This window comes from Frankia sp. RB5, assembly GCF_059816245.1.
The window spans coordinates 1-114,511 of the sequence record NZ_JCBATA010000011.1; the positions used below are offsets into that span (position 1 = coordinate 1).

100 protein-coding genes, 1 rRNA gene and 1 riboswitch (1 of these 102 cut by a window edge) are annotated in these 114,511 nt (G+C 72.8%); of the genes, 65 read left to right on the plus strand and 36 right to left on the minus strand.

Translation table 11 applies throughout. The annotated features are described in order from the left end of the window. The first annotated feature begins 5 nt into the window (after positions 1-5). The 5 genes from rrf to AC6EXY_RS07620 all read left to right on the plus strand — a co-directional run bounded on the left by rrf (position 6) and on the right by AC6EXY_RS07620 (position 3,351). A 5S ribosomal RNA gene (gene rrf, locus AC6EXY_RS07600) occupies positions 6-122 on the plus strand. A gap of 306 nt (positions 123-428) precedes the next feature. After that, complete coding sequence (locus tag AC6EXY_RS07605) at positions 429-647, plus strand: Dyp-type peroxidase domain-containing protein (protein WP_207770392.1); 219 nt, start codon at positions 429-431, stop codon at positions 645-647. A gap of 132 nt (positions 648-779) precedes the next feature. Further along, positions 780-935 carry a hypothetical protein gene (locus tag AC6EXY_RS07610; protein WP_207770393.1) on the plus strand — a complete coding sequence of 52 codons (156 nt, stop codon included), beginning with the start codon at positions 780-782 and terminating at the stop codon, positions 933-935. Positions 936-1,252: 317 nt separating this feature from the next. After that, complete coding sequence (locus AC6EXY_RS07615; RefSeq protein WP_101832927.1) at positions 1,253-2,428, plus strand: hypothetical protein; 1,176 nt, start codon at positions 1,253-1,255, stop codon at positions 2,426-2,428. Positions 2,429-2,553: 125 nt separating this feature from the next. Next, the gene (locus AC6EXY_RS07620) at positions 2,554-3,351 is read left to right on the plus strand and encodes an SAM-dependent methyltransferase (RefSeq protein WP_499817121.1); all 798 of its coding nucleotides are present in this window, start codon (positions 2,554-2,556) and stop codon (positions 3,349-3,351) included. Between the two features lie 35 nt (positions 3,352-3,386). On the opposite strand, the gene AC6EXY_RS07625 is transcribed toward AC6EXY_RS07620, so the two are convergent. After that, entirely contained in the window at positions 3,387-4,256 is an 870-nt protein-coding gene (locus AC6EXY_RS07625; RefSeq protein WP_101832929.1) for a Sco1979 family transcriptional regulator, read from the minus strand. Between the two features lie 109 nt (positions 4,257-4,365). Here AC6EXY_RS07625 and AC6EXY_RS07630 point away from each other — a divergent pair, with 109 nt between their 5' ends. Then, positions 4,366-5,112 (plus strand): ABC transporter ATP-binding protein, encoded by a 747-nt coding sequence (locus AC6EXY_RS07630; protein ID WP_499817120.1) that lies wholly within the window; start codon positions 4,366-4,368, stop codon positions 5,110-5,112. A 36-nt stretch (positions 5,113-5,148) separates the two neighbouring features. Here the strand turns inward: AC6EXY_RS07630 and AC6EXY_RS07635 are convergent, their stop codons facing one another. Beyond that, a complete protein-coding gene (locus AC6EXY_RS07635; RefSeq protein WP_499817119.1) occupies positions 5,149-6,336 on the minus strand; it encodes an RNA-guided endonuclease InsQ/TnpB family protein in 1,188 nt (395 codons plus the stop codon). A gap of 95 nt (positions 6,337-6,431) precedes the next feature. Here AC6EXY_RS07635 and AC6EXY_RS07640 point away from each other — a divergent pair, with 95 nt between their 5' ends. Beyond that, on the plus strand, positions 6,432-7,307 hold the full coding sequence (locus AC6EXY_RS07640; protein ID WP_243408038.1) for an ABC transporter permease: 876 nt from the start codon (positions 6,432-6,434) through the stop codon (positions 7,305-7,307). 80 nt (positions 7,308-7,387) lie between these two features. Beyond that, positions 7,388-8,146: a hypothetical protein gene (locus tag AC6EXY_RS07645; protein WP_499817118.1), complete on the plus strand. Its 759-nt coding sequence runs from the start codon at positions 7,388-7,390 to the stop codon at positions 8,144-8,146. Between the two features lie 121 nt (positions 8,147-8,267). On the opposite strand, the gene AC6EXY_RS07650 is transcribed toward AC6EXY_RS07645, so the two are convergent. From AC6EXY_RS07650 to AC6EXY_RS07660, 3 genes are all read right to left on the minus strand, one after another. Then, positions 8,268-9,008, minus strand: coding sequence for a YcnI family copper-binding membrane protein (locus tag AC6EXY_RS07650; RefSeq protein WP_499817117.1), 741 nt, complete (start codon positions 9,006-9,008; stop codon positions 8,268-8,270). Between the two features lie 92 nt (positions 9,009-9,100). Then, positions 9,101-9,700, minus strand: a complete 600-nt coding sequence (locus AC6EXY_RS07655) for a hypothetical protein (protein ID WP_101835160.1) — start codon at positions 9,698-9,700, stop codon at positions 9,101-9,103. An 89-nt stretch (positions 9,701-9,789) separates the two neighbouring features. Next, complete coding sequence (locus AC6EXY_RS07660; protein ID WP_101835121.1) at positions 9,790-10,548, minus strand: YcnI family copper-binding membrane protein; 759 nt, start codon at positions 10,546-10,548, stop codon at positions 9,790-9,792. 302 nt (positions 10,549-10,850) lie between these two features. Between AC6EXY_RS07660 and AC6EXY_RS07665 the strand changes: the two genes are divergently transcribed. Continuing rightward, positions 10,851-11,504 (plus strand): TetR/AcrR family transcriptional regulator, encoded by a 654-nt coding sequence (locus AC6EXY_RS07665; RefSeq protein ID WP_101835123.1) that lies wholly within the window; start codon positions 10,851-10,853, stop codon positions 11,502-11,504. 198 nt (positions 11,505-11,702) lie between these two features. Beyond that, positions 11,703-13,802, plus strand: a complete 2,100-nt coding sequence (gene shc, locus AC6EXY_RS07670) for a squalene--hopene cyclase (RefSeq protein ID WP_243408040.1) — start codon at positions 11,703-11,705, stop codon at positions 13,800-13,802. Between the two features lie 206 nt (positions 13,803-14,008). Here the strand turns inward: shc and AC6EXY_RS07675 are convergent, their stop codons facing one another. After that, positions 14,009-14,287: a TetR-type transcription factor C-terminal domain-containing protein gene (locus AC6EXY_RS07675; protein ID WP_243408041.1), complete on the minus strand. Its 279-nt coding sequence runs from the start codon at positions 14,285-14,287 to the stop codon at positions 14,009-14,011. Positions 14,288-14,506: 219 nt separating this feature from the next. On the opposite strand from AC6EXY_RS07675, the gene car reads away from it, so the two are divergent. Next, positions 14,507-18,088 carry a carboxylic acid reductase gene (gene car / locus AC6EXY_RS07680; protein WP_499817116.1) on the plus strand — a complete coding sequence of 1,194 codons (3,582 nt, stop codon included), beginning with the start codon at positions 14,507-14,509 and terminating at the stop codon, positions 18,086-18,088. 13 nt (positions 18,089-18,101) lie between these two features. On the opposite strand, the gene AC6EXY_RS07685 is transcribed toward car, so the two are convergent. Continuing rightward, positions 18,102-18,620: a pyridoxamine 5'-phosphate oxidase family protein gene (locus AC6EXY_RS07685; protein WP_499817115.1), complete on the minus strand. Its 519-nt coding sequence runs from the start codon at positions 18,618-18,620 to the stop codon at positions 18,102-18,104. 80 nt (positions 18,621-18,700) lie between these two features. Between AC6EXY_RS07685 and AC6EXY_RS07690 the strand changes: the two genes are divergently transcribed. The 3 genes from AC6EXY_RS07690 to AC6EXY_RS07700 all read left to right on the plus strand — a co-directional run bounded on the left by AC6EXY_RS07690 (position 18,701) and on the right by AC6EXY_RS07700 (position 21,719). Continuing rightward, on the plus strand, positions 18,701-19,798 hold the full coding sequence (locus tag AC6EXY_RS07690) for a helix-turn-helix transcriptional regulator (protein WP_243408043.1): 1,098 nt from the start codon (positions 18,701-18,703) through the stop codon (positions 19,796-19,798). A gap of 67 nt (positions 19,799-19,865) precedes the next feature. Beyond that, positions 19,866-20,369 (plus strand): DUF456 domain-containing protein, encoded by a 504-nt coding sequence (locus tag AC6EXY_RS07695; protein ID WP_243408044.1) that lies wholly within the window; start codon positions 19,866-19,868, stop codon positions 20,367-20,369. 156 nt (positions 20,370-20,525) lie between these two features. Further along, positions 20,526-21,719 carry an arginine deiminase family protein gene (locus tag AC6EXY_RS07700; RefSeq protein WP_101835131.1) on the plus strand — a complete coding sequence of 398 codons (1,194 nt, stop codon included), beginning with the start codon at positions 20,526-20,528 and terminating at the stop codon, positions 21,717-21,719. On the opposite strand, the gene AC6EXY_RS07705 is transcribed toward AC6EXY_RS07700, so the two are convergent. Next, positions 21,688-22,005, minus strand: coding sequence for a hypothetical protein (locus tag AC6EXY_RS07705; RefSeq protein WP_243408045.1), 318 nt, complete (start codon positions 22,003-22,005; stop codon positions 21,688-21,690). The genes AC6EXY_RS07700 and AC6EXY_RS07705 overlap by 32 nt on opposite strands. Positions 22,006-22,298: 293 nt before the next feature. Here AC6EXY_RS07705 and AC6EXY_RS07710 point away from each other — a divergent pair, with 293 nt between their 5' ends. Then, positions 22,299-23,093, plus strand: a complete 795-nt coding sequence (locus tag AC6EXY_RS07710) for a hypothetical protein (protein ID WP_101835134.1) — start codon at positions 22,299-22,301, stop codon at positions 23,091-23,093. On the opposite strand, the gene AC6EXY_RS07715 is transcribed toward AC6EXY_RS07710, so the two are convergent. Continuing rightward, on the minus strand, positions 23,047-24,846 hold the full coding sequence (locus AC6EXY_RS07715) for an FUSC family protein (RefSeq protein WP_499817114.1): 1,800 nt from the start codon (positions 24,844-24,846) through the stop codon (positions 23,047-23,049). The genes AC6EXY_RS07710 and AC6EXY_RS07715 overlap by 47 nt on opposite strands. 91 nt (positions 24,847-24,937) lie before the next feature. Here AC6EXY_RS07715 and AC6EXY_RS07720 point away from each other — a divergent pair, with 91 nt between their 5' ends. Next, complete coding sequence (locus tag AC6EXY_RS07720; RefSeq protein ID WP_101835138.1) at positions 24,938-25,411, plus strand: MarR family winged helix-turn-helix transcriptional regulator; 474 nt, start codon at positions 24,938-24,940, stop codon at positions 25,409-25,411. Here AC6EXY_RS07720 and purU read toward each other — a convergent pair. From purU to AC6EXY_RS07735, 3 genes are all read right to left on the minus strand, one after another. Beyond that, a complete protein-coding gene (gene purU / locus AC6EXY_RS07725; RefSeq protein WP_101835140.1) occupies positions 25,387-26,244 on the minus strand; it encodes a formyltetrahydrofolate deformylase in 858 nt (285 codons plus the stop codon). The genes AC6EXY_RS07720 and purU overlap by 25 nt on opposite strands. A 136-nt stretch (positions 26,245-26,380) precedes the next feature. Beyond that, positions 26,381-27,178 carry a 4'-phosphopantetheinyl transferase family protein gene (locus AC6EXY_RS07730; RefSeq protein ID WP_101835142.1) on the minus strand — a complete coding sequence of 266 codons (798 nt, stop codon included), beginning with the start codon at positions 27,176-27,178 and terminating at the stop codon, positions 26,381-26,383. Positions 27,179-27,183: 5 nt separating this feature from the next. Continuing rightward, entirely contained in the window at positions 27,184-28,086 is a 903-nt protein-coding gene (locus AC6EXY_RS07735; RefSeq protein ID WP_101835166.1) for a metallophosphoesterase family protein, read from the minus strand. 224 nt (positions 28,087-28,310) lie between these two features. On the opposite strand from AC6EXY_RS07735, the gene AC6EXY_RS07740 reads away from it, so the two are divergent. After that, complete coding sequence (locus AC6EXY_RS07740; protein ID WP_243408047.1) at positions 28,311-28,718, plus strand: YkvA family protein; 408 nt, start codon at positions 28,311-28,313, stop codon at positions 28,716-28,718. A 58-nt stretch (positions 28,719-28,776) separates the two neighbouring features. Here AC6EXY_RS07740 and AC6EXY_RS07745 read toward each other — a convergent pair whose 3' ends face one another. Next, positions 28,777-29,568, minus strand: coding sequence for a MerR family transcriptional regulator (locus AC6EXY_RS07745; protein WP_101835146.1), 792 nt, complete (start codon positions 29,566-29,568; stop codon positions 28,777-28,779). Positions 29,569-29,763: 195 nt separating this feature from the next. Beyond that, on the minus strand, positions 29,764-30,339 hold the full coding sequence (locus tag AC6EXY_RS07750; protein WP_101835148.1) for a TerD family protein: 576 nt from the start codon (positions 30,337-30,339) through the stop codon (positions 29,764-29,766). A gap of 227 nt (positions 30,340-30,566) precedes the next feature. Between AC6EXY_RS07750 and AC6EXY_RS07755 the strand changes: the two genes are divergently transcribed. From AC6EXY_RS07755 to AC6EXY_RS07780, 6 genes are all read left to right on the plus strand, one after another. Then, positions 30,567-30,785, plus strand: coding sequence for a hypothetical protein (locus AC6EXY_RS07755; protein ID WP_101835150.1), 219 nt, complete (start codon positions 30,567-30,569; stop codon positions 30,783-30,785). A gap of 189 nt (positions 30,786-30,974) precedes the next feature. After that, a complete protein-coding gene (locus AC6EXY_RS07760) occupies positions 30,975-31,862 on the plus strand; it encodes an alkaline phosphatase family protein (RefSeq protein ID WP_207770556.1) in 888 nt (295 codons plus the stop codon). 6 nt (positions 31,863-31,868) lie between these two features. Further along, positions 31,869-33,239 carry an MFS transporter gene (locus AC6EXY_RS07765; protein WP_243408048.1) on the plus strand — a complete coding sequence of 457 codons (1,371 nt, stop codon included), beginning with the start codon at positions 31,869-31,871 and terminating at the stop codon, positions 33,237-33,239. Continuing rightward, the gene (locus AC6EXY_RS07770; RefSeq protein ID WP_101835152.1) at positions 33,236-34,267 is read left to right on the plus strand and encodes a TolB-like translocation protein; all 1,032 of its coding nucleotides are present in this window, start codon (positions 33,236-33,238) and stop codon (positions 34,265-34,267) included. Before AC6EXY_RS07765 ends, AC6EXY_RS07770 begins: the two co-directional genes overlap by 4 nt. A gap of 89 nt (positions 34,268-34,356) precedes the next feature. Then, a complete protein-coding gene (locus AC6EXY_RS07775; protein WP_101835154.1) occupies positions 34,357-34,824 on the plus strand; it encodes a MerR family transcriptional regulator in 468 nt (155 codons plus the stop codon). Further along, positions 34,824-35,801 carry an aldo/keto reductase gene (locus AC6EXY_RS07780; protein ID WP_101835156.1) on the plus strand — a complete coding sequence of 326 codons (978 nt, stop codon included), beginning with the start codon at positions 34,824-34,826 and terminating at the stop codon, positions 35,799-35,801. The genes AC6EXY_RS07775 and AC6EXY_RS07780 overlap by 1 nt, the downstream gene beginning before the upstream one ends. On the opposite strand, the gene AC6EXY_RS07785 is transcribed toward AC6EXY_RS07780, so the two are convergent. Next, positions 35,771-36,811 carry a winged helix-turn-helix domain-containing protein gene (locus AC6EXY_RS07785; protein WP_243408049.1) on the minus strand — a complete coding sequence of 347 codons (1,041 nt, stop codon included), beginning with the start codon at positions 36,809-36,811 and terminating at the stop codon, positions 35,771-35,773. The genes AC6EXY_RS07780 and AC6EXY_RS07785 overlap by 31 nt on opposite strands. A 369-nt stretch (positions 36,812-37,180) precedes the next feature. Then, complete coding sequence (locus AC6EXY_RS07790) at positions 37,181-41,125, minus strand: cobaltochelatase subunit CobN (protein WP_499817113.1); 3,945 nt, start codon at positions 41,123-41,125, stop codon at positions 37,181-37,183. A 108-nt stretch (positions 41,126-41,233) separates the two neighbouring features. Continuing rightward, positions 41,234-41,405: riboswitch (cobalamin riboswitch) on the minus strand. 217 nt (positions 41,406-41,622) lie between these two features. Here AC6EXY_RS07790 and cobG point away from each other — a divergent pair. From cobG to AC6EXY_RS07815, 5 genes are all read left to right on the plus strand, one after another. Beyond that, on the plus strand, positions 41,623-42,999 hold the full coding sequence (cobG, locus tag AC6EXY_RS07795) for a precorrin-3B synthase (RefSeq protein WP_499817112.1): 1,377 nt from the start codon (positions 41,623-41,625) through the stop codon (positions 42,997-42,999). Continuing rightward, positions 43,000-43,680: a precorrin-8X methylmutase gene (locus AC6EXY_RS07800; RefSeq protein WP_499817111.1), complete on the plus strand. Its 681-nt coding sequence runs from the start codon at positions 43,000-43,002 to the stop codon at positions 43,678-43,680. Beyond that, positions 43,677-45,362: a precorrin-2 C(20)-methyltransferase gene (locus AC6EXY_RS07805; protein WP_499817110.1), complete on the plus strand. Its 1,686-nt coding sequence runs from the start codon at positions 43,677-43,679 to the stop codon at positions 45,360-45,362. Before AC6EXY_RS07800 ends, AC6EXY_RS07805 begins: the two co-directional genes overlap by 4 nt. 129 nt (positions 45,363-45,491) lie before the next feature. Then, positions 45,492-45,947 (plus strand): MerR family transcriptional regulator, encoded by a 456-nt coding sequence (locus AC6EXY_RS07810; RefSeq protein WP_499817109.1) that lies wholly within the window; start codon positions 45,492-45,494, stop codon positions 45,945-45,947. Positions 45,948-45,959: 12 nt separating this feature from the next. Beyond that, on the plus strand, positions 45,960-47,009 hold the full coding sequence (locus tag AC6EXY_RS07815) for an SDR family oxidoreductase (protein WP_101831973.1): 1,050 nt from the start codon (positions 45,960-45,962) through the stop codon (positions 47,007-47,009). Positions 47,010-47,160: 151 nt separating this feature from the next. Here the strand turns inward: AC6EXY_RS07815 and AC6EXY_RS07820 are convergent, their stop codons facing one another. Then, positions 47,161-47,997, minus strand: coding sequence for a cobalt-precorrin-6A reductase (locus AC6EXY_RS07820; RefSeq protein WP_499817108.1), 837 nt, complete (start codon positions 47,995-47,997; stop codon positions 47,161-47,163). A gap of 82 nt (positions 47,998-48,079) precedes the next feature. Next, positions 48,080-48,898, minus strand: coding sequence for a precorrin-4 C(11)-methyltransferase (gene cobM, locus AC6EXY_RS07825; protein ID WP_499817107.1), 819 nt, complete (start codon positions 48,896-48,898; stop codon positions 48,080-48,082). A 274-nt stretch (positions 48,899-49,172) separates the two neighbouring features. Here cobM and AC6EXY_RS07830 point away from each other — a divergent pair, with 274 nt between their 5' ends. Then, positions 49,173-49,766, plus strand: a complete 594-nt coding sequence (locus AC6EXY_RS07830; protein ID WP_499817106.1) for a TetR-type transcription factor C-terminal domain-containing protein — start codon at positions 49,173-49,175, stop codon at positions 49,764-49,766. A gap of 66 nt (positions 49,767-49,832) precedes the next feature. Here the strand turns inward: AC6EXY_RS07830 and AC6EXY_RS07835 are convergent, their stop codons facing one another. Further along, positions 49,833-50,636 carry a DUF3710 domain-containing protein gene (locus tag AC6EXY_RS07835; protein ID WP_499817105.1) on the minus strand — a complete coding sequence of 268 codons (804 nt, stop codon included), beginning with the start codon at positions 50,634-50,636 and terminating at the stop codon, positions 49,833-49,835. Between the two features lie 202 nt (positions 50,637-50,838). Between AC6EXY_RS07835 and AC6EXY_RS07840 the strand changes: the two genes are divergently transcribed. The 4 genes from AC6EXY_RS07840 to AC6EXY_RS07855 all read left to right on the plus strand — a co-directional run bounded on the left by AC6EXY_RS07840 (position 50,839) and on the right by AC6EXY_RS07855 (position 58,049). Next, complete coding sequence (locus AC6EXY_RS07840) at positions 50,839-52,092, plus strand: DUF5925 domain-containing protein (RefSeq protein WP_101831971.1); 1,254 nt, start codon at positions 50,839-50,841, stop codon at positions 52,090-52,092. Positions 52,093-52,504: 412 nt separating this feature from the next. After that, positions 52,505-54,154, plus strand: a complete 1,650-nt coding sequence (locus AC6EXY_RS07845; protein WP_101831975.1) for a carboxyl transferase domain-containing protein — start codon at positions 52,505-52,507, stop codon at positions 54,152-54,154. A gap of 117 nt (positions 54,155-54,271) precedes the next feature. After that, positions 54,272-55,498: an RNA-guided endonuclease InsQ/TnpB family protein gene (locus AC6EXY_RS07850; protein WP_499817103.1), complete on the plus strand. Its 1,227-nt coding sequence runs from the start codon at positions 54,272-54,274 to the stop codon at positions 55,496-55,498. 292 nt (positions 55,499-55,790) lie between these two features. Next, entirely contained in the window at positions 55,791-58,049 is a 2,259-nt protein-coding gene (locus AC6EXY_RS07855) for an acetyl/propionyl/methylcrotonyl-CoA carboxylase subunit alpha (RefSeq protein ID WP_101829811.1), read from the plus strand. A 49-nt stretch (positions 58,050-58,098) separates the two neighbouring features. Here the strand turns inward: AC6EXY_RS07855 and AC6EXY_RS07860 are convergent, their stop codons facing one another. Beyond that, positions 58,099-60,075 carry a TIR domain-containing protein gene (locus tag AC6EXY_RS07860; protein ID WP_499817102.1) on the minus strand — a complete coding sequence of 659 codons (1,977 nt, stop codon included), beginning with the start codon at positions 60,073-60,075 and terminating at the stop codon, positions 58,099-58,101. 719 nt (positions 60,076-60,794) lie between these two features. On the opposite strand from AC6EXY_RS07860, the gene AC6EXY_RS07865 reads away from it, so the two are divergent. Next, positions 60,795-62,033, plus strand: coding sequence for a UbiA family prenyltransferase (locus AC6EXY_RS07865; protein ID WP_499817101.1), 1,239 nt, complete (start codon positions 60,795-60,797; stop codon positions 62,031-62,033). On the opposite strand, the gene AC6EXY_RS07870 is transcribed toward AC6EXY_RS07865, so the two are convergent. Further along, positions 62,008-64,848, minus strand: a complete 2,841-nt coding sequence (locus tag AC6EXY_RS07870; protein WP_499817100.1) for a tetratricopeptide repeat protein — start codon at positions 64,846-64,848, stop codon at positions 62,008-62,010. The two genes, AC6EXY_RS07865 and AC6EXY_RS07870, sit on opposite strands and share 26 nt — an antisense overlap. A 523-nt stretch (positions 64,849-65,371) precedes the next feature. Between AC6EXY_RS07870 and AC6EXY_RS07875 the strand changes: the two genes are divergently transcribed. After that, positions 65,372-67,327, plus strand: a complete 1,956-nt coding sequence (locus tag AC6EXY_RS07875) for an NAD-binding protein (protein ID WP_499817099.1) — start codon at positions 65,372-65,374, stop codon at positions 67,325-67,327. Here AC6EXY_RS07875 and AC6EXY_RS07880 read toward each other — a convergent pair. After that, the gene (locus AC6EXY_RS07880; RefSeq protein WP_499817098.1) at positions 67,303-68,820 is read right to left on the minus strand and encodes a short-chain fatty acyl-CoA regulator family protein; all 1,518 of its coding nucleotides are present in this window, start codon (positions 68,818-68,820) and stop codon (positions 67,303-67,305) included. The genes AC6EXY_RS07875 and AC6EXY_RS07880 overlap by 25 nt on opposite strands. Positions 68,821-69,011: 191 nt before the next feature. On the opposite strand from AC6EXY_RS07880, the gene aceA reads away from it, so the two are divergent. Further along, positions 69,012-70,343 (plus strand): isocitrate lyase, encoded by a 1,332-nt coding sequence (gene aceA, locus AC6EXY_RS07885; RefSeq protein WP_499817097.1) that lies wholly within the window; start codon positions 69,012-69,014, stop codon positions 70,341-70,343. Position 70,344: 1 nt separating this feature from the next. Beyond that, positions 70,345-71,988 (plus strand): malate synthase A, encoded by a 1,644-nt coding sequence (gene aceB / locus AC6EXY_RS07890; protein ID WP_499817096.1) that lies wholly within the window; start codon positions 70,345-70,347, stop codon positions 71,986-71,988. A gap of 69 nt (positions 71,989-72,057) precedes the next feature. Here aceB and AC6EXY_RS07895 read toward each other — a convergent pair whose 3' ends face one another. The 3 genes from AC6EXY_RS07895 to AC6EXY_RS07905 form a co-directional block, all read right to left on the minus strand. Continuing rightward, positions 72,058-73,464, minus strand: a complete 1,407-nt coding sequence (locus AC6EXY_RS07895) for an aldehyde dehydrogenase family protein (RefSeq protein WP_499817095.1) — start codon at positions 73,462-73,464, stop codon at positions 72,058-72,060. Next, positions 73,464-74,537, minus strand: a complete 1,074-nt coding sequence (locus tag AC6EXY_RS07900; RefSeq protein ID WP_341477164.1) for a phenazine antibiotic biosynthesis protein — start codon at positions 74,535-74,537, stop codon at positions 73,464-73,466. The genes AC6EXY_RS07895 and AC6EXY_RS07900 overlap by 1 nt, the downstream gene beginning before the upstream one ends. A 389-nt stretch (positions 74,538-74,926) precedes the next feature. Beyond that, positions 74,927-75,601 carry a TetR/AcrR family transcriptional regulator gene (locus AC6EXY_RS07905; RefSeq protein ID WP_243407079.1) on the minus strand — a complete coding sequence of 225 codons (675 nt, stop codon included), beginning with the start codon at positions 75,599-75,601 and terminating at the stop codon, positions 74,927-74,929. Between the two features lie 261 nt (positions 75,602-75,862). Here AC6EXY_RS07905 and AC6EXY_RS07910 point away from each other — a divergent pair, with 261 nt between their 5' ends. The 3 genes from AC6EXY_RS07910 to AC6EXY_RS07920 all read left to right on the plus strand — a co-directional run bounded on the left by AC6EXY_RS07910 (position 75,863) and on the right by AC6EXY_RS07920 (position 79,196). Next, positions 75,863-77,365, plus strand: a complete 1,503-nt coding sequence (locus AC6EXY_RS07910; protein ID WP_243407080.1) for an MFS transporter — start codon at positions 75,863-75,865, stop codon at positions 77,363-77,365. A gap of 135 nt (positions 77,366-77,500) precedes the next feature. Next, positions 77,501-78,088, plus strand: a complete 588-nt coding sequence (locus tag AC6EXY_RS07915; RefSeq protein ID WP_499817094.1) for a MaoC family dehydratase — start codon at positions 77,501-77,503, stop codon at positions 78,086-78,088. Positions 78,089-78,128: 40 nt separating this feature from the next. After that, positions 78,129-79,196 (plus strand): phosphotransferase, encoded by a 1,068-nt coding sequence (locus AC6EXY_RS07920; protein WP_499817093.1) that lies wholly within the window; start codon positions 78,129-78,131, stop codon positions 79,194-79,196. Here AC6EXY_RS07920 and AC6EXY_RS07925 read toward each other — a convergent pair. The 5 genes from AC6EXY_RS07925 to AC6EXY_RS07945 all read right to left on the minus strand — a co-directional run bounded on the left by AC6EXY_RS07925 (position 79,137) and on the right by AC6EXY_RS07945 (position 84,347). Continuing rightward, positions 79,137-79,691 carry an AAA family ATPase gene (locus AC6EXY_RS07925; protein ID WP_499817092.1) on the minus strand — a complete coding sequence of 185 codons (555 nt, stop codon included), beginning with the start codon at positions 79,689-79,691 and terminating at the stop codon, positions 79,137-79,139. The two genes, AC6EXY_RS07920 and AC6EXY_RS07925, sit on opposite strands and share 60 nt — an antisense overlap. A gap of 10 nt (positions 79,692-79,701) precedes the next feature. After that, positions 79,702-80,187 carry a VOC family protein gene (locus tag AC6EXY_RS07930; RefSeq protein WP_101833454.1) on the minus strand — a complete coding sequence of 162 codons (486 nt, stop codon included), beginning with the start codon at positions 80,185-80,187 and terminating at the stop codon, positions 79,702-79,704. Between the two features lie 130 nt (positions 80,188-80,317). Continuing rightward, the gene (locus tag AC6EXY_RS07935) at positions 80,318-81,901 is read right to left on the minus strand and encodes an MFS transporter (RefSeq protein WP_499817091.1); all 1,584 of its coding nucleotides are present in this window, start codon (positions 81,899-81,901) and stop codon (positions 80,318-80,320) included. A 105-nt stretch (positions 81,902-82,006) separates the two neighbouring features. Beyond that, positions 82,007-83,617 (minus strand): FMN-binding glutamate synthase family protein, encoded by a 1,611-nt coding sequence (locus AC6EXY_RS07940; protein ID WP_499817090.1) that lies wholly within the window; start codon positions 83,615-83,617, stop codon positions 82,007-82,009. A gap of 205 nt (positions 83,618-83,822) precedes the next feature. Next, positions 83,823-84,347 (minus strand): TIGR00725 family protein, encoded by a 525-nt coding sequence (locus AC6EXY_RS07945; protein ID WP_499817089.1) that lies wholly within the window; start codon positions 84,345-84,347, stop codon positions 83,823-83,825. 142 nt (positions 84,348-84,489) lie between these two features. Between AC6EXY_RS07945 and AC6EXY_RS07950 the strand changes: the two genes are divergently transcribed. From AC6EXY_RS07950 to AC6EXY_RS08030, 17 genes are all read left to right on the plus strand, one after another. Continuing rightward, on the plus strand, positions 84,490-85,314 hold the full coding sequence (locus AC6EXY_RS07950; protein ID WP_101836396.1) for an ABC transporter substrate-binding protein: 825 nt from the start codon (positions 84,490-84,492) through the stop codon (positions 85,312-85,314). Positions 85,315-85,463: 149 nt separating this feature from the next. After that, positions 85,464-85,697 carry a hypothetical protein gene (locus tag AC6EXY_RS07955; RefSeq protein WP_101836395.1) on the plus strand — a complete coding sequence of 78 codons (234 nt, stop codon included), beginning with the start codon at positions 85,464-85,466 and terminating at the stop codon, positions 85,695-85,697. A 402-nt stretch (positions 85,698-86,099) separates the two neighbouring features. Next, complete coding sequence (locus AC6EXY_RS07960; RefSeq protein ID WP_101836394.1) at positions 86,100-86,450, plus strand: hydrogenase maturation nickel metallochaperone HypA/HybF; 351 nt, start codon at positions 86,100-86,102, stop codon at positions 86,448-86,450. Between the two features lie 25 nt (positions 86,451-86,475). After that, positions 86,476-87,408: a hydrogenase nickel incorporation protein HypB gene (gene hypB, locus AC6EXY_RS07965; RefSeq protein WP_101836393.1), complete on the plus strand. Its 933-nt coding sequence runs from the start codon at positions 86,476-86,478 to the stop codon at positions 87,406-87,408. A 124-nt stretch (positions 87,409-87,532) separates the two neighbouring features. Beyond that, the gene (locus AC6EXY_RS07970) at positions 87,533-89,083 is read left to right on the plus strand and encodes a hypothetical protein (protein WP_499817088.1); all 1,551 of its coding nucleotides are present in this window, start codon (positions 87,533-87,535) and stop codon (positions 89,081-89,083) included. Continuing rightward, a complete protein-coding gene (locus tag AC6EXY_RS07975; protein ID WP_499817087.1) occupies positions 89,080-89,637 on the plus strand; it encodes a hydrogenase maturation protease in 558 nt (185 codons plus the stop codon). Before AC6EXY_RS07970 ends, AC6EXY_RS07975 begins: the two co-directional genes overlap by 4 nt. A gap of 18 nt (positions 89,638-89,655) precedes the next feature. After that, positions 89,656-90,717 (plus strand): NADH-quinone oxidoreductase subunit B family protein, encoded by a 1,062-nt coding sequence (locus tag AC6EXY_RS07980; RefSeq protein WP_101836391.1) that lies wholly within the window; start codon positions 89,656-89,658, stop codon positions 90,715-90,717. A 99-nt stretch (positions 90,718-90,816) separates the two neighbouring features. Continuing rightward, the gene (locus tag AC6EXY_RS07985) at positions 90,817-92,610 is read left to right on the plus strand and encodes a nickel-dependent hydrogenase large subunit (RefSeq protein WP_499817086.1); all 1,794 of its coding nucleotides are present in this window, start codon (positions 90,817-90,819) and stop codon (positions 92,608-92,610) included. Beyond that, positions 92,603-93,181: a NifU-related iron-sulfur-binding protein gene (locus AC6EXY_RS07990; RefSeq protein ID WP_101836389.1), complete on the plus strand. Its 579-nt coding sequence runs from the start codon at positions 92,603-92,605 to the stop codon at positions 93,179-93,181. The genes AC6EXY_RS07985 and AC6EXY_RS07990 overlap by 8 nt, the downstream gene beginning before the upstream one ends. Continuing rightward, on the plus strand, positions 93,178-93,891 hold the full coding sequence (locus AC6EXY_RS07995; RefSeq protein WP_243408174.1) for a DUF5947 family protein: 714 nt from the start codon (positions 93,178-93,180) through the stop codon (positions 93,889-93,891). The genes AC6EXY_RS07990 and AC6EXY_RS07995 overlap by 4 nt, the downstream gene beginning before the upstream one ends. A gap of 51 nt (positions 93,892-93,942) precedes the next feature. Beyond that, positions 93,943-94,152, plus strand: coding sequence for a hypothetical protein (locus tag AC6EXY_RS08000; protein ID WP_101836388.1), 210 nt, complete (start codon positions 93,943-93,945; stop codon positions 94,150-94,152). Between the two features lie 31 nt (positions 94,153-94,183). Continuing rightward, positions 94,184-94,351: a hypothetical protein gene (locus AC6EXY_RS08005; protein ID WP_165818699.1), complete on the plus strand. Its 168-nt coding sequence runs from the start codon at positions 94,184-94,186 to the stop codon at positions 94,349-94,351. A 2-nt stretch (positions 94,352-94,353) separates the two neighbouring features. Further along, positions 94,354-96,855 carry a carbamoyltransferase HypF gene (gene hypF / locus AC6EXY_RS08010; RefSeq protein ID WP_499817085.1) on the plus strand — a complete coding sequence of 834 codons (2,502 nt, stop codon included), beginning with the start codon at positions 94,354-94,356 and terminating at the stop codon, positions 96,853-96,855. 16 nt (positions 96,856-96,871) lie between these two features. After that, entirely contained in the window at positions 96,872-97,105 is a 234-nt protein-coding gene (locus tag AC6EXY_RS08015; protein ID WP_480014980.1) for a HypC/HybG/HupF family hydrogenase formation chaperone, read from the plus strand. Then, positions 97,105-98,250: a hydrogenase formation protein HypD gene (gene hypD / locus AC6EXY_RS08020; RefSeq protein WP_101836385.1), complete on the plus strand. Its 1,146-nt coding sequence runs from the start codon at positions 97,105-97,107 to the stop codon at positions 98,248-98,250. Before AC6EXY_RS08015 ends, hypD begins: the two co-directional genes overlap by 1 nt. Further along, positions 98,243-99,376, plus strand: a complete 1,134-nt coding sequence (gene hypE, locus AC6EXY_RS08025) for a hydrogenase expression/formation protein HypE (protein ID WP_499817084.1) — start codon at positions 98,243-98,245, stop codon at positions 99,374-99,376. The genes hypD and hypE overlap by 8 nt, the downstream gene beginning before the upstream one ends. Before the next feature lie 511 nt (positions 99,377-99,887). Then, positions 99,888-100,304: a cold-shock protein gene (locus AC6EXY_RS08030; RefSeq protein WP_101836383.1), complete on the plus strand. Its 417-nt coding sequence runs from the start codon at positions 99,888-99,890 to the stop codon at positions 100,302-100,304. 54 nt (positions 100,305-100,358) lie between these two features. On the opposite strand, the gene AC6EXY_RS08035 is transcribed toward AC6EXY_RS08030, so the two are convergent. Together AC6EXY_RS08035 and AC6EXY_RS08040 are read right to left on the minus strand one after the other, a co-directional pair. Continuing rightward, the gene (locus AC6EXY_RS08035; protein WP_499817083.1) at positions 100,359-101,279 is read right to left on the minus strand and encodes a PhzF family phenazine biosynthesis protein; all 921 of its coding nucleotides are present in this window, start codon (positions 101,277-101,279) and stop codon (positions 100,359-100,361) included. Next, positions 101,279-102,055: a DUF1707 SHOCT-like domain-containing protein gene (locus tag AC6EXY_RS08040; RefSeq protein WP_101836381.1), complete on the minus strand. Its 777-nt coding sequence runs from the start codon at positions 102,053-102,055 to the stop codon at positions 101,279-101,281. Before AC6EXY_RS08040 ends, AC6EXY_RS08035 begins: the two co-directional genes overlap by 1 nt. A 550-nt stretch (positions 102,056-102,605) precedes the next feature. Between AC6EXY_RS08040 and AC6EXY_RS08045 the strand changes: the two genes are divergently transcribed. Further along, positions 102,606-103,121 carry a nitroreductase family protein gene (locus AC6EXY_RS08045; protein ID WP_101836380.1) on the plus strand — a complete coding sequence of 172 codons (516 nt, stop codon included), beginning with the start codon at positions 102,606-102,608 and terminating at the stop codon, positions 103,119-103,121. A 50-nt stretch (positions 103,122-103,171) separates the two neighbouring features. On the opposite strand, the gene AC6EXY_RS08050 is transcribed toward AC6EXY_RS08045, so the two are convergent. Further along, complete coding sequence (locus tag AC6EXY_RS08050; protein WP_499842317.1) at positions 103,172-104,299, minus strand: amidohydrolase family protein; 1,128 nt, start codon at positions 104,297-104,299, stop codon at positions 103,172-103,174. A 648-nt stretch (positions 104,300-104,947) separates the two neighbouring features. Here AC6EXY_RS08050 and AC6EXY_RS08055 point away from each other — a divergent pair. Together AC6EXY_RS08055 and AC6EXY_RS08060 are read left to right on the plus strand one after the other, a co-directional pair. Then, positions 104,948-105,511: an RNA-guided endonuclease TnpB family protein gene (locus AC6EXY_RS08055; RefSeq protein ID WP_499842320.1), complete on the plus strand. Its 564-nt coding sequence runs from the start codon at positions 104,948-104,950 to the stop codon at positions 105,509-105,511. Between the two features lie 158 nt (positions 105,512-105,669). Then, positions 105,670-106,581, plus strand: coding sequence for a helix-turn-helix domain-containing protein (locus AC6EXY_RS08060; protein WP_165818329.1), 912 nt, complete (start codon positions 105,670-105,672; stop codon positions 106,579-106,581). 36 nt (positions 106,582-106,617) lie between these two features. Here AC6EXY_RS08060 and AC6EXY_RS08065 read toward each other — a convergent pair whose 3' ends face one another. The 3 genes from AC6EXY_RS08065 to AC6EXY_RS08075 all read right to left on the minus strand — a co-directional run bounded on the left by AC6EXY_RS08065 (position 106,618) and on the right by AC6EXY_RS08075 (position 110,207). Next, positions 106,618-107,355, minus strand: a complete 738-nt coding sequence (locus AC6EXY_RS08065; protein WP_101831414.1) for an SDR family NAD(P)-dependent oxidoreductase — start codon at positions 107,353-107,355, stop codon at positions 106,618-106,620. Positions 107,356-107,427: 72 nt separating this feature from the next. Further along, positions 107,428-108,408: a cyclase family protein gene (locus AC6EXY_RS08070; RefSeq protein WP_499817081.1), complete on the minus strand. Its 981-nt coding sequence runs from the start codon at positions 108,406-108,408 to the stop codon at positions 107,428-107,430. Then, entirely contained in the window at positions 108,405-110,207 is a 1,803-nt protein-coding gene (locus AC6EXY_RS08075) for a flavin-containing monooxygenase (protein WP_499817080.1), read from the minus strand. Before AC6EXY_RS08075 ends, AC6EXY_RS08070 begins: the two co-directional genes overlap by 4 nt. 296 nt (positions 110,208-110,503) lie before the next feature. On the opposite strand from AC6EXY_RS08075, the gene AC6EXY_RS08080 reads away from it, so the two are divergent. The 5 genes from AC6EXY_RS08080 to AC6EXY_RS08100 form a co-directional block, all read left to right on the plus strand. Then, on the plus strand, positions 110,504-111,184 hold the full coding sequence (locus AC6EXY_RS08080) for an FMN-dependent NADH-azoreductase (RefSeq protein WP_101831411.1): 681 nt from the start codon (positions 110,504-110,506) through the stop codon (positions 111,182-111,184). A 149-nt stretch (positions 111,185-111,333) separates the two neighbouring features. Beyond that, complete coding sequence (locus AC6EXY_RS08085) at positions 111,334-111,564, plus strand: enoyl-CoA hydratase-related protein (RefSeq protein WP_279354610.1); 231 nt, start codon at positions 111,334-111,336, stop codon at positions 111,562-111,564. 17 nt (positions 111,565-111,581) lie between these two features. Next, positions 111,582-111,860: a hypothetical protein gene (locus AC6EXY_RS08090; RefSeq protein WP_279354611.1), complete on the plus strand. Its 279-nt coding sequence runs from the start codon at positions 111,582-111,584 to the stop codon at positions 111,858-111,860. Positions 111,861-112,833: 973 nt separating this feature from the next. Beyond that, a complete protein-coding gene (locus AC6EXY_RS08095) occupies positions 112,834-113,790 on the plus strand; it encodes a hypothetical protein (protein ID WP_499817079.1) in 957 nt (318 codons plus the stop codon). A 686-nt stretch (positions 113,791-114,476) separates the two neighbouring features. Next, on the plus strand, positions 114,477-114,511 hold the beginning of the coding sequence (locus AC6EXY_RS08100) for a beta-propeller fold lactonase family protein (RefSeq protein ID WP_499817078.1). It continues 2,992 nt past the right edge of the window; the window shows 35 of its 3,027 coding nt (coding positions 1-35); its start codon is at positions 114,477-114,479; its stop codon lies off the right edge, out of view.

Here is a 114,511-nt window from a genome sequence, read left to right on the forward strand (position 1 = left end):
GATGTTTCGGTGGTTTTGGCGAAGGGGAAACGCCCGGTCTCATTCCGAACCCGGAAGCTAAGCTCTTCAGCGCCGATGGTACTGCATGGGGGACCGTGTGGGAGAGTAGGACGCCGCCGGACTTACATATGTGGGGCCGTTTCGACTGTGGTCGGGACGGCCCCACATGTTTTTCCAGGGACGTTCCCGCCCCGGTCCGCAGCCCGCCACCGACGGTGGTGCTATCGCGGTGTGGCGCGTCCACCTCCGCAGCGTCGTCGAGGTCAGCCACACCGTCATCATCTCGTCGCAGATGAACCGCGGCGTTCGGCACCCTGCGGAACTCCGGGCCGAATGCCGTCACCGTCGTCGGCGTCGGCAGCCCGACCGCGGCGTCGTCGATGGCGTGGGCGCAGGAGGTGGCCAGCGGCGCGCCAGGGCGGCGAACCGTGGCGGTTCCACGGGGTGTGCACCAGGCGGGCGTCGACACGGCGCCGCAGGCGCATGCGACGTTCGCCGCGCTTGATCTTCATGACGACACCGACCACGACGGTCTGCGGCGAATGATGCGGATCCTGAGCGGCGATGCCGCCCGGCTCATGCGGGGCGAGGCGGCCCTCGCCGACTCCGATCCGAGCCCGAACTCGCGCGCTCGCCGTCGCGGTTGACGGTGACCTTCGGGTTCGACCCCGCCCTGGTCGCCCGTGCTGCCAGGGCGGGAGACCCGACCCGGACACCGCCGTGGCTGCGGCAGCTTCCGGCCTTCTCCATCGACCGGCTCGAACCCGTGTGGACCGGCGGTGATCGGTCGCACGCTGGGAAACGGGGCGCCGCTGACCGGCCTGGCCGAGCTGGACCTGCTCAACGAGTGGGTCACCCCGATCGGCTCGGCGGTCTTCGCCATCCCGCCCGGCTGCGCGGCCGGCGGATTCGTCGGCGAGACCCTGCTCGGCTGACGGCTCGGGTCCGACCCGCACGGCGCCGGACTGGCGGTGCGTCGGTGTTCTCGCTGGTCGGGGGCCTGTTTGCGAACCAGTCGGGCGGTTCGTCTGATCAATCCGTCATCTCTGGCGGGCTGGACGGGGCGGCGGAGGTGTCCTGTGCCCGGTGGGCGGGTTGCCGGAGAAATGGCACCTCATGCCAGCCTGTCCTCGGTGGTGTGGAATCCTGACGGCTGGGGGCGGAGACGGCTTGCCGTGTCAGGAGCATCGCAGGTCCGATGTTCTCACCGCCGGTATTCATATGTTGCACAGTGTTGAGGAGATCTGGGCTGGTGGGAGTTTCGAGGTTTCGCCGCCGCTGGGTGGCGGGATGCGCCGCGGTGCTGGCCTTCGGCCTGACCGCGTGTTCCGACTCGACGACCGGGTCCGACGGGGCGAGCCCGTCGACCACGCAGGCCGCCGCCGCGTCGCGATACACGACGCCGCTGAAGGGGATCTGTCCGTCCACGGTCGTCATTCAGTCGAACTGGTGGCCCGGGCTTCCGGATGGATATCTGTATCAGCTTCTCGGCCCGAACCCGTCGATCAATGTGGGCAAGAACTGGGTCGAGGGCCCGCTGGGTGATACCGGTGTGCGGCTGCAGGTGCGCGCCGGCGGGCCGGCGACGGGTTTTCAGCCGGTGACCTCGCTGCTGGCGCAGGACGACGACATCCTGGCCGGCTATGTGGGTACGGACGAGGCCGTGCAGGCATCCGGGAAGCAGGCGACCGTCGCCGTCTTCGCGCCGTACGAGAAGTCACCGCTGGCGCTCATCTGGGGTAATCCGGCGTGGAACTTCAGCAGGGTCGCCGAGGTCCGCGACTCGGGCGCGACGGTGCTGGCCAGCGCGAGCGGGACGTCCTTTCCCGACGTCTTCGTCCGGGAGGGGCTGCTGACCGCGTCGCAGGTCGACACCTCCTATCAGGGGTCGCCGGACCGGTTCGTCGCCGCCGACGGCAAGATCGTGCAGCAGGCGTTCGTCACCAACGAGCCCTACCTGCTCCAGCATGACGTCAAGGCGTGGGGCAGGCCGGTGAAGCAGCTGCTCCTGCAGGACGAGTACCCCTCGTACATCTCCGCGCTGGCCGTGCGGCCGGACAAGGTGTCGAGCCAACGGGCCTGCCTGGCCAAGCTGGTGCCGCTGCTGCAGCACGCGCAGCGTGACTACGTCGCGAATCCGGCGCCGGTGAACCAGCTCCTGCTGAAGACCGTCAGCACATTGCACACCGGCGGGTTCACCCTGTCGCCGGGGCTGCTCGCGTACGGCAACGCCACCCAGAAGCGGCTCGGGCTGATCGCCGACGGCAAGGACGGCGTGCTGGGCAGCTTCGACACGGCCCGGGTCGGGTCGCTGATCGGCCGGCTGGCCCCGGTCTTCACGGCGAAGGGCAGCGCGCCGAAGGCGGGCCTGGCTCCCGCGGACCTGGTGACCAACGAGTTCCTCGACAAGACGGTGAGCCTGAAGTAGGGGCCGCGACGGCGACGGAAGAAGAAGCGATGTCCGGGGCGGGTCTGCCCGCCCCGGACGGTCCTTATGATGAACATCGGCATTCTTGTGGCCGCGCTGCGAAGGCTGCGAAGGGAACGTCACCCATGACCGACGGTTCGGCACCCGCTGTCGACATCACCGTGCCGCACTCGGCGCGGGTGTGGAACTACTGGCTGGGCGGGAAGGACCACTATCCGGTCGACCGCGAGTTCGGCGACCGGCTCTACGCGCTGCTCCCCGAGATCGTCCAGATCGCCCGGCAGGCACGGGCCTTCCTCGGCCGCGCGGTCACCCACCTGGCGGGTGAGGTGGGGATCCGCCAGTTCCTCGACATCGGTACCGGCCTGCCGACGGCCGACAACACCCATGAGGTGGCGCAGCGGGTCGCCCCCGACTCGCGGATCGTCTACGTCGACCACGATCCGCTGGTCCTGGTGCACGCGCGGGCCCTGCTGGTCGGCACGCCCGAGGGGACCACCACCTACGTCCACGCCGACGTCCGCGAGCCGCGGAAGATCCTCGAGGCGGCCCGCGAGACCCTCGACTTCACCCGCCCCATCGGGCTGATCATGCTGGGGATCATGGGAAACGTGGCCGACCTCGACGAGGCCTACGTGATCGTGCGTGAACTGCGTGACGCCCTTCCGTCCGGCAGCTATCTCGTGTTCAAGGACGGCACCTATGCCGTCATGGGCGAGGACCGCGCCGACAGCATCCACGATCTCCACGAGAACGAGAACTTCCCGTACCACATGCGCACGCCCGAGCAGGTGGCCCGTTTCCTCGACGGCTTCGACCTCGTCGAGCCGGGTCTGGTCTCGACGCCGTTGTGGCGGCCCGCCCCCTCGGCCGAACCGCCGGTGGCGATCGACGACCTGTGCGGCGTCGGCCGAAAGGCCTGAGGACGGACGTTCGCCGTCCGGTGGGAGGACGGCGCTCAGGCGGCGTGGTGTGCGGCGATCTTCTCGATGACCTTCACCGTGTCGTCCGGCGCCGTGCTCCTGAGCGCCAGGTTGTCCATGGCCAGCATGTAGCGGGTGACATCCTCCTGCCTGTCGAGGTAGATGGCGCCCGTGAGGTGCTCCAGGTAGACGACGTCGGCCACGTCCGGATCACCGAACCGCAGAATGGTGAACGCGCCCCCCTCGGCGGGGTGCGGGCCGACGCTGAGCGGAACCACCTGGATGGTGAGATTCGGGTTCGCGTTCAGGGCGAGCAGATGCTCGAGCTGACGTCGCATGACGGCCGGACCGGCGACCGAGCGCCACAGCGCCGCCTCGTCGATGATCGCCCAGGCCCGGGGTGCGTCGGGCCGGTCGAACATGGTCTGCCGACTCATCCGTGCCCGGACCCGGCGTTCGACGATGTCGGTACCGTGCGTCTGGCGGCCTACCGCCATGACGGCGCGCGCGTAATCCTCGGTCTGGAGGAGACCGGGAATGAACTGAAGCTCGTAGGTCCGGATCAGGACCGCCGCTTCCTCCAGGCCCAGGTATGGCTGAAACCACCCCGGCATCACATCGGTGAAACCCTGCCACCAACCGGGCTCGTTTGCCTGGCGGGTGAGTTCGAGTAGCGGTGAGCGGTCCTTCTCGTCGATGACTCCATACAGCGTCAGCAGGTCGGCCACATCACGTTCCTTGAAACTGACCCGACCCAGTTCCAGTCGACTGATCTTCGACTCGGATGCCCGAATGCTGTAGCCCGCGTCCGCCCGGCTAAGACCCTTCGCCTCCCGGAGCCGCCGCAGCTGGGTGCCCAGTACAACGCGGCGCACGATCGGCCCGCTAGCCCGTTGCAGTGTCATTCCCCTGCCTTCACCTCATTCGGGCTTGTTCCCCTCAGCGTACCGGATGGTGATAGAAAAGGCGGGCATGCCGCCGACGGCCCGGCCCCGCGGCAAGAAGGGAGAGACGGTGCCCACTGTGCCGGGGATCGCATTGGCGTTCGACGAGGTGGGAAAGACCTTCCCGGGCGGTGTCGATGCGTTACGGGGAGTGTCGCTGGCCGTTGCCGACGGCGAGTTCGTCACGGTGGTCGGCCCGTCGGGCTCCGGAAAGTCCACACTGTTGCGGATCGCGTCGGGGCTGGCCAGGCCCTCCAGCGGGACGGTTACCGTCGGGCCCGAGGCCCCCGGCTACGTTTTTCAGGACCCCACGCTCCTGCCATGGCGCACCGTTACGGGCAATGTCGGTCTGCTCGCCCAACTCGACGGCGTGCCGAAGAAACGGCGGCGCGAACTCGTGGCCGAGGCCATCTCCCTTACCGGGCTCGAGGGATTCGAGCGCCATCGGCCCGCCGCGCTGTCCGGCGGCATGCGGATGCGGGTCTCGCTCGCCCGGGCGCTCACGGTGCGGCCGTCGCTGTTCCTCTTCGACGAGCCGTTCGGCGCGGTCGACGAGATCACCCGGCAGCGGCTCGGTGAGCAGGTGCAGCGGCTGCACGCCCGTGAGCGGTTCGCGGGCCTGTTCGTCACCCACTCGGTCGTCGAGGCGGTCTGGCTCGCCAGCCGCGTCGTCGTCCTCTCGGCCCGACCGGGGCGAGTGATCGCGCAGATCGATGTCCCGTTCGCCTACCCGCGGCCCGCTGACCTGCGCTTCGACGCCGCCTTCGGGGACGTCGCCCGAACCGTCTCGGCGGCGCTGCGGGAGTCGTTCGCTTGACGTCCTCCCCCGTGTGAACGCGGGGGATTCCAACTTCTACACACCCACCGGAGGAGGTGCGCAGTGTTGAGGTTCGCGGTTCACGGGCACCGGCAACCCGGTGCCTCCCCGCGCGGCCGCGGCCCGTCCGGCCGCGATGGTGCGTGCTGCGTTGACGTCGGCGTTGGCCGTGTGCCCACAGGCGGCGCACCGGAAGACCGCTTGGCTCTCGCGGTTTCCAGGCGCCGTGTGCCCGCAGACCGAGCAACGCCGACTCGTGAAGACGGCCGGGATCTTCTCGACCCGGCCGGGTGCCTTGTGTTCCAGACGTCGGACGAGGAGTCCCCAACCGTTCGCGAGGATGCCCCGGTTCAGCCCGGCTTTCTGCCGGACGTTGCGGCCTGGCGCCTCGACGGTGCCCCGGGCGGACCGGGTCATGCCCCGAACGTTCAGATCCTCGACGCGGATCAGATCGAACCGTCGAGCGAGATCGGTGGACGTTTTCTCCGCCCAGTCTTTCCGCCGGTCGGCCTCGTGGGCCTTCACCCGCGCGATCTGGGCTTTCACCTGGGCCCGCCGGTTACTGCCCCGCTTCGCCCGTGCGAGCCGGCGTTGCAGCACGCGCAGCCGAGCGGCCTCGGCGGGCCGCAGGCCCGGGCATCGCAGCAGCTCACCCGTGCTGAGTGCGGCCGACACTGCCACGCCCCGGTCCACCCCGACGACGTCGCCCGTGCCCGGCGCGGGGATCGGTTCGGGTGCGGCGGCGAACGCCACATGCCAGCGGCCCGCCCGACCACGGGTCACCCGGTAGGACTTCGCAGCCGGGACCGCACGGGAGCGACGGAACTTCACCCAGCCGACCTTCGGCACCCAGCACCGGGACCATCGCCGGTTCAGCTTCTCGACCTTCGCCATCTTCCCGACGATCTGGAAACCCTCGGACTGGCCGCGTTTCCGGAACCCGGGACGCCGGTGCGAACCGCCGAAGAAGTTCCGCAAAGCCTGCTCGAAGTCCCGCAACGCCTGCTGCTGGACGGTCTGCGACCCGGCAGCCAGCCACGGGTTCTCCGCCCGCGCTTCGGTCAACTGCCGACAACGCTCCAGATGATTCGGAGCTTTACCCCGATACGGCGTCCACCACGCCTGCTGCTCGACCGCAAGATTCCAAACAAAACGCGCATGCCCGCAGTGCTCTTCGAGTCCGGCGACCTGTTCGGGCCCCGGATCGAGCCGGTAACGGGACATACCGTCATGCTACCGAAAGGACCCGCAATGCGTTCCAGCGTGGGACGCCGTTTCCTCCCCGGCCGGAAGGCCGGGGTATCCACGGCGAGATCCCGATGACCGAGACCGCGCTGACGCCGCTCACCGACCCAGCGACCGACGGCCCCCGCGGCCGTCCTGGCGCCGGCGGCCATCCCGGCCGCCTGCGCCGCACGGCCCGCGTGACCGGGCCGCCGCTGGCCGTGCTGGGCGCCGTCGTCGGCGTCTGGTACGCCGTGACCTACCTCGGGCTCGCCCCCCGTCGCCGGTTCCTGCTGCCGCCGCCGCACGAGGTCGTCACCGACGGGTTCGGGGACTGGACCACCTTCCACGAGACCCTGCGGGCGCTGGGCGCGACGGCGAAGGTCGCGCTCGTGGGGCTCGCCATCGCCGCCGCCCTCGGGATGATCTTCGCCGTGCTGATGAGTCAGGCTGCCTGGGTCGAGCGGTCGTTCTACCCGTGGGCGGTGGTGCTCCAGACGATCCCGATCCTCGCGATCGTGCCGCTGATCGGGTTCTGGCTGGGGTACGGCTTCTGGTCCCGCACCGTCGTGTGCGTTCTGGTCGCCCTGTTCCCCATCATCATCAACACCCTGTTCGGGCTCCAGTCGACCGACGCCGGTCAGCACGATCTGTTCACGCTGCGCCAGGCCGGCCGCTGGGCACGGCTCGTCCACCTCGAGATCCCCGCCGCCCTGCCCGCGATGTTCACGGGGCTGCGCACCTCCGCCGGGCTGTCGGTCATCGGCGCGATCGTCGGCGACTTCTTCTTCCGGCAGGGGCAGCAGGGCCTCGGCAGCCTCATCGACGACTACACCCAGCGCCTGCAGTCCGCCCCGCTGTTCGCCGCGATCATCGTGTCGTCGCTGTTCGGCCTGGCGCTGTTCTGGCTGTTCGGCCTGGCCGCCCGCCTGGCCGTCGGCGCCTGGTACACACCGCGCCGCCGATCGTGAGCCCGTAACGGGGGCCCTGCCAGCGCCGAGCCTCGGTCGGATGGCCGGAGCGGGCCTCGGCGGCGTGGGACGCTGCCGGCGTGACGAGCTGGTGGGACCGCGACATCGTCGAACCGGGCAAGGAGGCGCTGCTGCTGTGCCTGCTGGCGTTCATGGTGACATTCCTGTCGACGCGCACGATCGTCCGGCTCATCCGGGCGGGGCGCGGGCCGTTCCGCAACGTGTCGGCCGGCGGGATGCACATCCATCACGTCGTGCCGGGCACGATCCTGCTGATCACCGGGGGGCTGCTGGCGATCGGGGCGCCGCCGCACGCCCCGTGGCGGGACATCGCCGGCGTGGTGGTCGGCGTGGGAGCGGCCCTCGTGCTCGACGAGTTCGCGCTCATCCTGCATCTGCGGGACGTCTACTGGCAGCAGGCCGGCCGGGCCTCGGTGACGGCGGTGCTGCTGACCGCCGGCGTGATGGGGTGTGTGCTGCTCGGCTTCTCGCCGCTGGGCGTGAACGACGTCCACCAGCAGGAATGGGCGGTGCGGATGGTCATCGTGGTGTGGGTCGTCCTGGGGCTGGCGGTGGTGGCCGTCGCGCTGCTCAAGGGCAAGTACGGGATGGCGCTGCTGGGAGTCTTCGTCCTCCCGCTCGCGATCGTCGGCAGCATCCGGCTCGCCCGGCCGAACTCGCCCTGGGACCACTGGTTCTACCGCCGTGACCTGGCCAAGGCCACCCGGGCGGCGCAGCGCGAGGAGAAGATGCCGCCCCGGGTGGTCCGGCTGCGGACGAAGGTCGAGAACCTCCTCGCCGGCGCCCCCACTCCCACGCCGGACGAGCGGCGACGGTGACCCTGGCCGCGGCGGCCGCGCGACCGCGCCGGCCCGGTGCGCAGGTGCATCGGGCCGGCGCGGCGGGCGTCACGGTGGACAGACAGGGACTCATCATCTGATCACCGCGCCGTCGACCGGCTTACGGCTGGGCGCGCCGCCGCCGGGTGGCGAGCAGCGCCGCCCCGCCGACGACCAGCCCGAGTGCGCCCAGGACCAGCCCACCGATCCCCAGACCGCGCGCCGCGCCGTCGGAGTGGTCCGCGTCCGCCGTGCCGGCCGCCCGCGCCGTCACCCCGGGCGAAGCGGCGGCCGCCGTGGCCTGCCCGCCGGAGCCGGCGGTCGCCGACGTCAGCGTGATGGCCGGAGCCGGGTGCTCCGGCTCGGGCCCGCCGGCGGTGGCGACGTCCACCCAGCGGACGACCGAGCCGTCGGAGTAGGTCTGCAGTGCCTTGAACGCCAGGTGGTCGACCTTCTCGGGCAGCGGGCCGGCGGAGATCGTGAACGTGTCGAACTCGCCCGGCCGGATGCCGCCGCCGTTCGGCGCGGTCCAGGTGATGCGGGTGACGACCTCGCGGACCTCGCCGTCGTCGGTGCGCAGCGGCGTCGCCGGGGCGGCCCTGGCGACCTGGTAGGTCCAGCCGGCCTTGGGCTGGACGGAGACGGAGGCCAGCGGAGCGTCGGTGGGGAGCTGGACGTCCAGGCCGGTGGTGGAGGCGCCGTCCTTCTCGGTGGGGACCTTGAAGGTCAGGGTGGTGTAGCTGCCCGGGGCGGCCGTCGACGGCTGCACGCTGACATGGGCGCAGGCGGGGCCGGCGAGCAGGGCGGTCACGGCCGCGGCGGCACCGGCGAGAACGCCGGCACGCCAAACAGAACGGTGCATGAGGTACGAACCTTTCGAACATCCCACGGCGCGGTGGGACCACAGGAGGGTGCCATGCCTTGGCGTGCGCCGGGGTCGTTCGTCCGGACAGGTCAGCCCGTCGCGGCCCCGGCCGTCCAGGCGAGGGGCGGGCCGCGCCGGCGGGCATCGCGCCCGAGGGGACGGGTGTGCGGCCGGGGTGCGGGTCCGTGGGCGTCGACCGCCAGGTCCGCGGCCGCGGGCGGGCCGACGTCGATGCCGGCCGGGTGCAGGAGCAGCCGCGCGATGGTCCGCGGCCGCAGGCCGGCGGCGTACCAGAGGATCCGCTCGCCACGGCGAAGCAGGAGTGCCACCGCCGCGACCGCGACCGCGTGTGCCGCCGCCATCCGCGGGTCGATGCTCGGCCCCCCGGACATCGCATGGTGGTGCGGGTGCGCGAGGACGAAGGCGAGATGGAGTGCGATCTGCGTGCCGCCGAGGGCGGCGACCATCGCGCCGACGCCGCGTTCACGCTCCGTCAGACCGAAGGCGATCCTGGCCAGCAGGGCGAACGCGGCGAGTGTCATCCACCCCGCCGGGCGCTCGCCGCCACCGGCGACATGGGCTGCCCAGGCCAGGCTCACCGAGGAGGCGGCGAAGCCGACGGCCCGGCCCGGTCGGGCCGTCCCCCTGCCCGCCGCGCACCCGGACGCCGCCACCGGCACGCTCGCCATGTCTCCGATTCCCTGGTCGCCGTCGTTCGTCGTTCGTCGTTCGTCGTTCCGGCCATGATGACAGGTTCCACGTCATCGGACTGGAGGCGTCACCGTTTCGCGGTCGACCGCGGTCGACTGGGAGCGATCGGCTCCGCGCGGCGCTGGCGGGAGGTCGCCATCGCGACGACGCCGATGACCAGCGCGGCGATGCCCGTCCCGAGCCCGGCCAGGGAGATCGCGCGGGCCAGCCCGTCGGAGGGGCCCGTTCTCGACGAGGCCGACGCGTGCGACGTCGCGGCGCCTGGCCCGGCGTGCGCGTCGCCCGTGGCCGGCGACAGGGCGAGCACCGGGGCGGGCAGCGCCGGCTCGGGCTGGTCGGGAGTGGCGATGTCCGTCCAGCGGGTGACGGTGCCGTCGGAGTAGGTCTGCACGGCCCCGAACGCGAGGTGATCGACCCCCTCGGGTAGCGGGCCGGCGGCGATGGTGAAGGCGTCGGACTCGCCGGGTCGGATGCCGGCGCCGTCGTGCGCGGTCCAGACGACGCGGGTGACGACGTCGCGGACCTCGCCGTCGTCCGTCGGCAGCGGCCTGGCCAGCGGCACCCTGGTGATCTGGTAGGTCCAGCCGGCCTTGGGCTGGACCGACACCGAGGCGACGGGGACGTCGGTGGGCAGCCGCAGCTCCAGGCCAGTGGTGGACGCGGCCTCCTTCTCGGTGGGGACCGTGAAGGACAGGCTGGCGTGGCCGCCCGCGGTGGCGGTCGACGGCTGGACCGTGACGTGGGCGGCGGCCGGGCCGGCGAACAGACACGTCGCGGTCGCGACCACACCGGCGAGAACGCCGGCACGCCGAGCGGAGTGGGACATGAGGTCCTTTCGGAGATCCCACGAGCGGTGGGGTCAGACGGGTCAGGGCCGTCCCGCGACAGGCCGTCGGACGCGGGCGGAAAGGTCCTCGCGTGCAAGCGGAAAGCCTGCCACGCGGCCCCGATTCCGGGTGGTGTCGCGGGCACCATCGCGTTAGCCCGACCCGGCGTCGTCCCGGCGGTTGACTCGCCCGCACTGTCGGTGATCTGTCAGCCGGTGCCAAATGCCTGTTGACGGCGTATGCTCATCGTAGATCTGAGGGAAATGTCGGAGTTGCGGCGGGTGAATCGGCTGGGGGGCTGATGTCGGGCGGGGACGCGGAGGGGCTGCGGGAGCGCAAGAAACGGCGCACCCGGCAGGCGATCGTCGAGGTGGCGCACGAGCTGTTCCATGAGAAGGGCTTCGAGGCGACGACCGTCGAGGAGATAGCCGCGGGTGCGGAGGTGTCGGAGCGCACGCTGTTCCGCTACTTCACGAGCAAGGAGTCGATCGCGATCGCGCCGCTGGAGGAGGTCGGCGCCCTGACGGTGGCCGCCCTGCGGCGCCGCCCGGCCGACGAGCCGCCGCTGACGGCGCTGCGCAACGCGGCTCTCGGCGCCTGGGAGCTCATGTCGCCGGATGGGAACTCGCTGCGTCACTACGCCGATCACCTGCTCCCGCTCGGGGGCACGTCGGCGCTGGCGGGCGCGGTGCTCAGCCAGCTCGTGGCGATCGGCGACCGGCTGGCCGTCGAACTGCTGGACGCCCCGTCCGCCGACGCCGACGCCGGGCCCAGGGGCGCAAGCTCGGTGCGGCCGGTAGCCGTGGGCGAGCTCGACGCCCAGCTGGCGGTCGTCGCGTTCCTCGCCGCGATCCAGGTCGCCATCCGGGCCTGGTGCAGCTCGGCCAGCACCGACCTCGGTGATCTGGTGGCGACGGTCGAGTTCTGTCTCGACCGCATCAGCCTGAATCCCTGATCAACCTCCGGCACTCGCCTTCCGCCCGTGCCGTCGGCACGACCCTTCGTGCCGCCAGACCCACCCGGATGGCGCGTTCCGCGCGTCACATCCGGCAGACCGCTCCACCCAAGGCAGCTCCACCCAAGGCAGCGCCACAAGGCAGACCGCTCCACGCGGGGCAGACCGCTCCCGCGCACGACAGACAGGGACAGACTCATGGCACTCTCCGGGATGGCCGACGTCGAGGGTCGGCCCGAGTCCGCGGGGGCGGGCACGGACGTCACTCCCGACCGTGCCGACCACGCGGCCGCCGTCGACCGTGATCCCGCGTCCGGGCCCACCCGGACGCTGCGCCGCGCCGCCACGCACCTGCTGGCCCGGCAGGCGGAGGCGGGCTGGTGGAAGTTCGATCTGGAGAGCAACACCACCATGGACGCCGAGGACCTGCTCCTGCGGGAGTACCTCGGCATCCGCACGGCGGAGCTCACCGAGGCGTCGGCCCGGTTTATCCGGTCCCGCCAGCTCGCGGACGGATCGTGGCCGCAGTACCACGGCGGCGACGGCGACCTGTCGGTGACGGTTGAGTCCTACATCGGGCTTCGGCTCGCGGGGGACGACCCGGCGGACGAGCACATGAGCCGCGCCGCCGCCTGGGTGCGCGAACGCGGCGGGATCCCGGCGACGCGGGTGTTCACCCGGATCTGGCTCGCCCTGTTCGGCTGGTGGCGCTGGGAGGACCTGCCCGTGCTGCCGCCGGAGCTCATGCTGCTGCCGCGCCGGGTGCCGCTGAACATCTACTCGTTCAGCTCCTGGGCCCGCCAGACCGTCGTCGCGCTGACCGTCGTGTCGACGTTCCGCCCGGTGCGGCCGGCTCCGTTCGCCCTCGACGAGCTCCACCCCGCGGTGGCGGAGCGGTCCGAGCCGGCCGCCGCGCGGCGGCGGACCCGGAGCTGGAGCCGCCCCAGGGCGTTCGGGTGGCGGGAGGCGTTCGTCGCGGCCGACGCGATGCTGCACCGCTACCACGCGCGGCCGTTCTGGCCGTTGCGGCGGCACGCGATCCGGGTCGCCGAGCAGTGGATCATCGCCCGGCAGGAGGCCGACGGCTGTTTCGGCGGGATCCAGCCGCCCGCCGTCTACTCCATCATCGCGCTGCGCCTGCTCGGCTACGACCTTGACCATCCGGTCATCAGCGCGACCCTGCGGGCGCTGGAGGACTACTCCGTCGAGCTCCCGGATGGCGCGCGGATGGTCGAGGCGTCCCAGTCGCCGGTCTGGGACACGGCGCTGGCGGTGAACGCGCTCGTCGAGGCCGGTCCCGCCGCGGGCATCGAACCCGACGATCCGGCGCTGGTGCACGCCGTCGACTGGCTGCTCGGGCAGGAGATCCGCCACCGCCGTGGTGACTGGGCCGTCAACCACCCGGACCTGCCGGCCGGCGGCTGGGCGTTCGAGTTCGAGAACGACACCTACCCCGACACCGACGACACGGCCGAGGTGCTGCTCGCGCTGCGCCACGTCCGCCACCCCGCGGCGCGTGACGTGGCCGCGGCGACGGCGCGCGGCGTGACCTGGCTGTTCGGCCTGCAGTCCAGCGACGGCGGCTGGGGCGCCTACGACTCCGACAACACCGGCACCATCCACTACATGATCCCGTTCGCCGACTTCGGCGCGCTGACCGACCCGCCGTCGGCGGACGTGACGGCCCACGTCGTCGAACTGCTCGCCGAGGTCGGGCTCGCCGACGACCCCCGCACGCGGCGCGGCGTCGACTGGCTGCTGCGCGCCCAGGAGTCCGACGGCTCGTGGTTCGGCCGGTGGGGTGTCAACTACGTGTACGGCACCGCGGCGGTCCTGCCGGCGCTGCGGGCCGCCGAGCTGCCGGCCACGCATCCGGCCATCCGCTCGGGCGTCGACTGGCTGCTGGACCACCAGAACGCCGACGGCGGCTGGGGCGAGGACCTGCGCTCCTACGACGATCCGGCGCGGTGGGCGGGCCGGGGCGAGTCCACCGCCTCGCAGACGGCCTGGGCAATGCTGGGCCTGCTAGCCGGTGAGCAGCGGCCCGCGGTCGCGCGGGCGCTCGAGCGTGCGGCGCGGTGGCTCGCCCAGCACCAGCGTCCCGACGGGACCTGGGACGAGGACCAGTTCACCGGCACCGGCTTCCCCGGCGACTTCTACCTCAACTACCAGGGCTACCGCCTGCTCTGGCCCGTGCAGGCGCTCGGCCGTTACGTCCGCGAGCTTTCCGCGAGCTCGCCGGCGCGCTCCGCGGCCGTGGCGGCCATCCCCGGCCCGCGCGCCGTCGACCGCTCCTAGCCAGGTCGCGTCTCGGGTTGTGAGCGCAGTCGCTGGGCGCCGCCGCGCTCGCCGTCGAGTTCGTCAACACGGGCCCCGACGCCCAGGAGGGCCTGCGCGCCTTCCGCGAGAAGCAACCGCCCACCTTCCCCTGACCAGGGCTCAGGGCTGGGCGGCGACGAGGCGCAGGGCGAAGTCGCCGTACTGCCAGACCACCTCGTCCTCGGTCAGACCACCTCGTCCTCGGTCGGCTCGCCGTCCTCGCGGTACCAGGCGGCGACGCCCATCCCGAGGTCGAGCACGGCGTAGGAGGCCAGCCGGGCGGAGGCGACGCCGAACCGCCCCGCGCGCACGCCCGCCTCGATGATGTCGCGGAAGCCGCGCTCGTAGCGGGCCCGCAGGCCCAGCACCTGGTCGCGGTGCGGCTGGACGAGGCTGCGCAGCTCCCGGCTGCCGACGCTGCTGTCGCACAACTGCTGGCAGTTCCCCGTGCTCGCCTTCGCCACCGCCCGGCTCGGCGTCGTGCTCGTCGAAATATCGCCTCCGCGACCGGCTGTCCTGACCTCCGACGTGTCGTCCGTGTCGACGGCAAGACGGCGACGCTCATCGCCGGCTCCGCGCTCGCGACCGGTCCGACAGGCATCCCCGGTCGATCGCTTGACAGAGTTAAGAGAATCGCATTACATCACTGCTTGCCCTTTGACCGGCGCGGAGGAGGGGTTCTTATGAGCACGGACCGAAAGATTCCGGACTACGCACGGCGGATTCTCGATCTCGCTGCGGGTGACCCCCAGCTGCAGGAGCTCTTACCGGACGGCGAGGTCACCGAGGCGGTGTTCCGTCCCGGGCAGTCCCTGGAGGACATCGTCACCACCTTTCTGGACGGGTACGCGTCGCGGCCGGCGCTGGGGGAGCGTGACCACGAGCCGGTCGTCGACCCGGCCACCGGCCGGACGGTGCGCGGCTGGCAGCCGCACTTCGGCACGATCAGCTACCGGGAGCTGCGGGACCGGATCGCGGGCCTGGCCGCGGCCTGGGGCCGGCAGCACGAGCGGCACCGCGTCGACGACGGGGAGTTCGTCGCCTTCCTCGGCTTCTCCGGCACGGACTACATCACCGCCGACCTGGCCACGGTCTACCGCCGCGCGGTCGGCATCCCGCTGCAGAGCACGATGGCCCCGGCCGACCTCGACCAGATCGTCACGAACACCGAGCCAGCGGTGATCGTCGCCACGGCCGAGGACCTGGAGGTCGCGGCCGGCCTCGCCGCCACCCATCCGTCGGTCCGCAGCGTCGTCGCGATGGACTACGACCCGCGCGTCGACGACGAGCGGGACCGCTTCGAGGCCGCCCGGGCGCGGCTGTCCGCCGGCGGGACGGGCGCCGAACTCATCACCATCGACGAGCTGATCGCCCTCGGCGCCGGCGCGGACCTCACGCCGCCGGGCACCCATCCGGCCGAGGACGACCGGCTGCGGCTGCTGGTGCACTCGTCCGGATCCACCGGAACCCCCAAGGGCATCATCATCGGGGAGCTCTACGCCCGCTCCCAGTTCCTCCGCAGGACCGTCGTGCCGCTGCCGGTGATCCGCCTCATCTTCGCCCCGATGAGCCATTTCATGGGCCGCGGCGCCGTCTACACGACGCTGTCCCGCGGCGGCACCGTCTACTTCACCGCCCGGCCGGACATGACGACCCTGTTCGAGGATTTCGCGCTCACCCGGCCGACCGAGGCGAACATGTTCCCCCGCGTGCTGGAAATGGCGCATCGCCGTTACCTCGCCGAGCTTTCCCGCCGGCTCGCCGACCGCGGGCTGAACACCGCCGCCGGCACCGCCGCCACCACCGGCAACGGCGACAGTGACGGCGAGGCCGAGCGGATCAGGGTGGAACTGCTGCGCGAGATGGGGGTGACCATCTTCGGTGACCGCATCTCGACGATGATGACCGGGTCGGCGCCGACGACGCCGGAGCTGCGCCAGTTCGTCGCCGAGTGCTTCCCGGCACCGCTCGTCGACGGGTACGGCACGACCGAGGCGAGTGGCGTCACCGTCGCGGGCCGGGTGAACCGGGCGGCGGTCATCGACTACAGACTGCGTGACGTTCCCGAACTCGGCTATCACAGCACGGACAAGCCCTATCCGCGGGGCGAGCTGCTCGTGAAGACGCATCTCGGCGTCCCGGGCTACTACAAGAACCCCGAGGCGACGGCGAGGCTGTTCGACGAGGACAACTTCATCTGCACGGGCGACATCATGGAGGAACGCGCCCCCGACCACCTCGTCTACATCGACCGGCGCAACGACGTGCTGAAGCTCGCCCAGGGCGAGTTCGTGACCGTGGGTGCGGTCGGGAACACCTTCGAGGCGGGCAGCGACGTCATCCACCAGATCTACGTCTACGGCAACTCCGCGCGCGCCTACCTGCTCGCCGTCGTCGTTCCGGACCCGGACCGGGTGGACGCGCTGCTCGGGCCGGACGCCCCGGCGGAGAAGGTGCGGGAACTGGTGCGGTCCGAGCTGGCCCGGGTCGCGGTGGAATCGGGCCTGCGCTCGTTCGAGGTGCCGCGCGACTTCCTCGTGGAAACCGAACCGTTCAGTGTCGAGAACGGTCTGCTCTCCGGCATGCTCAAGCGGCTGCGGCCACGGCTGCGCGACCGGTACGGGCCCATGCTGGAGGAGCTCTACCTCGACCTCGAGCGCAAGCAGAACGACAAGCTGGTGGCGCTGCGCGATCCCACCAGCGGGCTGAGCGTGCTGGACAAGGTCGGCAAGGTGCTCGAGGCCTCCCTCGGCCTCGCCGACGTCGACGTCACGGCGCCGTACAGCTTCGCCGAGCTCGGCGGTGACTCCCTCGGGGCCGTGGCCTTCACGACCCTGCTGTCGAGCGTCTTCGAGGTCGACGTGCCGGTGAACATCGTCCTGAGCCCGGCGGGCAACCCGCGGGCCTGGACGACGGCGATCGAGGAGTTGCTCGGTGGCCGCGGGCGGCCGACGCTCGCGTCCATCCACGGCGCCGAGGTCGGGTCGGCATCCGGCCGGCTGGTGGCCGCCGACCTCGACATCACCCGGTTCCTGCCCGCCGACCTGCTCGCCGCCGCGGCCACCGAGGCGCCGGCCGGCGAGAGCCGCACCGTGCTGCTCACCGGGGCGACCGGCTTCCTCGGCCGCTTCCTGTGCCTGGAATGGCTGGAGCGGGTCGCCCCGCTCGGCGGCACGGTGATCTGCCTGGTCCGGGCGCGCGACCACGCCGGCGCGGTGGCGCGGCTGCACGCGGCGTTCAGCGGCGACGCGCAGCTGGAGGGACGCTTCCGGGCGCTGGCCGAGCGGCATCTGGAGGTCGTCGTCGGCGACGTCAGCGAGGCGCGTCTCGGCCTCGACGACGCCACCTGGGAGCGGCTCGCCGGCGCGGTGGACCGCATCGTCCATCCGGCGGCGCTCGTCAACCACGTCCTCGACTACGAAGACCTGTTCGGCCCGAACGTCGTCGGCACGGCCGAGCTGATCGCGCTCGCGCTGACCGGGCGGCAGAAGTGGTTCGACTTCGTCTCGTCGCTGGCGGTCGCGCCCTTCCTGGCCGATTCCCCGGACTCGGCCGAGGATGCCCCGCTGCGAGACACCATCACGCTCGCGTCCCGTTACGTCGCGTCGTACGGGGCGAGCAAATGGGCCGCGGAACAGCTGCTGCGCAGCGCGCACCGCCGCTATGGGCTGCCCGTTGACGTGTTCCGCGGCGACATGATGCTTCCGCACACGGAGTACGCCGGGCAGGCGAACACGTCCGACATCTTCGTCCGGCTGCTCTACAGCCTGGTGAGCACCGGCGTCGCGCCGACGTCCTTCTACCGGCGCGACGCCGGTGCGCCGCGGCCGCGCGCCCATTACGACGGGCTGCCGGTCGACTTCGTCGCCGCGTCGATCGTCGGCCTGAGCGCCGAGGAGCGCGGCAGCGGTTTCCGGACCTTCCATGTCGTCAACACGCATGACGATGACGGTGTCTCGCTGGACAGTTTCGTCGACTGGATCGAGGCCGCGGGCCATCCGCTCGAACGGATCGATCCGTACGAGGACTGGCTGCGCCGGTTCGAGGAGCGCCTGCGCGGCCTGCCCACCGCACAGCGCCAGGCGTCATCGCTCACGGTGCTCGACGCGCTGCGTACCCCCCATGACGCGGACCGGCCGACCGTCGGCGCTGCCCGGTTCGCCGGCGGGGTGCGGCGGCTGCCGATCGGCCCGGAGATTCCGCACCTGACCGAGGCGTTCCTGAACAAGTGCCTGGCGGACATGCGGCACCTCGGCCTGCTGTGACCTGATCCGTCGATCAGTCGGTGGACCAGGTGACCTCGGGGGGTTCGGCGCCGTTGCCACGGCGCTGGGTCCGCAGGGCCGGGTAGCCCGGGCGCCAGCTGGTCAGGACGATCTGTTCGGCGGCCTCGTCCACGGTCGTGCGGACGACCTCGGTCAGCTCGACGCGGAACAGCTCGAACGGCTCGGGCGGGGTGACCGCGTCGACGAACCTGGCCAGCTCGGCCGGATCGTCGACCCAGCGGGCATGGCCGGCGACGCGGACGTCGCCGCCGCCCATGCCCGTGCCCGGACCGGGATTGGCGCTCAGCGCGAACCGGGGGTCGCGGCGCAGGTCCTGGGACTTGCGCGCGCCGGGCATGCTGCCCAGCCACAGCTGCCCGAAGCGGAAGGTCGTCTCGATCCCGCTGGTGCGCGGCGACCCGTCCGCGCGCAGGGTCGCCAGGACGTGATGGCGAAACGCCTCGAACCGGGTGCGGACCGTCTCGGCGAACTCGGGTTGGGCGCGCTCGACGTCGCCCCATGATGTCGTCACCAGGCCATCGTGCGGTCCTAACCCTGTCATCCCCTGTCAGGGTTCCGCGCCTAGCATCTGGGGATGTGCGCTCGAGCCGGTTGACCGCGTTGCTTCTGCACATGCAGGCGGTCCGGCGCTCCACCGCGCCGCGGCTCGCCGCCGAGCTGGAGGTGTCCGTGCGCACCGTGCGCCGTGACATCGCCGCCCTGCAGGACGCCGGTGTCCCGCTGTGGACCGAGCCGGGCCGCGCAGGCGGCGTGCGGCTGACCGACGGCTGGCGCACCGATCTCGACGGCCTCACCGGCGACGAGGCCGCCGCCCTGCTGCTCGCCGGCGCCGGCCCCGACGTCCTCGTCGGCCTGGGCCTCGCCGCCGACGCGGCCGCCGCCCGCACCAAGGTTCTCGCCGCCCTGCCGCCGCGACCGCGCGACCGCGCCGGTCAGATCCACCAGCGCTTCCTGCTGGACGCGCCGGGCTGGTTCCGTCACGAGGAGCCAGTGCCGCACCTGTCCGCCCTCGCCGCCGCCGTCTGGTCCGCCCGCCGCGTCGACCTGAGCCACACCCCGGGACGACGCCTCGCGGCCGAAGCTGCGGCCGGGACTGAAGTCGCGGCCGGGACCAACGAGGCCGGGCCTGAAGCCGGGGTCGTGGTCGGGGCCGGCCTCGTCGTCGGAGGAAAGGCCGGGGCCACGGCTGAGGCGAGTCGGCGGGTCGATCCGCTCGCGCTGGTGTGCAAGGCGGGTGTCTGGTATCTCGTGGCGCGCCATCGCGGCCGGATCCTGAGCTACCGGATCAGCAGGATCAGCCGCGTGCGTCCGCGCGCCGAGACCTTCGAGCGCCCCGCCGACTTCGACCTGGCTTCCTGGTGGCGCGAGTCCGCCGACGCGTTCACCCGGACGCTGCTGCGCTGGACATGCCGACTGCGGCTGTCCCCGGCGGCGCTCGCCGACCTGCGCCATGCCGTCGACCCGGTGGCGGCCCGCGACGCCCTCGCCACCGCCTCGCCGCCGGACGCCGAGGGCTGGCGCGTCGTCTCGGTGGCCACTGAGGGCCTGGACGTCGCCCTGTTTCAGCTGCGCATGCTCGGCGACGGCGTCGAGGTGCTCGACCCCGCCGAGCTGCGTGAGGCCCTCGCCGACACCGCGCGGCGCGTCGCCGCCCGCAACGCTGCCAGACCGGACCGGTTCACGACGTGACGGGGACGGTCGGTCGTTTGTCAGGTGACGTCGGGAAACGCCGTCGCCCGGTACCGTCGCGGTAGGGATGCGAGGAGGGTGCGCCATCAGTACCGGTGAGCTGGTCGCGGTGGCCCTGGTGATGGCCGTCGGCCTGGTGGGCGTCGTGCTGCCGGTGCTGCCCGGTCTGGTGCTCGTCTGGGGTGCGGGGCTGTGGTGGACGATCGCGGACGGCAAGGGCGTCGGGCACTGGATCGTTCTGGCGCTGATGACGGCCCTGTTCGTCATCGGCGCGCTGACGAAGTACGTCCTGCCGGCGCGCGCCACCGCCGGGCGGGGCGTGCCCTGGCCGAGCCTCGCGATCGGCGTGGTCTGCGCGATCGTGGGCTTCTTCGTGGTGCCCGTCGTCGGTCTGCTGATCGGCGGCGTCTTCGGCATCTACGTGGCGGAGCTCGTCCGCCTCGGCGACTACCGGACCGCCGCGGGCACCACCTGGGCGGCGATCGTGGCCTTCGGCGTCGGCATGCTGGTGGAGCTGGTGGCCGGCGTGCTGATGGCGGGTGTCTGGCTGGTCGGCGAGATCGTCATGTGACCTGCCGCGCGGGCCACTGAAATGCGCAATCCTGAATGTCGCGATTCGATTAATGGTCCGCAATATTCCGCGGATTGCCGCGGGGCGGGTCGAACGGTCGATGGTTCCCGGGTTGCATAATGCCGGGATGACACCCGGCCGCCGGACATCGACCATATGAATGCCGCTACTCGCGGACCGACGGTTCTCATCCAGAATCCGACCGTCGTCGCGCCGGTGGAGACGTCCGTGTTCCGGGCGGGTCGGCCGGCGTACGACCCGGTGCGCGCCGCGGCCGAGTCGGTGGCCGTGCGCGCCGCGCTGGTCGAGCTCGGCGTCGAGCCGCGGGCGCCGTCGGAGGTGCTCACCGCCCTGCCCCGGCCGGTGCTGCTCGAACTCGCCGCCCGCGCGGTCAGCGCCGACGACGACGCACGGCTGCTCGCCGCCCGTGACGTGCTGCGGGACTGGTCGGTGCCGGCGCTCGCCCCGGTGGTGCTGCGCCAACCGAGACTGCTGCTCGAGCCGGGCGCCGGCGGCGGCGTCATCGGCCTCGAGGCGCCCGACGAGAGCTACGCGCTGCGCCCGCTCGCCGGACTGATGTTCCCCCGTGACCACTACGTCGACCTCGGCGGGGCGGTGGCCGTCGGCCGGCTGCGCCGCCGGGAGCGGGCCCGCGAGACGGTCGTGATGGCCTCGATCCTGCGCGGGCTGCGCGGCCGCTCCGCCGAGGTACGGGTGCCCGAGCCGCTCTACCTGGCCGGCGGTGACGTCGTGACCTGCGGCGGGGTCGCCGTCCTCGGTACCGGGGCGGGCACCAGCCCGGCGGTGTGGGGCCTGCTGCGCCCGTACCTGCTCGGCGCGTTCCCCTACGTCGTCCGGGTGCGCGACGAACTGCGCCGCCCCGAACAGCCGCATCTCGACCACTGGCTGGGCCTCGGGCCGGGCATCGCGCTGGTCGCCGCCGACCGCCTCGACAGCCCCGCGGTCGTCGAGAGCGACGGCGCCGCCGGCCGGGAGACGGCCCTCGTCGACGCGCTGCGCGGCATCGAACTCGCCGTCTGCCCGCTGGCCCCGGAGATGATCGCCGCCTTCGCCGCCGGCGTGTTCTTCCTGCCTGACCCCCGCCCAGCCCCGGGCGCTCGCTACGGCGCTGGCTACCCGGCGGAGGGTTCGGTGGCCGACGGGCCGGCGGCACTGGTGTCGACGGCGAGCGCGCCGTGGACGGAGCCTGTCCTGGCCCGGTTCGGCGTGCACACCGTCGCCGTCCCCTTCGACGAGCACCACAAGCAGCTCGGCAGCCTGCACCGCGCTCTCAACACCGTCCCCGAGGACGCCCTGCTCACCGCCGCCGGCGCCTGGCCAGCCTCCTGAACCGCCCCGCCGCCGCATCACGCACCCGCGCGCCACGGGCCGCGCCGCTGCCAGTGTCCTCGGTGACGGCCGCGTCCTCGGTGACGGCCGCGTCGTCGGCGACGCCATCATCGCTCCTGATCCGCGGGCTGTCGTCCGCGGCGGCGGTGCCGGCGGCGGCGTGGCGGGCGCGCAGGCGATCGCGGATCTCGTCCGGCGAGTAGGAGCCGCGCTGGCGCTGGTCACGGGCCACCAGCACGCCGGTGGCCGCCACCCCGGCGACTCCCGCGACCCCGAGCAGCTTCACCCACCGAGCCCGATGCACCCCGCCAGACTATCCAAGATCGTCGCCGACGCTGACCCTCCCCGCAGGCCGTTTGTGGGGGCGGACTTCCCTCGGGTGGGAAACACGCGCGGGGGACAGCGGCACCGTGTCGCGAACTCGCGGCTCTCTGTCCGGTTTGCCCCGGATCTGGCGACACGGGCCGCCTCGAACCTGCCGCAACGGTGCCACGAACCGCCGCGGCAACGCCCACGCCCACGCCCCACTCCTGGCCGTGAGCTACGGCGAGGTCGGCCCCGTTGGGGCATGCTTCAGACATGCCCGACACGCGGATCGACCTGGATCAGGCCCTGGAGCTGGTCCGCACGGGAGATCTGTGGCTGTTCCGCGGGCGGACGGCGGCGGACCGGATGATCCAGACGACGACGAACAGCCCCGTCAACCACGTGGGTATGGCGATCGTCCTCGAGGATCTGCCGCCGCTGCTCTGGCACGCGGAACTCGGCAAGTCGCTGCCGGACCTGTGGTCCGGGACCCGTCAGCGCGGGGTGCAGCTGCATGACCTGCGCGCCGCCGTCGAGGTCTGGGGCCGCCGTTACGGACAGCAAGGCTGGTTGCGCCAGCTGCTGCCGGGCGCCCGCCCCGAGCAGGAGGACGCGGCGTTGCGCACTGTCGCCCGCCTCGACGGCACCCCCTTCCCGACCACCGCCCAGCTCGCCGGCCACTGGCTGCGCGGACGCCTGCCGCACCTGGCCGTCGCCGAGAGGTCGCGCCGTCGATGGCCCGGGCAGCGTCGGCAGGGCAGGCGGACGCTCCCGGATCCGGCGGCGTCCGCGGACTCGGCCGTGCCGGCGGATCCGGTGACGTCCGCGCCCTCGGTGACGTCCGCGCCCTCGGTGATGTCCGAGGATCCGGCCGCGCCGGCGGGTCTGGAGACCGCCTACTGCGCGGAGGTCGTCGCCCTCACCTACGAGGCGATGGGGCTACTGCCGCACGGGCGGCGGCCGAACTGGTACGACCCCGGGCGGTTCTGGAGCGGGGACAGCCTGGAGCTGGCCGACGGCTTCACACTCGGCGGAGAGATCGCCGTCGCCCTCCCGGACGCCACCTGAGCCTCCCGAACCCGCCGATGCCTGCGGGCCCTGCGACGTCTCCAGGCCCTCCGGCTCTGCCGACGCCTCCGGCTCTGCCGACGCCTCCGAACCGGCCGACGCCTCCAGGTCCACCGAGCCCTCCCGACCCCCCGAGCCCTCCCGACCCCCCGAATCCGCGGAACCGTGAGCGGGACGCGGCCGCCGCCTGTCGCGCCGCGCTGGCCCGGCCCATGGCGCGCCGGGACTCGACGACCGCGCCGCGCACCCGGGCGATCTCGCGGCCCGCCCAGCGCGGGGGAGGGGCGCCGTGGGCGGCGAGGTCGCGGGTGAGCGCCGCGAGCGGCTCCCGGCAGGCCAGCAACGCCGCGACGGCGTCGTGCGGATGGGGTGGCCGGGACGCGGTGGCGGCATCGGAGCGCCCCGGCCGCCATCGCGCGAGCCCGGACAGCAGCCGGTGCGCCCGCAGCGTCGGCGCGATCTCGGCGAGGCGGTCGAACGCGGCCTCCACCTGGGCGTGTGTCTCACCGAGCGCGGCGCGCATGCCGCCGTCCGGCGCGGGTGGGACGGTGCGTGGGGTGCGGCGGCGGCCGGTCTGGCAGACCACCAGATGGTCGGTCAGCGCGGCCAGCACGTCGGCGACCCGTCGGCGCAGCACATCCCCCGAGCGGACGGGCAGGACGAACCAGGCGGCGGCGAGCCCGATGCCCGCGCCGAGTGCCACGGCCGGCAGCCGCTCCCGCAGCAGGGACGCGCCGGACTGCCCGTAGTAGCCGTAGAGCAGCGCGAGCACCCCGGTGACGGCGGCCGTCCAGTATGCGTAGGACGCGGCACGCAGCCATACCCCGAACGTGAGCAGCACGAAGATGGCCACGATCGACCACCGGTCGTGGGCGGGCAGCTGGCCGGCGAGGACGCTGGCCGTCGCCGTCCCCACCGCCGCGCCGGCGAGCCGCTGGCCGCTGCGGTAGGCGACGTCCCCGCGCCCCCGGTTGCCGCTGTTCACGAGGTAGGCCGTGAGGACCAGCCAGGTGCTGTGGTGGGTGAACACATGCCGACCCACGACGAAGGCGACCCCCAACGCCACCGCCATCTGCGCCGCCATCCGGGTGCTTGCCGCCAGCCGCCGTCCCGGCCGCGCGCCGCCGGCCGCCTGTGCCACGGCCGGCGCGGGAGTGGGCCGCGGCGCCGCGGCTGGCGGCGGTGCGGCCGTCGACGGCCGCAGGCGGGTTTCGACGGCGCCCGCGAGGGTGACCCACGCGACGGCGATCAGGGCGATCCCGACCAGGGCAAGCCGGGTCATGCCCCGCGCGTCCGGTGGGACCGGTGTGATGATCAACGCGATGAACGGCAGCGTCGCCAGCGTGCCCGCCCGGGCCGCCACCGGCCCGAACCGCCGGACCCAGATCGCGCCGCTGATCACGACGGCGAACAGCGCCTCGCCGGCGGACCGGTGCCGCTTGGTGAGCTCGGCGATCTCGCTCGCGAGCAGCGCCACCACCGGCGTCACCACTACCGGCAGCCATCGGGGCGCGGGCGAGCGGCGGTCGGTGCGCCGCCGCACCCGGCCGAGCGTCAGCGCCAGCACCACGCCGAGGACGACAGCGCCCGACCCCACCCCGGTCCACGAACGCAGCTCCAGCACGGTGCCGAACGTCGCCAGCACCGCACCCGTCGTCGACAGCACCACGGGCCACGGTTCGGCCGCCCGTCCGCCGACTCGTGACCACAGCCGTCCCAGCACGGTGGAATCGTCGCGCAAGATACTCGTCATGATGAACCGAATGCCGTCCCTGGTCGCGCTGCATCGACGGGCTTAGCTGGAGGGTGAGGTCGGCAAGATAGTACGTGATAGCTTCATAATCATGGCGACGAGTCGGGAGGAGAGCGCGGCGGCGGCGCGGCGTGCGGTGACGCATCTGGGGCGCCGGCTACGGGCAGAGCGGCCGGCCGGAGCGCTCAACGGTACGAAGCTGACCGTGCTCAGCCACCTCTACCGGCTCGGCCCGAGCACCCCGAAGGACATCGCCACGGCCGCACGGCACCAGCCGCAGTCCCTGTCCCGCACCTTCGCCGAGCTCCAGGAAGCCGGGCTCATCAGCAGGCGTCCCGGCGAGCACGACCGCCGCGCCGCCGTCCTGACGATCACGGAGGTGGGCCGCGACGCGCTCGTGCGCGACATGGCCCACCGCGACGCCTGGCTCGCCCGCGCCCTCGACGCGCTGACCGACGCCGAGGTCGACCTGATCCGCATCGCCGCCACCCTGCTCGACCAGATCGCCGAGAGCCCGTCGGACCAGGACCAGCGCGCGGATCAGGCGAAGACGACGGTGCGGTGACCGTTGATGAGGATGCGGTGTTCGACGTGCCAGGTCACGGCGCGGGCGAGGGCGCGGCATTCGACGTCGCGGCCGAGGGCGGCGAGGCGGTCGGGGCCGTCGGCGTGGCTGACGCGGACGACGTCCTGCTCGATGATCGGGCCGTCGTCGAGTGTGGCCGTGACGTAGTGGGCGGTCGCGCCGATCAGCTTCACGCCGCGGGTGTGGGCCTGGTGGTAGGGGCGGGCGCCGGAGAAGCTCGGCAGGAACGAGTGGTGGATGTTGATCGCCCGTCCGGTCAGCAGCTCGCACAGTGACGGCGAGAGGATCTGCATGTACCGGGCGAGGACGACGAGGTCGATCCGCTCGGTGGCGATGATGTCCCGCAGGGCCTGTTCCTGCGCGTCGCGGGTGTCCGGGGTGACCGGCAGGTGGCGGAAGGGGATGCGGTAGGAGGCGGTGAGCGCGGCGAAGTCCGGATGGTTCGACACGACCAGCGGGAGGTCGACATCGAGCAGACCGGAGCGGTGCCGGTAGAGCAGGTCGTTGAGGCAGTGGCCGAAGCGGCTCACCAGGACCAGCACCCGGGGGCGGATCGCGAGGTCGTGGAGCTGCCAGTCCATCGCGAACCGTTCGGCCACCGGCGCGAAACCGGCGCGCAGCGAGTCCGCGGTCACGCCCGGCTCCTCGGCGACGACGTGGACGCGCATGAAGAAGCGGCCGGTGTCGGCGTCGCCGAACTGGGCGGCGTCGGCGATGTTGCCGCCGGCGCCCGCGAGGTAGGCCGAGACGGCGGCGACGATGCCGCGCCGGTCCGGGCAGGAGAGCGTCAGCACGTACTCAGGAATGGGCACAGCCCTTCCTACCTCGGCTTACGCCCTCCGACCCCCCTGGTGCGGGGTCGACGCCCGGCGGGATGTGAGCCGGGGCCGGTGCGGCCCGCGGGACGGTACCGGGCCGTCGGGCGCAGCCGCCGCCCGCGCCGGCGCATCAGCCCACCGCCGGCATCGGCGTGCCGTCGAGGTGGGGGACGGTGATCGCGGTGATCAGCAGGCCACCCGCGGCGAGCCAGCGGCCGTCGAAGCCGGTCAGTTCCGCTCCGTCGATCGTCGGGCCGCTGACGAGCAGCTTCGCCGTGAACGTGCCCTCGGCCCGCGTCCCGGGCGCCGACGTCGCACCGGGTGCCGGGACGAGCACCGGGACGAGGGCCGGGTCGGGTGCCGAGCCGCCGCCCCCGGCGGGCGTGGTGACGGGTGCCGTACCGGGGTCGACGGTGAGCGCGGCGTCCTCGAAACCGAGCCAGCGCTGCGCGAGCGGGAACCACGCCTTGTAGACGGACTCCTTGGCGCTGAACAGCAGCCGGTCCCAGTGGACGGACGGTCTGGTCTCGGTGAGCGTGGCGAGCCACCCTTCCTCGGCCGGCACGGTGATCTCGCGGGTGACGCCGCGCGGATTAGCCTCGTTGGGTTCGGCGTCGATGCCGATCGTGCGCAGCTCGCCCGCCCGGGCGACGGCGGCCGCCCGGTACCCGGCGCAGTGGGTGATGCTGCCGACGACCCCCGCCGGCCAGCCGGGGGCGCCCCGCGGGCCGGGCAGGATCGGCGCCGGCGGCAGGCCGAGCTCGCGCAGCGCCCGGTGCGCGCACACCCGGGCGGTGGTGAACTCCCGGCGCCGCTTGTCGACGGCCCGGGCGAGCAGCGCGGACTCCTCGGGGAACAGCACCGCGGCCGGGTCGTCCTCGAAGGCCTCGACCGCGACCGCCGAGGCGGGCAGCAGACTCGCCAGCACCGCGGTCAGCCCCGCCCCACCGGCCGCGCGGCCTGCCCGCGCGCCGCCGCGCCGCCCGACCCCTCCGGCGACCCCGTCGTCTCGGAGACGTAGGGCAGGATCTGCCGCGGGCCGGCGAAGGGCCGGCCGTAGGCCTCCCACGCCACCCGTTCCCGCGGGTAACCCATCGAGACCTCCTCGAAGCGGACGTCGTCGTACCAGGTGGTGCGGGGGATGTGCAGGTGACCGTAGACGGCGGCGGTGGCGTGGAAACGCCGGTGCCAGTCGGCGGTGGCGGTGGTGCCGCACCACAGGGCGAAGATGGGGTAGCGCAGGACGTCGGTGGGCTGGCGCACGAGCGGCCAGTGGTTGACGAGCACCGTGGGCATCGCCGGGTCGAGCGTGGCGAGGCGCTCGGCGGTGAGCGCGACGCGGGCCCGCGACCACGCGTCGATCGTCGGGTACGGGTCGGGATGCAGCAGCCACTCGTCGGTGCAGACGACGCCGGTCTCCCGGGCGAGGGCCAGAGCCTCGGCCTTGGTGCTCACACCGCCGGGGCGGAAGGTGTAGTCGTACGGGACGAACAGCGGCGCGACGACGGCGGGCCCGCCGTCACCCGTCCACACCGGGTACGGATCCTCCGGGGTGATCACCCCGAGGTCGCGGGCTGTCTCGACGAGATACTCGTAGCGGGCCTGGCCGCGCAGCCGGATGGTCTCCTGCTTCGCCGTCCACAGCTCGTGGTTGCCGGGCACCCAGATGACCTTGGCGAACCGCTCGGCGAACAGCCGCCAGATCGCCGTGATGTCGGCGGCGAGCTCGGCGATGTCACCGGCGAGGATGAGCCAGTCGTCGGGGGACTCCGGCTCGATCGCCTCGACGATCCGCCGGTTGTCCGGATAGCCGACGTGGACATCGCTCACGGCCATCAGGCGACCGCTGCGCGCCGGCGACTCCGCGAAGGGCACGATGAAAGCGTACCCGCGGCGCGAGGGACCTGTCCGGCTGTCGGGGCAACCGGTGCGTCCTGGCGTCGTCCGCCGCGCGACAGACCGTCGGCCGTCACTGGTGGGCCAGTCGATGTTCGACCCGCCCCGGAACCGGGCATCCCGGGGGAGATCACGCAACCGCGGACCGCGGAACGGAGTGGATGATGGGTGACGTCGGGACCGGGCTGCTCATCGGCCTCGGTGTGGTCGTGGCCGTCGGCGTCGTGCTGGCCGGGGTCGCGTTCGTGGTGTTCCGGCGCCACGAGGTGCCGCTGCGCGGGGCCGCGGCGGCGATCGGGAGCATCCTTTACCTGCTCTCGCCCGTCGACGCCGTCCCCGAGGTCCCCCTCGGGCCGATCGGCCTCGTCGACGACCTCATGGTGCTGTTCGCCGCGGCCGCCTACGTGCGCCGCCTGATCCAGGCCCGCCGCGAACCGGTGCCCGGCGAGCTCGGCCGCTCCGGCCTGCTCCCGCCCGCTGCCCCACCGCGCCTGCCCCGCCAGGCCCGCCAGCCCCGCCAGGCCCTCCAGCCCCGGTCGTCCCGTCTGCCCCTGCGCCGCCGCGTCCGTTGACCGCGCGCGACGCGGCCGCCTTGCGGCTGCCTTCCGCACTGACGGCGGGGCTGGGCGGTCAGGCGCGGCTGGACCGGGCGCGGGCGACGTAGTCGCTGAGCTCCCGGTAGCCGCCCTGGTCGGCCCAGGCGGCCCGGGTCCGGGCGCTCGCCGCGTCGTCACCGCCGCTGAGCTCGGCGCTGACCTCGTCGATGCGGTCGACGATCACGCGTACACGGGGATCGGTTGGGTCGGTGCCGGCGTCGAGTTCGGCCTGGGCGCGCAGGTACAGCTCGGGCAGCTCCACGGCGACGGCGTGGCGGGCCCGCTCGCCGAGCTCGGCGTGCCGGGCGCGCAGGGCCTCGAGCTGGGCGTCGGTGAGCTGGCGGGCCACCGCCTGCTCGACGTCGGTCGTGCCGCGCAGCAGCCGGACGAGGTCGTCGACGTCGGGCTGGGCCTCCCGGCCGCGCAGGTTCGTCAGCACCGCGGACAGCTGGGTGCGCAGGCGCTGCGCGGCGGCGATGTGCTTGTCGAGGTGGTCAAGCTGGTCGGCGAGCAGCGTGCGCGGGTCGCCGGCGCGCAGGGCCGCCGGGATCTGGTCCAGGGGCAGGCCGAGCTGCCGCAACGCGACGATCCGGTACAGCGTGGCGACGTCCTCCGCCGTGTAGCGGCGGTGGCCGCCCGGGCCGCGGCGCGACGGCCGCAGCAGGCCTATCCGGTCGTAGTGATGCAGGGTGCGCACCGTCAGGCCGCTCTCGGCGGCGAGCTCACCGACCCGCCAGGTGCGCGACCCGTGGCTGTGGCTGTGGCTGTCTCTGTCGCTGTCACCGAGATGGTGGTCATGGTCGGAGACGGGTGTGGGGGCGGTCATGGATCCACCGTCGCTCCTGACCCGACGTCAGGTGCAAGGCCGACGCCGCGGAGAACGAGCTTCGGCAGCCGTATGCCGGGTTGTGATCTTCATGGTCATCGTCGCGCGGCGGGGCTTGGCAGCGTCACGGCAGCGTCACGGCGACCCGTGTCGCGAACAGGGGGACAAAACGGACGCGACGCGTGGCGCGTGGCGTTAGACGGCGAGGCCGTAGGAGCGGGCTATCTCGGCGAGGTCGGCGACGCCGCCTTCGCCGAGGGCGCGAAAGTGCCAGCCGTCCGCGGCGCGCAGCAGCTCGCCGAAGAGCATGGAGGTGTCCCGCGCCGCGGTCGTGGACAGGTCGTAGCGGACGAGCTCGGTCTCGGTCTCCGCGTTGACGACGCGGATGTACGCGCCGCGCACGTCGCCGAAGCTCTGGCGCCGGTAGTCGGCGTTGTGGATGCTGACGGGGAACACGACCCGCGTGATCGCGCTGGACAGCAGGTCAAGCCGGACCTGGATCTGCTCGTCGTCGCCCGCGCCCTCGCCGGTGAGGTTGTCGCCGCGGTGCACGATCTCCCCGCGCGGGGTGCTGAGGTTGTTGTAGTAGACGAAGTAGGTCAGCCCGGGCGCCCGGCCGTCGTCCTGCAGGGCGATCGCGCTCGCGTCGAGGTCGAACTCCTCGGCGCCCGGACGATTGGGATCCCAGCCCAGACCGACCGTGATGTGCGTGAGGGCGGCCGTCGTGTCAGTGAGGGCCGCGCTGGCGCCCTTGGCGAGATCGATGCCCACTGTTCTCCGTCTCCGTGCGGCCCGCCGCCTCGTGCGCCGGGCCCGTCCAACTTCGCGATGCGTGATCAGCCAAGCACATGCCGGCGAGACCGGGCAGCCCAACGCGCAGACTCGGGGCACCTGGGGCCGGGGCGCGCGGATCAAGCCCCAGAGCGACGCCCAGCGGTGTAAGGGAAGTACTCGCTCCGGGGGCGCGTGATGGGCTTGATTGGCTAACGTCGGCAGACGTGGATCAACTACCGCTGCTCGTCGGTTCCGGCGACATCGCCCGCGCGCTCGGCCTGACCCGCCAGGCCGTCGACCACCGGCTGCGGGTGGATCCGGCGGCGCCGGCCCCGGCGGCGGTGGTCAACCGGACTCCGACCTGGAGCGGTACCCGGATCTGGTGGCGGGCGGAGATCGACCGGTGGCTGCGGCTCGACCCGGAGCACTGGGACGTGCACTGAGCCGCCGGGAGCCGCCAGGAGACGCCAGGCAGATTATCGGCAGGTGACCGGCGGTGGTCGACACCGAGCGGGCTTGTTCGCCTGCTCGACCCCCCGCGGACTCTGTCGCCGCCACACCGGCGCCCCTAGCCTTGCGGGGATCTTCAGCGAGGGCCCGCGCTGTCTCCCCTGAGGCTTCCGGAGGTACATGTGTCCGCAGTCACCCATGCCCGGCGTTCGCGGCTGGCACTGGGTTCGTTCGGCGCCGCCGCCTGCGCGGTCGCCCTGCTCTGGGCCTGGGTCCTCGCGCCTGCCGCGCGGGCCGCGTCCCTGCCCACACCCGACCACATCGTCGTGGTGATGCTGGAGAACCACGCGTACTCGCAGGTGATCGGCTCGTCCAGCGCCCCCTACATCAACTCGCTGAAGGCCGGCGGGGCGAACCTCACCGCCTCCTACGGGCTCACCCATCCCAGCCAGCCGAACTACGTCGCGCTGTTCTCCGGCGGCACCCAGGGCGTCACCAGCGACAGCTGCTACACCCCGGGCTTCAGCTCCGCCGCCAACCTCGGCTCCGAGCTGATCGCGGCGGGGAAGACCTTCGCCAGCTACAACGAGGGCCTGCCGTCCGAGGGTTCCACGGTCTGCACGAACAGCTCGACGAAGTACGCCCGCAAGCACAACCCGTGGTTCGCCTTCAGCAACGTCCCGACGAGCCTCGCGCACACCTTCACCGCCTTCCCCACCGACTACACGACGCTGCCGAAGGTCTCCTTCGTCGTCCCGAACCTGTGCAACGACATGCACGACTGCTCGGTGAGCACCGGCGACAGCTGGGTGAGCAGCAAGCTCGGCGCCTACGCCACCTGGGCGAAGACCCACAACAGCCTGCTGGTGGTGACCTTCGACGAGGACAACTCGCTGAGCGGCAACCACATCCCGACCGTGATCTACGGCCAGCACGTGACCGCGGGCAGCAGCTCGGCGACGACCTACAACCACTACAACCTCCTGCGCACCCTGGAGGACCTCAGCGGGCTGACCACCCACGCCGGCAACGCGTCGAGCGCGTCCGACATCACCGGCATCTGGAGCTAGTCGCTCGTGTATCTCGCGGACACCCGCGCCGCCGGTCGAGTCGGGGACGCCCCCCGGCTCGCCCGGCGGGCCGTGCCGGCGACCGTGCTCGTGCTCGGGACGGTCAGCCTCCTCACCGACATCTCCGCCGAGATGGTCACCGCCGTCCTGCCCCTGTACCTGGTGACCGAGATGGGACTGTCCCCGCTCGGCTTCGGTCTGCTCGACGGCATCTACAACGGGGCGTCCGCGGCCGTCCGCCTCGTCGGCGGGCATCTGGCCGACCGCGGCTCGCGGTACAAGACGGTGGCCGTGCTCGGGTACGGCCTGTCGGCGTTGTGCAAACCCGCGTTGCTGGTGGCGCGCGGCCTGCCGGCCATCGCCGCCGTGCTCGCGGTGGACCGGACCGGCAAGGGGCTGCGCACGGCCCCGCGGGACGCGATGATCTCGTTGTCCGCGGCGCCGGAGACGAGGGGCCGGGCATTCGGCGTCCACCGGGCGATGGACACCGCGGGCGCGCTGCTCGGGCCGCTCGCCGCGTTCGTCGTGCTGCGGGCGTCGGTCGACGGGTTCGACGCGGTGTTCACCGTCAGCTTCTGCGTCGCGACGGCCGGGGTGGCCGTGCTCCTGCTGTTCGTCCCCGGACGCGCGGCGCGGTGGGGGACGGACACCGGCCCGCACCGGCAGGCCGCGGTCGGCACGCCGGCTGCCGAGTCGATGGCTGCCGAGTCGATGGCTGCCCCGGACGCGGCGGCGGCCGCGCGGGCGGCGGGAACACGGGCCGTTCTCGGGCTGCTGGGCCAGGCCGAGCTGCGGCGCCTGACGCTGTGCGCGTTGGTGCTGGGCGCCGCCACCGTCAGCGATTCCTTCCTCTATCTCGTCCTGCGTGCCGACGTCGACCTGCCGGTCGCCTGGTTCCCGGTGCTGCCGGTCGGCAGCGCCGCGTCCTTCCTGCTGCTGGCCGTCCCCTTCGGGCATCTCGCCGATCGCGTCGGTCGCTGGTGGGTGTTCGTCGGTGGTCATGGCCTGCTGCTGGCCGCGTACGGGTTGCTGCTCGCTCCCCATCCTGCCGGGGTGCTGCCCGCGGGCGCGTTGCCCGCCGTCGTGCTCGCCCTGCACGGCGCGTTCTACGCGGCTACCGACGGGGTGCTCATGGCCGCGGCGGCCGGCTCGGTCCCACAGCGGCTGCGTTCCAGCGGGCTCGCCCTGGTCCAGACGGGTCAGGCCGGCTCCCGGTTCGCCGGCTCGCTGCTGTTCGGGGCCGCCTGGACGGCCTGGGGCGAACGGGCCGCGGTCGCCGCCGCGGCGGGCGCGCTGCTGGCCGCCGTGGCCGCGGCCATGGCGCTGCGCCCCGACTCCCCGGCACCGGGCTCCCCGGCACCGGGCTCCGCGACATGAGTGTCCGAGCCCGGCTCGCGGTCCTGGCCGCCGTCCTCGTGGTGCTCGCGGGGGTCGGGACGGCCGCCGTCGTGCACGCCTCGGACCGGGCGGCCCGCCGCGACGACCAGCAGGCGGGTGGACCGCCGATCCATCCCGGCCAGGTCCGGCTGGCGACCGGTACCGGTGCGCCGCCGCGGCGGCTGGTGGTCCGCAGCATGGCCTGGGGTCCGCATCGCGACGAGCTGGTCGTCGCGCCGGTGGGGGACCCGGGGGCGGCGCGGGTGTCGTCGGGCGTGCGCTGTCTGCGCTTCCACGCGGCGGCGGGCACGGGCCTGTGCCTGCGGCGGGTGCCGGGCATCGTCGGGGACAGCTACCAGGCCGTGGTGCTCGACGCCGACCTGCACGAGCGGCGGCGCGTCGCCGTCGGCGGCATCCCCACCCGCACCCGGGTCTCCCCGAGCGGGCGGATGGCCGCGTGGACGGTCTTCGTCAGCGGCGACTCGTACGCCGACGGGACCTTCTCCACCCGGTCGTCCATCCTCGACACCCGCACCGGGCACCTCGACACCAACCTCGAGACCTACCGGATCGTTCGCGACGGTCGAGCCTTCCGCGCCCCGGACGTGAACGTCTGGGGGGTGACGTTCGCCGACGACGACCACTTCTTCGCCACCCTCGCCACCGGCGGGCAGACGTACCTGGTGCGCGGGGAGGTCGCCGCCCGCACCCTGACGACGCTGCGGGGCAATGTGGAGTGCCCGTCACTGTCGCCGGACGGGACCAGGCTGGCGTTCAAGAAGCGGGTGCCGGGGCTGCCGAAGGACGCCCCCTGGCGCCTGTCCGTCCTCGATCTGCGCACGATGCGGGAGACGCCGCTCGCCGAGGGGCGCGACGTCGACGACCAGGCGCTGTGGCTCGACGATCGAACCATCGCCTACGCCCTGCCCGGCGACTACGGCACCGACCTGTGGTCCGCGCCGGCCGCCGGGACCGGCACGCCCCGGCTGCTGGCCACGGCCGCGCTCGCCGGCGCCGTGCTCGGCTGAGCCCCGGGTGACCGCCTGACCCGGGCGGCCACCCGGGTCGCCGCCTCTGCGATTGACTTCGAGCGTGCTCCAGGTTCTAGCGTTGGGGCATGGCCACGCTCGAAGTGCCCGCGACGCGGACATCGCCGATCTGCCAGCCTCTCCCGGCCCGCATCGAGGACGGGGCTGGGAGTGGGGGCACCGACGACCCCGGTTCGTTCACGATCGCCGAGGCCGCGGCGGCGACCGGGGTCAGCGTCCACACGCTGCGGTACTACGAGCGTGCGGGGCTCATGCGGGACCCGGTCGCGCGGGCCAGCTCCCGGCACCGCCGTTACACCGAGGACGACGTCCAGTGGGTCACGTTCCTGACCAGACTGCGCCTGACCGGCATGCCGATCCGGGAGATGGCCCGCTACGCGCGGCTGGCCAGCGCCGGGGAGAGCTCCAAGCCCGAGCGGCTCGCGCTGCTCACCGAGCACCGCCGCCGGGTGCTTGAGCAACTGGACGAGGTCCAGCGCAATCTTGCGCTCATCGACTACAAGATCGCTTTTTACCAGGAGAGGATCGCTCGCTGATGCGCACGGTCACACTTGGCAGCCAGGGCCTGCGGGTCGCTCAGCAGGGCCTGGGCTGTATGGGAATGTCCGAGTTCTATGGCGCCGGAGACGACGCGGAGTCCGTCGCGACGATCCACCGGGCCCTCGACCTCGGCGTCACACTGCTCGACACCGCCGACATGTACGGGCCGCATATCAACGAGGAGCTCGTCGGCCGGGCGATCGCCGATCGCCGCGACCAGGTCGTGCTTGCCACCAAGTTCGGTATCGTCCGCGACCCGGCCGACCCGACCGTGCGCGGCGTGAGCGGTCGGCCCGAGTACGTCCGCGCCGCCTGCGACGGGTCGCTGCGCCGGCTCGGCGTCGACCACGTCGACCTGTACTACCAGCACCGGGTCGACCCGACCGTGCCGATCGAGGAGACCGTCGGGGCGATGGCGGAGCTCGTCGCCGCCGGGAAGGTGCGCTACCTCGGGCTGTCCGAGGCGGCCCCGGCGACGATCCGCCGGGCGCACGCGGTCGCGCCGATCAGCGCGCTGCAGACCGAGTACTCGATCTGGTCGCGGGAGCCCGAGGCGGAGATCCTGCCGACGTTGCGGGAACTCGGCATCGGCTTCGTCGCCTACAGCCCGCTGGGCCGCGGCTTCCTGACCGGCACCGTCCGCTCCGACGCGAGCCTGGCCGCCGACGACTTCCGCCGTGGGATGCCGCGTATGCAGGGCGAGAACCTCGACGCGAACCTCGCCGTCGTGGCCGAGATCGAGAAGCTCGCCACCGAGAAGGGGGTCACCCCGGCGCAGCTCGCCCTGGCCTGGGTGCACCACCAGGGCGACGACATCGTGCCGATTCCCGGCACCAAGCGCCGCCACTACCTCGAGGACAACGTCGCCGCGGCCGCCGTCACCCTGACCGCCGACGAGTCCGCCCGCCTCGCCGCCGCCGGTGAGGCGGTCACCGGGGCCCGCTACCCCGACATGTCCTTGGTCAACCGGTAGGGATCGAGCGTCGGGGAGTCCTGCGCGGAGCAGACGCGGTAGCCGATCCCGCGCACGGTGAGGATGTGCGTCGGCGCGGACGGGTCCATCTCCAGCTTGCGGCGCAGCCGGCGGACGTGGACGTCGAGCATCCGCGCCCCGCCGAAGTAGTCGTACCCCCAGACCCGTTCCAGCAGCTGCTTGCGGGACACCGCCCGTCCGCCGGCGACCGCCAGCTCGCACAGCAGCCGGAACTCGGTGCGGGTCAGGTGCTGGTCCTCACCACGCCGGCGCACGATCCCCTCCGCCGGGCGGATCTGCAGGTCACCGACGCTCAGTCCGCTCGCCGCCACCCGGTCGGGATGCACCCGGCGCAGCAGGGCGCGCAGCCGGGCGAGCACCTCCGCCGTCACCGGCGGCGCGGTGACGTGATCATCCGCGCCGGCCTCCAGACCGGCGACGACGTCGGCCGGTGCGGACCGCCCGGCGACCATGACGAGCGGCACGTCGCCGGCCGCCCGCAGCCGGCGGCAGAACTCCAGACCGTCCATCTCCGCTCCAGCCCCTGCCTCGGCCCGCGCGCCGGCCTCGGCGTCGGGCGCTGGCCTGGTCGCCTCGTCCTCCGCCAGGTCCGCGGGGTCCGCCAGGCGGTCGATGGACGGCGCGCCGGCCGGACCGTAGACCAGCTCGTCGAGGCGGGCCGCGTCGAGGTCGTCCGGTGCGAGGCGGAGGTGTGGCTCGAGGCAGGGGTCTGGCTCGAGGCGGGTGTCTGGCTCGAGGCAGGGGTCTGGCTCGAGGTGGAGGGCCGGCTCGAAGGGCAGGTCTGACTCGAGAGGCAGGGCCGAACCGGCCGGCAGCGGCAGGCAGCTGAGCACGAGGTGCGCCGGTCGGTCGGCGAGCAGGGCGAGGGCCTGTTCACCTGACCGGGTGACGTCGACGTCGTAGCCCTCGCCGATCAGCGCGGGCACGAGGTCCCGCCGCATGCCGGCCTCGGCGCCCACAAGCAGAAGAGTGGTCCGCACCTTGCCCATTTTCCCTCTTCCAGGCCTGTTGTCCCCTACAGGGCACACCCGGTCGGAGGCCGGACCGTCCTGCCCCACGGTGAACCTCGGCGACAACCGTGCCGTTGCCTGCCTGCGGGAACCGGCTGGCACCCACCCGGCGGGCCAGACGTCCCGCGCCCGGGGTACTGCCGGCACCCGCAATGGGGACCGCCGACCCGGCCCGATCGACTGGGCCCGGGGCCTGCGTCCGAGCCGGGACCCGCATCCGGCGCTCCGTTTCCCGCACCCGCCTCCGGCGTTTTTCCGCACCCGCCTCCGGCGTTCCGCGCAACGCGGTCCATCCCCATCAATGGGCCCGCAGGGTGCTGACGGCGCGCGCCGGACGCGCCGCTGCCCTCAGCGGTCGGCCGTGGTGCCGCCGTCCTCGAGGTCGCCCTCGGTGCGCAGGTAGAGCTCCTGCAGGGCGGTGAGGGTGGTGGGTTCGGGGTGCTCCCACAGGCCGCGGGCGGCGGCCTCCAGCAGGCGTTCGGCGATGCCGTGCAACGCCCAGGGGTTGGACTCCAGGAAGAACTTCTGGCTGTCGGCGTCGAGGGCGTACGTCTCGGCGAGGCGCTCGTACATCCAGTCGGCGACCACGCCGGCGGTGGCGTCGTAGCCGAACAGGTAGTCCACGGTGGCGGCCATCTCGAACGCGCCCTTGTAGCCGTGGCGGCGCATCGCGGCCAGCCAGCGCGGGTTGACGACCCGGGCGCGGAACACCCGGGAGGTCTCCTCGTTCAGGGTCCGCGTGCGCACGGCGTCGGGGCGGGTGCTGTCGCCGATGTAGGCGGCGGGGGCGCGGCCGGTCAGCGCGCGGACGGTGGCGACCATGCCGCCGTGGTACTGGAAGTAGTCGTCGGAGTCGGCGATGTCGTGCTCGCGGGTGTCGACGTTCTTCGCGGCCACGGCGATGCGCCGGTAGGCGGTCTCCATGTCCTCGCGGGCGGGAGTGCCCTCGACGCCGCGGCCGTACGCGTAGCCGCCCCAGGTGGCGTAGACCTCGGCGAGGTCGGCGTCGTCGCGCCAGTTGCGGCTGTCGATGAGCGGCAGCAGGCCCGCGCCGTACGCGCCGGGTCGCGAGCCGAAGATGCGCAGCGTGGCGCGCCGCTCGTCGCCGTGGACGGCGAGGTCGGCGCGGGCGTGGGCGCGGACGAAGTTGTCCTCGTCGGGCTCGTCGAGGCCGGCGGCAAGCTGGACCGCGTCGTCGAGCATCGCCACGACGTGGGGAAACGCGTCGCGGAAGAAGCCGCTGATGCGCACGGTGACGTCGATGCGGGGGCGACCGAGCTCGGCGAGGTCGATGGGTTCCAGACCACGCAGTCGGCGTGACGCGTCATCCCACAGCGGCCGCACCCCGAGCAGGGCCAGTACCTCTGCCACGTCGTCGCCGGAGGTCCGCATCGCCGACGTGCCCCAGACGGACAGGCCGACCGACTCGGGCCAGCGCCCGGTGTCGGCGCGGTAGCGCTCCAGCAGCGAGGCTGCCATCGCCTGGCCGGTTTCCCAGGCGAGCCGGCTGGGCACGGCCTTCGGGTCGACGGAGTAGAAGTTGCGGCCGGTCGGCAGCACGTTGACCAGCCCGCGCAACGGCGAACCACTCGGCCCCGCCGGCACGTAGCCGCCGTCGAGGGCGTGCAGAACCCCGGTGATCTCGTCGGTGGTGCGGGCCAGCCGCGGCACGATCTCCGTGGCCGCGAACCGCAGCACCGCGCCCACGGCCTCCCGCCGCTCGTCCGGAGCCTGCAGGTCCGCGGGCTCGGGCAGGACGGCGTCCAGGGCGGAGGGGACGGCGTCGGGGTTCCAGCCGTGCCGCTCCATGGCGGTGACCAGGGCATGGGCGGTGCGTTCGGTGGCGTCGACGTCGGCGCGGGTGGCGGCGCCGGCGTCCTCCGTGAGGCCGAGGGCCTCGCGCAGGCCGGGAAGACTGTGCGTGCCGCCCCACATCTGGCGGGCGCGCAGCATCGCGAGCACCAGGTTCACCCGGGCCTCGCCGGTCGGGGCGAGGCCCAGGACGTGCAGGCCGTCGCGGATCTGCGCGTCCTTCACCTCGCACAGCCAGCCGTCGACGTGCAGCAGGAAGTCGTCGAACTCGGCGTCGTGCGGGCGGTCGGCGAGGCCGAGGTCGTGGTCGAGCCGGGCTGCCTGGATGAGCGTCCAGATCTGCGCGCGGATCGCCGGCAGCTTCGCCGGGTCCATCGCGGCGATCGACGCGTGCTCGTCGAGCAGCTGTTCCAGACGGGCCATGTCGCCGTAGCTCTCGGCGCGGGCCATCGGCGGGACGAGATGGTCGACGAGGGTGGCGTGCGCGCGCCGCTTGGCCTGCGTGCCCTCGCCGGGGTCGTTGACCAGGAACGGGTAGATGAGCGGCAGGTCGCCGAGCGCCGCGTCCGACGGGCAGGACGCGCTCATCCCCACCGTCTTGCCGGGCAGCCACTCCAGCGTCCCGTGCTTGCCGAGATGGACGAGCGCGTGCGCGCCGAACCCGCCGCCGGACCCGGTGGCGCCGCTGCCGACCGCGGCCGCGCCAGCACCAGCGCCGGTAACGTCGGCGTCGGCGTCGGCCGTGGGAGGGGCGGACAGCCAGCGGTAGGCGGCCAGGTAGTGGTGGCTCGGCGGCAGGGCCGGGTCGTGGTAGATCGCGACCGGGTTCTCGCCGAAGCCGCGCGGCGGCTGGACGAGCAGCACGACGTTGCCGGCGCGCAGGGCGGCCAGCACGATCTCGCCGTCGTCGTCGTGGGAGCGGTCGACGTAGAGGTCGCCGGGCGGCGGGCCCCAGTGGCGTTCGACGGCCTCGCGCAGGTCGGCGGGCAGCGTGGCGTACCAGGAACGGTAGGCGGCGGCGGTGATGCGCACCGGGTTGCCGGCGAGCTGCTCCTCGGTCAGCCACGCCGGGTCCTGCCCGCCGGCGGCGATGATCGCGTGGATGAGGGCGTCGCCGTCGCCGGCCGCCACGCCCGGCAGCGCGTCCGGGCCGTCGGCGGGGCCGATGTCGTAGCCGGCGTCGCGCATCGCCCGCAGCAGTGCGACGGCGCTCGCCGGGGTGTCGAGGCCGACCGCGTTACCGATGCGGGCGTGCTTCGTCGGGTAGGCGGACAGCATCAGCGCGATCCGGCGCCGCGCCGGTGGGATGTGGCGCAGCCGGCCGTGGGCGAGGGCGATGCCGGCGACCCGGTCGGCCCGTTCCGTATCGGCGACGTAGCTGGTCAGGCCGTCCTCGTCGACCTCCTTGAAGGAGAACGGGACGGTGATGAGCCGGCCGTCGAACTCGGGGATCGCGACCTGGGTGGCCGCGTCCAGCGGGGACAGGCCGTCGTCCGAGCCGGCCCACGCCTCCCGGCCGCCGGTCAGGCACAGCCCTTGCAGGATCGGGATGTCGAGGGCTGCCAGAGCACCAACGTCCCAGGCCTCGTCGTCGCCGCCCGCGCCCACCGCCGCCGGCTGGCTGCCACCCGCGGCGAGCACCGTGACGACCAGCGCGTCCACCTGGCCGAGAACCTCGAGCAGCCCCGGCTCCGCGGCGCGCAGCGACGCGCAGAACACCGGCAGTGCCCGCCCGCCCGCCCGTTCCACCGCCGCGCACAGATCCTCGACGAACGCCGTGTTGCCAGCGACATGATGTGCCCGGTAGTACAGGATCCCGATCACTGGCACGGGGCTGGCGGTCCCGGTCCCGGTCCCGAGTGTGGCAACGGGCTCGGCCGCGAGCTTGGACGCGGCCATGGGCCGGGGCGCGGCGGCGGAGTCGCGAGTCGCGGCGGCCGGGCGGTCGAGGACGCCCCAGGACGGTGTGGTGATCGGCGGGGCGAATCCGCCGCCGGTGAGCAGCAGCGTGTCGGCGAGGAAGCGGTGCAGTTCAGCGAGGTTCGCCGGGCCGCCCTCGGCCAGGTAGGCGTGCGCCTCGGCGCAGATCCCGGCCGGCACCGTCGAGATCGCCATCAGCTCGGCGTCCGGGGCACGCTCCCCGCCGAGCACGACCACCGGCCGCGGGCCGGCGAGCAGCGCGTCCAGCCCCTCCTCCCACATCCGCCGGCCGCCGAGGATGCGCACCACGACGACGTCGACGCCGTCGGTCAGGGCGGCGAGGTCCGCGACGTCGACCCGAGCCGGATTGCCGAGCCGGAAGCGGACACCGCTCGCACGCGCCGAGAGCAGGTCGGTGTCCGACGTCGACAACAGCAGGACGGTCGCGTCCAGCTCGCCGGCGGGCGTGGCAGGGGCGGCCAGGCTCTCGGCCGGTGACGTTTCGCCGGGTGACGTTTCGCCGGGTGACGGTTGGACGGGGGGCGTCTGGGCAGGGGTCATGGTCGTGCCTTTCCCGGGGATCCGCGCCCCCGCGTCAGCCGGCCGGTGCCGGACGGCGCCCCGGACCACGGCATGGCGGGACGGACCGTGCCCGTCGCGGGCGAGGCGAGTATCCCGGCTCCCGGATCCGCGCCGCGGGGCTTCGAGGACGAAGCCGCGCCGCGCACGTTCCCCTCAGGCCTTCCCAGCGCGGGCACGCCGCCCGCGTCAGTGGCCGTACGTCGAGGTTCGCTGTCCGGTGACGGTGGCGGGACCGCGCCGGATTCGCACCGGACTTCCTCGCCGCTCGCCGCTCGTGGCCGCCTCACCATCGCAGAGCGGGCACCAGGACTGTCAAGAACGGCAGCTGTCAAGGCCCCGTGCCCGTGACCGTGAGAGCTGTGGGGCGAAGCTCAGCTGCCGACCTCGATGACCCGGCCGCCGCACGTCGCATCAGGTGAGTCACGCGAACGCCGATCAGCCGGCGGGTGCCCGGTTGGCGCACGTATGCTCCGCCGGTGCCCACCAGTCCGCGCGAGCGCGTCGCCGACGCCTGCCCGGGGGTGCTGCGTACGCACGCGGCCGCGGACGGCGCCCTCGCCCGGCTGCGCCTGCCCGGTGGCCTGCTCGACGCCACCGCCGCCCGTGCGCTGGCCGCGTGCGCCCGTGAGTTCGGCGATGGCTACCTGGAGCTGACCTCCCGCGGCAACGTCCAGCTCCGGGGCCTCGCCGACGGCGCCGCCACCATCCTCGCGGCCCGGGCCCGCGCCGCCGGGCTGCTGCCGTCGGACACCCACGAGCGGGTCCGCAACATCGTCGCCTCGCCGCTGTCCGGCCGCGCCGTGGCGTCCTGGCGGGATGTGACGCCGCTCGTCGAGGCCCTGGACCGCGCCCTGTGTGCCGATCCCGCGCTGGCCGCGCTGCCCGGCCGGATCCTGTTCGCCCTCGATGACGGCAGCGGCGACGTCGCCGCCCTCCCCGCCGACCTCACCCTGATCGCGCTGCCGGCGGGCCGTATGCTGCTCCGCGTGGCGGGTGAGCCGCGGGCTGTGCTCCTGCCCGAGCGTTGTGCCATCCCCGCGATCCTCGCCGCCGCGCACGCCTTCCTCGACCTGCTCGCCGCCACGGCACCGGGCGACACGCCCGCCTGGCGCATCGCCGAACTCCCGACCGGCCACGACCGCCTGCTCACCGCCGCCCAGCTCGCTGCCCGCCGCGCACGCACGGACGATCGGGAGCCCCCGGCGGCCACCATCAAGATCATCCAGGCGGGCACGGCGGCCCGGAGCAGGGGCGATGCGTCGGCTGTCACACCAGGGCCGCACCGGCACAGTGATGGTCGGTACGCACTGACCGTGCTGGTCCCGCTCGGGAGACTGCGCGCCGACCAGCTCGACCTGCTCGCCGAGATCGCCGACGAGGCGGCGGGAGACAGTCGGATGGTGGTGACCCCGTGGCGGACGGTCGTCCTGCGTGATCTGGATCCGTCCGCGTCGCAGGGGTTCGGCGCTCGGCTGGCGGCGGTCGGGCTCGTCGTGGATCCGGCGTCCGGTTGGGTCGGCGTCACCAGTTGCGCCGGCCGTCCGGGCTGCGCGCGCGCCCTCGCCGACGTTCGACGCGACGCCGCCCGCTATGCCGCCCACGTCCAGGGATCGACGACGTCGGTGCACTGGTCGGCGTGCGCTCGGCGGTGCGGTCGTCCGGCCGGTGATGTCGTCGACGTGATCGCGGACGAGTCCGGCTATCGCGTACACGGCGGCGAGGAGCTGCCCGCGGATCGCTGGGCGGCGCTGAGTCGTGAGCTGGCGTCGCGCCACGAGTCCGCGTCGCTGCAGGAACTGATGTCGACGTGTGCCGGAACGTCGGGCGCGTCGACCGGACGGGAGGGTGACTGAGTGGACGCGGCGGCGGGAACGGCGGTACCGACGGTGGCGGCGGGAACGCCGCGTCCGGAGTACGTCCGGGACGGGGCGGAGATCTATCGCCGGTCCTTCGCGACGATCCGGGCTGAGGCGCGCCTGGACGGGCTGCCCGTCGACGTGGCCCGCGTCGCCGTCCGCATGATCCACTCCTGCGGGATGGTGGACCTGGTCGACGACCTGGCGTACAGCCCGGGCGTGGTCGCCGCGGCCCGGGCGGCGCTGCTCGACGGCGCGCCGGTGCTGTGCGACGCGCAGATGGTCGCCGCCGGGGTGACGCGCCGCCGCCTGCCCGCCGACAACGAGGTCCTGTGCCTGCTCGGCGATCCGCGGGTGCCGGCGCTGGCCGCCGAGCTCGACACCACCCGCAGCGCCGCCGCCGTCGACCTGTGGGGTGAGCGGCTGGCCGGCGCCGTCGTCGCCATCGGCAACGCGCCCACGGCGCTGTTCCGCCTGCTGGAGCTGCTCGACGCCGGCTCCGTTCCCCGCCCGGCGGCGATCCTCGGCCTGCCGGTCGGCTTCATCGGCGCCGCCGAGTCGAAGCGGGCGCTCGCCGACGACCCGGCGGGCAGCGAGTTCCTCGTCGTCCATGGCCGTCGTGGTGGCAGCGCGATGGCCGTCGCCGCCATCAACGCGATCGCGAGCGAAGACGAGTGAGCGCCGTCGAGGAACGCGGGGCGGGCGGCGCGGGACGGCTGTGGGGTGTCGGCGTCGGCCCCGGGGACCCGGAGCTGATCACGCTCAAGGCGGCGCGGCTCATCGGCGACGCGGACGTGATCGCCTACCACAGCGCCCGGCATGGCCGCAGCATCGCGCGGCGCATCGCCGCCACCCACCTGCGCGGCGACCAGATCGAGGAGGCGCTCGTCTACCCGGTCACCACCGAGACGAGCACCCATCCCGGCGGCTACCGCGGCGCCATCGACGAGTTCTACGAGGACTGCGCCAAGCGCCTGGCCGCCCACCTCGACGCCGGCCGCGACGTCGTCGTGCTCAGCGAGGGTGACCCGTTCTTCTACGGCTCGTTCATCCACCTGCACCGCCGCCTCGCCGACCGCTACCCGACCGAGGTCGTCCCCGGCGTGACGTCGCTGTCCGCCGGCTGCGCGGTGCTCGGCCGCCCGCTCGTCGAGGGCAACGAGGTGCTCACCGTCCTGCCGGGCACCCTGCCGCCGGACACCCTCGCCCGGCGCATCGAGGGCACCGACACCGCCGTCGTGCTCAAGATGGGCCGCACCTTCCCCGGCGTCCGCGACGCGTTCACCGAGGCCGGCCGCCTCGCCGACACCTGGTATGTCGAACGGGCGACCACCACCGGCCAGCGCGTCGCCCCCCTCGCCGACGTGGACCCGGCGAGCGTCCCCTACTTCTCCCTCGCCGTCCTGCCCAGCCCTGTCCGCGGCCCGGGCGACCCGGCCCCGCTGCGCGCGGGCCAGGCCGAGTGGGTACTCACCGCTGCTGTCACGCCCGGTGAGGCCGTGCCCGGTGAGGCCGCGCTCGGTGACGCCGCGCCCAGTGTCGCCTCGCCCGGCGTCACCTCGGTGGAGAGGGCGGCGTCCGCGTCGGCCAGGGGTGACGGGGGCGCCGGCGGCGAGGTCGTCGTGATCGGGCTGGGACCGGGCGACGCGGGCTGGCTGACACCGCAGGCCGCGGCCGAGCTCGCCGCAGCCGACGACCTGATCGGCTACGGCCCGTACCTCGACCGGGTGCCCGAACGGCCCGGGCAGCGTCGGCATCCATCGGGGAACACGGTCGAGGCCGACCGGGCCGAGCACGCGCTGGAACTCGCCGCCGCCGGCGCCGCCGTCGCGGTCGTGTCCTCGGGCGATCCCGGGGTGTTCGCGATGGCGACCGCGGTCGTCGAGGCGGCGGCGCAGGACCGGTTCGCGCACGTCGACGTGCGGGTCGTGCCCGGGCTGACGGCGGCGCAGGCGGTGGCGAGCCGGGTCGGCGCGCCGCTCGGCCACGACTTCTGCGTGCTGTCGCTGTCCGACCGGCTCAAGCCGTGGGACGTCATCGAGGCCCGCCTGCGTGCCGCCGCCGGCGCCGACCTCGTCCTCGCCCTCTACAACCCGGCGTCACGCACCCGCCGCGACCAGCTCGATCGTGCCCTCGCCGTCCTGCGCGACCACCGCGCCCCCGACACCCCCCTCGTCATCGGCCGGGACGTCGGCGGCCCGACCGAGACGGTCACCGTGACCACGCTCGGCGACATCGACCCGTCCGTCGTCGACATGCGCAGCCTGCTCCTCATCGGCTCCTCCACCACCCGCCTCGTCCCCCGCGCCGACCCTGACAGCCCCCCGCTCGTCTTCACCCCCCGCCGCTACCCCGTGTAGCGCGTGGATCACGATCGTCGTCGGGGTTCGCGGGCCGTCCCCGCCGACCAGGGATCGGTAGGTAGCCCATTGCGCAGGTGTCTGCGTGTGGGTTGACCTGAAGCGCTTGAGGTTCCGCAGACTGGGTCCATGGCAGCGATCGACCGGGTTGACGACGCCCCGCCCCTGACGATCCAGGAGGTGTCGAGGCTGAGTGGACTGTCGGAGCCGACCCTGCGGTACTACGAGAGGATCGGCCTGATCGACGCGGTGGACCGTGACGGAAGCAGTGGCCACAGGCGGTACAGCCCCGCCGCGGTGGAGACGATCGAGGCGTTGGAGTGTCTGCGGGCGACCGGAGTGAGCGTGCGGGACATGCGTGCCTACCTCCGCCACCTCGACATCAGCGACGCGACCCGGCTGCGCGAGCTGTTCCAGTGCAATGCCGACCGCGCGGCCGAGGAGATCGAGCGCATGCGGGTGCGAACGCGTTATCTCCAGCTCAAGGCCGACCTGTGGTCCGCACGGGAACGCGGCGACACCGCCGCTGAGAGGCGCGCCATCACCGAGATCGGGCCGATCACGTCGGAAATGCGTTCATGGTGAGGGAAGACGATGATGGCCGAATCAGCGACCAGCGCCGGGAGAAGATGCGCGGACGACGCCGATCTGGTTCTCGTGACCGGCGGGAGCGGCTTCGTCGGGTCGCATACGGTCCGCCGGCTGCTCGCCGACGGCTACCGGGTGCGGGCGACTGTCCGCGATCCGAGTCGAGAGGCGGACCTGCGGGCGATGGTCGCTGAGCCCACCGACCGGTTGGAGATCGTCAGAGCGGATCTGTCCGCCGACGCGGGCTGGGGTGATGCTGTCGCCGGGGCCACCTACGTCCTGCACGTCGCGTCGCCGTTTCCGGCCATGCAGCCGGACAACCCGGAGGATGTGATTATCCCCGCGAGGGACGGTGCGCTGCGCGTCCTGCGGGCCGCTCGCGACGCTGGCGTCCGGCGGGTGGTGTTGACGTCGTCGTTCGCGGCGGTGGGATACAGCGGCAGGCCCGGCAGTGAATACGACGAGACCGATTGGACCGACCCGGCCGAGGAGAATACGCCGTACGTCAGGTCAAAGACGATCGCCGAACGCGCGGCCTGGGACTTCGTCGCGGCCGAGGGCGGTGGCCTGGACCTGTCAGTGATCAACCCGAGCGGGATCTTCGGCCCGCTCCTCGGCACGCACATGTCCGCCTCGACCGGTCTGGTCAGGGCAATGCTGGACGGCGCGATGCCGGTCGCCCCGCCGCTGTCGTTCGGTGTGGTGGATGTTCGTGATGTCGCGGACATTCACGTGCGGGCGATGACGCATCCCGCCGCGGCGGGCCAACGGTTCCTTGCCAGCGGTGGCACCGCGATCAGCTTCCTCCGGCTGGCCCAGATCCTGGCCGAGCACCTGGGCGCCGCCGCAGCCCGCGTTCCCACCCGGGAACTGACCCCCGACGAGGTGCGCGAGGCGGCTCGCTCGAATCCCGCGCTGCGGGACTCGGTCAACCAGCTGGGCCGGATTCCCGTCCTGCACACCGACAAGGCCCGCACGGTTCTCGGATGGACATCCCGCGACACCATCACGACCCTTGTCGACACCGCGCACAGCCTGCTCCGTATCCGACAGGCCTGATGCCCGCTTGAGGCGTCGCAGTCCGTACCGCAGTCCGTACCGCAGTCCGTACCGCAGTCCGTACCGCCGTCCGTGCCAGGAGCCTCTGCGCGCCCTCGCGGTCCGCGGAACGCGTCGGGCGGCTGGTGAGGGCGTTGATCGTGGCCCGGGGCTACCGCTTGCCGGGCGTGGTCGCGTGGGTGGTGAGCCAGGCGACGGCGTCGCCGACCGAGCCGACCACACCGACGCCAGGCGGGGTCGGCGGACGGTCGATCATGATGACGGGGACGCCGAGGTGGCGGGTGGCGGTGAGTTTGGCGGCGGTCATCGTGCCGCCGCTGTCCTTGGTGACGAGGACGTCGATGGCATGGCGGCGCAGCAGCTCCGTCTCGGCGGCGACGTCGAAAGGGCCGCGGTTCAGGATCACCGTCAGGCGCGGCGGTACCGGGCCGTCGGGTGGCTCGACGCTGCGGGACAGGAACCACGGCCGGTGCAACGAGGCGAACAGCGCGAGGTCGGTGCGCCCGGTGGTCAGGAACACGCGGAGCGTCGCGGTGGACTGACCTGCATCGGCGCCGGGTTGGCTGGCGGAGGCGGGAGCGAGGGCGTCGAGGAGGGCGACGGCGGCGGGCAGGGCGGGGACGCGGCGCCAGTCGTCGCCAGGCTGCTCCTGCCAGCCGGGGCGGCGCAGGACCAGCAACGGGACGCCGGTGGCGGCCGACGCGGTGGCGGCCGAGGCGCTCATCCTGGCGGCGAACGGATGGGTCGCGTCGATGATCGCGGTGATCCGCCTGGCGCGCAGCAGCGCGGCGAGGCCGTCCGGGCCGCCGAACCCGCCGACGCGTACCTCGCACGACGGCGGCACCGCCGGCTCGCGCACTCGCCCCGCCAGCGAGTACAGCACCTCGAGCACTTCGCCGCTGCCGGCCCCGGCTCCGGCGCCGACCAGGGCTGTGGCCAGCCGGCGAGCCTCCCCGGTCCCGCCCAGCACAAGCACCCGGCGCGTCACGCCCCCTCCCTCGCCCCACTCGCCCACGGTCCCGCGGGACCGAGGGCGTCGGGTGACGTGGTTGCGATCGGCGGGAACGCGGTCACGGCGATGGCGAGGAAGCTGAGTCGGGCGGGGGAACCGAGGACCAGCCGGTGGGTGGGGCGGGGTCGCAGCCGTGGGCGGCGAAGCGGCCGGGGGAGTAGAGGAAGCTGTCGCGGAAGCCGTCGGCGGCCAGCGCCCGGCCGACGATGACGACGGCGGTGCGGGTCAGGCCGGCGGCGCGGGACTGGGCGGCGATGTCGGCGAGGGTGCCGCGCAGCAGCACCTCGTCGGAACGGCTCGCCCAGGCGACGACGGCGGCGGGGCAGTCGGCGCCGTAGGCCGCCACCAGCTCGGCGACGAGCTCCTCGATCCGGTGCACCGCCAGGTGCAGCACCAGGGTCGCGCGGGACTGGGACAGCGTCGCCAGGTCCTCGCCGGGGGGCATCGGGCTGGACACCACCGACGTCCGGGTCAGCACCACGCTCTGCGCGACGCCGGGCACGGTCAGCTCCCGGCGCAGTGACGCGGCGGCCGCCGCGAACGCCGGCACCCCGGGCGTGACGTCATAGGGCACCCCGGCCGCGTCCAGGCGGCGCATCTGCTCGGCCAGCGCGCTGTACAGGGACGTGTCGCCGGAGTGCAGCCGGGCCACGTCCAGGCCGGCGGCGTGCGCGTCGCACAGGTGGGCGGTGATGTCGTCCAGGGTCATCCGGGCCGTGTCGACGAGCGTCGCGCCGGGCGGGCAGTACGCCAGCAGGTCGGCGGGCACGAGACTGCCGGCGTACAGGCAGACGGGGCTCGCGGCGATCAGGTCGCGGCCGCGGACGGTGATGAGGTCGGCGGCTCCCGGCCCCGCCCCGATGAAGTGGACGGTCACCCGCGCCGCCTGGCGGCAGTCCAGGGGGCAGTGCCGGCGGTCCAGGGGGCAGCGCCAGCAGTGACGGCCGCGACAGCGGGGCCAATGGCGACGGCGGCGGCGGCCACACCGACGGGCAGGCGGGCGGAATCGGGCACGGGCAGGCAGATTAGCAGCTGACGGACGTGAGCATCGGATTCCGGTGATCTTCGGGCGATGTCCGGCGCAGCCTCACATCCGGGCGTGCTCGGAGCGGGGTCGCGGGACTACGCTGGCGCACGTGGAGCGCAGCGCCGTGCCGGAGCGCCGGAAGGAGATCTATCGCGCCGCGGCGGAGCTGTTCGTCGACCTTGGTCCGGACGAGGTGTCGTTCCGGGACATCTCATCGTATCTCGGCTACAGCCCCGTCGAGTCGATCCGTGACGCTCTCGCCGGGACGGTGGAAGCGGACGTCTGGGAGTCGCCACTCACCCAGGTGCTCGAGCAGTACTTCCGCATCGTCAACGCCTCCCTCGCGCAGGCGGCCGGGGGCGCGGCGGACCGGCTGGCGGCGCTCGTCCGCGGCACGATGATCTACTACGTGCGCTATCAGACGAGCGCGCTCGTGCTGCGGCAGCGGGTGCTCATGCGCGCGATGGACCGCTCGACGCTCGGCGAGAAGGTCGTCGAGCGAGGCGCGAGCCAGATCTTCGGCGACATCGTCCGGCAGGGGCTGGAGGAGGGCGTGTTCCTCACGCCGTTCCCCGCCGACGCCCGGCGCAGCATCGAGGCCGCCTGCACGGCCATGCTGGAGTGGTACGACCATCGTGGCGCCGTCGGCCCCGACCAGCTGATCGAGCGGTACGTGCGCCTCGCGCTGGCGACCGTCGAGTACACCGGCCTGGCGTGAGACGGCCTGCCCTGAGGCGGCTTGCCCTGAGGCGGCTTGCCCTGAGACGGCCTGCCGTGAGGCGGTTCAGCCGAGCCGGATGACCTCCGAGCCCGCCCGCTGCGCCGGGATCTCGAGGACCTGTTCGCCGCGCCGGTCCGGCGGGAGCAGCGCGAGCGGCTCGCGCACCGGCAAGGGGAGGTCCCCACGGACGACGACGCTCGCCGCGAACAGTTCGTCGAGCTCCGGCGCCGCCGACGGATCCACGGCCGCCGGTCCGGTGTACACGGCGCACAGGAACCATCGCGGCCCGTCGACGCCGACGATGCGGGCGAACACCGGCCCGTTCTCCGTGTCGATCGACACCCGCAGCTCCGGTCCTCGCGGCCCGATGACCTCGATCTCCCCGGCATCCCCGGCATCGTCGGCGGCCCCGGCATCGCTGGCGGTCTGGGCGGCGAGGTCGGCCTCCGCCTCGGCGCTCGTGGGTTCCGGCGCGTCCAGGTCAGGTTCGGGTTCATCCGTCCGGGGACCGGGCTCGCCGGTCTGGGTCTCCTCAGCCGCGGGGCCGCCGCCCGCGCCCGCGAGCAGGCCGGCGCGGATCGTGGCCCACAGTCCCTCGCCGCGCGGGGCGGCGAACACCGACAGCTCCAGGATGGAGGTGCCGTCCGTCGCCACCAGCATGGGAACGGGGCCGTCCAGCGACAGGCGTATCCACGTTCCGGCCACCCTGGGGATGAGCAGGGCGCCGAAGTCCGCCCGCTGCCGACCGTCGTCCGGCAGATCGGCGACGTCGAACGGCCCCAGGGGCGGCGCCGGTTCCGCCTGCGGCGAAGGGGGAGCCGCGGGCGTGGGCGGTTCCGCGTCCGCTGTGGGCGTTACCGAGCCCATGCGGGTCGCACCACGTCCGCGACCGGGAACCAGACGTCCACCGAACACCATCGACCACCTCCGTATATCAGCTTGCAGTGAGATGTCGAATGCGACGGGTAGGCGCGCCGGACGGTCCCGGGGGACACGCGGGGGGTGACGTGGCGGGGTAAATCCCGTAACGGGATGGTGGAATCCCGGCGCGTCCGCGACCATCGAGGGCGTGTCAGTTCCAAACCAGAAGGCGTCGCTTCCCAAGTCCTGCATGGTCTCCGAGTCGCTGAGCGGAGGGATGAAGCTTCCGTTCGTCGTCGGCCTCGACGACTCGGACACCCCGTACGACGTCGTCGACGCGCTCGCGCTTGCTCCTTTCACGACCGGTGAACAGCCGTGGGCCCGCAGTGCGCGGGTCGATCGGCTCCGTCCGGGCGCGACCCTGTTGCCTACCGGAGCACGGGTGTTGCGCTCCGTCGTCGAAGAGGCCCGTGACTCCCGGCTCGCCGTCGGCGAGGGGTGGACGGTACGGGCGGTGCGCTGGCGCGGCGGCGGCGGCGAGGTGACCGTCACCGCGGTCACCGAGCAGCTCGCCCGGGGCGTGCTCGAGGACGTGCTGCGCACCTCCACGGCCGAACCGGGCCCGGACGCCGCCGTCACCATGGGGTTCTGGTATCTGTCCAGCCAGCGCGGGCCGATCCGGACCAGCCGGCGCACGGCGACGACCAGCTGGTCGTCGATCCGTGCCAACTACGCGTCGACGGCCGTCGGCTCGCTCGACAAGCTGATGACGGTCCGCCGGGAGTCCGTCGTCGGGCGGCTGCTTCTGCTGCACGGCCCGGCGGGCACCGGCAAGACGACGGTGCTGCGGGCGCTCGCTCACGAGTGGCGCTCCTGGTGCCAGGTCGACTGTGTGCTCGACCCCGAGTCGTTGTTCGCCGATCCCGCGTACCTGATGGAGGTCGCGATCGGCTTCGACGACGACGCGGACTCCGACGACGCCGAGGCCGGCCCGGCTCCGGACGGGACGGCGGCCTCGCACGACGGGGCGGCCTCGCACGACGGGGCGGCATCGGAGTCCGCCGAGGACCGGATGGGGCAGCCGGTGGGCCGGCGCTGGCGGCTGCTGGTCATCGAGGACTGCGACGAGCTGATCCGCGGGGACGGCCGCGGCTCGACCGGCCAGCAGCTGTCCCGCCTGCTCAACCTGACCGACGGCCTGGTCGGGCAGGGCCGCGAGGTCCTCGTCGCGCTGACCACCAACGAGGACCTGTTCCGCCTGCACCCGGCTGTCGTCCGCCCCGGGCGCTGCCTGGCGCAGATCGAGGTGGGGGCGCTGCCGCACGCCGAGGCGGTGTCGTGGCTCGGCTCCAACGAGGGCGTCGGCTCGACGATGACCCTCGCCGAGCTGTTCGCCCTGCGCGACGGCCACGGCCTGCCCCGCCCGACCCGCACCGACACCAGCCACGGCCTCTACCTGTGACCCGAGGTCACTGACACCCCGCCGGCGCGCCGCACACGTGGCCGGCGCGCCGGCGGGGTGGGGTCTCGATGACGCGTCGCCACCGCGTCGATGGCGGGTGGGCCGCGACGTATGGCGCGGGCGGGACCGTGTGTGTGGATGCCGATGGGGGGCGTGGCGACGGCCGCGCGCTACTGTGCCCGTGGACGAGGGCGAAGCCGGATGGATGACGGCGGCTAACCGGAGGAATGAGGCCGTGCCACCGACGTTTCCGGCCATTGCCGCTATGGTAGGCCGCAGTGGGGTCAACCGGTGCAATTCGTGGCGACGGCGGACACGGCCATTCCCCGGCCTCGATGGGCGCGGTTGACCTGGGAAGATGTGGGTTTGGCAGGGTGGTTGTCGTCGTTGTTGGGGGGTCGCCGTGACCACGATGCACGCGGGATTCGCCGCCGGGGCGCGGCGTGCCGCGGCGATGCCGGTGCTCACCAGCCGGGTGGACGCGGCCGGTGAGCATGCGCGGCGTAACGCCGAGGGCCACTGGCACGCCGTGACGGATCTCCAGGAGCGCCTGGCGGCCGCGGCGGTCGGGGGTTCCGAGCAGGCGCGGTCGCGTCATGCCGCCCGCGGCAAGCTGCTGCCCCGGGAGCGGGTCGACGTCCTGCTCGACCGGGGCAGCCCGTTCCTCGAACTGTCCCCGCTGGCCGCGAACGGGCTGTACGAGGATCCGGTGCCCGGCGCGGGCATCATCACCGGAATCGGGCGGATCGCCGGACGGGAATGCGTCGTCGTCGCCAACGACGCCACCGTGAAGGGCGGAACATACTACCCGCTGACGGTGAAGAAGCATCTACGTGCCCAGGAAGTCGCGCTGCACAACCGGTTGCCATGTGTCTACCTGGTCGATTCGGGTGGTGCGTTCCTGCCCCTGCAGGATCAGGTCTTTCCGGACCGGGAGCATTTCGGCCGGATTTTTTACAACCAGGCGCGGATGTCGGCGCTCGGCATCGCCCAGATCGCCGCGGTCCTCGGGTCCTGCACCGCCGGCGGCGCCTACGTCCCCGCGATGGCGGACGAGGCGGTCATCGTCCGCGACCAGGGCACGATCTTCCTCGGCGGCCCGCCGCTGGTGAAGGCCGCGACCGGCGAGGTCGTCACGGCGGAGGAGCTCGGCGGCGGCCTGCTGCACGCGCGCACCTCGGGGGTGACCGACCATCTCGCCGACGACGACCGCCACGCGCTGCGCATCGTCCGCTCGATCGTCGCGAACCTGGCGCCGCGCGCGCCGAGGCCGTGGGAGGTGGAGCCGGTCGAGGAACCGGCCGTCGACCCGGCCGGCCTGTACGCGGCGGTGCCGCCGGATGGGCGTACTCCCTACGACGTGCGTGAGGTCATCGCCCGGCTCGTCGACGGCAGCCGTTTCGCCGAGTTCAAGGCCGAGTACGGCACCACCCTGGTGACCGGCACGGCCCGCCTGCACGGCCATCCGGTCGGGATCATCGCGAACAACGGGGTGCTGTTCGGGGAGTCGGCGCTCAAGGGCGCGCACTTCATCGAGCTGTGCGACCAGCGCGGGATCCCGCTGGTGTTCCTGCAGAACATCACCGGTTTCATGGTCGGCCGTGAGTACGAGGCGGCGGGCATCGCCAAGCACGGCGCGAAGATGGTCACCGCGGTGGCCTGCGCGCGAGTGCCGAAGTTCACCGTCGTCATCGGCGGCTCGTTCGGCGCCGGCAACTACTCGATGTGCGGCCGGGCGTACTCGCCGCGGTTCCTGTGGATGTGGCCGACGGCGCGGATCTCGGTGATGGGTGGCGAGCAGGCGGCGGCGGTGCTCGCGACCGTGCGGCGCGACCAGGCCGACGCGGCCGGGGTCGAGTGGAGCGACGCGGACGAGGCGGACTTCCGCGCGCCGATCCTCGACCGCTACGCCGAGCAGGGCAGCCCGTACTACTCGACGGCGCGGTTGTGGGACGACGGGGTGATCGACCCGGCGGACACCCGCATGGTGCTCGGCCTGGGCCTGTCGGTGGCGGCGAACGCCCCGCTGGACCCGGTCGGCTACGGCGTCTTCCGGATGTGAGCGGCGTGACCGAAGAACGTAGCGCGCGGGCCCCGTCCTTCAGGGCGGGGTCAGCGCGTCAACTCCGGCGCCAGGATGGCAGCGGCACGGTGTATTCTTTCAGGTGTGGGAAGTCGGGTGGTGAAGCGGGCGTACCGCTACCGCTTCTACCCGACCCCGGAACAGGTTGCGCAGCTTTCCCGCACTTTCGGCTGTGTCCGCTACGTGTACAACCGGGCGTTGGCCGAGCGGCACAGGGCCTGGTTTCAGGAACAACGCCGGGTCACCCACGCCGAAACAGACCGGATGCTCACCGCCTGGAAGCAGGACCCGGAAACGGTGTGGCTCGCCGAGCCGTCAAAAGGCCCGTTGCAGGCGACACTGCGGAACCTTCAGACCGCCTACGTGAACTTCTGGCAGAAACGGGCCGGCTACCCGACCTTCAAGAAGAAGGGAAAGACCACCGACGCGGCAACCTACTTCCGGAACTGCTTCTCGTTCCGGGACGGCCGGATCACGCTGGCGAAGCAGGATCGGTCGCTGGACATCGTCTGGTCGCGTCCGCTACCCGAGGGTGCGCAGCCGTCCCAGGTCACGGTGTCGCGGAACAGCCGGGGCCAGTACCACCTCTCGATCCTGGTCGAGGAGACCATCACCGCGCTGCCGGCGTCGTCGGGTCGGGTGGGGGTCGACGCGGGGATCACGTCGCTGGTCACCCTGTCGACCGGGGAGAAGGTGGCCAACCCGAAGCACGAACGCCGGGACCGGGCCCGTCTGGCCCGCGCGCAGCGGGACCTTTCCCGGAAGGCACGTACCTCGAAGAATCGGGCGAAGGCCCGGCTGCGCGTGGCCCGGATCCACGGTCGGATCGCCGACCGGCGCCGGGATCATCTGCACAAGCTGTCTACTCGACTCGTTCGCGAGAACCAAACGATCGTCGTCGAGGATCTCACTGTTCGGAACATGGTCCGCAACCATTGTCTTGCCCGTGCCATCTCGGATGCGGGTTGGCGGGATCTGCGGACCATGCTGGAGTACAAGGCCGGCTGGTACGGCCGCGAGGTGATCGCGGTCGACCGCTGGTATCCCAGCTCGAAGACCTGCTCGTCCTGCGGGGCGCTCGTCGCATCGCTGCCGCTGAACATCCGGGAGTGGGCCTGCCGTTGCGGCACGGTCCACGACCGGGATGTGAACGCGGCGAAGAACATTCTGGCCGCGGGGCTCGCGGTGTCAGCCTGTGGAGATGGAGTGAGACCATCCCGCTCCTGGAGCGGGGAGGCATCTGTCAGTGAAGCAGGAAAACCCTTCCGCGAGGAAGAGAATGCCCGGCCTTCAGACCGGGGAGGAGGTCAATGGGGACCATGAGGGGGAGGATGGACGCGTGAACGGCTCGGGGTCGGCCTCCCCGACGGTCGGCGGCATCGGCGGCGGCATCGGCGCGGGTGGGATCGAGGTCGGCGGCCCGCTGCCGGCCGGCGGCGTGGAGACGTCGGGCAACGGCGTGGCGCGCCAGGCGTCGCCGACCGCGGACGCGCTGGGACGGGCCCCGGCCGAGCCGGCCCCGGTCGCCACGGCCCCGCAGGACGCCGTCCCAGGCGGCGCTGTCCCGGAGGGCTCGGTCCCGGTCCCGGTCGCCGCCGTCCCGGCCGCCTCGGTGGTGCAGCGCCAGGGCGCGGGTTCTCGGGCCGGGGGCGACGGTGACCCGGCCGGGCTCGGGTTCTCGTCCGTCCTGGTGGCGAACCGGGGGGAGATCGCCGTTCGGATCATTCGGACCCTGCGTGAGCTGGGGCTGCGGTCGGTCGCCGTCTACTCGGACGCCGACGCGGGCGCGCGGCACGTCCGCGAGGCGGACATGGCGGTGCGTCTCGGGCCGTCGCCGGCGCGGGAGAGCTACCTCGACATCGACGCCGTCCTCGACGCGGCGCGGCTGTCCGGTGCGCAGGCGGTGCATCCGGGCTATGGGTTCCTCGCCGAGAACGCGGCGTTCGTGCGGGCCTGCGTGGCGGCGGGGCTGCGTTTCATCGGGCCGTCGGCGGCGGCCGTCGAGCTCATGGGCGACAAGATCCTCGCCCGGCGCACCGTTGCGGAGGTCGGCGTCGCGGTGGTGCCAGGCCGGTCGGCGCCGGGCATGACGGACGCCGCGATCACCGAGGCCGCCGGCCAGCTCGGCTACCCGGTGCTGGTCAAGCCGTCGGCGGGCGGCGGCGGCAAGGGCATGCGGGTGGTGCGCGACCCGGAGCGGATGGCCGCCGCCCTCGCCTCGGCGCGGCGCGAGTCGGCTGCCGCCTTCGGCGACGACACCCTCTACGTCGAACGGCTCATCCCGCGGCCCCGCCACGTCGAGGTGCAGGTGCTCGCCGACGAGCACGGCACCGTGCTGCATCTCGGCGAGCGGGAGTGCAGCCTGCAGCGGCGCCACCAGAAGATCGTCGAGGAGGCGCCGTCGCCGCTGCTCGACACCCGCACCCGGGAGCGGCTCGGCACGGCCGCCGTCGCGGTCGCCTCCGCCGTCGGCTACGTCGGCGCCGGGACGGTGGAGTTCATCATGTCCGCCGACGCGCCCGACGAGTTCTACTTCATGGAGATGAACACCCGCCTGCAGGTGGAGCACGCCGTCACCGAGCTCGTCACCGGGGTGGACCTGGTCGCCGAGCAGGTCCGCGTCGCCGCCGGTGAGCCGTTGCGCTTCGGCCAGGCCGACGTCCACCTCACCGGCCACGCCGTCGAGGCCCGCGTCTACGCCGAGGACCCGGGCCGCGGTTTCCTGCCGACCGGCGGTGAGGTGCTCGCGTTCCGCGAGCCCGTCGGCCCCGCGCTGCGCGTCGACGCCGGCATCACGACCGGCGACACCGTCGGCACCGCCTACGACCCGATGCTCGCGAAGATCGTCGCCTGGGGTCCCGACCGGGCGTCCGCGCTCGCCCGGCTCGACGCCGCCCTGGCCGGCACCGTCCTGCTCGGCGTCCCGTCGAACCTCGGCTTCCTGCGGTCGCTGCTCGCCCATCCCGACGTGCGCTCCGGGCGTCTCGACACCGGTCTGGTCGAACGCGACCTGCCCGCGCTCACCGCCGCCGAGGCGCCCTCCGAGGCGATCCTCGGCTACGCCCTGGCCCGCCTGCTCGCGCTGCAGCCCACCGGAGCACTGATCGACCCGTGGGACGTCCCGTCCGGCTGGCGGCCGGGCGAACCGGCCTGGCTGACCTGGGACGTCGCGGTGCCCGGCGCGGGTGGCGGCGACCCGGCCCCCGACGGTGCCGCTGGGCTGGCCGACCCCACAGCCGCGGACGCGTCCCCGCAGGGCCGCGCGCACCCCGGCGGACCGGCGTCCTCGGGCGGGCCGGCAGGTGGCCCGGCTGGCGCTGCCCCGGCTGGCGCTGGACCGGCGGGCGGTGGGTCGGCTGACGGCGGGCTGGCTGGCGGCGGCTCGGCGGTGGTGCGGGTGGCGGCGCGCGGCACGCCGGGCGCGGCGCGGCTGAGGATGGGTGACGGGCCGCCGGTCGCCGCGTCGGTGCGGGTCGCCGGCGACGAGCTGCTGGTCACGGTTGGTGCGGCGACCACCCGTTGGGCATTCGCCTGGGCCGGTGGCGCGGCGGCGCCGGGGACCCCGCTGTGGCTGGGGCGGGACGGCCGGGCCTGGCTGCTGGGCGAGGAGCTGCCGGGATCCGCTCGCGGTGCGGGCGGCGCGGTCGACGGCGAGGCGCGCAGCCCGATGCCGGGGACGGTCATCGCCCTGCTCGCCGAGCCGGGAGCGACCGTCGCCGCCGGGCAGCCGCTGCTCGTCGTCGAGGCGATGAAGATGGAGCATCCGGTCACCGCGCCGGCCGCCGGCGTCGTCACCGAGGTCCGGGTTCGCGTGGGCGACCAGGTCGGCCTCGACCAGGTTCTCGCGCTCGTCGCGCCCCCCGGTTCCGCGTAGCCGCCCGCGACGGCCTGCCTGAGCCCGGGCGGGCCCGTGGGTCGCGCTGTCAGGGGGCCGGGTCGCCGGACCCGGCCCGCCTGGCCCAGGCGGCGAGGGCCGTGAGGGCGTCGGGCTCTCCGAGTCCGACGAGGTCCACCGACTCGATCCCGGCGAGTCGCTCGGGCGGCTCACACGGCTCCACCCGGACCAGCACCGCGGCGCATCCCGGGCGGGCCGACCAGGCGGGCTCGTCGCGGTCGGCCGCGGGCAGGGCTGCGAGGTAGGCGGGGGAGAGCACGATGAGCGTGCGCCGCCGCGGCTGGCGCGGTGGTGACAACCATGCGGCTGTGGACTGGGCGGCTGTGAGCTGGGCGGCTGTGGGCTGGGGGGCCTCGTCGCGGGCGTCGACCTGCCAGCCGGCGGCCTCCAGATGCCAGGTGATCCAGTCCACCCACGTCTGGTCGGCGGCGACATGCGAGATGAGCACGTCCGCGTCGGTGAAACCGACCTCGGCCGGGAGTGGACCCGGCGCGGGGGGCGAGGACCCGAGCGTCCTCGCCCGGAGGGTGCGCGCCGCGCCCGCGGTGGGGACTCTCGTGGAGACCTCGGCCGAGGACGGGGCCAGGGTCGGAGCCGGAGCCGGAGCCGGAGCCGGGCCCGTGGTCCGAGCCGGAGCCGGGTTCGTGCCCGGAGCCGGAACCGGAACCGGAACCGGAGCCGGAACCGGAACCGGTGTCGGGGCCGGCGACTGGCTCGGGATGTGCGCCTGGGTGGCGGCGGGGGCGTGCTGGTTGAGGAAGTACGCGGACGCGTTCGCGGCGAGACGCAGGAACCAGCCGCGGTCCTCCGGGCGGGTCGAGGGGCGGGCCAGGCACATCAGGGCGCAGGCCAGCAGGGACAACGGCATCTGGTCGCGCCACTGGTCGACCAGGCCCGACCCGCGGGCCCAGCCCTCGGCGGCCGAGCGGACCTCGCCGACGAACAGCGACAGCCACCGCGGCACCAGCGCGTCGTCGTAGGCGTCGGCCTGCAGCAGCAGATCGATGGTGGCGGAGCGCTGGGGGGCGGACAGGTCGCCGAGGGTGCGGGCGAGCACGTGCAGCACCAGGTGGGTCGGGTCGCGGGTGAGCACGGCGTCGCCGGCGTAGCGGGCGAGGTCGATGAGCTGGTAGGAACCGCCGACGTCGCGCAGGGTACGCGGGATGAGGATGTTCTCGACGTGCAGATCGCCGTGGGCGCGTCCGACGAACGTGGGCAGCCGGATCCCGGCGCCGGCGCCGGCGTCGCCGTCGAGGAGCAGGGCGAACGGGTTCGGTAGCAGGTGTTCCTCGTCGTCGACGGCGATGGTGGGCCCCGGATGCTCGGCGGCCAGGCGCCACAGCGCGCCGCCGGGCGCCAGCCGGTGGCCGAGCTGGCGGCGCAGGATCACCGGGACGGCGAGGCGCTCCAGCCGCGGCGGCCCCGCCCAGTCGGCCAGGACGGAGCGCACGACCGCCCCGCCGGCCTGCGCGAACGCCACGGCGCTGGCCTGCCCTGGAGGAAGCCCGGGCGCCGCGTTCACGCGCGCGGCGAAGCGCGGCCCGGGCGCCCGGCCGCCGGGCGCGCCCGGCGACACCCGGGGCGGGTGCAGCACCGCGTCCAGCAGGGTGTGCAGGGTGATGGGCTCGCGCAGACTGTCGGCGGCGACCTGCTGGAAGACGAACCACCGCCCGTCACCCACCGAGATCGGCTGGTGGACGGGGCGGGTGAGGTGGCGCCCGGCGAACTCGGGGGCGGCGCTGACGGCGTCGCGGTGGTGGGCGAACTCGCCGGGCCGCGGCTCGCCCGGCTCACCGGCGGCGCGGTCGAGCTTGAGGATGAGCTGCCGGTCGCCCTCGACCGGGTCCTGTTCGAGGACGGCGAGTACCAGCGCGCCGGAGCGGCCACCGGTCAACGGCCGGACCAGGCTGTAGCTGATGGTGGTCTGGCTGCACCAGGCTCGCAGCGCCGTCGCGGCGGCCGCGTCCAGCTTGTCGTGCAGTGCCTCGTCCAGCCAAGGGGACATCGCGGCCATGACTCCCGACACGTGAGGGGTGCGAAACGCGGGATGGTGCCACGGGGTGAAGCGCCGTCGCGGCGGCCCGAGAATACCTCCCGACAACGCCTCGCCAGCGGCTCCGTCGGGTATTGGTCCCAGCGGACCGAAAGGAGGTCGGAGAAACGGGGCCGGCTGGTCCGGACGCGGTCCCGTCCGAGGCCGGACCGGGGTGTGTACGACGTTGTCCGGACTGCCGCCGGGGGGCTTTGCGTTCGATCCGGGGTGCGGTTGTCTGAGTGTCGCCGGACGGCGGCCGTGGCCCGGTGTGGCGTGGTCCTTTCCGCGTCGGGGGCGCGGGCTGGACCTGCCGGCCCGGTCGCCTCCGGCGCTGTCGGAGCAGGCCTTCCGTCGGGGGGAGGCCTGCTCCGACGGTCCGGGGCAGGTATCCCGCGGGCGGGTCGGTGGGACATTCCCGGCCCATCGCCGTGCCCGCCGCCGACTCTCCCTTCGCTCACCGGCCACGGCTCGACGCGCCATTGCGTCCACCTGTCTGTCGGATTTGTGTGGTTGATGTCCGCATCTCGATACGGCCGGTGGTCCCGCGAATACCGGGAGCCGTGCGTACGACGTTGTCCGGCGATACGGGTCGCGCTTTTCTCGGGCACCAGAATGAGTTTTTCTCAACAGGCTGCGATCGGTCGTGAACGCAGCGCTTCGCCGGATGCCAGACGTGATCGTGAGGTCGGATGAGCACCCGTGCCGCGCACGGAGCGCAGGATGTTCGGACGAGGCCGCGGAGCCGTCCGCCGACCCGGGCTCGGTTCGCCGTCCGCCGTCTCGCCCACCTGTGGGTGCTCGCCAGGCCAGGGACCGCGCTTGCCGACGGGGTGCCGCTCGCCGTGGGCGCGCTGGCCGTGCCCGGGCCGCGGGTCGCCACGGTGCTCGTCCTGGTCCTCGCCGGTGCGCTGGTGTCCGTCCATGGCCGGCTGCTGGACGCCGTCGCCGGCCTCGGCGCCGACCGGATCAACCCGGCCCGTCGCGGCAGCCCGCTCGTGCGCGGTCGGATCGGGTCGGGCGGCGTGCTGGGCGCGGCGGTGGCGGCCGGCCTCGCCGTCGCGGTGGGCGGCCTGCTCGCCGCGCCGGTCCTCGCCGCCAGGCTGGGTTTCGTCGTGCTGATCGGGTCGCGTGCGATGCTCGCCGCCACACGGGGCCCGGCGCGCCGGCTGCCGGTGCCGCTGCGAGGGATGCTCACCCTGGTGGCGGTCGGCGGCGGGCCGCCGCTCGGGGTGCTCGCGGCCGGTGGCGAGGTGGGTGGCGGTGCGCTCGCGCTCGGCGCCTGCTTCGGCCTCGCCGCGGTGGTCGCCGGCTGCACGATCGTCAGCCTGCCCGACCTGCCCACCGACCGGGTCACCGGCCGGCGTGGCACGGCGCTCGCGACCGGCGTCCGGCTGCGCCGGCCGCGGGGGTTCGTCCTCCCGCCGCGGTACGTCGCGATCGTGGTCGCCATACAGGTCGGGGCGGTCGCCACCGCCGGCGGCCTCGGCGTCACGAGTGGTCTCGGCGTCACCAGTGGTCTGGGGATCACCGGTGGACTCGGGGTCGCCGGTGAGGTCGGCGCCGCGGGCGGTGCCGGTGCCGCCGGGGCGGTCGGCGCGCCCGACGGTGCGGGCGCGGTCGTGCGGGTGGCCGCGGCGCTCGGCGCGGTCGCGGTGAGCCTGGCCGGCACCGTCGGTCTGGTCCGCCTGCTGCGGGCCGGTGCCCCCGGGCTCGACCCGTTCCGGCCGGCGCGGCGGTACGGACGCGGCTTCGCCCTGCTGAACCTGCTCGCCTGTCAGCTGGCAGGTATCGCCTGGATCCTCGCCCAACCAGACGGGCCGCCGCCCTGGATCCCGCTGCCGGTGGCCGCCGGGTGGGCGGTGGCGCTGCTGGCCTCGGCCGTGCGCCGCGGCCGGCGACCCGTCAGGACGCCGGCCCGGGATCGGTGACGCGGGACTCGGCGAGCCGGCGCAGCGTCCTGGTCGTGGCGTGGCCGGGTCCCAGGACGCGTTCGCTGCGGCGGTGCGCGTCGGTCAGGCCGTCACGCAGCGGTTCGAGCCGGCCGCGCCGGCCCTCGATCTCGCCGAGCAGGCCGATCGCCGCGAGCGTGCGCGGATGGTCCGGACCGAGTACCTGTCGGCACGACGCCACCAGCCCGGCGGCGGTGTCCGAGGCCCGGTCGTGCGCGCCGCGCGCGTGGTCGAGGCGGGCCAGGTGCTGGCGGGTCACCAGGGTCGCGGGATGCTCGGGACCGAGCAGGGCGGTGCGCTCCCGCCACACCGACCGCAGGGTCTCGTCCGCCTCGACCCACTGGCCCTGCGCGGCGAGCACGTTGCCGATGTTGTTGCGCGTGGTGAGGGTGTCGCGGTGGCCCCGCCCGAGGATCCGCTCGCGCAGGTCGAGCGTCCAGGTGAACAGTTCCAGCGCCTCGTCGTGGCGACCCGTCTCGTGCAGCGCGCGGCCCAGGTAGTGCAGGGTCGTCAGGGTGTCCGGGTGCTCCTGGCCGAGCAGCCGCAGCCGGTCGTCCAGCACGACCCGAAGGCCCGCCTCCGCCTCGGCCGGGCGCCCCTGCGCGGCGCGGACCCGGCACAGGTCGTGGGCGATGCTGAGTATGTCGGCGTGGTCGCCGTCGAACAGTCGGCGCCCCTCGGCCAGCACCGCCTCGTAGGCCGCTGCGGCCTCGGCGAGACGTCCGGTGGCGCGCAGGTGGCGCGCGGCGACCGTCGCGGGGACCAGCAGATCCGGTGGCAGCCGCGACTCGGTGAGCGTCGCGAGTCCCCACCGCCGCCGGGCGCGCAGCATCGCCAGGCCCGCGTCGGCGTGCCCGCGCAGCCGCGACCACCGCGGCCAGGCCCGCGGGTCGCGCGGGTCGGGTTCGCGGATGGCCCGCACGAGCAGCGCGGTGACGGTCTCCAGATAGTCCTCGACCTGCCCGGACAGCTGCGCGGCCCGGCCGAGGCTGTCCCGGACGAGCGGGTGCAGCCAGAGCAGGTGCACCGGCTCGTCATCGGCGGGCGTGATGATGTGGTCGAGCAGGCCGTGGCCGGCCAGGACGCCCAGCAGGCTCCACAGCTCGGTCGCGCGCAGGCCCGGCAGCAGCGGTGAGCTGGCGAGAACCGCGGGATCGAGCAGCTCGATCGGGATCGGGTCGGCACCGAGGCAGGCCAGCAGGGTGAGCAGCGGCCGGGCCCGCGGGCGGCCCTGGGCCGCCAGCAGCGTCAGCGACAGCTCCCAGGTCGGCCCGACGAGCGCCCGCTCGCGGTCCCGGTCGGCCGCGTCGGTCGGGCGCTCGCCCGTCCAGGCTCCCGCCCCCGTCCAGGCTCCCGCTCCCGCTCCCGCCTCCGGTGCCGCCGTGCCGGCCGTGCCGGGGTCGCCGGGTGCGGCCATGCCATCGAAGTCCGGCAGGACGGACGTCGGCCCGGTGACGCGCAGCGCGCGGAGGTAGTCCGTGAAGGTGCGCGGCACCTCGGCGGCGAACGGCGCCGGCAGCCGCCGCGTCTGGACGAGATATCGCCCGGCGAGCGCGAGCGCCAGCGGCAGCCCGCCGAGGCGCCGGGCGAGATCCTCGGCGCTCGCGCGGGCGCCCGCGCCGGGGCCGGCCAGATCGATCAGCACCTGGCCCGCGTCGGACGGCTCCAGCGGGCGCAGCCGGTGGCAGCGCACCCACGGCGGCGACTGATGGTCGCCGGCGCCCGTCGACCAGGCCGTCCCGTCGCGCGTCGTCACGACGACCAGCCCGCGGCCGCCGGGGACCGGGCGCAGCCAGCCGGTGCCGTCGAGGACGTCGCCGCCGGTCGGGGCGAGGTCGGCGAGGTCGTCGGCATTGTCGAGGATCATCAGCCAGGGGTGGTCGAGGTCGACGAGCAGACGCCACACCAGATCCGGCAGGCTGCCTCGGGAGCGCTGGTCGAGGCTCGCGCCGAGCTCGACGGCGAGCGCGGTCATGCCCGCGAGGACCGCGCCCGGCCGGGCGGCGCTGATCCACCAGGTCCGCACGCCGGCCCGCCGCGCCCGCACCGCCAGCTCCAGGGCGATGGTGCTCTTGCCGACTCCCCCCATCCCGTGCACCACGTGCACCGGGCCGCTCGATCCGTCGCGGACGTCCGGTGCGGTGCCGTGGCGGGCGGTGCCGTGGGAAACGGCGCTGTCGGGAGTGGCGCTGTCGGGAGTGGCGCCGTCTGGGTTGGCGCCGTCGGGAGTGGCGATGGGGGATGGGAGATGCGCGGCCAGGACGTCGAGGATGTCGGCGCGGCCGCGGATCGCGGGCAGTCGGTCCAGGCGTCGCTCCGGTGGCGTGATCGTGAGGGCTGCGCCGAGGTCGCCGTGCCCCGGGTCGGGCGCCGCGTGATCCGAGGCGGCCCGGTCTGATGCGGCCCGGTCTGGTGCGGCCTGGCCGAACGCGGGGCGGCGCGCGGTGGGGCTGATGGGGGCCGGCGGTGGATCGGTGGGGGTGGCGGCGCCGGGCCGCGGGCCGTGCTCGCCCGCCCGCCGGTTGCGGCGCACCCGCAGCCACGTCCGCTCCCAGCGGTCCAGTTCCCGCTGGTCGGTGACGCCGCAGGCCCGGACCATGTCGCGGACGAGGTCGGGCGGTTGCAGGCCGGGCAGGTGCGTCCCGCTGAAGTAGCCGCCGACGGTGCTCGAGGGCTGGTTCACCGCCCGGGCGACGGCGCGGACGCTGAGCCTCGCGCGTTCCCGTACTCCGGTCAGGGCACGACCGAAGTCCCGGCAGGACATGATGGCGTCCAGGTCAATCTCGTCAGACACGCGCATACCTCGGGCATCGCGGAGAACGTGTGCGGAACGCATTCCTGCCGCCCAATCTTGCCGCGCCGTGCTGACGCCGAACAGCCGGGTCGCCCATCGGACATGGCCGATGTGTCCTGCGCCACGCCCTCGACCTGCTGGGAGAGGGCTGGCGGCCGTCCCCGCACCCTCCGTGGGCGGCGGGTGGCGGGAACCGGCCGACACTGGTCAGTATTGCCGCCGCGGCCGGACGCCCATTGCCCGGTCGCCGGAGCGTCACCATCATGGCTCTGTTTCGGTCAGGTAACGCGCGAACGGTCAGATCGGTTGGGTATTTGTCGGCTCGCGGCATGGTGCCATTCCAGGTCGCGCCGTGGCGTGGTGTGGTGTGGCGCAGGCGGCCGACGCCGGCCCTGGGAGCCGGCGTGGACATGAGAGACTGTCCGCTCCCGCGTTGCCGCATCGCTCCAGGCCCGGCGGGACCGCGCGGGACGTCGGGACCTCGGTGCGGCCCTGGGGCTCGATGCCGGTGGGAGGGACGCGGATGACGGCGGTCGCCCCCGGTCCTGAGGCCGGGCGCCCACCCGTCGCCGATCCGTCGCCGTCCGTGCCGTCCGTGCCGTCCGTGCTGGCCGTGCTGGCCGGGCATGTGATCGTGGCCGGGCTCGGTGGTCTCGGTGTGCGGCTCGCCGAGCAGCTGCAGGACTCCGGGGTGGCGGTTGTCGGGGTGGACGACCGGCTGACCGCCGCCGCGCGCCGCCGGCTGGAGCGGGCCGGGGTGCGGGTGTTGCTCGAGAGCCCGCACGTCGCCGAGGTGCTGCGGGAGGCGGGCATCGCGACGGCGCTCGCGGTGGCGATCTGCCACGACGCGGACCTCGCGAACCTGCAGACGGCGCTGATCGCCGCCGACGTCGCCCCGGCGGTGCGGCTCGTCGTCAGCGTCAGCAACGCCCAGCTCGGCGACCAGATCGCCGACGCGCTCGACCAGGCGCGGGTGCTGAACCTGGCCGAGCTCGCCGGGCCGAGCTTCGTCGAGGCGTGCGTGCGTTCCGACGTCACGCACGCCTTCACCATGGACGACCGGGCCGACGCCGAGGTCTTCGCCGCGATCGAGGAGGAGATCACTGGAGGCGGCGCCTTCCGCGCCCGCTATGGCGATCTCACCCCGATCTCGCTGCGCCGGGCCGGCGCCCGCGACGCCGAGGTCTGCCCGCCGCGCGACACCCCCCTGCGTCCCGGCGACCGGCTGACCGTCCTGGGCCGCCTCGCCGAGTTCGACGAGCGCGGCATGGCCGTCTCCGGCCTGCACGACGCCCGCCTGTTCGCCGCGCTGGGCGACGGCGACGCGCCGGCACCCGGAGCCGCACGGCGCGGACGGGGGACGGCGGCCCGGATCCGTGAGTTCACCGCGATCATCCGCGGCGAGCTCGACCGCCCGTTCCGGCTGGCTCTCCTCGCCGTACTCACGATCATGACGGTCAGCACGGTCGTGCTGTCGCTCACCTACGCGGACCACAACAGGGCCGCCCCGCCCGGCTTCGGCCCCCTCGACGCGCTTTACCTCACCGTCGAGACGATGGTGACGGTGGGCTACGGCGACTTCAACTTCGGCGCCGCCGACGAGTGGCTGCAGGTGTTCGGCATCGGGCTGATGCTGTTCGGCGCGTTGTCCATCGCCGTCGTGTACGCGTTCATCACGAACGTCATCATCAGTCGGCGGTTGGAACGGGCGATGGGCCGCGGGCGGGCGGGGGCGGTCCGCGACCACGTGATCCTGTGCGGTCTGGGCTCGGTCGGCGTCGCGACGATGAACGGCCTGCTGCGCGCCGGTCGCCAGGTCGTCGTGATCGAGCGCGACGAGAACAACCGCTTCCTGCCGGTCGCCCGCGAGCAGGGGGTGCCGGTCATCCTCGGCGACGCGACGGTCCGCTCGACGCTGCTGGAGGCCGGCCTCGCCCACGCGACCACGATCGCCGCGCTCACCAGCGACGGGGTGGCGAACCTGGAGACGGTCCTGTCCGCCCGCGAGGCGCACGGCGACCTGCGCGCCGCCGGCGGCTCGCGCGGCACCCGCGGTGATCTGCGGGTGGTGCTGCGCGTCGTCGACGTCACCCTGGCCGATGAGGTGGAACGCCGCTTCGGCATCCACACCGCGCGCAGCGCCTCAGCGCTCGCCACGCCGTACTTCGTCGGCGCCGCGCTGGGCCACGACGTGCTGAGCACCTTCTACGTGGAGCGCACCCCGTTCCTCGTCGCCCGGATGACGGTACGCGCCGGCGGCGGGCTCGTCGGCCCGACACTGTGGGAGCTGTCCACCGGTACCCGGGTCCTCGCGGTGACGGGCGCGGCGGGGGAGCCGGACTACCGACCCGGCCGGCACACCCGGCTCGACCCCGGTGACGAGCTGCTCGTGGTCGGCCCGGTCACCGGCATCGTCGACATGGTGCGGCGCAACCAGCGTGTCGCGATGCCCGGTCAGGCGTGGACGTCGGCCGGGTAGGGGGCGAAGGTGCCGCGGTTCTCGTCGAGGGCGAGGGCGCGGCCGATCTGGGGGAAGGCCCGCTGCGCGCAGCCGACCCGCTCGCACACCTTGCAGCCGATGCCGATCGGCACCGCGGCCGCCGGATCGTCGAGGTTCAGCCCGGTCGAATACACCAGCCGGCTTGCATGGCGCAGTTCGCAGCCCAGCGCGATCGCGAACGTCTTGCCCGGGCGGCCATATCGGCCATAGCCCCGACTGACGGTGCGGGCGATCCAGAAGTAACTACGCCCGTCCGGCATCGTGGCGATCTGGGTGTGAATTCTTCCGGGGGCGGCGAGTGCCTCGTAGACATTCCACAGAGGGCAGGTACCCCCGGCCCGGGAGAAATGGAATCCGGTGGCGGACTGGCGTTTCGACATGTTGCCGGCCCGGTCGACCCGGATGAACGAGAACGGGACGCCCCGCGCCCTCGGGCGCTGCAGGGTGCTCAACCGGTGGCAGATCGTCTCGAATCCCATGCCGAAGTGCTCGGACAGCCGCTCCACGTCATACCGGAATCTTTCCGCTGTGGCGTGGAACACATTGTAAGGGAGGATGAGGGCGGCGGCGAAGTAGTTCGCCAGACCGATCCTGGTGAGCGTCCGTGCCGGCGGGCCGCTGAGCATGCCGTCGTCGGCAAGTCGGGTGACCAGCTCGTCGAACTCGGTGAAGGCCAGTTGCAACGCCATCCGGAACACCCGCTGACCTGGGCGAAGATGGCTCGACAGGGTCAGGACCCGAGTATCGGGGTCGAAGCGGTGCAGTTCGTCGATGTCGAGGGAGGCCTCGCGGCCGCCGTCCCGGCCACCGGGCTCGCGGCCTTCCCCCCGGGGATCGCCGCCGCGGGGTGAGGGCGGCGCGACCTGGCCGACCTCCGGCTCCCGGATGTGGACCCGCACTCCGTGATGGGCGAGCCGGTCGACGAGCACCGCCGGCATCCGGCTCGGGGTCAGGCCGATCTCCGTGGCCAGCCGCTCGGCGGCCTCGTCCAGCTCGGCGACGTAGTTCTGCCGCTGGTAGAAGAAGTCCCTGACCTCCTCGTCCGGCATCGGGGCGGGCGCGGTGGGGCCGACGGGCTCCGGCCCGCGCTCGCCGGTGAGGGCGGCGAGGCGCTCGTTGGCCTGCCGGTAGCGGCGATGCAGCATGATCAGCGCGTGGGCGGTCTGGGGGAGCTGCTCGGCGAGCTGGGCGGCGTCCGCGTCCGGCACCTTCAGGCCGATCGTGCCGTCGGAGAGCACCTCGCGGACCTCGGCGATCAGCCGGGTGACATCGTGCGCGGCGAAGAAACCGGCGTCCACCCCGAACGCCTCGGTGATGCGTAACAGGACAGGGACGGTGAGCGGCCGCGAGTTGTGCTCGATCTGGTTCAGATAGCTGGGAGAGATACCGAGCAGGCGGGCCAGCTCCACCTGGCTCATGGCCCGTTCCTCGCGTAGTTCCCGCAGCCGGGTCCCGACAAACGTTTTCTGCATCCGACTCCTCCCTGGAGTGCAGGGTAGCTGGTTCGGTGCCAACGTGCCATTCGCAGGATTTGCAGACCGGGTGGGGAAGATTTGCAAGACTTGGCTCGTTGGGCCGCTCGACCACGGGGAATGACTGTGTCAGCTTCGGAGAGGTGGGTGGTCCTGGCCATTTGGGCGGACCTGGAGCAGTGGAGGGCGACATGGCCGAGACGGCAGCGACGACGACGGCGACGAACCCGGCGATCACGAAGGCGGCCGCGGAGCTGGCGGCCCAGTGGGCCGCCGACCCGCGGTGGCAGGGCATCGAGCGGACCTACAGCGCCGAGGACGTCATCCGCCTGCGCGGCAGCGTCGTCGAGGAGCACACCCTGGCGCGCCTCGGTGCCGAGAAGCTCTGGAAGCTCCTGCACGAGAACGACTACATCAACGCCCTCGGCGCGCTGACCGGCAACCAGGCCGTCCAGCAGGTCAAGGCAGGGCTCAAGGCCATCTACCTGTCCGGCTGGCAGGTCGCCGCCGACGCGAACCTCGCCGGTCAGACATACCCGGACCAGAGCCTCTACCCGGCCAACTCGGTCCCGGCGGTGGTGCGCCGGATCAACAACGCGCTGCTGCGCGCGGACCAGATCACCTTCACCGAGGGCGTCGCCGACGCCCCCGACTGGCTGGTGCCGATCGTGGCCGACGCCGAGGCCGGCTTCGGCGGCGTGCTCAACGCCTACGAGCTGATGACCGGGATGATCGTCGCAGGTGCCGCCGGTGTGCACTGGGAGGACCAGCTGTCCTCCGAGAAGAAGTGTGGTCACCTGGGCGGAAAGGTGCTCATCCCGACCGGGCAGCACATCCGCACCCTCAATGCCGCGCGGCTGGCCGCCGACGTCGCGAACGTGCCCTCGCTGATCGTCGCCCGCACCGACGCCCAGGCCGCCACCCTCATCACCAGCGATATCGACGAGCGTGACCAGCAGTTCGTCACCGGCGAGCGCACCGCCGAGGGCTTCTACCGGGTGACCGCCGGCGTCGACCCGTGCATCGCCCGCGGTCTGGCCTACGCCCCCTACGCCGACCTGCTGTGGATGGAGACGTCCACCCCGGACCTCGAGGTCGCCCGCCAGTTCGCCGAGGCGATCAAGGCGCAATACCCGGACCAGATGCTCTCCTACAACTGCTCGCCGTCGTTCAACTGGCGCGCGCACCTCGACGACGCCACCATCGCCAAGTTCCAGCGCGAGCTCGGCCACATGGGCTACCAGTTCCAGTTCATCACCCTGGCCGGCTTCCACGCGCTGAACCACTCGATGTTCACCCTGGCGCACGGCTACGCCCGCGAGGGCATGACCGCCTACGTCGACCTTCAGGAGCGCGAGTTCGCCAGCGAGGCCGACGGCTACACCGCCACCCGCCACCAGCGCGAGGTCGGCACCGGCTTCTTCGACCTGGTCAGCACCGCCATCAACCCGGCGAGCGACACCACCGCGCTGCGCGGCTCCACCGAGGAGGCGCAGTTCGCCGCCGCCGGCGGGGGGCACTGACATGCCGGCGCCACGCGGCGGACGCATCGAGGTCCTCGGCGACCCCGATGCCCCGGGCGAACGGTTCCGCGAGATCCTCACCCCCGAGGCGCTGGACTTCCTCATCGCGCTGGATGGCGCCTTCGCCGGGCGGCGGGCCGACCTGCTCGCCGCCCGGCGGGAGCGCCGTGCCCGGCTCGCCTCCGGTGCCACCACCCTCGACTTCCTCCCCGAGACGCGGTGGGTGCGCGCGGACCCGTCCTGGCGGGTCGCGGGCAGCGAGGGCGCGCCGGGGCTCGTCGACCGGCGGGTGGAGATCACCGGGCCGACGGAACGGAAGATGACGGTCAACGCGCTGAACTCGGGCGCCCGGGTGTGGCTCGCCGACTTCGAGGACGCCACCTCACCGACCTGGTTCAACGTGATCGCCGGCCAGCTCAACCTGCTCGACGCCATCCGCGGCCGGCTCGAGTTCACCACCGACGCCGGCAAGCGGTACGCCGTCGGCCCGAACCCGGCGACGATCGTCGTCCGGCCGCGCGGCTGGCACCTCGACGAGGCACACCTGCTCGTCGACGGCCGGCCGATCCCCGCGGCGCTGGTGGACTTCGGTCTGTACGTCTTCCACTGCGCCCGGCTGCAGATCGACGCGGGCTCCGGCCCGTACTTCTACCTGCCGAAGCTGGAGGGCCATCTCGAGGCCCGGCTGTGGAACGACGTGTTCGTGTTCGCGCAGGATCGCCTCGGCATCCCGACCGGCACGGTGCGCGCCACCGTGCTCATCGAGACGATCCCCGCCGCCTTCGAGATGGAGGAGATCCTCTACGAGCTGCGCGACCATTGCGCCGGCCTCAACGCCGGCCGCTGGGACTACGTGTTCAGCATCATCAAGACGCTCGGCGTCCTGGACGGGCGGTACGTGCTGCCCGACCGGGCCCGGGTGACGATGACGGTGCCGTTCATGCGCGCCTACACCGGCCTGCTGGTGTCGACCTGCCACCGCCGTGGCGCCTACGCGATCGGTGGGATGGCGGCGTTCATCCCCAGCCGGGACCCAGGAGTCAACGCCCGCGCGTTCGACCAGGTCCGAGCGGACAAGGAACGTGAGGCCGGCGACGGCTTCGACGGCTCCTGGGTGGCACATCCCGGGCTGGTGCCGGTGTGTGAGGCGGCGTTCGACGCCCGTCTCGGCACGGCGCCGAACCAGCTCGGCGTGACCCGGTCGGACGTGTCGGTGGCCGCGTCGGACCTGCTCGACATCGCGTCGGCCGGCGCGGTCGTCACCGAGGCGGGGCTGCGCAACAACATCACGGTGGCGTTGCGCTACATCGACGAGTGGCTGCGCGGCACCGGCGCGGTGGCGATCTTCAACCTGATGGAGGACGCCGCCACCGCCGAGATCGCCCGCTGCCAGGTCTGGCAGTGGCTGCGCCACGCAACTCCGCTGGACGACGGCCGCCCGATCACCCGGGAGCTCGTCGAAGGGCTGCTCGCCGAGGAGTTCGCCGCCGTGCGCGCCGAGCGCGGCGACACCCCGAACCGTCTCGACGAGGCCCGCGAGGTGTTCGTCGCGACGGCACTGGCCGAGGAGCTCCCCGAGTTCCTCACGACGATCGCGTATGCGGAGCATCTGACCAGGGCTCCGCAGGCGCTCGCGGCCACCTGAACAGGGCTCGGTGTGGCACCCCGCTGCCGTGCCACACCGAGCCCCCTGGCGCGGTTCCGGACGGCGCGCTCAGCCGCGCAGGACTGTCTTGGTGCGCATGAGGAACTCGCCGAGGTAGCCGTCGTGGGGGGTGTCGGAGCGCATCCAGTAGGTGGGGTGGTCGCCGACGTAGACGTTGCGGATGGTCGGGTCGTCGACCAGGCGGTCCACCAGCGCCTCGTCGTGGGTCAGGGCGGTGAGGACGAGGGAGTCGCGCAGCGGTCCGGTGCCGTCGGCGGGGGACCAGGGGGCGACCCAGACGCAGGGGAAGCCCAGCTCGATGCCGGTCTGTGTGGCGTCGGGGCGGTCCACCTCGAACACCGCCGGGCGCAGCGCCGCGCCGCCGCCGGGCACGGGATCGGTGATGCCGTCGCCGCCCAGGTGGGGGGTGGTGCCGGCGGCGTGGTCGAGCAGGTAGCGCTCGAGGCGCGCGGCCTGATCGGATGGCTGGCAGGGCAGCACCGCGCGGTCGTCCTCGGGTGGCAGGCTCGGGATCGCGCCGAGCCGCTCGGCCAGCACGTCGGCGAGGCCGGTCGGGTCGGTGTCGGTGAGCACGGCCGTCGCGTTGACGCAGGCCGTTCCGCCCTCGTCGCCGATGGAGTCGACGAGGGTGTCCAGATGGTGGTGCCAGTCCTCGCCGGCGAGCAGGATCTTCGAGCGGCCGGGGCCCTGGACGAGCACGGTGGGGTCGTCGCCGTACTTGCGCACGACGTCGTCGCCGCCGTAGACGAGCGACAGGTCCGCCGCCTTGATGATCTCGTCGGCCACGGTGTGGTCGGTGGGGAGCAGCACCACCTGGTCGTCGGCGAACCCGGCCGCCCGCAGCGCGCTGACCAGCCGGAACGGGGTGAGCGGCTCGCGGCGCGATGGCCGCACGGCCACCCGGTAGCCCAGCGCCAGCGCCTGCGGCCACAGGGCGTGCACGCCGGGATGGTTGCCCGCGGCGTGCACGCCGAAGACCTCGCCGCGCCGCGTCCACACCGCCCGTCCGCCGACGGTCGCCGGGTCGTGCCAGTCGGCGACGCTGCCGGTGGGCAGGGCTTGGCGTGCGTCGCGGCCGGCGTCGACCAGCGCCCGGCGGGTGGTCCGGGTGGCGTGGCGGACGACCGAGATCGGCATGCCGGAGATCCGGCACACGGCGCGTTCATAGTCGTCGACCGCCAGGCCGCCGGCCGGTTCGGTCGCGAACATCTCGCCGGCACGGGCGAGCGCGGCGAGCCGCTCGGCCGCGGGCAGCGGCTCGGCGGCACGCAGTGCGCCGATGGCCCGGTGCACGTACAGCGACGGGACCAGGCTCAGCTCGGCGACCGCCGTCCCGCCGAGATCGGTGATGGTCAGCCGGGTCCGGGAGTGGTAAGGACCGCCCGGGCCCAGCGCGTCCACCGCGATCAGTCCGGCCTCGCCGCGGGGCCCCGGCCGTGGGCTCCCCGTGGCCATCAGTAGACCCCCTCGATGACCTCGGCGTCGCCGAACACGGCGACCGGGCTGACGTCGGCGACCGAGTCGCCGACCTGGCCGGGCGGCGGCTCGATCCGGGTCGCCTCGTCGCGTTCGAGGTTGTTCGGCAGGAACGCCGAGCGGCTCACGTGGTTCATCACCACCCGGCCGCGGCTGCCGTAGGGCACACGCTCGCCGGTCTCCGGGTCGACCACCCGGAACGTGACATACGGAGAGAACGGGTCGAACACGCACGGGTCGTCCGGGGACAGGCCGATCCTCTCCGGCGCGCCAGACAGGATCATGGTGGAGCCGTACCGCCCGAACAGCCGGGGGCGCGGGAGCACCTCGGTGCGCAGCAGGGCGCGGGTGTCCGGATCCAGGTGCGCGCCGCTCCACTCGACCATGCCGATCCGCTCGTCGATGATCCGGCGCAGCCGCTCGTCGCGCACCATCCGCTCCAGTAGCGGCGGCGTGGTCACCAGCACGCCGATGTCCTGCGACTCCAGCACGGTGCGGGCCTGCGCGACCAGGTGGTCGGCGTACTCGTCGGCGAGCTCGCGGCGACCGGCGGCGAGGCACTTCTTCACCCAGCGTGGGTCGAGGTCGATCGTGTACGCCAGCCGGCCCTGCCGGTGGGCGAGTTCGCGGATGAACGTGCCGAACATGTGCGGCCCACTTGGCGCCACCGCCAGCCAGTCGGCCGCCACCGGGTAGCCGCGTTCGGCCGACTCCCGCTCGTTGCGGGCGAGCATGCGTTCCAGCCAGTCGGTCATCAGCAGCATGTGCTTGGGCGGTCCGGTGGTGCCGCCGGAGTCGAACACCCCGAACACGGCCGCGGCGCCGTCCGGCGGATGCTCCAGGGCGTAGCCACGGGGGATCAGCGCCGCGGCCGGGATGTCGCGCAGCCGGTCGACGACGTTGGGGAAGCGGGCGAGGTCGTCGACGATGTGGATGTCCTCACGCGGGTCGAAGCCGAGGCTCGGTGCCAGCTCCAGCCAGAACGGCGAGCCGGTGCGCGGGTCGAAGTGCCAGCGCATCGCCGCCTCGATCAGGTCCGACTCCGCGGGCACCTGGTCCAGCGGGCCGGCCAGGGCGGCCTCGTTCCCCGGCGCACGCGCGGCGCCGCGCCCCGTCCGGGCCGGCGCCGCCCTGGTAGACGAACGCGTCGCGCGCCCCCTGCCGGCCGAGGTCCGCGCCGGGTCGGTCGTTCGGGTGGAATCTGCCTGTCGTGTGCCCATCGACGTGCCGCCTCCCGCGGCCGGCGCGAGCCATGGCGGGCGGCTCTCACCCGGCCATCGGGGGAGTGGTCGCACCGGTTCTGCCCGCGGGTCGCGCGGGGCGGGACCGCCACGCACCGCGGCCGGCGGCCACCCACAGCTCGAGCTCTCCTACGAGTGCAGGTCGCGGCGGCGGGCGTGTCAACCGCAGTGATCGCCGGCGCCGGGCGCCGGGGCGCCGCTCACGCGCCGGCGGAGCACACCCGCAGCGGGCCGGCACGCAGGGCGGCCATCGCCTCGTCGACGAGCGGGACGAGATCGGAGCCGGGGGGCATCGACGCCCACGCGTCGACCACCACGTTGATCGCCGCGAGCGCGCAGGCGGTGGCGACGCGGGTCGAGAGGTCCGTCGGGGCGCGGCCGAGGCGGGTCGCGAGCACCTCGGCCAGGGCGCGCTCGCTGGTGCGGGACGCCTCGACGAGCACACCGCGGACGCGGGGGAGTTCGGTGATCAGGAGCAGCAGCGAGCGGACGACCTCCGGGTCGTTGTCGAGGTTGCGCCACATGTCGACCATCGCCCGGCCGAGGGCGTCGGCGGGATGCTCCTCGGCGGGTCGCGCGCGCATGGCTTCCACGAGCACGGCCAGCTCGAAGTGGACGGCCTCGCGGAGCATGTCCTCCTTGAACGGGAAGTAGCGAAACACGGTGCGCGGGCTCATGTCGACCGCGGCCGCCACATCCTCGACCGTCGTCGCGTCGTAGCCGCGGGACATGAACAGCTGCAGCGCCGCGTCCGCGATGCTGGCGCGGATCCGCGCCCGCCGGCGCTCCGCCCGGGACAGCTCGCCGGGGTTCGTCCCCATCGCCTGGCCGGTCGGCGCGTCCGTGGCAGCGCCGTGTTCCGCCGGATCACCCACCCTTCGATCATATCGCTCCGCCCAGGTGATTGTCATCTCTGTCGGTTTGGCAGAGCTGACAAAATGGCACCTATGTCGGAGAGTGGTGGAGGAAGCCCGGACGACCTGAAGGGACATCGGCTCATGTCCACAGCAACGGGCGCGGAACACGCGCCGCGCCACGAGGACCACCCGGGGAGGTCGCGTCACGCCTCCCGCGAGGCCGGGACGACGCCGCCGGGCGGGGCGGCGGGCCGTCGAGGTCATCCGTGGTTGACCCTGGTGAGCGTCGCGCTCGGCGTGATCATGGTCGGCCTCGACGCGACCGTCGTGTCGATCGCCAACCCGCGCATCGCCGAGGACCTGCACGCTTCCCTGTCGGACCTGCAGTGGGTGACCAACTCCTACCTGCTGGCCCTGGCGGTACTGCTCATCCCCGCCGGCAAGCTCGGCGACCGGTTCGGCCGGCGGCGGATCTTCCTGATCGGGGTCGTCGGCTTCGCCCTGACCTCGCTCGGGGTCGGCCTGGTCGGCTCCATCACGGGCGTGATCGTCTTCCGCGCCCTGCAGGGGGTGGCCGGCGCGCTGCTGATGCCGAACACGCTGGCCATCCTGCGTTCGGCCTTCCCGCCGGAGAAGCTCAACATGGCCATCGGCGTGTGGGGCGGTGCCTCGGCGATCTCCATCGCGGCCGGGCCGATCATCGGCGGCCTTCTCGTCGAGCATGTGAGCTGGGAGTCCGTCTTCATTATCAACATCCCGGTCGGGGCGGTCGCGCTCGTCGTCGGCCTGCTGGTCCTCGCCGAGAGCCGGGACGAGTCGGGGCCGCACCATCTGGACGTCCCCGGCCTGCTGACCCTCGCCGGCGGCCTGTTCGCCCTCGTCTTCGGCATGATCAAGGCGCAGAGCTGGGGCTGGGACTCCGGACGGACGATCGGGTTCCTCGTCGCCGCCGCCGTCCTGCTCGTGGCGTTCGTGCTGATCGAGTCCCGGGTGCGCGCGCCGCTGGTGCCCATGCGGCTGTTCCGCAACCGCTCGCTCAGCCTGAGCACGCTCATCGTCGTCCTGACGTTCCTCGCGCTGTTCGGCGTGCTGTTCTTCCTCACGCTGTACCTGCAGAACGTGCACGGCTACTCCGCGGTGCAGGCCGGGGTGCGCACCCTGCCGCTGTCCGCGGTGTTCATGGTCAGCAGCCCGCTCGGTGCCGCCCTCAACGCCCGCTTCGGCCCGCGGGTGCCGATCGCGGCCGGCATGACCCTGCTCGTCGGGGCCTTCGTGCTGCTCACCCAGCTGGAGCCCGACTCGTCCTACCACCTGCTCTGGCCGGCGTTCGTCGCGATCGGCGTCGGGGTCGGACTCACCGTGACGGCCGCCTCCGACGCGATCGTCGGCAACGCGCCGGTGGCCGACTCCGGCGTCGCCGGCGGCCTGCAGTCGACGGCCACCCAGCTCGGCGGCGTCCTCGGCACCGCCATCCTCGGCTCGGTGCTGGCCAGCCGGGTCGGCTCGGTGCTGGGCGACCGGCTGGTCGCCGCCGGCGTCCCGGCGGCGCAGGCCGAGCGGCTCACCCAGGCCAAGGAGGCCGTCGGGCAGGGCCTGGTACCGCCGGTGCCCGGGGCGTCCGACGCGCTGCGCGCCGCCGTCGAGTCCGGCAGCCACGCCGCGTTCATGAGCGGACTGCACGTCTCGATGGTGATCGGCGCCGCGCTGTCCGCTGTCGCGCTGCTGCTCGCGCTGCTGATCCGTCCCGGGGAGAACGCCGGGTCCGGGGTCGTCCACGTCTGACGGCCCCGCCCACCCGACGCTGCCGGTCCGCCCCCTGCCCCGGGCGGGCCGTGTTAGCGTCCGGTGCTCGCCCCGACATCGCCCCGACATCGCCGCGGCGGGTTGCGGGCGGCAGGTGGACGAGGGAGACAGGCGATGGCGGGTTCCGTCACGGCGACGCCGCCGGGCGCGGGTGACGATCCGAGTGAGGCCGTGGCCGGCGCGCAGGCGGCGCCGTCGCGGCGCGTCGTCGAGCAGCGGGGGCTGTGGTTCGACGAGCTGGAGACCGACGTCGTCTACACCCACCGGCCGGGCCGGACCGTCGGCGAGGCCGACAACACGCTGTTCAGCACCCTGACGATGAACCCGCAGGCGCTGCACCTCGACGAGGCGTGGAGTGCGACGCAGCCGTTCGGCACCCGTCTGGTCAACAGCATGTTCACGCTGTCGACGCTGGTCGGCCTGTCCGTCAACCAGCTCACCCAGGGCACGACCGTGGCCAACCTCGGCTTCGGGGAGATCCGCTTCCCGGCGCCGGTGTTCCACGGCGACACCCTGTACGCCGAGACGGTCGTGCTCGCCAGGCGCCGCTCCCGCAGCCGTCCCGGCGAGGGCGTGGTCACCTTCGAGCACACGGCCCGCAACCAGCGCGGCGAGATCGTCGCCGTCGCGGTGCGCAGCGCCCTGATCAGGGCTGAGCCCGCGTCCGCGGACACGGGCGCCGCCGGCGCGGACGGGCTATAAACGTACACGTCGCGCCGTCCCGGTAGGAGATGATCTTTTTATGCCCGTCGCGCCCGTGCGCATCGAACATGTCACGCCCGAGTGGCTCACCGGCTTCCTCGCGGTGGAGCACCCCGACGTACGGGTGGACGACATCGAGATCACCGAGCGTACGCAGGGCGCGGCGACCCGGCTGCGACTGCGGCTGCGGTACGCGGCCGGCCACGACGCCGGCCTGCCGGAGGAGATGTTCCTCAAGACCTCGCTCACGCAGCGGATGCTCGTGACCGACCCGAGCATGTACCTCACCGAGGTCCGCTACTACGAGCATTTCCGGCAGCACGCCCGCTACGAGACGCCGCAGGTCTTCGGCCTCGTCGTCGACGAGGTGACCAGGCGGTTCGCGGTGGCCATCGAGGATCTCGCGGGGCGTGACGCCGCTTTCCCGAGCGCCCTGTCGAGCACGTCCGCGGACGACCTCGCTCCCCTGATGAGCACCCTCGCCGCGATGCACGCCGAGTACTGGGGGCAGCCCGATCTGGAGAAGCGGTTCGACTGGCTGGAGACCGCCCGCCGCGGCCCGTCGTCGAACTGGTATCTCGCGCCGGACGGCGTCGCCGCCTTCGACTTCGGCCTGACCGAGGAGTACAAGCCGCAGGTGCTCGACCTCGCCCGTCATCCGCGCGAGCGGATGGCGCGGGCCTTCCGCGCGTTGCAGGTGGCGAACGACACCGAGCCGCGCACGGTCATTCACGGCGACGTCCACATCGGCAACACCTACCAGCTGCCGGACGGTCGCTTCGGCCTGATCGACTGGCAGCTCATGCGGATCGCCACCTGGGCGAACGACGTCGCCTACGCGGTGGTGACCGCGCTCGACATCTCCGAGCGGCGCGCCCGCGAGCAGGACCTGCTGCGCCACTACCTCGACGAGCTGCGGGCGCGGGGCGTCGAGCCGCCCGTCTGGGACGACGCCTGGCGGCACTACCGCCAGCAGATGATCTGGGGCATGTTCACCTGGGTCGTCACCCCCACGGTCATGTACAACCGTGAGCTGATCGAAACCCTGCTACGGCGCTGCGTGACCGCCACCGAGGACCTCGACACCTACGCCGTCCTCGACTGCTGACCAGGCCGCCACCTCGGCGCGGCCGCGGAGTCGCACACACGCGCGCTCCGCCGGCTCGGTGGCGAACCGCTCGGCGTACCGGACGCGGTACTCGGCGTGCTTGCGCCATGACCAGCGGATCGGATGGTCGGCACGCGGCACGTCGCGCCACCGTTCCCGGTTGCCGTTCCACAGCCGCCTGCGCAGCACCAGCCGACCGGCCGTGCGTCGCACCACCCGCCACTCGACCAGCCAGCGGGGCAGATCCAGCCAGACCACCGTGTCCGCCCTGGCCCAGACGAGCTCCTGGACGGCCGAGTAGTTGCCGTCGACGACCCAGGCCGGCGCCGCGACCGCCGCGGTGACATCGGCGACGAAGGTCGGCCGTGGAGTCCAGCCCGGACCGTGCTGGAGAGCGTCCAGCTCGATGTGCGGGACGGCCATCTCGGCGGCGACCCGCCGGGCGAGCGTCGTCTTGCCGGAACCGGACGCGCCGACGACGAGGATGCGGACCACCGCGCTGATCCTAGCCGGGCTGATCTCCCGCCGCGGCGCGGGCGATCTCGGCGATGTCGATCTTCTTCATGCTCAGCATCGCCTCCATGGCCCGCCGCGCCCGCTCGGGATCCGGGTCGCCGAGCAGGTCGCCGAGCGCCGTCGGGACGATCTGCCAGGACACGCCGAACCGGTCCTTGAGCCAGCCGCACTGGCTCTCCGAGCCGCCGTCCGCGATCAGGCTGTCCCAGTAGCGGTCCACCTCCTCCTGGGACGCGCAGTGGACCTGCAGGGAGAACGCCTCCGTCTGCGGGAACACGGGCCCGCCGTTGAGCGCGACGTACGACGTGCCATCCAGCTCGAACTCGACGGTCATCACCGCGCCCTCGGGTCCCGGCGAGCCCGGACCGTACCGGGTGACGTTCGTGATCCGCGAGTTCGGGATCAGCGAGGTGTAGAGCTGTGCGGCCTGCTCGCCCTGGTCGTCGAACCACAGACACGGCGTGATGGTGGGCATGGGGAACCCTTTCGCTCGGGGCCGCTCTCACCGCGGCCCGATCCGGGGCCGGGCCCGGCATGGTGCCCGACGGCCAGCACCCTAGAGGCCCCCTCCGACAGAACTCGGCCGCCGCCGATGTCGGAGCCGGTCAGGCACGCGTGGTGGGGCCGGCGGTCGGATCGGCCAGGGGCGGTGCGTCCAGGCAGCAGTGCAGCGCCGCGGTCGGCTGGGCGGGAGCGGCTCCGGCCGCCGAAGCCAGACCTCCGGCGGGTACCGGTGCTCCGGGGGGCGCGGGCCGGCCGGCAGGTACCGGACGGCCGACGGGGACCGGCGGGCGGGCTGGGCGGGGTGGGTTGCGGATCGTGACGGCGGCGATCAGACCGCCGAGTCCGCACAGCGCCGCGGCGAGCAGTACCGCCATGTGGAAGCCCCGGGAGAACTCGGCCGGATGCAGGTAGGACGCTCCGGTGATGCCGCCGAGCGCGGGCAGGACGGCGACGGCGATCAGGCTCGCGACCCGCGCCACGTCGTTGTTCACCGCCGAGGCGAGGCCCGCGTGGCGCGGCGTGACGGCGGCGAGCGCGGTCGCGGTCAGCGGCGCCACCGTCATCGCGAGACCCAGGCCGAACACGGTGACGGCGGGCAGCACCTGCGTCAGGTAGTCGCCCGCCGCGTCGATCCGGGTGAGCAGCGCGAGGCCCGCCCCGACGACGATCGGGCCGACGCTCATCTGCAGGCGTGGCCCGATCCGGGCGGCGAGGCGACCGGACCGGGCGGACAGCGCCAGCATGATCACCGTGACCGGCAGCAGGGCCGTGCCCGACCGCAGTGGGCTGTAGCCGCAGACCTGCTGGAGCTGTACCGGCAGCAGGAACAGGGCACCGCCGAGTGCCGCGTACACGACGAAGGTCACCAGGTTCGTGGCGGTGAACTGGCGGGCGGTGAAAAGGCCCAGCGGCAGCATCGGGTCCGGTGCCCGCCGTTCCCAGCCGAGGAACGCGGCGAGCGTCAGCACCCCGCCGCCCAGCGCCGCCAGCACCGCGGGCTCCGACCAGCCCGCCGACGACCCCTCGATGAGACCGTAGGTCACCCCGACCAGGCCGAGTGTGATCAGGGCGCCGCCGGCGACGTCCACGCGCCCGCCGGGTCGCGTGTCGCGGGACTCCGGCACGTGCCGCCACGTCACGGCGATGACGGCCGCCGCCACCGGCAGGTTGATCAGGAAGATCAGCCGCCAGGACCACACCTCGACGAGCCAGCCGCCGAGGAACGGGCCGACCGCCGTCGCCACCCCGCCGAGTCCCGACCACGCCCCGATCGCCCGTCCGCGGTCGTCCGGGACGAAACTCGCCTCCAGGATCGCCAGGCTGCCCGGCGTCAGCAGTGCCGCACCGACCCCCTGCAGGGCTCGGGCGGCGATGAGCACCGGCGCGTTCGGTGCCGCCGCACAACCCGCCGACGCGACGACGAACCAGGCGACACCGATGAGGAACACCCGTCGCCGCCCGTACCGATCCCCGAGATCACCGGCGACGAGCAGCAGCCCCGCAAGGGTGAGCGTGTATCCGGTGACCACCCACTGCAACGACGACAGGCCGACACCGAAGTCGCGGCCGATCGCGGGCAGTGCGATACCGACCACCGTCGCGTCGATCGCGGCGAGCGCCGACCCGAGCACCGTGGCCGCGAGCACCCATCGTCCCGCCGGCGTGCCGACGCGCAGGCCTTCCACCGGCGTCATCGTCCGGCGCCGAGGTCGCCCTGTCCAGCCCCGGCAGACGGCCCCCGCGGCCCGGATCCTGTGACCGCGGGGTGACCCGGGCGACGGATCACCGGGTCACCGACTGCCGCTCACGGTCGACGGGCGGAAACGGTCGGGGTCCGCGGCGGTCCAGTCGGCGGCCCAGTCCGCGGGGGGCTCGGCGAGCAGCTCGCCCGGTTCGAGCCAGGAGTACAGCTCGGCGTAGCTTCGGGTGTCGGTGTGGCTGAGCCGGCGCATCAGCATCGCCGGTCCCAGTTCGCCCGGCGCCGCGCAGCCCAGCGACGCCATCACCTGCACGGCGGTGGCGACGGTGGCCTGCTGGTAGCGGCGCACCCGCTCACCCTTGTCGGCGACGTCGAGCGCGCGGGCACGGCGCGGGTCCTGGGTGGCCACGCCGGTGGGGCAGGTGTTGGTGTGGCAGCGCTGCGCCTGGATGCAGCCCACCGCCATCATCATCGCCCGCGCCGCGTTCGTGTAGTCGGCGCCCTGCGCCAGCCGTTTGACGATGTCGACGCCGGTGGCGACCTTGCCACTCACTCCGATCCGGATCCGGTCCCGCAGCCCGACGCCGACCAGCGCGTTGTGCACGGTGATCAGCCCCTCGGTCAGTGGCGTGCCGACGTGGTCCTCGTATTCGAGCGGCGCCGCGCCGGTGCCGCCCTCCGCGCCGTCGACGACGATGAAGTCCGGTGTGACTCCTTCGGCGAGCATCGCCCGGCAGATCGCGAGCAGTTCCCGGCGCGACCCGACGCACAGCTTGAACCCGGCGGGCTTGCCGCCGGCGAGCTCCCGCATCCGCGCGACGAACAGCACCAGCTCCCGCGGGGTGGCGAACACCCGGTGCCCCGGCGGGCTCACGCAGGTCACCCCTGCCGGTACCCCGCGGGCCGCGGCGATCTCGGCGGTGACCTTCCTCGCGGGCAGGATCCCGCCGAGTCCCGGCTTCGCGCCCTGGCTCAGCTTCAGCTCCACCATCCGCACCGACGGCAGGGCCGCGACGTCCTTGAACCGGGTCGGGTCGAAGTCACCGTCCGGGGTGCGGGTGCCGAAGTAGCCGCTGCCGATCTCCCAGACGAGGTCGGCGCCGTGGCGCAGGTGATGCTCGGTGAGCCCACCCTCGCCGGTGTCGTGGGCGAACCCGCCCGCGGCCGCACCGCGGTTCATCGCGAGGACCGCGTTGGCGGACAGCGAGCCGAAGCTCATCGCCGAGATGTTCAGCAGCGCGATGTCGTAGGGCTGGGTGCAGTCCGGGCCGCCGACTCGGATCCGGGGCGGCGGCGCGTCCGATGCCGGGTCCAGCGGCGCGGTCGAGTGCGGCAGGAACTCGTAGCCGACGGCGTTGACGTCACGTTCCGTGCCGAACGCCTGGTCGCTGTGGATGCCCTTGGCCCGCTCGTAGATGCTCGTGCGCACGTCGCGGTCGAAGGGCCGGCCGTCGAAGTTGCGCTCGATGAAGTACTGCTGGATCTCGGGGCGGATCCGTTCGAGCAGGAACCGCAGATGCCCGGCGACCGGATAGTTCCGCAGGATGGCGTGCTGACGCTGAGTGATGTCCCGCCCGGCCAGCGCGAGCAGCGCCACGGCCACGGCGACCGCGGCCCACCACCCCGGCGAGGCCCACACCGCACCGGCGACCGCCGCCGCCGTGACGACGACCAGCCCCGACACCATCCCCAACGGGAACATCGCGCTCGCGGTCCTCTCGTGCGTCCACAGCGCCGCGAGAGGCTCACCGGAGCGGGATCCGGCGCCTCCAGGCGGCGATACGCACCGTCGCGACGCATGCGACGGTATACGCCGCGACCGCCCGACTCGGCTCCTTACCGTCGGCTTTCCCGGCTGACCCTTCTTCCCTCCGTTGCGACGGCCCGCCTGACACCGCTATGCCGCGTCAGCCTCCGTCGGGCTCGGGCAGGGCGAGCGCGGACCGCACCGCGACGACCACGTCGTCGACGTCGCTGACCGGGATGACCGCCGGGGCGGCCCGGTCGCCGGTGTCGACCCCCCACGTTCCCAGGCCGATCACCGGCCGCCCGGTCCGCAGGGCGAGCGCGATCTCGCTGAGCGTGCCCCAGCTCCCGCCGACGGCGACGAGCGCGTCGCTGGCCCGCACGAGCAGGCCGTTGCGCATCTCGCCGAGCCCGGTCGGAAGGCTCACGGTGAGATGCGGGTTCCCCGCCGCGCGGGACATGCCCGGCAGCAGGCCGACGGTCATCCCACCCGCCGCCTGCGCGCCCCGGCAGGCCGCGGCCATCACCCCGCCAAGGCCGCCGCACACCACGATCCAGCCGGCGCCGCCGAGGCGCTGACCCACCGCTTCCGCGACGGCGAGCTCGCCGTCGCTCGCGTCACTCGGACCTACGACACCGACGTACCGCGCGCTCTCGGCCATGGGCCCGATGATGGCCGCGTCCATCGGCGTTGCGCGGAGGAGCGCGGCCGGTACCGCCCTCGGGCGCTTTGTCCTGATGGGCAATACTGTGTACTGCTTCTTCTCGACGTCACCTGCTCGTGCCCCGTTCCCTGGACCGGGGGAGATCACCGGAGGTCACGCCCGTATGCCACGCGCCCGGCTGCTCGCCGCGCTTGCCCTGGTGACCGCGACTCTGCTCGCGATCACCTCCTGCAGCGGCTCGGGCGGCTCGTCCCATGGCCTGCACCTGGTCCACGCCGGCGAGCTGACGATCGCAACAGGCTCTCCGGCGCAGGCGCCGTGGTTCTCGGGTGGCGACCCCGCGAACGGGCAGGGCTTCGAGAGCGCCGTCGCCTACGCCGTCGCGGCCCGGCTCGGGTTCTCCAGCGGCAAGGTCCGCTGGGTCACGGTGCCGCGGGAGCGCGCCGTCGCCGCCGGGCCGAAGTCGTTCGACTTCGCGATCGACCAGATCTCGATCACCGAGCAGCGGCGCCAGGCCGTCGACCTCAGCGGCGGCTACTACACGGCGAGCCAGGCCGTCGTCGCCCTGAAGACCTCCCGCTTCGCGCGGGTGCGGACCCTCGCCGGGCTGCGCGACGCCAAACTCGGCGCCGCCACCGGGACCCCCGCCATGGACGCGATCACCCGCGACATCGCGCCGGTGCAGGAGCCGGTCGCCTTCACCGACGTCAACGAGGCGAAGGACGCGCTGGAGAACGGCCCCATCGACGGGATCGCCGTGGACCTGCCGACCGCGCTGTCCCTCACCCGCGAGCTCGGCGACGCGTTCGTGGTCGGGCGGCTGCCAGCGAGCGGTCCCGCGCAGCAGTACGGCCTGGCGTTGGCGAAGGACAACCCCCTGGTCGGGGACGTCGACCGCGCGCTCGCCGAGCTGCGGTCCACGGGCCAGCTCAGCCGCCTGGCCGACCAGTGGCTCGGCTCCGGGGCGACCACCACCGACCTGCGCTGAAGGCGCCCGCCCCGGTGGCGTCTGCTGGTGCGGGACAGTGCGCGGACAGGAAGAAGGCATAGCTTTCGGGTGTGGCGGAAGCTACCGCAGAAAAACCGCTACTCGAATGTTGCGCAAAGTCCTCCCAGCCGTAACCATGTTGGCCCGTGATGAACTATGAGGATGTGCTGAAGGTTCCCGATCCGGTGGAGCGTGCGGTACTCGCCGACAAGCTGATGTGGGCGGATCATCCGCGGCGCCTGGAGCTACGCACAGTACGCGGGATCGCGTTGCGACAGGCCCTCGACTCCGGCCTGGAGGCAGAGGCGATCGCCGCCCGGCTCGTCGTGACGGTCGCCGATCTCGCCTGGATGGCCGCGCCCGCCTCGCCGGCGGCGGCCTGACCGACCCGGGGTGGTCGGACAATGGCGTCCGCCCGCCCGTAGCCGGCCCCACCGGCTGCCGTACCCAGTTCCGACGTGTTTTCTCTCGCACTCTCGCCTTGTCTCTCGGAAAGATGTGGTAAGCACCGGTCGACCCGGCGTGCATAAGCCGCCGCGTGGTTGGTGACCGACCGCTGCCGAAAATTCTTGCGCTTCGAGCTCCGCGTCCCGGACTTTTCGCGTCCGTTCCGGCGCGCCGTCAGCCGCACAGTCGCTGTCCGTGCTCCCTGCCTGCTCCTGGCCTCACGTCGAGGTCTACGGCTCCCCGCAGCCGGGTAGACCTGCGGTGATGCGCACCGAACACTGCCGTCGAGCTCATCTGGACCCACGGCGGGCGCGGGGCGTCGACGTCGAGGAGTCCCGATGCACGAACTCGCCGTCACCCAGAGCGTCGTGGACGCGATCCTCGATCGGACCGGCGAGGCTGAGGTGCGTGTCGTGCGCCTCGTCGTCGGGCGACTGTCCGGAGTCGTCGCGGACTCGGTGCGATTCTGCTTCGACCTGGTGGCCGAGGGCACGCCGCTTGCGGGAGCCGTCCTCGCGATCGACGAACCCGCGGGCCGGGCGCGTTGTCGACGTTGTGGCGCCGGATTCGACACGGATGACCCCCTGCCGCTCTGCGCCTGCGGCTGCGCCGACATCGCTGTCACGGGGGGTGACGATCTGCGGATCGCGTCGGTGAGCATGGTGCCGGTGTCCGGGGGTGGTGGCTGACGCCCGGCCGAGGAGGGACCGTTCGATGTGTGACACCTGCGGCTGCGCCGATCCCACCGAGGTCCCGCGGCTGACCGCGTTCCGGATCGATCCGGCGCATCACCACGATGGCCACGGCCACAACCCTCCCGCCCACGAGAACCGCGTCGTCGACCGCATGGGCGGTGACCAGGCGGACGGCGCCCGGCCAGACGGCGATGATCGGCGGACCGTGCTGCTCGAACAGCAGGTCCTGGCTCGCAACGACGAACTGGCCGCCGCGAGCCGCGCCCGCCTGGCGGCGCGAGGAGTGCTCGCGGTGAATCTCATGAGCTCGCCGGGCGCGGGCAAGACGACCCTGCTGGAGCGGACGGTCCGTGACCTCGCGCAGCGCCATCCGGTCGCGGTCGTGGAAGGCGACCAGGAGAGCGTGCGCGATGCCGAACGGATCCGGTCCGCCGGGGTACCGGTCGTCCAGGTCAACACCGGGCGGGGCTGCCATCTCGACGCGGCCATGGTCGACCGGGCGCTACACGCCCTGGATCCGCCGGCGCGCGCGGTGGTGTTCGTCGAGAACGTCGGCAACCTGGTCTGCCCGGCGCTGTTCGACCTGGGGGAGGGCGCCCGAGTTGTCCTGCTCTCGGTGACGGAGGGTGAGGACAAGCCCGTCAAGTATCCCCACATGTTCGCTCGGGCGGACCTCGTGCTGCTGACCAAGTGCGATCTGCTGCCGTACCTCGGTCTGGATCGGGATCGGCTCGTGGCCCAGGTCCATCGGGCGAACCCCGGCGCGGCGGTGATGGCACTGTCCGGCCTGCACCACGCCGCCGATACTCCGCCGGACATCCTCGCGTCGGACGCCCGCCCGCCAGGTGCTCTCCCGGTGGACGGCACCGGCCTGTCGGACTGGTACGCCTGGCTGCGCAGCCGCCGCGACGGTCTGGTGGGCGGTGAGGCTCGGGACATGGGTGGGGTTTGAGGCAGTCGGCCCCGGGCAGCCCGTCCCATGACGACGAATCGTGTTCTGAAGAACACTTCGAGTCATATCGAGCTGGGGTGGAAGCGTGCGTCAGGCCCACCGCCCTGCCGGAGAGGGAACCGCGATGCGCAACCCTGAGCGAATCAACGCCAGCCCCGCGCAGGCCGGTTTCGAGGCGGCTCGTGCCGTCGCCGACGCAGTGCTCTACGAGGGTTACCTGCTCTATCCGTATCGGCGCTCCGCGGGCAAGAACCGGGTGCGATGGCAGTTCGGCGTGCTTGCTCCGCGATCCTGGGTCGCCGGGCAGGCGTCCGCGCCGCTCGGGGTGTCGGGGTCCGCGGACGGGTGGTTCCACCAGGCCGAGTGCCTGCTGGAGGCGACGCGGACCGCGACGGTGACGGTGCGGCTGGGGTTCCTGCAGCTGACCCGGCGACAGGTGGAGCGCGGCGACGGGGCGGGTGGGTTCGAGCCGGTTGACGATCTCGAGACCGGCGGGGCGCGCATGCTCAGTTTCGACGAGGCCAGACCGCATGAGATCGATGTGACGGTCCCCCTGGCCGATCTCCTCGACGGCGACACCGGGGCGGGCAGCACCGTCGTCGAGATCCCGGGCGGGGTCGACGTCGAGCCGGTGGTGACGCCGCCGCGGGCGGCTCCCGTGCGCGTGCGGCGACAGCGCTGGCCCGCGACGGCCCGGATCACGCTGTCCACCGAGCGCGCCACGGCCCCGTTCCGGCTGTACCGGATACGCACCCGGGTGGAGAACACGGCGCTGGGCGTGCCCGCCGACCGGCCGCGGGCGGAGGCGTTGCGGCACTCGTTGATCGCCGCGCATACGCTGCTCGGCGTCAGCGATGGTCGGTTCCTGTCGCTCCTCGACCCCCCGGCCTGGGCGTCCGCCGCCGCCGGGGACTGCGAGAACCTGCGGGTCCAGCCGGTGCTCGCCGGTGCGGACGAGACCGACGACGTCGTGCTCTGCTCGCCGATCATCCTCTACGACCACCCCCGCACGGCGCCCGAGAGTCCCGGAGATCTCTTCGACGCGACGGAGATCGACGAGATCCTGTCGCTGCGTACGCGCGCGCTGACCGAGGCGGAGAAGCGCGAGGCCCGCGCGACGGACCCACGTGCCGCCGAGATCATCGACCGTGCGGACGGACTTCCCGCGGAGATCCTTGACCGCCTGCACGGTGCGATCCGCACGCTGCGACCACCGTCCCCACACTGCCCGTCCGTCCACGCCGCGTCCGCCTCCGACCCCGCCGCCTCCGACCCCGCTGGCTCCGACCCGGCCGCCTCCGACCCCGCCGGCTTCGGGTCGGTGGCTCCCGTCTCGGCCGGCGACGGCGAGGCCGGCGTGTCGCCGGCCTGGTGGGAGCCGGAGGCGGACCGGTCGGTGCGCCCGGGCGAGGACAGCGTGCTCGTGGCGGGCACCGCCGTCTCCCGTGGCAGCCAGGTCCGGCTGCGGCCGCGCCCACGCGGCACGGACGCGCACGACATGTTCCTGGTCGGCCGTCCCGCGCGGGTGGAGGCGGTCTTCCGCGACGTCGACGGTGCCTCCCATGTCGCCGTCACCCTCGAGGGCGCGGGCGACCTGCACCGTGCCGCCGGCAGGTACTTCTACTTCGCGCCTGACGAGCTGGAGCCGCTCGGGTGCCGGCCGGGTGTCTCGTGACCGCCCGCGGGGCGGGCGGGCCCGGCGCGTCACGGACGCTCGTCGCGGGAGTCGGCAACGTCTTCCTGGGCGACGACGGCTTCGGCGTGGAGGTCGCCCGCCGGATCGATCCGGGCAGCCTGCCGGCCGGGGTCGAGGTCGCCGACTACGGCATCCGGGGCGTCCACCTCGCCTACACGCTGCTCGACGGTCAGTACGACCGGCTCGTCCTCGCGGACGCGGTGCGGGCGGGCGGTCCGCCCGGCACGCTCACCGTGCTCCGGCCGGATCCCGCCGGGCCGGCCGGCGACACCGCGAGCACCGGCGACACCGCGAGCACCGGCGACACACCGGTGCTCGATGCCCACGGCCTGTCCCCGGACGCGGTGCTTGGCCTGCTGAGGACGCTTGGCGGCGAGGTGGCGGAGGTCCTGGTGGTCGGCTGCGAGCCGGCCGTCGTCGCGGAGCGGATGGAGCTGTCCCCGCAGGTTCGCGCGGCTGTCGACGCCGCGGTCGCGCTCATCGACGAGATCGTCCGGGATCCGCGGCTCGCCGCGGTCGGGCCCGACGGCTGACGGAGAGGAGGAGGAGAGATGACGGCCACGGTGACGGCCACGCAGACACGATCGAGCGGCTTCGACGAGGTGCATGTTCTCTGGATCTCCGAGGGGATGAGCTGCGACGGTGACACGGTCTCGGTGACCGCGGCGTCGCAGCCGGCCCTCGAGGATGTGCTGACCGGGCTGGTGCCCGGACTGCCGACGGTCCACCTGCACAACAAGGTGCTCTCGCCGACTCTCGGCGGGGAGGAGTTCCTCGCTCCCTTCCGCGCCGCTGCCCGCGGCGAGCTCGGTCCGTTCATCCTGGTCATCGAGGGATCCGTGCCGAACGAGAAGATCGACGGCGAGGGTTACTGGACGTCGTTCGGCAACGACCCGGACACTGGGCAGCCGCTGACCCTGAACTGGTGGCTCGACCGTCTCGCGCCCCGGGCGTGGGGTGTGGTGGCGATCGGCACCTGCGCCGCGTTCGGGGGGATCCACGCGATGGCCGGCAACCCGACGGGCTCCATGGGGCTCGGCGACTACCTCGGGCGCGACTTCACCTCTGCCGGCGGTCTGCCGATCGTCAACGTTCCCGGCTGTCCGGTGCAGCCCGACGACTTCATGGAGACCCTGACCTGGCTGCTGTACCACGCGGCCGGCAGCGCGCCTCCGCCTCCGCTCGACGACCAGCACCGGCCCGAGTGGATCTTCGGCCGGACGGTCCACGAGGGCTGTGACCGGGCGGGTTACTACGAGCAGGGCGACTTCGCGCGGGACTACAACTCGCCGAAATGCCAGGTGAAGATCGGGTGCTGGGGGCCGGTGGTCAACTGCAACGTGCCCAAGCGTGGCTGGATGGGCGGCATCGGCGGCTGCCCGAACGTCGGCGGCATCTGCATCGCCTGCACGATGCCGGGCTTCCCGGACAAGTTCATGCCCTTCATGGACATGCCGCCCGGTGCGTCTTTCTCCTCGCTCGCCGTGAAGCCGTACGGGGCGGTCATCCGCCGCCTGCGCGGCATCACGAACGCGACCGCGAACCGGGAGCCGAAATGGCGGCACAACCGGGAGCTGCTGACCACCGGTTTCAATCCGCGTTACCGCCCATAGCGGCGACGTCCCGCGGTACCGGGGCCGGCGTGTGCATCCACCCGGCCGGGCGGTGCGCGCGGCCGGACCTGATCCAGCGACGTCGAAGGGACTTGTGCGATGACGGCCACCGAGCAGATGACGGCCGCGGGGAAGCCACCGCAGATCGTCGAGATGGACTGGGACCCGATCACCCGCATCATCGGGAACCTCGGGATCTACACGAAAATCGACTTTGCCAACCAGCGGGTGACGGAGTGCCACAGCACCTCCTCGCTCTTCCGTGGCTACTCGGTGTTCATGAAGGGCAAGGACCCTCGGGACGCCGGCTTCATCACCAGCCGCATCTGCGGCATCTGCGGGGACAACCACACCACTTGTTCCGTGTACGCGCAGAACATGGCCTACGGCATCGCCAACCCGCCGATGGCAGAGTGGATCATCAACCTGGGGGAGGCGGCCGAGTACCTGTTCGACCACACGATCTTCCAGGACAACCTGGTGTTCGTGGACTTCTGCGAGGCGATGGTCAGGCAGACCAACCCGGGTGTGCTGGCCAGGGCGGAGGCGACCGCGGCTCCGCACGCGGGCGTGCACGGCATGCGCACGATCGCCGACATCATGCGCGCCCTCAACCCCTTCGAGGGAGCGCTCTACAACGAGGCGCTGCGGGTCAGTCGCATCACCCGGGAGATGTTCTGCCTGATGGAGGGCAGGCACGTCCATCCGTCCACCGTCTATCCGGGTGGGGTCGGCACCATGCCGGAGCCGACCGTGTTCACCGACTACCTCAGCCGGCTCCTCGAGATCATCGACTTCGTCAAGAAGGCCGTCGTGCTGAACGACGACCTGTTCGACTTCTGGTACGACGCGCTGCCGGGCTACGAGGAGGTGGGTCGACGCCGGGTGCTGCTGGGCTGCTGGGGTGCCTTCCAGGACCCGAGCGTCGTCGACTACCGGTACGAGAACATGACCGACTGGGGTCGGGCGATGTACGTGACGCCCGGCATCGTCGTCGACGGAAAGCTCCTGACCACCGATCTCGTCACGATCAACCTTGGTATCCGGATACTTCTTGGCAGCTCCTTCTACCGGGACTGGACGAACGAGGAGCCGTTCGTGGAACGGGATCCGCTCGGTAATCCGGTCGACATTCGCCATCCGTGGAACCAGACGACGTTCCCGGAGCCCCAGAAGCGGGACTTCGGTGACCGGTACAGCTGGGTCATGAGCCCCCGCTGGCTGGACGAGCGCAGTGGGGAGCATCTGGCGCTCGACACCGGCGGCGGACCCTTCGCCCGGCTCTACACCACCGCGCTCGCCGGTCTCGTCGACACGCCCTACGTCAAAGCCCGCGACGGCGAGGTGCGGATCTCCCTGCCACGCGGCCGATCGCTGCCGGAGACGGAGCTGCGCTGGTCGCCACCCGCCTGGTCGAACGCGATCGAGCGGGACCGGGCCCGGGTGTACTTCGTCGCCTATGCGGCCGCGATGGCGCTGCACTTCCTGGAGCAGGCGATGGACCGGATGCGTTCCGGTGACACTCGCACGTTCACCGATTTCGAGGTGCCGGACGAGACGATCGGCTGCGGATTCCACGAGGCCGTCCGGGGCGTCCTGTCGCATCACATGGTCGTCCGCGACGGAAAGATCGCCAACTACCATCCCTATCCGCCGACGCCGTGGAACGGCAGCCCACGGGACTCCTTCGGCACGCCCGGGCCCTATGAGGACGCCGTCCAGAACATGCCGATCTTCGAGGAGAACGGACCGGAGTCCTTCAAGGGCGTGGACGTGATGCGGGCGGTACGCAGCTTCGATCCCTGCCTGCCGTGCGGTGTGCACATGTATCTCGGCGGTGGCCGGACGCTGCGCACGGTGCATTCGCCGATGTTCGGGGCGAGCCATGGCTGACTCGATCGGCGCGGGCGGCCGTCGCCTCGACGACCGGGCGGTGCGGGAGCGGCTGGCCCAGCTGGACGAGGTGCTCGCGAAGGTGGAGCGGATTCCGGGCCCGAGCGGTGAGCTGGCTCTGGAGGCGGTGTCGAGCCTGGCCGCGGTGTACGGCGAGGCACTCGCCCGGGTGGTCGGGCACGCGGCGGGTGCCCCCGAGGTCACCGCAGCCCTGACCGCCGACGAACTCGTCGGCCACCTCCTGGTCCTGCACGACGTGCATCCCGAGCCGGTCGCCACCCGGGTCAGCGATGCCATCGAACGGCTGCGCCCGGCTGTGCGCCACCGCGGAGGCGAGATCGAGCTGGTGGGGATCGAGCGCGGCGTCGCGGAGATCAGCCTGACCCTCGGCGGATGCGGCTCGGCCGCCACCGAGGTGCTGGACGCTGCCCGCGAGGTCGTGCTCGCGGTCGCACCAGAGCTGTCCGACGTGCGGCGCCAGCCGCCCTCCGACGGCACCTCTCGGGACAGTGCCTTCGTCCCGCTGGACGCCGTTCTCGCCGGACCGCTCGCCGCCGGGTCCCGGTCGTGACCATCGACCTGGATCGGCTGGCTCGCCCCGAGCCCCCGGGCGGCCTGCCGGACGGGGCGCTGCGCCGTCTGCTCCGGACCGCCGCCGAGGCGGGCCGGCGGGAGGACACGCCGCGGTGCGACCTGTGCGGCGCCCCGATGCAGGCCGACCATCGGCACCTGCTCGACGAGTCGCGCGATGAGCTGATGTGCCTGTGCCGGGCCTGCGGGCTGTTGTTCGACCGCGATGCGGCCGCCCGGGGCCACTACCGGCTGGTGCCGCGGCGGCGGCTGCGCGTCAACGAGCTCGCCGGCCGCGGGGATGAGCCCGGCGAGCACCCGTGCAATCCTTCGGAGCTGGGTATACCGGTGGGACTGGCGTTCGTCGTCCTCGAGACGGACGGCGAACCGCGCGCCCGCTGCCCCAGCCCGCTGGGCGCCACCCGGTGGGAGCTGACCCCCGCTGCCTGGCATCGGCTCGTTGCCCACGCGCCGGTGCTCGCCGGCCTGGTACCGCGGGTGGAAGCACTGCTCTCGAACACCGCGCGGGGCCGGCGGGAGTGCTGGATCGCCCCGATCGACGACTGCTACCGGCTGGTGGCGATCGTGCGCGGCGAATGGAGCGGACTGTCGGGCGGCAGTCGCGTCTGGCCGGCGGTCGACGCCTTCTTCGCCGGCCTGGCCCGCGACCCGCGGGCCGCGCCGTCTCGCGTCCGAGCCGGTCCGGCGTGATCCACGGCCGCGTTCCCGCCGACACCTCCCGTCGCAGGAAAGGAGATCATCATGGCGCCGATCCGTGTCGGCCCGCCCGACGTCTCTCCGGACGCTCCCTCGCATGTCCTGGGTGTGCGGGAGGGCAACGCGGTCGGCTCCTACGAGGCCCAGTCCGGTCACCATGCGGACGGCACCGCCGACGCCCGCCGCTCCACCGGGATCCGCCCCGCCGACCGCGACCCGCTCTCGCCGGCCATGCCGAACCTGCCACCAGGCTGAGCCCGCGCACCGCCGCGCACGGAAGGATGTCATGACCAGCCATACGAAAGCCAGCGACAGCAGGCCATCCGAGACCCGGGAACGTCGGTACGGCCACGGCCGGCTGCGACTCGTGGTCGCCGCCGGCGCGGCGCTGGGCGTACTGACCTGGCGGGAGTACCCCGCCGCGGTGCGGTACGCCCGGATTCGGCGGATGTGACGATGGGCGCCGGGGTGCCCGTCCGCAGCCGAGCCGCGCCGCAGGAGAGCCGGCGCCGGCGTCGGCTCACGGTCCACGGCCTGGTTCAGGGCGTCGGCTTTCGGCCGTTCGTCCACGCGACGGCCACCGATCTGGCGCTGTCCGGATGGGTGTGCAACGACGCCGGCGGCGTCGTCGTGGAGGTCGAGGGCGCGGTGCGCGCGGTGGAGGAGTTCGGCCGTCGCCTGACCGCCGACGCTCCGCCGCTCGCCGTGATCGATCAGGTGGAGGCGACCGACGTCGCGCCCCGGGGTGAGGCGGCGTTCACGATCGCCCGGTCGCGCTGCGCGCGGCCAACGCGACCAGCCCGGACCGCCGTCTCGCCGGACGTCGCGACGTGCGCCGACTGCCTGCGCGAGCTGGGTGACCCGGCCGACCGCCGCCACGGCCATCCGTTCATCACCTGCACGAACTGCGGCCCGCGATTCACGATCATCACCGATGTGCCCTACGACCGGCCCGCCACGACGATGGCCGGCTTCGCGATGTGCGTGGCCTGCGCGCGGGAGTACGCCGACCCCCGCGACCGGCGCTTCCATGCCCAGCCGATCGCCTGCCCCGACTGCGGGCCCCGGCTGGAGTTCGTGGCACCGTCCCGCCTGGTCCACGCCGCGGACGAGGTGCGGGAGCGGGAGGACGCGCTGGCCGCGGCGGCGCGCCTGCTGCTCGATGGTGGTGTCCTCGCGGTGAAGGGCCTCGGCGGCTACCACCTGGCCTGCCTCGCCACCGACGCGGCCGCGGTGAGCACGCTGCGCCGGCGCAAACGTCGTGGAGACAAGCCGTTCGCGGTCATGGTCGCCGACCTGACGGCCGCTGGCCGTCTCGCCAGCCTCGACCGGGAGGAGGCCGCAGCGCTGAGCGCGCCGTCCCGACCGATCGTTCTGGTCGAGCGGCGCCGCGATTGCCGTCCCGTTCTGGCGGCCGCGGTCGCTCCGCACAGCGCCGACCTGGGTCTGCTCCTGCCATACACGCCTGTGCACCATCTGCTGCTCGCCGCGGTGGGCGGCGATCAGCCCCTGGTGATGACCTCGGGGAATCTCGGTGGCGAGCCCATCGCCGCCGACGACGCCGACGCGCGAGCACGGCTCGGGACGCTCGCCGACGGATGGCTGCGCCATGACCGGCCGATCCACATCCCGTGCGACGACTCGGTGCTGCGCGTCGTCGACGGCGAGCCGCTGCCGCTGCGCCGGTCCCGGGGCTTCGCGCCGCTGCCCGTCGCACTGCCGCTGCCGGTTGCGCCCACCCTGGCCGTCGGCGCCGATCTGAAGACCGTCTGCGCTCTGGGCGTCGGTCGCTCCGCCTGGCTCAGCGGGCACATCGGCGACATGGACGACGCCGCCACCCTGCGGGCGTTCACCACCGCGCAGCGGCATCTCGAGCGGCTGACCGGCGTGCGTCCCGGCGCCCTCGTCGCGGACCGCCATCCCGGCTACCGATCCGGTCAGTGGGCCCGGCGGCATGCCGAGGGCAGGCCGGTGCGCACGGTGCAGCACCATCACGCGCACGTCGCATCCGTGATGGCCGAACACGGGCTTGACGGATCCGAGCCGGTCGTGGGCATCGCCTTCGACGGCACCGGGTACGGCACGGACGGCGCCGTGTGGGGCGGCGAGGTTCTGATCGCCGACTACCGCGGCTTCCGGCGCTTCGCCCATCTGGGCGCCGTCCCGCTGCCCGGGGGCGACGCCGCGGTGCGCCGCCCGTACCGCATGGCGCTCGCGCACCTGTGGTCCGCCGGCGTCGGGTGGGACCAGGACCTGCCACCGGTGGCGGCCTGCCCGCCCACGGAGCGCCGCGCCCTCGCGCATCAGCTCGCCACCGGATTGGGCTGTGTACCTACGACGAGCATGGGGCGGCTGTTCGACGCGGTGAGCTCGCTGCTCGGCGTTCGCCACCAGGCGGATTTCGAGGCCCAGGCCGCCATCGATCTGGAGGCGTGCGCGCGCGGAGATCCTGACGGCCTCGCCGCCTGGCGTGGGCGGTACACGTTCGCCATCTCCCAGCCCACCTCGGGCTCGCCACTGATCGCGGACGCGGCGACCGTCATCCGCGCCCTTGCGCGGGATCTGCGTCGCGGGGTGCCGGCGGCCGCCGCGAGCGCGGGGCTGCATGGCGCGGTGGTGGCCCTCGTCGTCGACCTCGCCTGCCGGGCCCGCCAGGCACACGGCCTGCGGACGGTCGCGCTGACCGGTGGGGTGTTCCAGAACGTACTGCTTGCCAGGGGCGCCGGCCGGGCACTGCGGACCGCCGGGTTCACCGTGCTTCGCCACTGCCGCGTCCCGCCGAACGACGGAGGGATCGCGCTGGGGCAGCTCGCCGTCGCGGCGGCTACGGCCGCCGAGAGCGGACAGCGCCCTGAACCGAACGGATCGCACGCGGCGCGGGAGCTGCCCGTACCGCCGGAGGGGGAGGTGAGTATCCGTGTGTCTCGCGGTTCCGGGCCGCGTCGTCGCCGTCGGTGAACGGGATGGCACGAGCATGGCCGACGTGGACTTCGGTGGCGTGCGCAAGGAGGTCTGCCTGCAGTACATCCCCGACGCCGCCGTGGGCGAGTACGTGATCGTGCACGTCGGGTTCGCGATCCAGCGTCTCGATGAGCGCTCCGCCCTGGAGACGCTCGCCGCGTTCGCCCGCATGGGGCTGCTCGCGGAGGAACTGGATGGCAGGGATCCGGCAGCGCCCCGCCCAGGCACGACCGAGGAGGCGATCTGATGAAGTACCTCGAGGAGTTCGGTGATCCCGCGCTCGCCGGCCGGTTGCTCGAGCAGATCCGCGCCACGACCACCCGACCATGGGCGATCATGGAGGTCTGCGGGGGCCAGACCCACTCGCTCATCAGGCATGGCATCGACCAGTTGCTGCCGGCGGGCGTCGAGATGATCCACGGCCCCGGATGCCCGGTGTGCGTGACGCCGCTGGAGATCATCGACCGGGCCCTGGAGATCGCGTCCCGGCCCGGGGTGATCTTCTGCTCGTTCGGTGACATGCTGCGGGTGCCTGGCAGCGGTCGGGACCTGTTCCAGGTGAAGAGCACGGGCGCGGACGTCAGGGTCGTCTACTCGCCGCTCGACGCGCTGACGATCGCCCGCCGGAACCCCGAGCGCGAGGTGGTCTTCTTCGGGATCGGCTTCGAGACCACTGCGCCGGCCAACGCGATGACCGTCTACCAGGCCCGTCGCCAGGGCATCAGGAACTTCTCGCTGCTCGTGTCGCACGTGCTCGTTCCCCCGGCCATCGCCGCGATCATGGAATCGCCCACCTGCCGGGTACAGGCCTTCCTCGCCGCCGGGCACGTGTGCAGCGTGATGGGCACGGGTCAGTACCCGGACCTGGTGCGCCGCTACCGGGTGCCGATCGTGGTCACCGGGTTCGAGCCGCTCGACCTGCTGGAGGGGATCCGGCGCACGGTGGCGCAGCTGGAGGCGGGGCGCCACGAACTGGACAACGCCTACCCGCGGGCTGTGCCGGCCGAGGGGAATCCGGCCGCCGTCGCGATGCTGCGTGAGGTCTTCGCGGTGACCGACCGGAGCTGGCGGGGCATCGGCATGATTCCCGCCAGCGGATGGCGGCTGGCCGATGCCTACCAGGACCTCGACGCCGAGCTGCGTTTCGCCGTCTCGGACGTCCACACGGCCGAGTCGACCGAGTGCCGCTCGGGTGAGGTGCTTCAGGGCCTGATCAAGCCGCATGAGTGTGCCGCCTTCGGTGGACGCTGCACCCCACGCACGCCGCTCGGCGCGACGATGGTGTCGGCGGAAGGCGCCTGCGCGGCCTACTACCGGTACCGACGGCTGAGCCCGCCGACCACGTCTCGTCCCGCCTGGGACGCGACCGCTCCCAGGACCGCCCATGTCTGACATCGACGAGCGCCCCCATGCGCCAACCGACCCACGCCTCGTCCGGGCAGGGCAGGACGGTTCGAGCGCTGCGGACCCCGCCGAGTGGACCTGTCCGGTTCCGCTCGCCGACTCCGCCGCCGTCCTCATGGGCCACGGCGGCGGCGGAGCGATGTCCGCGGAACTCGTGGAGCAGCTGTTCCTGCCCGCGTTCCGAAGCCGGGACGGGGAGACGCCGGTGGAGCTCGCGGACGCCGCGGTGCTCGAGCTGTGCGGGAGCCGGATCGCGTTCACCACCGACTCGTTCGTCGTGCGACCGCTGTTCTTCCCCGGCGGCTCCATCGGCGACCTCGCCGTCAACGGCACCGTCAATGATCTGGCGATGGTGGGCGCTCGGCCCTGGTGCCTGTCGACCGCCTTCATCCTCGAGGAAGGCACCGACCTCGCGGAACTCCGCCGGGTCGCCGACGCACTGGGAACGGCCGCCCGCGCCGCGGGCGTCCGGCTGGTCACCGGCGACACGAAGGTCGTCGATGCCGGCCACGGCGACGGGATCTACGTGAACACGACCGGACTCGGACTGGTACCGGACGGTGTGGACTACCGGCCAGGGCGGGCCGGACCCGGCGACGTCGTGATCGTCAGCGGCGAGATCGGCGCCCACGGTGTCGCCGTACTCAGCTGCCGGGAGGGGCTGGAGTTCGACACGGCGGTGCGCAGCGACACACGGCCGCTGCACGGGCTGGTGGCGGCGATGGGCAGGGCCGGCGGTGACATCCACGCCCTTCGGGACCCGACCCGTGGCGGGCTGGCCGCGACGCTCAACGAGATCGCCCGGGACGCCTCGGTGGGTGTCGACGTACGGGAACGCGACATTCCGATCGCCGGGCCGGTCGCGGACGCCTGCAGCATCCTCGGCCTGGACCCCTTCGCCATCGCGAACGAGGGCGTGCTCGTGGCCATGGTCGCGGCGGAGGACGCCGATCGCGTCCTCGACGCGATGCACGTACATCCCGACGGGCGGGACGCGGCCCCGATCGGCGAGGTCACCGCGAACAACCCGGGGGTGGTGGCGGCGAGAACGGGGTTGGGCGGCGAACGGGTCATCGATCTGCCGACCGGGACGGAACTGCCGCGCATCTGTTGAGCGCGGCCGCGCCGCCCGCACCTCCCAGCCGCGGATGAGCGCGCGCATCACGAGGAGCAGAGCGAAGAAAAGCATGGTCGGCTCTCCCGGTATGGGTTATCGGTGCGAGACGCTGATGGCCGGGCTCGGCCGGATCGGCCAGGCGTCGCCATTTCGTGGCGCCTCCACCCGTCCGCATGTCGGCGCGGCGTGAGCGATGACTCCGGTCAGGATAGCCGAACCGAATGCTCATGTCGAACACCAGTTCGATGTTGCGTAGGTGGTGAGGATGGCTCGCGGAAGTGGTCGTGAATGTGAATTCATGTGGTCCCGCATCGACGATGAACCCTCGTCAGAGATCGCACCGGCCCCGCCTGGTTTCCGGGGTTGCCCACAGCCGCCGGATGTCGTGACACCTGGCCCGCCCGTGTGGGTATGATTGCCGCCTACACCCAGGTCCGCCGGGTGGTGGTAGTGCGGGCGCGGGTGTCATGGCAGGCATGATGGTCTTTCTTGTGTGTTGAGGTGAGCAGTGAGTACTGGCAAGGTTCTTCGGTTCGACCAGGTGCGGGGCTACGGATTCATCGCGCCCAGCGACGGCGGCGATGATATATTTCTGCATGCCAACGATCTTCTTGTGGAAAAGCATCTCGTCGTGCCCGGTACCCTGATGGAGTTCAAGGTGGAGGAGGGAGAGCGTGGGCTGAAGGCGAGCGCGGCGCGGATTGTCGGCTCGTCGTCGCCGTCGCCTGTGTCGGCTCCGGCGCGGGTCAGCTCGCATGCGGACGATTCTGATGGCCTCTGCGATGTGCTTCCGGTCGGCGAACTCACTCAGGAGGTGACAGAGACACTGCTGAGAATCGAGCCCGCCCTGACGGGCCCGCAGATCATCCGAATCAGGGGCGAGCTGATTCGCATCGCGGAACGGTACGGCTGGGTCGAGAACTGAGCCGTACCCGTCTCGCCCTACAGCGTCGAGGGCGGGAGGCCGTCGAGGTGGGGTTCACAGCTCGACAGCGCCGCGGACGCAGGTGACCGTGCCCCCGGCGACCCAGACGGTGTCGTCGGCGTCGGTGGAGATATGTACGCGTCCCTGCCGGCCGAGTAGCGTGCCCTGGCTCGCCGTGTAGGGCGCTCGGGCTCGGCCGTCGTGGAGCAGCCACTGGGCGAGAGCGGCGTTGAGGCTTCCCGTGACGGGATCTTCAACGACCGCGGTGCCCCTCGGCAGGAACGCGCGGACCTCGAACTCCGCGTCCGAACCGGGCGGGTGCGGTCCGATCGCGCCGAGGGGTAGATCCACGCGGTGCGGGCGCAGCGCCAGCACCGCCTCGCTGCTGGCGAGCAGGACCGCGACCCAGCCAGGGCCGTTGTCCACCCAGGCGGCCGCGACGATGTCCTGCGGCGGGAGGTTGAGCATGGAGCCGACTTGGGCCAGGAGCCGCTCGTCGAGCGGGCCGCGCCGCAGGAGTGGAGGGGCGGCGAACGCGAGGCCGTGCGTGGTGCGAAGCAGCGGCACCAGACCCGCGCCGCACTCCTGCACGATGCGCTCCCGGGGCACGCGCTCCCGGGGCACGCGCTCTCGAGATACACGCTCTCGGTCCGTGTGCGGCTGGGTGGTGTGCTGCTGGTCGATGTGCTCCGGGCTGTCGGTGAACGGCCGCGCCTCGAGCCAGGCGTGGCAGGTGCCGAGAGTCGGGTGCCCGGCGAAGGGCAGCTCGGCCGTCGGGGTGAAGATGCGGACCCGATAGTCGGCGTCGGGTGTGCGCGGGGGCAGGACGAACGTGGTCTCGGACAGGTTCGTCCAGCGCGCGAACCGTGCCATCGCCTCGTCGTCGAGGCCCGTCCCGTCCAGGACGACGGCGACGGGGTTGCCCCGGTAGGGAGTCGTCGTGAAGACGTCCACCTGCTGGAACGGTCGTTTCATCACAGCTTCTTGCGGATCTTCGTGGGCGGCTGCGCAGGCTCGCTGTGCACGTCGACGCCTCCGAGCACCGCGATGGCGTGCACGCGCACGAGCGGGGTGGCCGGCCGGTGCGGTGCGTCGGCGACCTTCACCGAGCGGCCACCCAGCACCGACACGCCGCTGACCTCGACGTCCACGCCCTCCGGCACGATGATCTCGATCCCGCCGAGCACGGCCACCGCGGTGATCTCCACAGGCTCGGTGGGAAAGGCGATCTGACGGAGGTCCAGCTGGCAGCCGCCGAGAACGGCCACAGCACGGCTGCGCCGGCCCGGCCGCCAGCGACCGGACCGCTCGGTGCCACCGAGCACCGCGACGGTCCACTCGACGCCGGCCGCGGCCGGCGACCCCGAGCGACCGGCGGGTACCACGGCGCCCGGCCGGGCGCCGATCGCGCCGGCGGCGCCGACCGCGTCCACGTCCGCGGCGGCGCCGAGGGTGATCCCGCTGCCCGTCGGCGACGTGTCTGTCGGCGGACCTGGGGCGCTGGCGGTGGTCGGCGCGATCGGCGTCGCCGAATCGGCGAAGGTCGGCTGCTCGGGGAGGTCGGCGGTCAGCGGGGCGAAGTCGGAGTGGATCCGGGCGGCGTAGGCGGCGCCGACCCGCTCGTCGAACTCGGCGAAGGTCAGCCGGCCCTCCGCCAGCGCACGGCGCAGGACCAGGGCGACCTCCTCCCGCTCCGTGTCGGAGACCCGCAGCGCGGGATCTGGCGGTGGAGTGGGGATCTCGGCTGCCATGGCCAGAAGGGTAGTCAGCCGGTGGGACGGGCCGAGCGGCTTCCGTCACCTCCGGCCGCGGGCCCGGCGACAGAGCCCGGACCGCCACTCGACCCGACCGGTGCGCCAGGAGATCTTTCCCCTGCCTTTTCATCGCGTTGAGTCGCGCGTTGGTGGTCCGAGAATTCCGAGATCGTGCTGGTTTCCAACCGCATTTGCGGACAGATGGAGGCGCTGGCGGGTGGGGCGCGGGACATACTGCGTTCGCCGAGTGTGGTGCCGCTCGCGATGGTGTTGCTCAGCGCCTGCGTCTCACCACGATGAACAGTTTCCAGACGACGTTCGCGGGGTGGGTCGGCCCGGTCCGGCCGCGTCGCGGCCAGGTGATTACCCGAGCACAGCTGGTGTGAATGGGGTCTGCCGCGAGCTGGCGGGTGATGCTCCGGTGCACCGGGTGACGCGGGCGCCGGTGCGGCCGGCGCGGATGTGATCCCGCTCCCGTCCGGCGGAGACTGTACGGGCGCTTCCCCGCTGATCCCGGCTCGGAGCCCACGAGGTCTAGGGTCGAGTCGTGCAGACCTGGGACACGATTCGTGCTCGTCGCAACGTCCGCAGCTACGAGGACCGCGCCATCCCGGCCGCGGACCTCGAGCGGATCCTCGAGGCCGGCTGGCGGGCGCCGTCCGCATCGAACCGGCAGCAGTGGGACTTCATCCTCGTCACCGACCGGGCGGTGCTGGCCGAGCTCGCGACGGTCTGGCGCGGTGCCGGGCACATCGCGGGCTCGGCGGCGACGATCGTGCTCGTCCTGCCCGAGCCGGAGAACGAGCGCTACCAGCTTATGGACGAGTACGACCTCGGCCAGGCGACCATGCTGATGCTGCTCACCGCCGCCGACCTCGGCGTCGGCAGCGGCCACTCCGCCATCGGCGACCAGGACGCCACCCGCCGGATTCTCGGCGTCCCGTCGACGCACCACGTCGCCTACATGATCGCTCTCGGCTACCCCGCCGACGGCCCGCTGCGCCCCGTCGACCGGCTGAACCGCCGCCCCTTCGACGAGGTCGTCCACCGCGAGCGCTGGTAGCCGCGCGGCCGGGCCAGCGGCCTGGGTCAGGGGCTGGGTCAGGGGCTGGGTCAGGGGTGGTTGCGCAGCCGGGCGGCGATCGTCGGGAACAGGGCGAGCGCGTTGTCGCGGGCGATGCGCCGGCGGTCGGCGCTGGACAGCGCCGAATCGGCGAGGAACGCGTCGCGGGCGGCGAGCACGGTCTCGGCGGGGACGGCGTTGTAGTCGGAGCCGTAGAGGATGCGTCCCGGGCCGATCGTCGCGAGCAGCGTCGGCGTGCTGTACGGCGACATGGGCGCGGCGGTGTCGACGTGGAAGCGGCTCAGGGCCGCGGCGACCGTCGCCGCGTCGGCGCCGTAGCCGAGCCCGCGCCCCAGTGTCAGCCGGGCCGCCTGGTAGGGGAAGTAGCCGCCGCCGTGGGCGAGGATCCAGCGCACCCGCGGGTAGCGGTCGAGGGTGCCGGAGACGACGAGCTGGACGGCGGCCCGGGTCGTGTCCGCCAGGAAGTCGGCGACGAACGGCGGGACGCCCACCGCCGCCGCGCCCGGCAGGTTGAACGGGTGCACCAGCACGACCGCCTCGCGGGCGTTCAGCTCGGCCATCATCGGGGCCAGCGACGGATCGCCGAGGTAGGTCACGCCGTCGTGCGCCATCAGCAGCACGCCGTCGGCGTGCAGCGTGTCGTAGGCGCGGCGGATCTCGGCGACGGCGATCGCCGGTGTCGCCCGCGGGATGCTGGCCAGCAGCCCGAAGCGGGTCGGATACGCGCGGACGAGCGCGGCGAGCTCGTCATTGGCCAGGCGGGCGAGTTCGGCGGACAGCGCCGGCGTCGGCGCGAACTCGCTCGGGATCGCCGCCGACAGCACGGCCGTCGCGATACCAGCGCGGTCCATCGTGTCGAGCGCCGCCGGCAGCGACCAGTTCGCGAACGGTGGCCCGCCCACCGGCGGCAGCTGGCCGTGCTCGACAAGCCAGGCCCGCACCGGCGCGGGCATCGCGTGATGGTGAACATCAATGCGGCCGGTCGTGGCCGCGCTCGCGCTCGCGGGCGACGCCGCGGCGGCGTCCGCCGGGCCGGTCACCAGGCCGGTCAGGGCTGCGGCCGCGCCGGCCGCCAGGCCGGCGGCCGTCCGCCGGCTCGGTGCCGGTGACAGCCTGTCCCCGTCTCTGTCCCTGCCTCTGTCCCTGTCCCTGTCCATCGCACCCCCATGGGGTCCCCCGACTGCAGTGGACACTGTTGTCTCCTTTCTCGTTCAGCACGCCGCACCGCATTTTCGGCCGGACCGCGTCGGCCGGCCGGGTAAGTCCGACCATCGGCCTTTCAGCGCAAACCGTCGAAGAATTGTTTCCAGTACGGCAGCGTGGCGCATCGTGTCGTATCCCGAGGGCGATCGGGCCTGGTCAGCGGGATACGACGAGAGGAGTGTGCCGTCCTCTTTTCGGCTGAGGACAACGATAGATCCAGCTCATCGGATGCGCCAGAATTGTCGTCCAGGACACTGGTAAGAAGCCTTGTGGGTGCATTTCCGTGACGACGGGACGAGATTCGTCCATTCTGCGAGCCTCGCCCGTGTTGACCCGTTTGAGGCCGACTGCGCCGGCGCGGATGGTCCGACGCCCCAGCCGCCCAGCCGCCCCGGACCTCTGGTCGCCGCGGTCGTCGCTGTCCATCGCCCGCCGCGAACCGCCGTCGCGCGTGATACCGACCGCACGATCGCCTCGACGCGAAGGCCCCGCGTCGACGCGGACGATCACCGAAAGGTCGAAGAACCGTCTTACCGCGGGAACACCTGGGCCCGGCCGGCTGTCAGCCCGGGCTGCCGGGTGATGATCGGCGCGGCACGTCGCTGGTCACCCTGTCGACCGGGGAGAAGATCCCGAACCCGAGACACGAGAAGCGGGACCGGGCCCGGCTCGCCCGCGCCCAGCGGGACCTCTCCCGCAAGCGGAAGGGCTCGGCGAACCGGGCCAGAGCCCGGCTGACCGTCGCCCGGATCCACGGTCGGATCACCGACCGGCGCCGGGATCATCTCCACAAGCTGTCCACGAGGATCATCCGCGAGAACCAAACGGTGATCATCGAGGACCTCACGGTTCAGAACATGGTCCGCAACCACACGCTCGCCCGCGCGATTGCGGATGCGGGCTGGCGCGATCTGCGGATCATGGTGGAGTACAAGGCCGGCTGGTACGGCCGGCAGGTGATCGCGGTCGACCGCTGGTATCCCAGCTCGAAGACCTGTTCGTCCTGCGGGGCGCTGGTCGCATCGTTGCCGCTCGACGTCCGACAGTGGGCCTGCCGCTCCTGCGGCACCCACCACGACCGGGACGTCAACGCCGCACGGAACATTCTGGCCGCGGGGCTCGCGGTGTCAGCCTGTGGAGACGGAGTGAGACCACCCCGCTCCTAGAACGGGGAGGCATCTGTTGGTGAAGCAGGAACCCGTATCGCGAGGTACGGGAATCCCCGGCCGGCAGCTTCAGCCCGGGGAGGATGCCAAGCGACCATCGAGTGAACCCGCCGGCGCCCGCCCTGCCCCGCCCGCGCGGCCGATGGGATGGTGAGCGCATGCGCGAGCCCGAGCCGGCGAGGGGGACACCGTCCAAGGGGGCGCCATCCAGGGGGGCGCAGTCGAACCCGACCCGCCGCGTCGTGCTGGTGCTGGACTTCCTGGCCCGCCACCGGCACCGGTCCTTCTCCCTGTCGGAGCTGGCCCGGGAACTCGACATCAGCAAGTCGACACTGCACGGCATCGTGGAGACCCTGCTGGAGGCCGGCTACCTGCTGCGTGACCCGGGAAGCCTGCACTACCGGCTCGGGCCGGCGCTGGCGGGGGTGGGCCAGGCGGCCCTGGGACCGCACGGCCCGCTGGTGGACGCCCTGCGGCCGGTGATGGACCGCCTCGCGCGCGAGTTCGAGGCGCACTGCGTCGTGAGCGCGGATCTCGGTGGCTTCATCGTCCCGCTCGCCCTCGCCGGCGAGCCCGCGCGGGTGACGACGCTGTGCCGCGTGGGCGAGCGCCTTCCGCTCTCGCCGCCCATGGGGACGCTGTTCATGGCGGGCCGGCAGATGTCGGAGATCCGTGCATGGCTCGACCGGGCGCGGCCGCCGCTGTCCGCGGCTGAGGTGGAGCTCCACCTCAGCGCCGTCGACCTGCTGCGGTCGAACGGCTTCGCCGCGGCGGCCCGGGTGGACGCGAAGGCCCGGCTGGAGCGTGCTCTCGGCGTCCTCGAGTTCGGCGACCCCAAGGACCAGGGCGTCGTCGACCACCTGATGGGCGAGTTGCGGCGGGCCCGATACCTGCTGCTCGACTTCGAGGACCCGGCGCCCATCGAGGTCGACTGGATCGGCGTCCCGGTCATCGGCAGGCAGGCGCGGACCGAACTCGCCCTGGTGGTGCTCAACCTGCCGGCGCCACTGAGCGGGCCACGGATCGCCGAGGTGGCCGGGCACCTCAGGTCGGCCGTGGCGGTCCAGTGAGCCGTGGCCGTCCAGTGAGCCGTGCTCGTCCAGTGATCAGTGCTGCGACATCCCGCCGTCGACCGCGAAGACGGTGCCGGTGACCATCGCGGCGTCGTCGCTCATCAGGTAGGCGATGAGCGAGGCCACCTCGTCGGCGGTCGCGTCGCGCGGGATCCTGCCTGGCACCTGGCGGGTGGGTGCCGCGCCCGCCTTGGCGCGGGCGATCTCGATCATCGGGGTGGCGGTGGGCCCCGGGGCGACCAGGACGGCGCGGATGTTCTCGGCGGCGTACTGGTAGGCGATGTGCCGGGTCAGGCCGGCGATGCCGTGCTTGCTCGACACGTAGGCGGCGCCGCCCGTACCGAGCACGGAGGCCACCGAGCCGACGTTCACGATGGCGCCGCCACCCGACTCGCGCAGTGCCGCGACCGCGTGCTGGCACATGACGAACGTGCCGCGCAGGTTCACGCCGATCACCCGGTCGAACGTCTCCAGCGACACGTCCTCGAGCCGCGCGTCCACCGCCAGGGTCACCCCGGCGACGTTGGCGACGGCGCCCACCGGCCCGAGGACCTCCCGGGCCCGGCCGAACAGGGCGGCGACCGTGGCGGGATCGCTGATGTCGGTCGCCTGGACCAGATGGTCCGCCGGGTCGAAGTCGATCGCCTTGTGGGTCTCGTCGACATCCAGGTCGGCGAGGGCGAGGCGCCATCCGCTCGCCGCGAGCCGGTTGGCGGTCGCGAGGCCGATGCCCGACGCCGCCCCCGTCACGATCGCCGTTCTGGGTGCCATCAGCTGCCCGCCTTTCGTTTCATGACTTGTTTCCTGGGGAACATCACTGGTTTGCTGGGGAGGCGGAGCGCGCTACCGCAGCGCGATCGGGTTGAGGGGCGAGCCGACCGCGCCGGTGATGCGCAGCGGCGGGGCGACCAGCTGGAAGTCCCACCGCCCGTCGGCGGCGCAGGTGTCGGCGAGGGCGTCGAGATCCCAGTACTCGCCGAACGCCAGGCCCATGTCGCGCAGGCACAGCAGGTGCATCGGCAGCATGTTCCCGGCCAGATCCGACACCGGATCCTCGACCTGGGAGTTGTCGGCGGCGACGGCGGCGACGTCGCGCTCGCGCAGCCACTCGGCGCAGCGCCAGTTCAGCCCGGCCGACGGCGAGGTGTCGCGGGTGGTGCGGAACTTCGTCATCCAGCCGGTCCGCACCAGGACGATGTCGCCGGGGCCGACCTCGACGCCCTGCGCCGCGGCGGCCGCGGTGAGCTCGTCGGGCATGATGTGCTCGCCGTGCTGGCAGTGCAGCTCCTCCCCGCGTGCCCGTGCGAGGTCGAGCAGGACGCCGCGGGAGGTGATGCCCTTGACGTCGACGCGGTCGATGCTCAGCCGGGACGCGCCGAAACTGGTCACCGCCGACGCCGGATAGCCGTTGTACATGCGTTCGTCGTAGTAGACGTGGGAGAGGGCGTCCCACTGGCTGGCCGACTGCAGGTGCATCGCGATGAAGTCGTCGTTGAACCGGAGCAGGTCGCCGTCGAGGAAGCCGGCGACCTCCTGGGCACGCGGGTGGGCGGCCCATTCCGGCCCGATCCGGACCAGCGAGCGGGCGTCGCCTCCGTCGATCGTCATCATGTGCAGCGGATTTCGCCGGAACAACAACTCCTGCGGGCCCGTCTCGCCGATGCTGATGCCGAGGGGGAAGACCTTTCCCTCGGTCACGAGTGCGGCCGCCTGCCGCACCTTGTCGGCGGTGATCAGGTTGAGGGTGCCGAGCTCGTCGTCCTCGCCCCACCGGCCCCAGTTGCGGATCCGGTCGGCCATGGCGCGGAAGGAATCACTGGTCATCGTGCTTCCGCCTTGCGGCCGTTGGTCCCGTCGATATCCGCGGCGACCTGCAGCGCCACGTACTTCGAGTACGGACGGACCTCGATGAGACCGCCGCCGGTGTACCAGAGCTGCGGGAAGCCGGAGGGCTGCCACTGCAGGCCCCGCTCATTGCGGTGATCGAGGCCGCCGAGCGAGTCGGTCTGATCGACGATCTCGTCGCCGAGGTAGAACCGTGACCCCTCGCGCAGGCTGACGTACCCCGTCGCCAGCACGACCAGGTCCGCCGGATATTCGGCGCCGTCGCTGAGCAGGACGCCGGTCTCGCTGTAGCCGACCAGCCCGGCGCCCGAGTGCACCCTGATCCGACCGTCGATGATCAGCTGTGAGGCGCCCGCGTCGACGTAGTACCCGCCGGCGCCGCCCGGGCGGATCCCGAGCGAGAACAGGCCGCCCTGCGGGCCGATGTCCGGATCGCCCATGACGAGCGCGAAACCGGCGGCGCGCAGGCCGTCGAGCAGGTCCCGGTCCAGCTCGGCGATGCGGGCGGTCTGCGCGGGCGCGAGCTGCATGGCCAGCGGCCAGGGGAACGACAGGGCGCGCAGGTCGGTGTACTCGAGGGGCAGCGCGTCCTCGTGGAACTGCGGCTCGTACAGGATGCTGTTGCCGTTCTCCCGGCTCATGACGTAGGTGCCCGTGCGCTGGATCATCGTGACGTCGGCGCCGGCGTGGCAGAGGTCCTCGGCGATGTCATGGGCGCTGGTGCCGGCGCCCACGACCACGGCCCGCCGGCCCGCCATCCCCGCGGCGGACCGGTAGTGGTGTGAGTGCATGGTCGTGCCTGGGAACCGGTCGAGGCCGGGGACGTCGGGCGTGACCGGGTGGCCCGAGAAACCGGTGGCGACGACGAGCTGCTCGGGACGCAGCACCCGCTCGCCCTCGGGGGTGATGACCCGGACCGTCCACATGCCGGCGGCCTGGTCGAGCCGGGCGTGGACGACCTCCGAACCGGTCCACACACCGAGGTCCATCGCCCGGCCGAACGCCTCGAGCCAGTCCGCGTACTTCGCCTTCGGCGGGTACACCGGCCAGGTCGACGGGAACGGCATGAACGGCAGATGGTCGGAGTGCACCGGGGAGTGCAGGACCAGGGCTTCGTAACGGGAGCGCCAGTTGTCGCCGATCCGGTCGTTCCTCTCGACGAGCAGCGTGTCGATGCCCATGGCCTCCAGGTGTGCTCCCACGGCGAGGCCGCTGCCACCCGCGCCCACGACAAGGACCTGTGGATCGGGTCGGTCGAAGGCCGACCGGGCGGCGTGGCGGAGGTGCCACGGCGCGAGCGCGCCGTCCCGGGACGGGCGCGGGCGGCGATGCCGGGTCGCCGGCGGGCGATCCCGGAGGCTGTCCAGCGACGTCAGTACGGTCCAGGCCCGGTACTCGCCGTCGGGCTGTCGCACCAGTCGGACGTGTGCGGACCCCTCGCCGGTCGCCGTCGTCCAGGTGAGGAAGCACTCGACCCAGCTCGCCTCGCCGGTGTCGACGTGGATATCGCCGACGCCGTCGGTCCGGCGGACGGAGAGGAACGGGAACTGCGGTGCCCTCGCGACGAAGCGCGTGATGGCCTCGGGGGTGTGGTAGCTGGCCAGCTGCCAGTCGAGGCTGACGAAGTCGCGCCACCAGCCGTTGGGGGCGATCAGGTCGCGCAGGCCCGGCGCCGCGGGAGTGGTCATCGCGGCGGCGAACCTCGCCAGCCATAAGTCGACCACCTGGTCGGGCGATGGCCGTCCAGCCGGGGGCGCGGGCCTGGTCGTCACGCTCATGTCTTCTCCTCGATGGCCGTGCCATGTCGATGAGACGGGCACCCCCGTCCACCGAGGGTGGCCTGCGTCGCGGATTGTTCGAATATTCGAATGAACTTTCTGTTATTCGCCCACACTGTGATAGCCGCCACGTATGGCGTCAAGGTCGTGGATGCGGACAGGCGCCGTCGTCCCACCGTCCGGGCGGCGCGACGTGGCGTAGAGTCGGCGCTGCCTCGGCCGTGAGTACGGGGCCGCGTGGCGGCCCGTGTCCGCTGTTCCGTGCCTCGTGCCCCTGTTCCGTGCAAGGAGCGCGTATGCCCGGACTGCTGCACCTCGACTCGTCCGCCGACGTGGGGGAGTCGACCACGCGGGCGCTGACCCGGACCTTCGCCGACACCTGGCGCGGGCTCAGCGCCGCCCACACGGTCACCTACCGTGATCTGCACGCCGATCCGCCGCCGCATCTGAACCACCCCGCGCTGCACTGGGCGCCCCGGCTGCGCCGGCCGGGCGAGATCCCCGACCCCGCCGCGGCAGCCGCGCAGGACGCCCTGCTGGCGGAGCTGCTCGCGGCGGACGTGCTGCTCGTCGGCGCGCCGATGTACAACTGGTCGCTGCCCTCGACGTTGAAGGCCTGGCTCGACCAGGTGCACGTCCTCGGCGTCACCGCGCCGTTCGACAGTGCCGAAAGGCCGCTCGCCGGCCGGCCGGTGGTGATCGTCAGCGCGCGCGGGGCGACGTACGGATCCGGCAGCCCCACGGAGGGCTGGGACCACAGCGTGCCGCCGATCGAGCTGGTGCTGGGGCGTTCGTGCGGCATGGAGGTGACGGTCGTGACCACGGACGGGACGCTCGCCTCGCGGATCCCGGCGCTGGCGGAGCTGCGTGACGAGGCCCGGGGGCAGCTCGACGCGGCGAAGCGGTCGGTGGTCGAGCTCGCGGCCCGGCTCGGCCGGCGCCCGGCCGGGGTCGGGCCGCGCGCGGACGGGCGCTGACGGATGGCGGACGCCGGCCGGGGGGACGACGACGCCGCGCTGAACCTGCTCGACGACGACGACCTCTGGGTCGGCGTGCTCACCGGCACCCCGACGGTGTTCTGCGCCGGCAGCGACCTGACCGCCGGCGGCGACAACGTCACCGAGCGGTGCGGGGAGTACGGCGTGGTCCGCCGGCATCGCCGCACGCCGCTCATCGCCGCACGCCGCTCATCGCCGCGGTCGAGGGCCCCGCGCTCGGTGGCGGCCTGGAGATCGTGCTGGCCTGTGACCTCGTCGTGGCGGGCGCCGACGCCAGGTTCGGCCTGCCGGAGGTGACGATTGGCGTCGTCCCCACCTGTGGCGCGCTGTTTCGCGGCCCGCGGGCACACTGCCGCTGAACCTGGCCCGCGAGCTCATCCTCGTCGGCGATCCCTTCGACGCCCGGCGCGCCTACGAGGCGGGCCTCGTCAACGTGCTCGCCGAACCCGGCCGGGCACTGGAGGCCGCCCTCGTGCCGGCCGAGCGGATCTGTCGCAACGCGCCGAGCGCCGTGCGGGCCTGCCTCGCGGCCGCCGACGCCGCCGGCTGGCAGGCCACCGCCGGCGCCCTCGACGCGATCCGCGACTCCGCCGACGCCGCCGAGGGCGTCCGCGCCTTCCTGGAGATGCGCCCACCCGCCTGGACTGGCCGGTAGGCCACCGGAGGCGCCGCTTCGGCAACGTCTTCCAGCTCGGGCTGCGGCTGGGCGTGCCGATCTGGGTCGCTCCTGTGAGGTGGGCGGGACCGGCACGATGATCAGACAGGCGTCGCCCTGGGGCGGGGCTGGCCGGCGGATGCGATGGATGGCCGCCGATGCCGGCGACCGCCGCCGCCGTGTCGGCGTGCGACTGTTTGCCGCGTTTATCGAGCCTGCTGGTGCGCAGGGCGGGGGACCCTGTGATGTTGGGAGATCGAGGGCGGCGCGACCGCTGCGGGCCAGACCCGGGACGTCCACATACCCGGGCCCCTGCCGGCACACCGGTGAGCTGCGGGTTGTCCGAACCCGAGGTACGGACCGAATGGCCCACCGGTAGATCCACTGCGATCAACTCTCACACATGCCACCCATAAAAACCCAAGCGAAAAGTCACTCCGACAACGACAAAAGACACGGTAATCGCCACTGGACAGGTCCGCCCGCCACGCCCGCATCGGTCCCCACAGGCGGCCGCGCCTGGGGCTGCACCGGTTCTGCCTGCGATGGGATTGAGTGTCCGAGCCGCCGGTGGTCGAGCACTGCTGTCCGCAGGCCCGAGGGCTGAGGTCCAGACCGGTCACCGACTATGGGCCAGCTCGGCAGCGAGATCAAAAATCATCCGGACTCTTGAGTCATCTTGACACGGAGCGGCAAGGAGACTAGAAGTTCGACGTGGATGCGGATGTTTTCCCTCGATGCCGCCGCATCTGCGGACCTTGTGCGGCGTCGCACAACCTGCGCCTCTACCTCGGAAATTGTTCTTCCGGTGTGAATGTGGCGGTCCTGCCCACATCGCGCCCCCTACGCAAAGGTTGACGTGAGAGCACATCTGTCTGTACGCACGCGCACAACGGGAACAGTCCTTGTCCTGGGCGCCGCGCTGGCCGTGGCCTTCCCGGCCGCCGCCTTTGCCAACACCGTGGCTGTCACGGTGAAAACGCCTGGCGCCACCAGTGGTCCCTCGACCGCGAACTCCGAGATCTCGACCCACGCGGACTGCAGCAGCGGTCTGATCTCCGGTGGTGGGATCAACCAGGCCACCGGCACCGGCAACGGCAACCACGTGATGGGTTCCTCGCCCAGCTCCGACGGCACCTCCGAGTACACCGGTACCACCGGTGTCGTCGGTACGGACGTGACCCACTGGCTCGGGATCGGTGGAAGCGGCGGCCAGGCTGACAGCTCCTTCTCCACGACCCCTTACGCGGTGTGCTTCACCAGCAACCTGATCAATCACACCCAGGTGGTCATGAACAAGGTCAACGCACCCACCACGGCGACAACGGTGGGTCGGGTGACCGCCACCTGCCCGTCGAACACGATCCTGCTCGGCGGCGGTATGCGTGCCACCCCGGCCAGTGCCGGCGACTTCAAGACGATCGCAAGTTTTCCCACCTTCAACAACTCCGCGCATGACTTCGGTCAGAAGGCCGCGGCCGATGGGGAGACCAATCCCGGCTCCTGGACCGCCGTCGGGTGGGCGAACGCCACCAACAGCACCAACGAGACCTACGTCTACGCGATCTGCAGCGGAAACAGCATCAATATCAGTGGCGTGACGGTGAAGGTGCACTACAGCGAGGCGAGCGGTCCGACCACGGGTGGCACGGGCCAGAAGGTGACGGTCAACTGCCCCAGTGGGGACGGAAAGCTGATCAGCGGGGGCGCTGCTATCAGCGGGGGCAGCGTGACCACGACCGACTTCACCGGACCTGGCTCCGGCGGCGACCATCTGAACGGAAGCTACCCGAGTGACTCGAGCGGTAATCCGGTGAGCAACGGGACCACCACGGCGGCCTACTGGACGGCCTTCACCCACACCGGGGGTATGAGCTCACCGAGCACCTACTCCGACGCTTGGGCGCTGTGCGTCAACGACGGCGTCTGAGGACACCCAGAACTCGCGGTCCCACGTAATCCTTTCATCTCGACCTGATCCTCGACCGCCGGCCTGCGACAGCCCGGCCGGCGTGTTCGACCTGCCTCGATGATCGCGCATACAGGGCAGGGCCTCACCAGCCTGGCCGGACAATCCACACCTCGAACCCAGGTGATTGGTATCTCGGTTCGAGGTGATCTCTCCGCGTGCCCGAGAGAGTCGGTGGCGTCCATCGATGGACGCAGAAAAATTTGGGATCCCTGGAACTTCGATTTCAGGGTGCATAGCTAAGAGGGTGCCTGGTCTTGGTAGGTTTGTTTGGATCGCGAACACGCGGTCAACGGAGGCGCAGCATCCTGCGACGTCGCCATATCGTCGCATGGTCTGCTTCGGCGCTGGGCATGGCGGTGAGTCTGGGATTGACCGGCTGCGAGCCGTCCGGCCCTTCGCCATGTGGGAAATCGGGCGTCCTCAGCGGGACGACGTGCACCTACAACACGGTCGGGTCGGACACCTTCACGACTCCCGCGGGTGCACGGTGGGTTCAGATCACGGTGGTCGGCGCCCAGGGCGGCCACTATTTTCTTGCCGGTGACGCCGCTCACGGCGGCTCGCCGGTAGGAGACATAACCGGCCGTCCCGGTGGGGGCGGCGGCCAGGCGTCCGGCACGATAACGGGCCTGCCATCAGGCCGGGTGCTGCAGGTCGATGTCGCCGGTAAGGGCGCCGA

Excerpts from the sequence above, each read along its gene's own strand:
- AC6EXY_RS07620 (WP_499817121.1), top strand. The coding sequence starts at position 2,554 with ATGACCGACGGTTCGGCACCCGCTGTCGACATCACCGTGCCGCACTCG.
- AC6EXY_RS07625 (WP_101832929.1), bottom strand. The coding sequence starts at position 4,256 with ATGACACTGCAACGGGCTAGCGGGCCGATCGTGCGCCGCGTTGTACTG.
- AC6EXY_RS07635 (WP_499817119.1), bottom strand. The coding sequence starts at position 6,336 with ATGTCCCGTTACCGGCTCGATCCGGGGCCCGAACAGGTCGCCGGACTC.
- AC6EXY_RS07640 (WP_243408038.1), top strand. The coding sequence starts at position 6,432 with ATGACCGAGACCGCGCTGACGCCGCTCACCGACCCAGCGACCGACGGC.
- AC6EXY_RS07650 (WP_499817117.1), bottom strand. The coding sequence starts at position 9,008 with ATGCACCGTTCTGTTTGGCGTGCCGGCGTTCTCGCCGGTGCCGCCGCG.
- AC6EXY_RS07655 (WP_101835160.1), bottom strand. The coding sequence starts at position 9,700 with ATGGCGAGCGTGCCGGTGGCGGCGTCCGGGTGCGCGGCGGGCAGGGGG.
- AC6EXY_RS07660 (WP_101835121.1), bottom strand. The coding sequence starts at position 10,548 with ATGTCCCACTCCGCTCGGCGTGCCGGCGTTCTCGCCGGTGTGGTCGCG.
- AC6EXY_RS07665 (WP_101835123.1), top strand. The coding sequence starts at position 10,851 with ATGTCGGGCGGGGACGCGGAGGGGCTGCGGGAGCGCAAGAAACGGCGC.
- shc (WP_243408040.1), top strand. The coding sequence starts at position 11,703 with ATGGCACTCTCCGGGATGGCCGACGTCGAGGGTCGGCCCGAGTCCGCG.
- car (WP_499817116.1), top strand. The coding sequence starts at position 14,507 with ATGAGCACGGACCGAAAGATTCCGGACTACGCACGGCGGATTCTCGAT.
- AC6EXY_RS07695 (WP_243408044.1), top strand. The coding sequence starts at position 19,866 with ATGCGAGGAGGGTGCGCCATCAGTACCGGTGAGCTGGTCGCGGTGGCC.
- AC6EXY_RS07700 (WP_101835131.1), top strand. The coding sequence starts at position 20,526 with ATGAATGCCGCTACTCGCGGACCGACGGTTCTCATCCAGAATCCGACC.
- AC6EXY_RS07710 (WP_101835134.1), top strand. The coding sequence starts at position 22,299 with ATGCCCGACACGCGGATCGACCTGGATCAGGCCCTGGAGCTGGTCCGC.
- AC6EXY_RS07715 (WP_499817114.1), bottom strand. The coding sequence starts at position 24,846 with ATGACGAGTATCTTGCGCGACGATTCCACCGTGCTGGGACGGCTGTGG.
- AC6EXY_RS07720 (WP_101835138.1), top strand. The coding sequence starts at position 24,938 with ATGGCGACGAGTCGGGAGGAGAGCGCGGCGGCGGCGCGGCGTGCGGTG.
- AC6EXY_RS07735 (WP_101835166.1), bottom strand. The coding sequence starts at position 28,086 with ATGGCCGTGAGCGATGTCCACGTCGGCTATCCGGACAACCGGCGGATC.
- AC6EXY_RS07740 (WP_243408047.1), top strand. The coding sequence starts at position 28,311 with ATGGGTGACGTCGGGACCGGGCTGCTCATCGGCCTCGGTGTGGTCGTG.
- AC6EXY_RS07745 (WP_101835146.1), bottom strand. The coding sequence starts at position 29,568 with ATGACCGCCCCCACACCCGTCTCCGACCATGACCACCATCTCGGTGAC.
- AC6EXY_RS07770 (WP_101835152.1), top strand. The coding sequence starts at position 33,236 with ATGAGTGTCCGAGCCCGGCTCGCGGTCCTGGCCGCCGTCCTCGTGGTG.
- AC6EXY_RS07775 (WP_101835154.1), top strand. The coding sequence starts at position 34,357 with ATGGCCACGCTCGAAGTGCCCGCGACGCGGACATCGCCGATCTGCCAG.
- AC6EXY_RS07780 (WP_101835156.1), top strand. The coding sequence starts at position 34,824 with ATGCGCACGGTCACACTTGGCAGCCAGGGCCTGCGGGTCGCTCAGCAG.
- AC6EXY_RS07785 (WP_243408049.1), bottom strand. The coding sequence starts at position 36,811 with ATGGGCAAGGTGCGGACCACTCTTCTGCTTGTGGGCGCCGAGGCCGGC.
- AC6EXY_RS07790 (WP_499817113.1), bottom strand. The coding sequence starts at position 41,125 with ATGACCCCTGCCCAGACGCCCCCCGTCCAACCGTCACCCGGCGAAACG.
- AC6EXY_RS07810 (WP_499817109.1), top strand. The coding sequence starts at position 45,492 with ATGGCAGCGATCGACCGGGTTGACGACGCCCCGCCCCTGACGATCCAG.
- AC6EXY_RS07815 (WP_101831973.1), top strand. The coding sequence starts at position 45,960 with ATGGCCGAATCAGCGACCAGCGCCGGGAGAAGATGCGCGGACGACGCC.
- AC6EXY_RS07835 (WP_499817105.1), bottom strand. The coding sequence starts at position 50,636 with ATGGGCTCGGTAACGCCCACAGCGGACGCGGAACCGCCCACGCCCGCG.
- AC6EXY_RS07845 (WP_101831975.1), top strand. The coding sequence starts at position 52,505 with ATGCACGCGGGATTCGCCGCCGGGGCGCGGCGTGCCGCGGCGATGCCG.
- AC6EXY_RS07860 (WP_499817102.1), bottom strand. The coding sequence starts at position 60,075 with ATGTCCCCTTGGCTGGACGAGGCACTGCACGACAAGCTGGACGCGGCC.
- AC6EXY_RS07865 (WP_499817101.1), top strand. The coding sequence starts at position 60,795 with ATGAGCACCCGTGCCGCGCACGGAGCGCAGGATGTTCGGACGAGGCCG.
- AC6EXY_RS07875 (WP_499817099.1), top strand. The coding sequence starts at position 65,372 with ATGACGGCGGTCGCCCCCGGTCCTGAGGCCGGGCGCCCACCCGTCGCC.
- AC6EXY_RS07880 (WP_499817098.1), bottom strand. The coding sequence starts at position 68,820 with ATGCAGAAAACGTTTGTCGGGACCCGGCTGCGGGAACTACGCGAGGAA.
- aceA (WP_499817097.1), top strand. The coding sequence starts at position 69,012 with ATGGCCGAGACGGCAGCGACGACGACGGCGACGAACCCGGCGATCACG.
- aceB (WP_499817096.1), top strand. The coding sequence starts at position 70,345 with ATGCCGGCGCCACGCGGCGGACGCATCGAGGTCCTCGGCGACCCCGAT.
- AC6EXY_RS07895 (WP_499817095.1), bottom strand. The coding sequence starts at position 73,464 with ATGGCCACGGGGAGCCCACGGCCGGGGCCCCGCGGCGAGGCCGGACTG.
- AC6EXY_RS07915 (WP_499817094.1), top strand. The coding sequence starts at position 77,501 with ATGGCGGGTTCCGTCACGGCGACGCCGCCGGGCGCGGGTGACGATCCG.
- AC6EXY_RS07920 (WP_499817093.1), top strand. The coding sequence starts at position 78,129 with ATGCCCGTCGCGCCCGTGCGCATCGAACATGTCACGCCCGAGTGGCTC.
- AC6EXY_RS07930 (WP_101833454.1), bottom strand. The coding sequence starts at position 80,187 with ATGCCCACCATCACGCCGTGTCTGTGGTTCGACGACCAGGGCGAGCAG.
- AC6EXY_RS07940 (WP_499817090.1), bottom strand. The coding sequence starts at position 83,617 with ATGTTCCCGTTGGGGATGGTGTCGGGGCTGGTCGTCGTCACGGCGGCG.
- AC6EXY_RS07945 (WP_499817089.1), bottom strand. The coding sequence starts at position 84,347 with ATGGACGCGGCCATCATCGGGCCCATGGCCGAGAGCGCGCGGTACGTC.
- AC6EXY_RS07950 (WP_101836396.1), top strand. The coding sequence starts at position 84,490 with ATGCCACGCGCCCGGCTGCTCGCCGCGCTTGCCCTGGTGACCGCGACT.
- AC6EXY_RS07955 (WP_101836395.1), top strand. The coding sequence starts at position 85,464 with ATGAACTATGAGGATGTGCTGAAGGTTCCCGATCCGGTGGAGCGTGCG.
- AC6EXY_RS07960 (WP_101836394.1), top strand. The coding sequence starts at position 86,100 with ATGCACGAACTCGCCGTCACCCAGAGCGTCGTGGACGCGATCCTCGAT.
- hypB (WP_101836393.1), top strand. The coding sequence starts at position 86,476 with ATGTGTGACACCTGCGGCTGCGCCGATCCCACCGAGGTCCCGCGGCTG.
- AC6EXY_RS07970 (WP_499817088.1), top strand. The coding sequence starts at position 87,533 with ATGCGCAACCCTGAGCGAATCAACGCCAGCCCCGCGCAGGCCGGTTTC.
- AC6EXY_RS07980 (WP_101836391.1), top strand. The coding sequence starts at position 89,656 with ATGACGGCCACGGTGACGGCCACGCAGACACGATCGAGCGGCTTCGAC.
- AC6EXY_RS07985 (WP_499817086.1), top strand. The coding sequence starts at position 90,817 with ATGACGGCCACCGAGCAGATGACGGCCGCGGGGAAGCCACCGCAGATC.
- AC6EXY_RS07990 (WP_101836389.1), top strand. The coding sequence starts at position 92,603 with ATGGCTGACTCGATCGGCGCGGGCGGCCGTCGCCTCGACGACCGGGCG.
- AC6EXY_RS08000 (WP_101836388.1), top strand. The coding sequence starts at position 93,943 with ATGGCGCCGATCCGTGTCGGCCCGCCCGACGTCTCTCCGGACGCTCCC.
- AC6EXY_RS08005 (WP_165818699.1), top strand. The coding sequence starts at position 94,184 with ATGACCAGCCATACGAAAGCCAGCGACAGCAGGCCATCCGAGACCCGG.
- hypF (WP_499817085.1), top strand. The coding sequence starts at position 94,354 with ATGGGCGCCGGGGTGCCCGTCCGCAGCCGAGCCGCGCCGCAGGAGAGC.
- AC6EXY_RS08015 (WP_480014980.1), top strand. The coding sequence starts at position 96,872 with ATGGCCGACGTGGACTTCGGTGGCGTGCGCAAGGAGGTCTGCCTGCAG.
- hypD (WP_101836385.1), top strand. The coding sequence starts at position 97,105 with ATGAAGTACCTCGAGGAGTTCGGTGATCCCGCGCTCGCCGGCCGGTTG.
- hypE (WP_499817084.1), top strand. The coding sequence starts at position 98,243 with ATGTCTGACATCGACGAGCGCCCCCATGCGCCAACCGACCCACGCCTC.
- AC6EXY_RS08035 (WP_499817083.1), bottom strand. The coding sequence starts at position 101,279 with ATGAAACGACCGTTCCAGCAGGTGGACGTCTTCACGACGACTCCCTAC.
- AC6EXY_RS08040 (WP_101836381.1), bottom strand. The coding sequence starts at position 102,055 with ATGGCAGCCGAGATCCCCACTCCACCGCCAGATCCCGCGCTGCGGGTC.
- AC6EXY_RS08050 (WP_499842317.1), bottom strand. The coding sequence starts at position 104,299 with ATGGACAGGGACAGGGACAGAGGCAGGGACAGAGACGGGGACAGGCTG.
- AC6EXY_RS08060 (WP_165818329.1), top strand. The coding sequence starts at position 105,670 with ATGCGCGAGCCCGAGCCGGCGAGGGGGACACCGTCCAAGGGGGCGCCA.
- AC6EXY_RS08065 (WP_101831414.1), bottom strand. The coding sequence starts at position 107,355 with ATGGCACCCAGAACGGCGATCGTGACGGGGGCGGCGTCGGGCATCGGC.
- AC6EXY_RS08070 (WP_499817081.1), bottom strand. The coding sequence starts at position 108,408 with ATGACCAGTGATTCCTTCCGCGCCATGGCCGACCGGATCCGCAACTGG.
- AC6EXY_RS08075 (WP_499817080.1), bottom strand. The coding sequence starts at position 110,207 with ATGAGCGTGACGACCAGGCCCGCGCCCCCGGCTGGACGGCCATCGCCC.
- AC6EXY_RS08080 (WP_101831411.1), top strand. The coding sequence starts at position 110,504 with ATGCCCGGACTGCTGCACCTCGACTCGTCCGCCGACGTGGGGGAGTCG.